This is a genomic window from Gorillibacterium sp. sgz306347, from assembly GCF_059735245.1.
Window position 1 is genome coordinate 1 of record NZ_JCAPET010000019.1, and the last position, 93,775, is coordinate 93,775.

The 93,775-nt window shown below is 60.3% G+C and carries 93 protein-coding genes and 1 tRNA gene; 18 read left to right on the forward strand and 76 right to left on the reverse strand.

From position 1 onward, the window contains the following. Positions 1–129 precede the first annotated feature (129 nt). The 12 genes from AC6I6H_RS11730 to AC6I6H_RS11785 all read right to left on the reverse strand — a co-directional run bounded on the left by AC6I6H_RS11730 (position 130) and on the right by AC6I6H_RS11785 (position 13,836). The gene (locus AC6I6H_RS11730) at positions 130–1,599 is read right to left on the reverse strand and encodes a sensor histidine kinase (protein ID WP_497953969.1); all 1,470 of its coding nucleotides are present in this window, start codon (positions 1,597–1,599) and stop codon (positions 130–132) included. Beyond that, positions 1,578–2,291 carry a response regulator transcription factor gene (locus AC6I6H_RS11735; protein WP_497953971.1) on the reverse strand — a complete coding sequence of 238 codons (714 nt, stop codon included), beginning with the start codon at positions 2,289–2,291 and terminating at the stop codon, positions 1,578–1,580. The genes AC6I6H_RS11730 and AC6I6H_RS11735 overlap by 22 nt, the downstream gene beginning before the upstream one ends. Positions 2,292–2,311: 20 nt before the next feature. Then, the gene (locus AC6I6H_RS11740; RefSeq protein WP_497953972.1) at positions 2,312–3,085 is read right to left on the reverse strand and encodes an ABC transporter permease subunit; all 774 of its coding nucleotides are present in this window, start codon (positions 3,083–3,085) and stop codon (positions 2,312–2,314) included. Positions 3,086–3,154: 69 nt separating this feature from the next. Further along, a complete protein-coding gene (locus AC6I6H_RS11745; protein ID WP_497953973.1) occupies positions 3,155–3,979 on the reverse strand; it encodes a DUF2705 family protein in 825 nt (274 codons plus the stop codon). Next, the gene (locus AC6I6H_RS11750) at positions 3,976–4,701 is read right to left on the reverse strand and encodes an ABC transporter ATP-binding protein (RefSeq protein ID WP_497953974.1); all 726 of its coding nucleotides are present in this window, start codon (positions 4,699–4,701) and stop codon (positions 3,976–3,978) included. Before AC6I6H_RS11750 ends, AC6I6H_RS11745 begins: the two co-directional genes overlap by 4 nt. A 72-nt stretch (positions 4,702–4,773) precedes the next feature. Continuing rightward, a complete protein-coding gene (locus AC6I6H_RS11755; RefSeq protein ID WP_497953975.1) occupies positions 4,774–6,171 on the reverse strand; it encodes a YheC/YheD family endospore coat-associated protein in 1,398 nt (465 codons plus the stop codon). Between the two features lie 16 nt (positions 6,172–6,187). Beyond that, positions 6,188–8,188 carry a YheC/YheD family protein gene (locus tag AC6I6H_RS11760; protein ID WP_497953977.1) on the reverse strand — a complete coding sequence of 667 codons (2,001 nt, stop codon included), beginning with the start codon at positions 8,186–8,188 and terminating at the stop codon, positions 6,188–6,190. A gap of 172 nt (positions 8,189–8,360) precedes the next feature. Then, positions 8,361–8,648, reverse strand: a complete 288-nt coding sequence (locus AC6I6H_RS11765; protein ID WP_497953978.1) for a stage VI sporulation protein F — start codon at positions 8,646–8,648, stop codon at positions 8,361–8,363. Between the two features lie 92 nt (positions 8,649–8,740). Beyond that, positions 8,741–10,789, reverse strand: coding sequence for an ATP-dependent DNA helicase RecG (gene recG / locus AC6I6H_RS11770; protein WP_497953980.1), 2,049 nt, complete (start codon positions 10,787–10,789; stop codon positions 8,741–8,743). 1 nt (position 10,790) lies between these two features. Next, positions 10,791–11,639: a DegV family protein gene (locus tag AC6I6H_RS11775; protein ID WP_497953981.1), complete on the reverse strand. Its 849-nt coding sequence runs from the start codon at positions 11,637–11,639 to the stop codon at positions 10,791–10,793. An 11-nt stretch (positions 11,640–11,650) separates the two neighbouring features. Further along, positions 11,651–13,456: a DAK2 domain-containing protein gene (locus tag AC6I6H_RS11780; RefSeq protein WP_497953983.1), complete on the reverse strand. Its 1,806-nt coding sequence runs from the start codon at positions 13,454–13,456 to the stop codon at positions 11,651–11,653. 23 nt (positions 13,457–13,479) lie between these two features. After that, positions 13,480–13,836, reverse strand: a complete 357-nt coding sequence (locus AC6I6H_RS11785; RefSeq protein ID WP_497953984.1) for an Asp23/Gls24 family envelope stress response protein — start codon at positions 13,834–13,836, stop codon at positions 13,480–13,482. A 210-nt stretch (positions 13,837–14,046) separates the two neighbouring features. On the opposite strand from AC6I6H_RS11785, the gene rpmB reads away from it, so the two are divergent. Further along, positions 14,047–14,235, forward strand: coding sequence for a 50S ribosomal protein L28 (gene rpmB / locus AC6I6H_RS11790; protein WP_497953985.1), 189 nt, complete (start codon positions 14,047–14,049; stop codon positions 14,233–14,235). A 184-nt stretch (positions 14,236–14,419) separates the two neighbouring features. On the opposite strand, the gene spoVM is transcribed toward rpmB, so the two are convergent. The 12 genes from spoVM to coaBC form a co-directional block, all read right to left on the reverse strand. Next, entirely contained in the window at positions 14,420–14,503 is an 84-nt protein-coding gene (gene spoVM / locus AC6I6H_RS11795) for a stage V sporulation protein SpoVM (protein ID WP_497954084.1), read from the reverse strand. A 210-nt stretch (positions 14,504–14,713) separates the two neighbouring features. Continuing rightward, entirely contained in the window at positions 14,714–14,986 is a 273-nt protein-coding gene (locus AC6I6H_RS11800; RefSeq protein ID WP_497953986.1) for a hypothetical protein, read from the reverse strand. After that, the gene (rpe, locus tag AC6I6H_RS11805) at positions 14,979–15,650 is read right to left on the reverse strand and encodes a ribulose-phosphate 3-epimerase (RefSeq protein WP_497953987.1); all 672 of its coding nucleotides are present in this window, start codon (positions 15,648–15,650) and stop codon (positions 14,979–14,981) included. Before rpe ends, AC6I6H_RS11800 begins: the two co-directional genes overlap by 8 nt. 1 nt (position 15,651) lies before the next feature. Beyond that, positions 15,652–16,548: a ribosome small subunit-dependent GTPase A gene (gene rsgA / locus AC6I6H_RS11810; RefSeq protein WP_497953988.1), complete on the reverse strand. Its 897-nt coding sequence runs from the start codon at positions 16,546–16,548 to the stop codon at positions 15,652–15,654. 3 nt (positions 16,549–16,551) lie between these two features. Then, a complete protein-coding gene (gene pknB, locus AC6I6H_RS11815; protein WP_497953989.1) occupies positions 16,552–18,723 on the reverse strand; it encodes a Stk1 family PASTA domain-containing Ser/Thr kinase in 2,172 nt (723 codons plus the stop codon). Between the two features lies 1 nt (position 18,724). Then, the gene (locus AC6I6H_RS11820) at positions 18,725–19,483 is read right to left on the reverse strand and encodes a Stp1/IreP family PP2C-type Ser/Thr phosphatase (RefSeq protein WP_497953990.1); all 759 of its coding nucleotides are present in this window, start codon (positions 19,481–19,483) and stop codon (positions 18,725–18,727) included. 5 nt (positions 19,484–19,488) lie between these two features. Continuing rightward, positions 19,489–20,544, reverse strand: a complete 1,056-nt coding sequence (gene rlmN / locus AC6I6H_RS11825; protein WP_497953991.1) for a dual-specificity RNA methyltransferase RlmN — start codon at positions 20,542–20,544, stop codon at positions 19,489–19,491. Between the two features lie 70 nt (positions 20,545–20,614). Next, positions 20,615–22,135 carry a 16S rRNA (cytosine(967)-C(5))-methyltransferase RsmB gene (gene rsmB, locus AC6I6H_RS11830; RefSeq protein ID WP_497953992.1) on the reverse strand — a complete coding sequence of 507 codons (1,521 nt, stop codon included), beginning with the start codon at positions 22,133–22,135 and terminating at the stop codon, positions 20,615–20,617. Further along, positions 22,128–23,078, reverse strand: a complete 951-nt coding sequence (fmt, locus tag AC6I6H_RS11835) for a methionyl-tRNA formyltransferase (RefSeq protein ID WP_497953993.1) — start codon at positions 23,076–23,078, stop codon at positions 22,128–22,130. Before fmt ends, rsmB begins: the two co-directional genes overlap by 8 nt. After that, positions 23,075–23,572, reverse strand: a complete 498-nt coding sequence (gene def / locus AC6I6H_RS11840; protein WP_497953994.1) for a peptide deformylase — start codon at positions 23,570–23,572, stop codon at positions 23,075–23,077. Before def ends, fmt begins: the two co-directional genes overlap by 4 nt. Before the next feature lie 58 nt (positions 23,573–23,630). Next, positions 23,631–26,177 carry a primosomal protein N' gene (priA, locus tag AC6I6H_RS11845; RefSeq protein WP_497953995.1) on the reverse strand — a complete coding sequence of 849 codons (2,547 nt, stop codon included), beginning with the start codon at positions 26,175–26,177 and terminating at the stop codon, positions 23,631–23,633. Continuing rightward, on the reverse strand, positions 26,177–27,388 hold the full coding sequence (gene coaBC / locus AC6I6H_RS11850) for a bifunctional phosphopantothenoylcysteine decarboxylase/phosphopantothenate--cysteine ligase CoaBC (protein ID WP_497953996.1): 1,212 nt from the start codon (positions 27,386–27,388) through the stop codon (positions 26,177–26,179). Before coaBC ends, priA begins: the two co-directional genes overlap by 1 nt. A gap of 289 nt (positions 27,389–27,677) precedes the next feature. Here coaBC and AC6I6H_RS11855 point away from each other — a divergent pair, with 289 nt between their 5' ends. Continuing rightward, on the forward strand, positions 27,678–27,869 hold the full coding sequence (locus tag AC6I6H_RS11855) for a hypothetical protein (protein ID WP_497953997.1): 192 nt from the start codon (positions 27,678–27,680) through the stop codon (positions 27,867–27,869). 25 nt (positions 27,870–27,894) lie between these two features. Then, positions 27,895–28,197, forward strand: a complete 303-nt coding sequence (locus tag AC6I6H_RS11860) for a spore coat protein (protein WP_497953998.1) — start codon at positions 27,895–27,897, stop codon at positions 28,195–28,197. 137 nt (positions 28,198–28,334) lie between these two features. Here the strand turns inward: AC6I6H_RS11860 and rpoZ are convergent, their stop codons facing one another. From rpoZ to AC6I6H_RS11895, 7 genes are all read right to left on the reverse strand, one after another. After that, the gene (gene rpoZ, locus AC6I6H_RS11865) at positions 28,335–28,550 is read right to left on the reverse strand and encodes a DNA-directed RNA polymerase subunit omega (protein WP_497953999.1); all 216 of its coding nucleotides are present in this window, start codon (positions 28,548–28,550) and stop codon (positions 28,335–28,337) included. 2 nt (positions 28,551–28,552) lie between these two features. After that, complete coding sequence (gene gmk / locus AC6I6H_RS11870; RefSeq protein WP_497954000.1) at positions 28,553–29,188, reverse strand: guanylate kinase; 636 nt, start codon at positions 29,186–29,188, stop codon at positions 28,553–28,555. After that, on the reverse strand, positions 29,181–29,441 hold the full coding sequence (gene remA, locus AC6I6H_RS11875) for an extracellular matrix/biofilm regulator RemA (protein ID WP_040948586.1): 261 nt from the start codon (positions 29,439–29,441) through the stop codon (positions 29,181–29,183). The genes gmk and remA overlap by 8 nt, the downstream gene beginning before the upstream one ends. 61 nt (positions 29,442–29,502) lie before the next feature. After that, positions 29,503–30,384 carry a YicC/YloC family endoribonuclease gene (locus AC6I6H_RS11880; RefSeq protein WP_497954001.1) on the reverse strand — a complete coding sequence of 294 codons (882 nt, stop codon included), beginning with the start codon at positions 30,382–30,384 and terminating at the stop codon, positions 29,503–29,505. Positions 30,385–30,407: 23 nt separating this feature from the next. Continuing rightward, on the reverse strand, positions 30,408–32,294 hold the full coding sequence (locus AC6I6H_RS11885) for a bifunctional homocysteine S-methyltransferase/methylenetetrahydrofolate reductase (RefSeq protein ID WP_497954002.1): 1,887 nt from the start codon (positions 32,292–32,294) through the stop codon (positions 30,408–30,410). Between the two features lie 17 nt (positions 32,295–32,311). After that, positions 32,312–33,148 carry a diaminopimelate epimerase gene (gene dapF / locus AC6I6H_RS11890; protein ID WP_497954005.1) on the reverse strand — a complete coding sequence of 279 codons (837 nt, stop codon included), beginning with the start codon at positions 33,146–33,148 and terminating at the stop codon, positions 32,312–32,314. Between the two features lie 193 nt (positions 33,149–33,341). Next, a complete protein-coding gene (locus tag AC6I6H_RS11895) occupies positions 33,342–36,122 on the reverse strand; it encodes a calcium-translocating P-type ATPase, SERCA-type (protein ID WP_497954006.1) in 2,781 nt (926 codons plus the stop codon). Positions 36,123–36,515: 393 nt separating this feature from the next. On the opposite strand from AC6I6H_RS11895, the gene AC6I6H_RS11900 reads away from it, so the two are divergent. Then, positions 36,516–38,336, forward strand: coding sequence for an Rqc2 family fibronectin-binding protein (locus tag AC6I6H_RS11900; RefSeq protein WP_497954009.1), 1,821 nt, complete (start codon positions 36,516–36,518; stop codon positions 38,334–38,336). Between the two features lie 94 nt (positions 38,337–38,430). Here AC6I6H_RS11900 and AC6I6H_RS11905 read toward each other — a convergent pair whose 3' ends face one another. From AC6I6H_RS11905 to AC6I6H_RS11930, 6 genes are all read right to left on the reverse strand, one after another. Next, positions 38,431–39,021, reverse strand: a complete 591-nt coding sequence (locus tag AC6I6H_RS11905) for a GNAT family N-acetyltransferase (RefSeq protein WP_497954010.1) — start codon at positions 39,019–39,021, stop codon at positions 38,431–38,433. A 42-nt stretch (positions 39,022–39,063) separates the two neighbouring features. After that, on the reverse strand, positions 39,064–39,921 hold the full coding sequence (galU, locus tag AC6I6H_RS11910) for a UTP--glucose-1-phosphate uridylyltransferase GalU (protein WP_497954011.1): 858 nt from the start codon (positions 39,919–39,921) through the stop codon (positions 39,064–39,066). After that, positions 39,908–40,780, reverse strand: coding sequence for a PHP domain-containing protein (locus AC6I6H_RS11915; RefSeq protein WP_497954012.1), 873 nt, complete (start codon positions 40,778–40,780; stop codon positions 39,908–39,910). The genes galU and AC6I6H_RS11915 overlap by 14 nt, the downstream gene beginning before the upstream one ends. Before the next feature lie 33 nt (positions 40,781–40,813). After that, on the reverse strand, positions 40,814–41,728 hold the full coding sequence (locus tag AC6I6H_RS11920; protein ID WP_497954013.1) for a selenium metabolism-associated LysR family transcriptional regulator: 915 nt from the start codon (positions 41,726–41,728) through the stop codon (positions 40,814–40,816). A 124-nt stretch (positions 41,729–41,852) separates the two neighbouring features. After that, a complete protein-coding gene (locus tag AC6I6H_RS11925) occupies positions 41,853–42,290 on the reverse strand; it encodes a hypothetical protein (RefSeq protein WP_497954014.1) in 438 nt (145 codons plus the stop codon). A gap of 124 nt (positions 42,291–42,414) precedes the next feature. Continuing rightward, positions 42,415–42,678, reverse strand: a complete 264-nt coding sequence (locus tag AC6I6H_RS11930) for a YlbG family protein (protein WP_497954015.1) — start codon at positions 42,676–42,678, stop codon at positions 42,415–42,417. A gap of 53 nt (positions 42,679–42,731) precedes the next feature. Between AC6I6H_RS11930 and AC6I6H_RS11935 the strand changes: the two genes are divergently transcribed. Continuing rightward, positions 42,732–43,736 (forward strand): asparaginase, encoded by a 1,005-nt coding sequence (locus AC6I6H_RS11935; RefSeq protein ID WP_497954017.1) that lies wholly within the window; start codon positions 42,732–42,734, stop codon positions 43,734–43,736. A 145-nt stretch (positions 43,737–43,881) separates the two neighbouring features. On the opposite strand, the gene AC6I6H_RS11940 is transcribed toward AC6I6H_RS11935, so the two are convergent. The 5 genes from AC6I6H_RS11940 to AC6I6H_RS11960 all read right to left on the reverse strand — a co-directional run bounded on the left by AC6I6H_RS11940 (position 43,882) and on the right by AC6I6H_RS11960 (position 49,958). Continuing rightward, positions 43,882–44,304: a YlbF/YmcA family competence regulator gene (locus AC6I6H_RS11940; RefSeq protein ID WP_497954086.1), complete on the reverse strand. Its 423-nt coding sequence runs from the start codon at positions 44,302–44,304 to the stop codon at positions 43,882–43,884. 126 nt (positions 44,305–44,430) lie between these two features. Continuing rightward, positions 44,431–46,392 (reverse strand): hypothetical protein, encoded by a 1,962-nt coding sequence (locus AC6I6H_RS11945; protein WP_497954019.1) that lies wholly within the window; start codon positions 46,390–46,392, stop codon positions 44,431–44,433. Further along, the gene (locus tag AC6I6H_RS11950; protein WP_497954020.1) at positions 46,389–48,044 is read right to left on the reverse strand and encodes a DNA repair helicase XPB; all 1,656 of its coding nucleotides are present in this window, start codon (positions 48,042–48,044) and stop codon (positions 46,389–46,391) included. Before AC6I6H_RS11950 ends, AC6I6H_RS11945 begins: the two co-directional genes overlap by 4 nt. Positions 48,045–48,282: 238 nt before the next feature. Beyond that, positions 48,283–48,714, reverse strand: coding sequence for a CBS domain-containing protein (locus tag AC6I6H_RS11955; protein WP_497954021.1), 432 nt, complete (start codon positions 48,712–48,714; stop codon positions 48,283–48,285). A gap of 62 nt (positions 48,715–48,776) precedes the next feature. Then, positions 48,777–49,958, reverse strand: coding sequence for a M20 metallopeptidase family protein (locus tag AC6I6H_RS11960; protein WP_497954022.1), 1,182 nt, complete (start codon positions 49,956–49,958; stop codon positions 48,777–48,779). A 223-nt stretch (positions 49,959–50,181) separates the two neighbouring features. On the opposite strand from AC6I6H_RS11960, the gene ftsW reads away from it, so the two are divergent. Next, positions 50,182–51,399 (forward strand): putative lipid II flippase FtsW, encoded by a 1,218-nt coding sequence (ftsW, locus tag AC6I6H_RS11965; protein WP_497954023.1) that lies wholly within the window; start codon positions 50,182–50,184, stop codon positions 51,397–51,399. Between the two features lie 48 nt (positions 51,400–51,447). On the opposite strand, the gene AC6I6H_RS11970 is transcribed toward ftsW, so the two are convergent. Further along, positions 51,448–51,834: an Asp23/Gls24 family envelope stress response protein gene (locus AC6I6H_RS11970; protein WP_497954024.1), complete on the reverse strand. Its 387-nt coding sequence runs from the start codon at positions 51,832–51,834 to the stop codon at positions 51,448–51,450. Between the two features lie 166 nt (positions 51,835–52,000). On the opposite strand from AC6I6H_RS11970, the gene cax reads away from it, so the two are divergent. Next, complete coding sequence (cax, locus tag AC6I6H_RS11975) at positions 52,001–53,062, forward strand: calcium/proton exchanger (RefSeq protein ID WP_497954088.1); 1,062 nt, start codon at positions 52,001–52,003, stop codon at positions 53,060–53,062. 117 nt (positions 53,063–53,179) lie between these two features. Here the strand turns inward: cax and AC6I6H_RS11980 are convergent, their stop codons facing one another. The 3 genes from AC6I6H_RS11980 to AC6I6H_RS11990 form a co-directional block, all read right to left on the reverse strand. Beyond that, a complete protein-coding gene (locus AC6I6H_RS11980; protein WP_497954025.1) occupies positions 53,180–53,467 on the reverse strand; it encodes an Fpa/YlaN family protein in 288 nt (95 codons plus the stop codon). Between the two features lie 187 nt (positions 53,468–53,654). Further along, on the reverse strand, positions 53,655–53,897 hold the full coding sequence (locus tag AC6I6H_RS11985) for an HPr family phosphocarrier protein (protein WP_497954027.1): 243 nt from the start codon (positions 53,895–53,897) through the stop codon (positions 53,655–53,657). A 129-nt stretch (positions 53,898–54,026) separates the two neighbouring features. Beyond that, positions 54,027–55,961, reverse strand: coding sequence for a sensor domain-containing diguanylate cyclase (locus tag AC6I6H_RS11990; protein WP_497954028.1), 1,935 nt, complete (start codon positions 55,959–55,961; stop codon positions 54,027–54,029). 351 nt (positions 55,962–56,312) lie between these two features. Between AC6I6H_RS11990 and rpsD the strand changes: the two genes are divergently transcribed. After that, on the forward strand, positions 56,313–56,915 hold the full coding sequence (gene rpsD / locus AC6I6H_RS11995) for a 30S ribosomal protein S4 (protein WP_497954030.1): 603 nt from the start codon (positions 56,313–56,315) through the stop codon (positions 56,913–56,915). Between the two features lie 64 nt (positions 56,916–56,979). On the opposite strand, the gene AC6I6H_RS12000 is transcribed toward rpsD, so the two are convergent. Both AC6I6H_RS12000 and AC6I6H_RS12005 read right to left on the reverse strand, forming a co-directional pair. After that, the gene (locus AC6I6H_RS12000; RefSeq protein WP_497954031.1) at positions 56,980–57,669 is read right to left on the reverse strand and encodes a response regulator transcription factor; all 690 of its coding nucleotides are present in this window, start codon (positions 57,667–57,669) and stop codon (positions 56,980–56,982) included. Next, positions 57,666–58,817, reverse strand: a complete 1,152-nt coding sequence (locus AC6I6H_RS12005) for a sensor histidine kinase (protein WP_497954033.1) — start codon at positions 58,815–58,817, stop codon at positions 57,666–57,668. The genes AC6I6H_RS12000 and AC6I6H_RS12005 overlap by 4 nt, the downstream gene beginning before the upstream one ends. A gap of 196 nt (positions 58,818–59,013) precedes the next feature. Here AC6I6H_RS12005 and AC6I6H_RS12010 point away from each other — a divergent pair, with 196 nt between their 5' ends. Genes AC6I6H_RS12010 through AC6I6H_RS12020 form a run of 3 tightly spaced genes read left to right on the forward strand, consistent with a single transcriptional unit; the run spans position 59,014 to position 62,292 of the window. Continuing rightward, a complete protein-coding gene (locus AC6I6H_RS12010; protein ID WP_497954035.1) occupies positions 59,014–59,949 on the forward strand; it encodes an ABC transporter ATP-binding protein in 936 nt (311 codons plus the stop codon). A gap of 11 nt (positions 59,950–59,960) precedes the next feature. Further along, positions 59,961–61,127: an ABC transporter permease gene (locus AC6I6H_RS12015; RefSeq protein ID WP_497954036.1), complete on the forward strand. Its 1,167-nt coding sequence runs from the start codon at positions 59,961–59,963 to the stop codon at positions 61,125–61,127. Continuing rightward, positions 61,120–62,292: an ABC transporter permease gene (locus AC6I6H_RS12020; RefSeq protein ID WP_497954037.1), complete on the forward strand. Its 1,173-nt coding sequence runs from the start codon at positions 61,120–61,122 to the stop codon at positions 62,290–62,292. Before AC6I6H_RS12015 ends, AC6I6H_RS12020 begins: the two co-directional genes overlap by 8 nt. Positions 62,293–62,456: 164 nt before the next feature. Here AC6I6H_RS12020 and tyrS read toward each other — a convergent pair whose 3' ends face one another. Further along, complete coding sequence (gene tyrS, locus AC6I6H_RS12025; RefSeq protein WP_497954038.1) at positions 62,457–63,719, reverse strand: tyrosine--tRNA ligase; 1,263 nt, start codon at positions 63,717–63,719, stop codon at positions 62,457–62,459. A gap of 422 nt (positions 63,720–64,141) precedes the next feature. Between tyrS and AC6I6H_RS12030 the strand changes: the two genes are divergently transcribed. Then, a complete protein-coding gene (locus tag AC6I6H_RS12030; RefSeq protein ID WP_497954039.1) occupies positions 64,142–67,288 on the forward strand; it encodes a transglycosylase domain-containing protein in 3,147 nt (1,048 codons plus the stop codon). A gap of 191 nt (positions 67,289–67,479) precedes the next feature. Here AC6I6H_RS12030 and AC6I6H_RS12035 read toward each other — a convergent pair whose 3' ends face one another. The 16 genes from AC6I6H_RS12035 to AC6I6H_RS12110 all read right to left on the reverse strand — a co-directional run bounded on the left by AC6I6H_RS12035 (position 67,480) and on the right by AC6I6H_RS12110 (position 82,413). Then, positions 67,480–68,184 (reverse strand): 5'-methylthioadenosine/adenosylhomocysteine nucleosidase, encoded by a 705-nt coding sequence (locus tag AC6I6H_RS12035; protein WP_497954040.1) that lies wholly within the window; start codon positions 68,182–68,184, stop codon positions 67,480–67,482. A 27-nt stretch (positions 68,185–68,211) separates the two neighbouring features. Continuing rightward, on the reverse strand, positions 68,212–69,219 hold the full coding sequence (ccpA, locus tag AC6I6H_RS12040) for a catabolite control protein A (RefSeq protein WP_497954041.1): 1,008 nt from the start codon (positions 69,217–69,219) through the stop codon (positions 68,212–68,214). A 156-nt stretch (positions 69,220–69,375) separates the two neighbouring features. Continuing rightward, complete coding sequence (locus AC6I6H_RS12045) at positions 69,376–69,798, reverse strand: YgiT-type zinc finger protein (protein ID WP_497954042.1); 423 nt, start codon at positions 69,796–69,798, stop codon at positions 69,376–69,378. Between the two features lie 124 nt (positions 69,799–69,922). Beyond that, positions 69,923–70,408 (reverse strand): VanZ family protein, encoded by a 486-nt coding sequence (locus AC6I6H_RS12050; RefSeq protein ID WP_497954044.1) that lies wholly within the window; start codon positions 70,406–70,408, stop codon positions 69,923–69,925. After that, positions 70,401–72,167 (reverse strand): phosphoenolpyruvate--protein phosphotransferase, encoded by a 1,767-nt coding sequence (gene ptsP / locus AC6I6H_RS12055; RefSeq protein ID WP_497954046.1) that lies wholly within the window; start codon positions 72,165–72,167, stop codon positions 70,401–70,403. Before ptsP ends, AC6I6H_RS12050 begins: the two co-directional genes overlap by 8 nt. Next, a complete protein-coding gene (locus tag AC6I6H_RS12060) occupies positions 72,160–74,055 on the reverse strand; it encodes a glucose PTS transporter subunit IIA (RefSeq protein ID WP_497954047.1) in 1,896 nt (631 codons plus the stop codon). The genes ptsP and AC6I6H_RS12060 overlap by 8 nt, the downstream gene beginning before the upstream one ends. A gap of 21 nt (positions 74,056–74,076) precedes the next feature. Beyond that, on the reverse strand, positions 74,077–74,598 hold the full coding sequence (locus AC6I6H_RS12065) for a type 1 glutamine amidotransferase domain-containing protein (protein ID WP_497954048.1): 522 nt from the start codon (positions 74,596–74,598) through the stop codon (positions 74,077–74,079). Positions 74,599–74,757: 159 nt separating this feature from the next. After that, positions 74,758–75,078 (reverse strand): spore coat protein, encoded by a 321-nt coding sequence (locus AC6I6H_RS12070; protein WP_497954049.1) that lies wholly within the window; start codon positions 75,076–75,078, stop codon positions 74,758–74,760. Between the two features lie 12 nt (positions 75,079–75,090). Further along, entirely contained in the window at positions 75,091–75,336 is a 246-nt protein-coding gene (locus AC6I6H_RS12075) for a hypothetical protein (protein ID WP_497954051.1), read from the reverse strand. 53 nt (positions 75,337–75,389) lie between these two features. Further along, the gene (locus AC6I6H_RS12080; protein WP_497954053.1) at positions 75,390–76,019 is read right to left on the reverse strand and encodes a hypothetical protein; all 630 of its coding nucleotides are present in this window, start codon (positions 76,017–76,019) and stop codon (positions 75,390–75,392) included. Positions 76,020–76,197: 178 nt separating this feature from the next. Beyond that, positions 76,198–76,620 carry a CoA-binding protein gene (locus AC6I6H_RS12085; RefSeq protein WP_497954054.1) on the reverse strand — a complete coding sequence of 141 codons (423 nt, stop codon included), beginning with the start codon at positions 76,618–76,620 and terminating at the stop codon, positions 76,198–76,200. A gap of 69 nt (positions 76,621–76,689) precedes the next feature. Beyond that, positions 76,690–77,982, reverse strand: a complete 1,293-nt coding sequence (gene aroA / locus AC6I6H_RS12090) for a 3-phosphoshikimate 1-carboxyvinyltransferase (protein ID WP_497954056.1) — start codon at positions 77,980–77,982, stop codon at positions 76,690–76,692. Then, positions 77,979–78,515: a shikimate kinase gene (locus tag AC6I6H_RS12095; RefSeq protein ID WP_497954059.1), complete on the reverse strand. Its 537-nt coding sequence runs from the start codon at positions 78,513–78,515 to the stop codon at positions 77,979–77,981. The genes aroA and AC6I6H_RS12095 overlap by 4 nt, the downstream gene beginning before the upstream one ends. Positions 78,516–78,669: 154 nt before the next feature. Continuing rightward, positions 78,670–80,088, reverse strand: a complete 1,419-nt coding sequence (gene gnd / locus AC6I6H_RS12100; protein ID WP_497954060.1) for an NADP-dependent phosphogluconate dehydrogenase — start codon at positions 80,086–80,088, stop codon at positions 78,670–78,672. Between the two features lie 7 nt (positions 80,089–80,095). After that, complete coding sequence (locus AC6I6H_RS12105) at positions 80,096–81,670, reverse strand: gluconokinase (protein WP_497954062.1); 1,575 nt, start codon at positions 81,668–81,670, stop codon at positions 80,096–80,098. Positions 81,671–81,816: 146 nt separating this feature from the next. Then, positions 81,817–82,413 (reverse strand): YkzI domain-containing protein, encoded by a 597-nt coding sequence (locus tag AC6I6H_RS12110; RefSeq protein ID WP_497954063.1) that lies wholly within the window; start codon positions 82,411–82,413, stop codon positions 81,817–81,819. 490 nt (positions 82,414–82,903) lie between these two features. On the opposite strand from AC6I6H_RS12110, the gene AC6I6H_RS12115 reads away from it, so the two are divergent. Next, complete coding sequence (locus AC6I6H_RS12115; RefSeq protein WP_497954064.1) at positions 82,904–84,373, forward strand: aminotransferase class I/II-fold pyridoxal phosphate-dependent enzyme; 1,470 nt, start codon at positions 82,904–82,906, stop codon at positions 84,371–84,373. Positions 84,374–84,584: 211 nt separating this feature from the next. After that, on the forward strand, positions 84,585–85,628 hold the full coding sequence (locus AC6I6H_RS12120) for a Gfo/Idh/MocA family protein (protein WP_497954065.1): 1,044 nt from the start codon (positions 84,585–84,587) through the stop codon (positions 85,626–85,628). Positions 85,629–85,804: 176 nt separating this feature from the next. Here the strand turns inward: AC6I6H_RS12120 and AC6I6H_RS12125 are convergent, their stop codons facing one another. The 5 genes from AC6I6H_RS12125 to AC6I6H_RS12145 all read right to left on the reverse strand — a co-directional run bounded on the left by AC6I6H_RS12125 (position 85,805) and on the right by AC6I6H_RS12145 (position 88,340). After that, positions 85,805–86,113, reverse strand: a complete 309-nt coding sequence (locus tag AC6I6H_RS12125; RefSeq protein ID WP_497954066.1) for a DUF1292 domain-containing protein — start codon at positions 86,111–86,113, stop codon at positions 85,805–85,807. Positions 86,114–86,231: 118 nt separating this feature from the next. Continuing rightward, complete coding sequence (locus AC6I6H_RS12130; protein ID WP_497954067.1) at positions 86,232–86,843, reverse strand: stalk domain-containing protein; 612 nt, start codon at positions 86,841–86,843, stop codon at positions 86,232–86,234. Between the two features lie 122 nt (positions 86,844–86,965). Next, positions 86,966–87,343: a YhjD family protein gene (locus AC6I6H_RS12135; protein WP_497954068.1), complete on the reverse strand. Its 378-nt coding sequence runs from the start codon at positions 87,341–87,343 to the stop codon at positions 86,966–86,968. Positions 87,344–87,542: 199 nt separating this feature from the next. Next, positions 87,543–88,031: a CcdC family protein gene (locus tag AC6I6H_RS12140; RefSeq protein WP_497954069.1), complete on the reverse strand. Its 489-nt coding sequence runs from the start codon at positions 88,029–88,031 to the stop codon at positions 87,543–87,545. A gap of 102 nt (positions 88,032–88,133) precedes the next feature. Then, positions 88,134–88,340 (reverse strand): hypothetical protein, encoded by a 207-nt coding sequence (locus tag AC6I6H_RS12145; protein ID WP_497954070.1) that lies wholly within the window; start codon positions 88,338–88,340, stop codon positions 88,134–88,136. Between the two features lie 171 nt (positions 88,341–88,511). Between AC6I6H_RS12145 and AC6I6H_RS12150 the strand changes: the two genes are divergently transcribed. Then, entirely contained in the window at positions 88,512–89,252 is a 741-nt protein-coding gene (locus tag AC6I6H_RS12150; protein WP_497954071.1) for an MBL fold metallo-hydrolase, read from the forward strand. An 87-nt stretch (positions 89,253–89,339) separates the two neighbouring features. Here the strand turns inward: AC6I6H_RS12150 and AC6I6H_RS12155 are convergent, their stop codons facing one another. Then, complete coding sequence (locus tag AC6I6H_RS12155; protein WP_497954073.1) at positions 89,340–89,582, reverse strand: DUF3892 domain-containing protein; 243 nt, start codon at positions 89,580–89,582, stop codon at positions 89,340–89,342. Positions 89,583–89,658: 76 nt separating this feature from the next. Beyond that, positions 89,659–90,108 carry a GNAT family N-acetyltransferase gene (locus AC6I6H_RS12160; protein WP_497954075.1) on the reverse strand — a complete coding sequence of 150 codons (450 nt, stop codon included), beginning with the start codon at positions 90,106–90,108 and terminating at the stop codon, positions 89,659–89,661. A gap of 167 nt (positions 90,109–90,275) precedes the next feature. Here AC6I6H_RS12160 and AC6I6H_RS12165 point away from each other — a divergent pair, with 167 nt between their 5' ends. After that, a complete protein-coding gene (locus tag AC6I6H_RS12165) occupies positions 90,276–90,695 on the forward strand; it encodes a CBS domain-containing protein (protein WP_497954076.1) in 420 nt (139 codons plus the stop codon). A 124-nt stretch (positions 90,696–90,819) separates the two neighbouring features. Here the strand turns inward: AC6I6H_RS12165 and AC6I6H_RS12170 are convergent, their stop codons facing one another. From AC6I6H_RS12170 to AC6I6H_RS12185, 4 genes are all read right to left on the reverse strand, one after another. Continuing rightward, complete coding sequence (locus tag AC6I6H_RS12170; protein ID WP_497954077.1) at positions 90,820–91,167, reverse strand: EamA family transporter; 348 nt, start codon at positions 91,165–91,167, stop codon at positions 90,820–90,822. After that, positions 91,139–91,507: a DUF2304 domain-containing protein gene (locus AC6I6H_RS12175; protein WP_497954078.1), complete on the reverse strand. Its 369-nt coding sequence runs from the start codon at positions 91,505–91,507 to the stop codon at positions 91,139–91,141. The genes AC6I6H_RS12170 and AC6I6H_RS12175 overlap by 29 nt, the downstream gene beginning before the upstream one ends. 4 nt (positions 91,508–91,511) lie before the next feature. After that, on the reverse strand, positions 91,512–92,210 hold the full coding sequence (locus AC6I6H_RS12180) for a glycosyltransferase family 2 protein (protein WP_497954079.1): 699 nt from the start codon (positions 92,208–92,210) through the stop codon (positions 91,512–91,514). Positions 92,211–92,457: 247 nt separating this feature from the next. Continuing rightward, positions 92,458–93,027: an HD-GYP domain-containing protein gene (locus tag AC6I6H_RS12185; RefSeq protein WP_497954081.1), complete on the reverse strand. Its 570-nt coding sequence runs from the start codon at positions 93,025–93,027 to the stop codon at positions 92,458–92,460. A 328-nt stretch (positions 93,028–93,355) separates the two neighbouring features. Between AC6I6H_RS12185 and AC6I6H_RS12190 the strand changes: the two genes are divergently transcribed. Together AC6I6H_RS12190 and AC6I6H_RS12195 are read left to right on the forward strand one after the other, a co-directional pair. Continuing rightward, positions 93,356–93,574 (forward strand): hypothetical protein, encoded by a 219-nt coding sequence (locus AC6I6H_RS12190; protein WP_497954082.1) that lies wholly within the window; start codon positions 93,356–93,358, stop codon positions 93,572–93,574. Between the two features lie 128 nt (positions 93,575–93,702). Beyond that, positions 93,703–93,775 (forward strand) — tRNA-Val (locus AC6I6H_RS12195).

A 93,775-nucleotide genomic window follows, 5' to 3' on the forward strand; every position in this document is an offset into this window, starting at 1 on the left:
AGGCAAGCAGCGTCCATCGCCGGGCCTCGGCGCGCGGAAATCCGCCTTCCGCCGGCTGCGCCGGGGCAAGCCGGGGGCGCATTCCCGCCGTGAGCAGGCGGCTGCGGCCGCCCGGACTCCCCGCTCCGGCTAAAGCTGGAGCCAAATCCGGACCCTCGCGCCGCCCTCCGGGCGGTTGTCGAGCCGGATGTCGCCCCGGTGCCGCTGCACCAGCCTGCGCACGATGTAAAGGCCGAGCCCGGCATGCCCGGTTTCCCGGGACCGGGACGGGTCGCCCTGGTAGAACGGGCGCAGCGCGGAGCGGAGGTCTTCTTCCGAAAAGCCGGGACCGGTATCCGCCATCTCCAGCTCGAGCCGCGCGCCGTCCGCAAGCCGCAAGCGCCAGAACACCGTGCCGCCCTCCGGGGTAAAACGGATGGCGTTCGCCGCAAGGTTGTCGGCGATCTGCTCCAGCCGCCGCACATCTACATAGACCGGTCCCCGGGCAGAGCGGCTGTCTTCAAAGGCCCGCTCGAAGCGCACTCCCTTGCGCTCGGCCAGGAGCGCATATTCCTCCGCTTTGCGCCGGAAAAGAGCTTCCGGGTCCGTTTCTTCCGGCAGAAGCAGAAAGTCCGCCTTTTCCACCTCCGCCACCTGATTCATCTCCTCCACCAGACGGATCGCCCGCAGCGTATTGGTCCGGATCGTCCGCAGGTAGCGGGCGCTCCGCTCCGGGTCCGGCTTCTCCGCGTCAATCAGCCCGTCGGCATGCCCGAGCACGATGGTAAGCGGCGTCCGGAGATCGTGGGCGAGAGCGGCCGTCATGTCCCGGCGCTCCTGCTCGGCCCGCCATTCCCGCTCCAGCGACTCCTTCAGAGTCGCGCGCATATGCTCGAAGGCCGTCCCCAGCTCGTTCAGCTCTTTTGCACCCACCGGGGGCGCCAGATGAAAATCGAGGTCCTGCCGCTCGATCCGCCGGGCCCCCTCGATCAGGGCATCCACCGGCGGGCGGATGCGCCGCTGCAGACGGCGGCCGAAGACCACCGTGAACAGCGTCAGAAACACAAGCGGAGCCGCAAGGTTCGCGGCCAGGAACAGGAAGATCAGAAGCGGCCGGTCCACGTTGGACGAGGCCAGTCCGATCCGGTACCGGACAACGAGCGCCCCGCCAAGGCCGCCGTCCCGGCCGGCAAGCGGATAGAAGCGGCGGTACTGCCCTTCTCCGTCCTCGACCGTGTTCAGCTTACCCAACAGCTCTTTCGGGTCCGCCGCCAGCCGTTCCGGGATCGTGCCGTACAGCGGGCGTCCGTCCGCGGCCATGACCTGGTACCCGATGCCCTCGGCCGGGATGACCGCTTCCAGCTCCGGCCGCGCCGCCGGGTCAAGCAGCTCCGTCCCACGCCGTTCGGCAAAAGCATGGATGGCCGGCACCTTTTGCTCAAAGTAGTTGGCGGGCTTCGGAAACACGCTTCCCTCCACGAACAGATAAACAAAGCTGAACGCCCAGACCAGAAGCGTGGCCGCAATCGTGCAGAGCAGGACGGCCAGCGAGATGTAGCGGAACTGGCGGTGCAGCGGGCGGTAGTTCATCCAGTTTTTCAGCGGGCGCTTTTTTCCCATTTGTACCCGATCCCCCACACCGTCTGAAGCAGGGCGGCGCTTTCCCCGAATTTGCCGAGCTTGGCCCGGATGTTTTTGACGTGCTCCGTGACGGTGGACGAATCGCCCTCCGCGTCGAAGCCCCATACCTTTTCGTAGATCTGTTCGCGCGAGAACACCTGGCCCGCGTGCAGCGCAAGCAGCCGGACGATTTCAAACTCCCGTGCGGTCAGGGGCACGGCGGCGTCCCGATAATAGAGCGCAAAGCTGCGCAAGTCTACCGCCAGGTCCCCGAAGCGCAGGATCGCGGCCCCGCCCTTGCGGTCCGCATTCCGGACGGCTCTTTGCTCGCGCCGCAAATGGGCGGCCAGCCGGGCCTTCAGCTCGCGCATGCTGAACGGCTTGACCAGATAATCGTCGCCGCCGGCCGCAAGCCCGCCGATCCGGTCCGCTTCGGTATGCCGCGCGCTCAGGAAAACAATCGGGCAATCCACCTTGCCCCGAATGGCTTCGCAGACCCGCAGCCCGTCCATGCCCGGCATCATTACATCAAGCACGATCAGATCCGGCTCCCGCTCCAGCTGGCGGAAAGCCGCCCCTCCGTCGCAGGCCGTCAGCACCTCGTACCCGTCGTCCTCCAGCGCGTCGCGGATAAACCCGATCATATCTTCCTCGTCGTCGACCACCAAAATGCGTTCCTTCGTTTGCCCCACGTGCCTCTTCCTTTCCTTCCTTACGCCTTCCAGTCCCGTTTGGTCCAAAGCAGCCGGACGGCTGCATGCCCCATCATAACACAGATCACGGAAATCCAGAGCAGATGCGGACCGCTTTGTCCCCCGAGCAGACGGAAAATATCATCCGAGGCGACCATCAGAAAAAGCAGCCGGTCGGACAAATAGATGCCGCCGATGAGGACGCCGAGCGTGCCCGCGTAAGCGAGAATCGGATGCGGGAGCAGCGCCGAAACGAGCATGGACAGGCTCAGCACCGCGAGAAACACGAGCAGCGCCAGCGCATAGAAAACAACCGTGTAGCCAAAAGCGCCCATCGCCCCAAGCGCGTCCGTTCCCGGAAACGCGAAGGTATCCGCAGGAGGCATGGCGAGCTTGCCGAACAGCGTTCCGGTCAGCAGCGTGCCTCCGGTCAGCACCGCCAGCAGCAGCGCCAGGACCAGCCATTTCGCGGCCGCCAGCTTGGCCCGTCCGACCGGACGCAGCAGCACAAGACGCAGGGCGCCGGAAGCATACTCCCCGTTAAAGCAGTCCGCCGCCAGCATCGGAATCAGCAGAAAGTTGAAAAAGAGCGACAGCTCCCGCAGCAGAAAAGGCGCGGTATTAAGCGCGTTCAGAGTGGTCATGTGATCCGGATCGTACATCACCCGACCGCCCATTCCCCACAAGAAAAAACATTCGAAGCCCAGCGCCATTACGTATAGCGCCAGCAGCGCCTTGGTTTTCCGCCGCGCCCAAATCCGCTCCCATTCGCTTTTCATCAAATTGCCCAGCATGTGTTTATCCTCCTCTTATCTGTCGCGGAATGGCCGGACCGAAAAGGCTTGTCCCCCAGCCCGCCCCGGTCATTCCCATTTGTCCCGCTTTGCCGCCATGAGCCAAGCCGCTCCTCCGAACACCGCCGGATAGGCGGCCAGCACCCCGAAGATCCAGCCCGCAAGCGCAGGCTTTTCCACCGCGTAAACGAGTCCTTCCGACTGAATCATCGGCAGTGAAGCAAACACCAGCCGCCGGTAAGCTTCCTTGGGAATGAACTCGTAAAAGTAGGCCAGCAGTTGGGGATAAAGCAGGCAGAACAGCAAGAACCCGATTCCCGCCCCCATAACGCCCGTGACCGTTCGGCACAGCACCGAAAGAAAGAGCATGACTGCGCCGGCAGCAAGGAGCGTCAGCAGCGCCGCCCCGTAAAACCGCAGCACGTACCCGGCTCCCGCCCAGCCTCCGATCGACTCGGCATGGTAAAAAAGCGGAAACGTCCACGAACGCGGCAGAAAAAGAAAGCCGGCGGCATAGCTGCACAGCAGGTAAACGCCGCACAGGAGGGCGAGCGAAAGCGCCAGAACGGCCGCCTTGGCCGCCAGTACCTGAACGTAGGAATACGACCGGATCAGAACCATCCGCAGCGCCCCGCTCCGGTATTCGTCCGTTACGCAAAACGCCGTCAGCACCACAACCGCCAGATTGAACGCCGTCACGAGCATTTCCGACAGCCCGAGCACCGGGAAGTTGCCGGACACGGCGTACTGAGGGAGCGACGGATCGACCGAAGCGTTTGCCTGGCTGTAATACCGGACGGCGGCGAACGCCGCAACCGGCAGGCAGGCCAGTATCAGCCAGACGGTTTTTTTCGCCCACAGCCGGCGCCATTCGCTTTGCAGGAGCCGGCTCATCGGGTCATCAGCTCCACGAAGGCGTCTTCCAGTTCGCCGCCTGCGCTGAGCTCCTCCGTTGCGCCCCGCCAGACGAGACGGCCCTCCTTCATCAGCACCAGCCCGGAGCAGGTCCGCTGGATCTCATCCAGCAGATGGCTTGAAATCAGGAACGTCAACCCGGCCTGGTCGCGGAGCCGGAAGATCAGCTCCCGGAGCTCCCGCATGCCCATCGGGTCAAGTCCGTTTGCAGGCTCGTCCAGAATGACCAGCTCCGGTTCTCCAAGAATCGCCTGCGCGATGCCCAGACGCTGCTTCATGCCCAGCGAATACCGGCCCACCGGGTCGTCGGCGCGCGTCCGGAGGCCGACGGTCTCCAGCACCTCCTCCACCCGCTCCTTTTGGCGGGCCGCATCCAGGTTCGGATGCAGCCGCGCCAGATTGCGCAGGTTTTTCCGTCCGCTCAAGTAGTTGAAAAAAATCGGCGCCTCCACAATGGCACCCAGCTTCCGCATGGCCTGCCGGCGGTCCCGCCGCGCATCCGTCCCTGCTATGGTAACCCGGCCGGAAGAAGGAGCGATGAGCCCGGTAATCATCCGGATCAAAGTCGTTTTCCCCGCCCCGTTCGGGCCCAACAGGCCGCAGATTTCACCGGGCCGCACCTGAAAGGTCACCTCGTCGACCAGAACCCTTCCGTGGGCTTTCTTGGACAACCCTTCCACTTCCAAAATCGCTTGCTGCATGGTTGTATTCCCCTCCTTGGCCCTTATGCTAGCAGCTAAAAATCAAGGAATGCTAAGGACGCCAAAAAGAGGCTAAAACCGGGTCAAAAAACGGGTGTAGCGCAGTACGCGCCGGACCGAAGGCCGAATCCGCACCGGGGTGTCCCCGGTCGCACCGTTTGCATCTCCTTCCGCGCCGAGCGGCGCGTTGTCTTCCTTGGACGGTTTGGAATTGACCTCCAGCAGGAGCACCCGGCCCCGGCGGTCGACGGCAAGATCGACGCCCAGCTCGGCGAAATGGCCCGCAATTTGCCGCGTCAAAGCGCGGGCGATTTCAAGCGCCGCCTTTGCGAGCGAAGCCCGGATGTCGCCGTGCAGTCCCGCCGGCAAATCCGATCGCGCCACCGCATCCTGGACGGAGGAGAGCTTCCCGCCGCGCGCAAGATTGGAGACGACGGACCGGGGGGCGCCCGTCCGCGCCACAATGGACGTGACCGCCCATTCGCCGTCTTCGTCGCGCTGAACCAGCGCGCGGAAATCGATAGGCGAATGCCCGGCGCGGATCAGCCCCAGTCCTTCCTGAAGGAGGCAGTCCCGGTATTTGTACTTTGCCGCGAGGACTTTGGCCAGCTTTCCGGCGTTCGGGTACACCGTTTGCCGGAACCGGCCGCCGGACGAGGCGGCCTCGCACACGCACCGGCCGTCCGGCCTGCGGCGGATGCGGATGATGCCGCGGCCGAGGCTGCCCAGGGAAGGCTTGAGGAATACGACGGCATGGCGCTCCAGCATGCCGCTCAGCATGGCGCTTCCCCGGAACGTCAGGGACTCGGGCAGGTGCGCCCGCACCCCTTCCTCTTTCCGAAGGGCTTCAAACACTTCGGTTTTGTTCAGGTATCGTTCGTTAAACAGCACAGCGCGTGTTTTGAAGTCGCGCAGAAAGGCCTGCACCCGTTCGCTGTTTTCGGTCACGCGCGAGGTCAGCCGATTGTATACGGCATCCGGCCGGGGCAGCGTGCGGCGTCTCCATCCTCCGCCTGCGTAAACCCAGCCGGTTACGGTCCCCGCGTTTGCTGCGGGCAGCTGCTCTGCCGACAGAAAGCAGACCGTCACCCCGGACTCGCTTCCCGCAGCGGCCAGCTCCCGGCAAAAAGAAGAAACGCCGCGGAACGGTTCATCCGCGTTCCCTCCGGCCCGGCGCAGCAGCACGGCGAGAAGCGGCCCGAGGCTAAGCGTCTTCTCCGCCTGCTGGTAGCGCAGGCACAACGAAGCGCCTTCATGCAGCCCGAGCTGGTCGGCCAAAGCGGGCGGCAGCCGGAAATCGCGCCCCGGACCGGCCGAAGCTACCCGCAGCGGTCTTCGGCTGGAGCCGAAGGCCAGGGTCACCGCGGCGCCCTCGGAAAGCTTCCAGCGCTTGAGATGCGCCGCGCCCAGGCGAAGCGTTTCATCGTCCCCGCGGCCGTCCAAGGAAACCTTGATTTTCACCCGTCCCATCCGGTTTCCTCCTTTTCTAGCCCGATATTCTTTGCGCCCCGCCCGGTCCGCCTTCGTCTCCTTCCGCTTCCCGCAGATTCCGTTCGGTTTTTGCAGCGTTCGCAGCCTTTGCGGCCTTATCGGGAACCCGCTCGGAGAGGTCCCCTTGCCGGTTCCCGCGCATCGTTTCCGTCAGGTGCATGGCGTAGCGGATCGGCCGTTCCACCGTTTTCCGGTACAGGCCGGGTTCGCCTACGCTGCGGAACAGATCGCGCCCCGGCTTGGGGTTAACCTCGATCAGCCAGATGCGGCCCTGAACGTCGATGCCGATGTCCAGGCCGAATTCCATCATGGAGCCGAACCGCTCCTCGATCACCCGCACCGTTTCAAAGGCCAGCTCCTCGCATTCCGCCCGGATGCCGGCCGCCTTTTGCTCGCCGAACACTTTGCCGACGATTTTTTCAAAGGCGACGGCCTTTCCGCCGCCATGCAGATTGGAGGTGGAGCTGCCGGGCGCTCCGACGCGCACGCCCATGCCGGTAACCTCCCATTGGCCGCGGTGGTTTTTCTGGATCAGCAGCCGGACATCGGCCACCCGCCCGGGCACCAGCTCCAGATTCAGGCCCTGCTGAATCATAAAGTTGCCCTGCCGCACCCGCTGGCGTACCGTCCAGCGGGTAAGCCAGCGCTCCAGTTCGGAAACGCTGCCGAACCGGGCCCTGATTTTGGCCCGGGTCCGGCTCCGGCCCAGCACATCATACCGGCCGCGGCGCGACTCGATGCGGACGATGCTGATGCCGCCCGTTCCGTTGCCGGGCTTGACGTACACGATCGGATGCTTTTTCAGATAGCCCGCCAGAAGACCGGGCGCATATTCTTCCGTTTCCGGTATCCAGCGCTTCAGCGCGTCTTCCTTGAGAAACAGCCGGGTGGCGTTCCATTTGTTTGTGAAGCGGTTATTGGCATAGCGAAACAGGCTGGAGGTGCGGATCTTCATGTACCGGCTGCCGCTTTTGCGGTGCCGGTCGATTACCACCTCGGGCCATTCGTAAAAACGCGAGCCCCATCCCCCGGAGGCTGTCAGCGAAAACCCGCGGATTTTCCGGCTGTGCACGTCGATGTCCTGCGGGGCAAACAGGAACGCTTCCGCTCCGAGCCGCTCTCCCGCCCGAAGCAGCTCCCGGAAATACCGCGGTTCGCTGAAAGACAATCCCTTCCGGGCGACCATAATGCCGATCAACGGCTTTTTCATACCCTTCCCTCCGCTGCTTTGATTTTGGACCGCCTCCGGCAAACCCGCAATCCGGGCGTGCCGCATGATCGTACGAAACATGCTGGGGTCCCGAAGCTGCCGGAATATATACGGATCGGGTTTTGTGTTCACCTCAATAATCCAGGGATTCAGGCCGGCGTCCAGGCCGATGTCGATTCCGAGCGCCTGCACAAAAGGATAACCTTCGGCCATGTGCCGGGCGGTCTTTAGCGCGAGCTCGTAAAGCTTTTGCACATACGCCGCCCGTTCTTTCCGGGAGACATGCCCCTCCAGAAGCCGCTCCACCGGTAGCGGCGTGCCGCCCCGGTGGTAGTTGGTTACCACCTTCCCGGGCTGGGCCAGCCGTCCGATGATTCCGGTAACGATCCATTCCCCCGCTTCGTCCCGCTGCACCATGACGCGGAGGTCGAACGGACGTTTGCGCTTGCGGAGCAAAGCAATGCCTCTCTGCATCACGTGTCTTTGTTCCTTGAACCGGCCGCGCAGCGAATGGTAAAGCTCCTGGTAATCGGAAAAAGAATGCAGCCTTTGGCCCAACTGCCAATCGTAGCCGCCCTCCTTGCGCTGCCGCACCCGGATCACCCCGCGGCCTCCCGTTCCCCCTTCCGGCTTTACAAAAACGGTGCCGTACCGGTCCAGCCAGTCCCTTAAGTCCTGCTTCGAGACGGCGGCCGTTTCAGGGAGGCAGGCCGCAAGCTCCTCGTCCCGCTCCAGGTAGAACGCTTTGGCAAGTTTGTTGTTAGGCAATGCGGGTCCGTGTTCCATAACGCCCTCCGCTCCTGTTTTACTACTTATGTATGTTTGCGGAACAGCGTTTGCCACGGCTTCGCTGCGGCTTGTGCGGAGACGCGGAATACGGGAGCAGCGCAAAAACGCGCCGTTTCCCCGGAATACGGGAAACGGCGCGTTTTTGCGCAACGGCGCGGGGGCCGTTCCGTTAGCGGAACATCCCCCACAGCTTTAACAAATGAAAGGTGTTTTTCGGATCGATTTTTTGGGCGAGGACAAACCGGACCAGATTTGCTTTCTGCGGTTCGCTGAGCGGCTCGCCCAAAACCACGGCGGCGGCCTCCACCAGCCCGCTCACGGCGGCGGGATTTTGCAAATGCTGCTTGGTTACCCCGTTCACCAGCCCCTTGATCCGTTCCTTGACGGCCGGGTTTTTCATCTTCCACTTGACCCTTTCCACCAGGGCGGGGTCAATTCCGTACTGTACGTAGCCCATTGGCGCACCTCCTGACACACTACTTCCCAGTGTATGCAGGCGCGGCGCAATCAGACCAGACCCGGCCGGTTCGAAAGCCAAACGGACGGGCGTCAATCCAGCACTTCGCTGTCGAGAATGCCTTCCCGCTGGAGATAGCGGCGCAGGGGCAGAAACTCCGCAGCCGTCCAGAAATCCGGCCGTGCCGTCAGCTCCGCCGCGTCCCCGCGCGCTTCCTCCAGCGTCTCGAAATCGGCCGTAACGTCCGCAAGCTTGAATTCGGGAAGCCCGCTCTGCTTGGTGCCGAAAAATTCTCCGGGCCCGCGCAGCTCCAGGTCCCGGCGCGCAATTTCAAACCCGTCGTTTGTCTCCGTCATCGCCCGGAGGCGCTCCTTGCCAACCTCGCTTTTGGGGTCGGCGATGAGAATGCAGTAGGATTGCTTGTCGCTGCGGCCGACCCGGCCGCGCAGCTGGTGGAGCTGCGAGAGGCCAAAGCGGTCCGCGTCGTAAATGACCATGACGGTGGCGTTCGGCACGTCGACGCCCACCTCGATGACGGTGGTGGACACCAGCACCTTCGTTTCCGCCGCGGCGAACGCGCGCATCGCCTCATCTTTGTCGGCGGCCGGCATGCGGCCGTGCAGCAGACCGACCGCAAGCCCGGGGAAGCCGGCGGAAATTTGCGCATGCAGATCGATGGCGTTCTGGACGTCCAGCTTCTCCGACTCCTCGATCAACGGACAGATGACATACGCCTGGCCGCCCGCCTCCACTTCCTTGACGATAAAACGGAGAATCCGGTCCAGCATGCCGTGCCCGACGGCATAGGTCTCCACCGGCTTCCGCCCTTTAGGCAGCTCGTCCAGCGTGGAGACATCCAAATCCCCGAAGGCGGAAATCGCCAGCGTCCGGGGAATCGGCGTCGCCGTCATGGACAGCACGTCGGGGTTCATCCCTTTGCGGCGCAGAATCGACCGCTGGTTGACGCCGAACCGGTGCTGTTCGTCCGTGACGACAAGCCCCAGCTGTCGGAAGAACACGTCCTCCTGGATAAGCGCATGCGTGCCGACCACGACATCCGTCATGCCCATTTGCAGGGAAGCAAGCACGTCCTTGCGCTGCCGGCCGGTCAGGCTTCCGGTCAAAAGCGCCACCTGAATGCCGTGATCCGCAAACAGCTTTTCCAGCGAGCGCTTGTGCTGCTCGGCCAAAAGCTCGGTAGGCACCATCAGCGCCCCTTGATACCCGGCTTTCACCGCCGCATACAGCGCAACCGCGGCCACCACCGTTTTGCCGGAGCCGACATCGCCCTGCAGCAGCCGGTTCATGCTGTGCGGATGCTCCAGATCGCCCAGCACCTCTCCGATCACCCGGAGCTGGGCGTCCGTCAGGCGAAAGGGCAGCGAGCGGACAAATTCACGGACGGCCGGCCGGTCCACCGGATGGGCGACGCCGTCCGCCCGGCGCCGGGTGAGGGCGCGGAACGCCTGCATTTTGAGCTGGAAGAAAAAGAATTCCTCGTACACCAGCCGTTTGCGGGCTTGACGCCCCTCTTCCATATCCGCCGGATCGTGAATTTTGGCGATCGCCTGCCGGCGGGGCATAAAGCCATACCGGTTCGCCAATTCGCGAGGGAGGTTTTCATCGATCATACTCCCGAACTGGAGAAGCCCTTGACGCACCGTCTTGCGCATCCAGGTCTGGGTTATGCCGCCGCCGACCGAATAGACGGGCTGCAGCGTCCCGGTGCGGGACGTTCCTTTGCCCGGAAACTCCGCCTCCGATACGGTAATTTGCAGGCGCTTCGCTTCCCATTTGCCGGTCAGCACCACTTCTTCGCCGGGGCGAAGCTTGTCTTTGAGAAAATGCCGGTTGAAAAATACCGCCGTCACAAAAAAACGGTCCACGACCACCTTGCACGACAGCCGCGATTTCGTTCTGCCGTACATGGCAAGGAGCGGCTCCCCGTAAACCGTTCCCTGGACGGTGATCTTCTCCCCGTCCTTCACTTCCGTCAGGTCGCGCAGCCGGTAATCCTCGTAACGGAACGGAAAATAATCAAGAAGCCCGCCGGCGGAAAAGACCCCCAGTGCGCCGAGGTCTTCCGCTTTTTGCGGGCCGATTCCGTGAACTTCCCGGATGGGAATGGAATAGAGATCCATATTAGGCCTTGATGACGAAGATCGCCACGGTGCCCGGACCCGAATGGGTGCCGACCACGGGACCGACCCACGTGAACGTTGTTTTGACGACATGGAACCGGCTGCAGAGAAGCCGGTTGAGCGTCTCCGCCGCCTCTTGGGCGTCCGCATGCGAGATGCCCACTTCAATCGGATCCTGCGGGGACCAGGTTTCCGCCAGCATGTCGATTACTCGCTCCATCGCCTTTTTCTGCCCGCGCACCTTGTCGGCAGTGGTGATTTCACCGGTCGGGTCGATGGTTAAAATCGGCTTGATGTTAAGCAGCGAACCGAACAGCGCAGCGGCTTTGCCGATTCTGCCGCCCTTGTACAGGTTCGTCAGGCTGTCCACCAGAAAATAAAGGGAGAAGCTTTCGTCCAGTTCCTCCAGTACCGCAAGGATTTCCTCGACGCTTTTGCCGTCCCGGGCCGCCTGAGCCGCCCGCACGACCTTGATGCCGAGCCCGAACGAAGCCGATTTGGAATCCACGATCGTGATGTTCGCATCCTCGTTCAGCATCGACTTCGCCAGCATGGCGGACTGGTAAGTGCCGCTCAGGGCGGAAGAAATGTGAATGGACAGAACCGGCTCCTCGTCCCCTCTGCCAAGCTTCTTGTACGTGTTCAAAAAGTCGACCGGCGATGGCTGGGAAGTGGTGGACAATACGTCGCCGGCGGAAAGCTTCCTGTAAAACTCCCGCGCTCCCAGCGTGACGGAGTCGATGAAGGTCTCCGTGCCGAAATGGACTTTCAGCGGAACGACTTCGATATTCAGTTCTTTGCGGATTTCCTCGGGAATATCCGCCGTGCTGTCGGTGACCACCCGGACCATGCCCATCCTCCTCACTCTACCGCAAACAGGTAGGAATACAGAGGCTGTCCCCCGGCATGAACTTCCACTTCCGCGTCGGGATAATGTTCTCCCAGGAAGTCGACCAGGGAATTCGTCATGTCATCGGTCGCCTCTTCACCTGTCAGGAAGGTGACGATCTCGCCGCCGCCGGCAAGCATGCTGTCCAGAAGCGCACAGCAGGCTTCCCGCAATTCCGCCGCGGATGCGACGATTTTGCCGTCCTGAATGCCGATATAGTCGCCTTGCTTGATTTCGATTCCGTCGATCGAGGTGTCGCGGACGGCATAAGTGACTTGTCCGGATACGATCTGGGAAATCGCCTTGTTCATCGCTTCGGTGTTGGCGGCGCTGTCCGCCGTCTCCTGAAACGCCACGAGAGCCGCCATGCACTGCGGAATGGTTTTGGTCGGAATAACGATGATTTCCTTGTCTTCCACAAGATCGCGGGCCTGCTGGGCCGCCATCACGATGTTCGAATTGTTCGGGAACACATAGACGGTCGACGCATGCACCCGTTCCACGGCATGAACGATGTCCTCCGTGCTCGGATTCATCGTCTGCCCGCCGGAAATAACGGCGTCCACGCCGAGGCTCTCAAAAATTTCCGAGATGCCTTCGCCCATCGCAACCGCAACGAAACCGAACGGTGCCGGTTCCGTTTCTTCCACCGGCGAAGTTCCGGCGGCATCCGCGGCCGCCTCTTCCGGAACCGGCACTTCCGCCCGGATTTCCTGCGAGATGGTGTCCTTGCTTACGGTCGGAGCCCCGTAACGGCTATCGTATTCGCTTGTCAGCAAAATGTGGGAATGCTGCTCGCGCATGTTCTCGATCTTGATACGGGTCAAATCGCCGAATTTCATGGCGTGGTTCATCACCTCGCCGGGGTATTCCGCATGCACGTGCACCTTCACCAGATCATCGTCGGCCACCACGAGCAGCGAATCGCCCAGCTTGCCCAGCTCCTGCCGGAAGGCTTCCTCTTCAAAGTCCGCGCCCTCCGTTTTGCCCGGCACGAGCTTGATGATGAATTCGGTGCAGTAGCCGAACTCGATGTCTTCGGTCGCCAGCTGCGATTGCGCCGTTCCGCCGTGACCGGGCACGGCGATCGGATCAACCGCGGGCGCGGAAACGGCTGCCGGAACGGATTCCTCCGTCTCCAGGACGGGGGCGGCTTGTCCGCTGAGCGCGGCTAGGAAGCCCTCGTAGACGAGCAGCAAGCCTTGGCCCCCTGCGTCGACGACGCCGACCTGCTTCAAGACGGGCAGCAGCTCGGGCGTCCGGTCCAGCGTCTTCTTCGCGTATTGGCAAACCTCGCTCATCAGCTCGGTGATGTCGGAGGTGCGGCGTGCGTAATACAGCGCGTGCTTCGCCGCTTCCTTCGCTACGGTCAGAATCGTCCCTTCCACCGGCTTGACGACGGCTTTGTAAGCCGTTTCGACTCCCTGCTGAAGGGCGGCCGCAAACTGAACCGGCGTTACCTCGGCAGCCGTCTGAACCGACTTGGCGAAGCCCCGGAACAATTGGGACAGGATAACGCCGGAATTGCCCCGGGCGCCCATCAGAAGCCCTTTGGACAACGCGTCCGCAGCCTTGCCGATTTCGGCAGACGGCCGGCGTTTCATTTCTTCCATGCCCGAAGTCATGGTCAAGTTCATGTTCGTGCCGGTATCGCCGTCCGGAACGGGGAACACGTTGAGCGCGTTCACGTTATTGACATTGTTTCTCAGGTTGTCGGCGCCCGAGATCACCATGCGGGCAAAATCGGTTCCGTCTATGACTGTAAAGCGCTTACTCAAGAAAATATCTCCTTCCGGTAGGGTCACACGCCGCGGACGCCCTGAACGATTATATTTACGAAATCGACTTTCAAGCCTGCCACTTCATTCAGCACATACTTTACCCGGTTTTGCACGTTGTGCGCTACCTCGGAAATTTTGGTTCCATAGCTGACGATGATGTAAAGATCGATGTTCAGCCCGTCGGCTTCATTCCGGATTTCGACCCCGCGGGTCAGATTTTCGCGCCGCAGCAGCTCGGCAATCCCGTCCTTGAATTGTTTGCGGGAAGACATTCCCACCAAGCCGTAGCAATCGAGCGCGGCCGAACCGGCCAAAACCGCTACAACCTGATCGGTTACATGCACATTTCCTTTTTCGCTAACGAGTTCGATCGGCATTGTCCCTCACCTTTGGTTTCTTAAAGATTGTAGATTACTTCTCATTGTACTATATTCAACCGCAGAAAGAAATCCAATTTGCGATTTGGCCGGATTCGTTCGGGAAATTTGGTTGACTAGCCGTTTTTGGCTGTGCTATTATGTTCTAGTGTGTTTTTAGCCATTAGAAAATGAACGGACTTCTCCGATAATCGTAAGGAGGTGTAGTGAATGTCCCGCAAATGTTATGTGACTGGCCGTGCGCCGAAATCGGGCAACAACGTTTCCCACGCCAACAATAAGACAAAGCGCACCTGGGGCGTTAATGTACAGAAAGTACGCATTCTCGTCGACGGTAAACCGAAGCGCGTTTATGTAAGCACCCGTGCCCTCAAAGCCGGCAAAGTAACCCGCGTGTAATCCACGCGGTGTTTTTTTGCCTGTTTTTTCCGGGCGCATCCGCCTTTCGATGCCGAAGACTCCGCCCGAAAATCAAGCAACCGCCGTTTGGCGGTCGAACGAAAAGCACCTGCTGGCCAGGTGCTTTTTTTGTTCCGGGCTTTCCCGGATCGCACAGTTTGGTTGTCCCCGTTCCCCTCCGCGTTCAGCTGTTTTTGCTGAAGGTATTCAACAAGGCTTTGACAAAGCCGCCCAAAAACTTGGGAAGTTTGATCGTGTAGAATTTCATCGTCAACCGCCTCCCGCTCCATTAGTGTCGTTTTTCCCGCCGTCGCCCAAGGCACCTTACACTATATGCAGGTCCCGAACGTTCCGATCATCAAAAAAAGGCCGCAGAAGCGGTCCTTCGCTCCTGCAACCCATTTTATGACCGGGCGTGCCGGGTTATTCCTGCGACTTTCCCGTACCGGACGGCGCCGGCGCCAGCGGACGGTTTGCATCAGACGTTTTGCGTGAAGTCGGGATTGATGTACCAGCCGTTCAGATAAGCGAGCGCCGTGTATACCGCGGCAAACAACAGAGTGAAAACCAGACTGAGCGCAAGATAACCGCTCCGAAATCCCCATCCGTCGTTACGCTTGAACAGCCGATACCCGATGTACAGCGCAAGCAGGGAGAAGGCGTATTTGAAAAAGTTCGGAATCTGCATGAAGATGCAGAGGCTGATCGCGGTCAGCAGACTGAAGCCGATCATTTCCAGCGCTTTACGCACGGGTTTCCCCTCCTTGCCGGATCAGGCGGATCGCTTCCGCACGGTCCGGTTCCCCGAACACCGCGTTGCCGGCCACCAGCACATCCGCACCCGCCTCAGCGACAAGCGCGGCGGTTTTGGCGTTGATCCCGCCGTCCACTTCAATGTGCACGCGCTGGAGTCCTTTTTCGTCCAGCAGCTTTCGCAGCTCGCGGATTTTCGGAATGACGCCCGGAATGAAGGACTGCCCGCCAAAGCCCGGGTTTACGGTCATGAGCAGAACCAGGTCGATGTCCTCCAGAATGTGGCGGATCCATTCGACGGGCGTCGCCGGGTTGAGCACAACGCCGGGCTTGGCTCCGTTGTCCCGGATCAAATGAAGCGTCCGGTGCAGGTGCAGGCACGCTTCCGCGTGAACCGTAATGTAATCGGCGCCCGCCGCCGCAAACGCGGGAATAAAAGCATCGGGATTGTCGAGCATCAGATGGACGTCGAACGGGAGCGCGGTAACCGGCCGCACGGCCTTGACCACGCCCGGCCCGAAGGTCAGATTCGGAACAAAATGGCCGTCCATGATGTCGATGTGAAACCAGTCCGCCCCGCCTTGTTCCGCCTCGCGGATTTCCTCCGCAAGCCGGGAAAAATCGGCAGACAGGATCGAGGGTGCGATTCGCAAGGGGTGCACGTCAATACCTCCGTTTTCTCTCCTGGATTTCCGTCAAGAACTGCAGATAATGCTCCCGTCTCCAGGGGGCGACGGAGCCTTCCTCCACTGCTCGGACCACGGCGCAGCCGGGTTCCTTGTGGTGGAGACACCCGCGGAACCGGCAGGCTTCCGCCGGTCCCCGGAAATCCCGGAAGCACCAGCCGAGGTCCTCCGCTTCCAGGCCTTCGAAATCAAGCTGGCTGAAGCCCGGCGTATCGGCCACCCAGCCGCCGCCTTCGAGCGGAATCAGCTCCACATGGCGGGTCGTGTGCTTGCCCCGCCCCAGCCGGCTGCTGATCTCGTTGGTCTCCAGCCGCAGGCCGGGCAGCATGGCGTTCAGCAAGGAGGATTTGCCTACCCCGGACTGGCCCGAAAAGACGCTCACGCGTCCGGCCAGCCGCTGGCGGACCTCCTCGATCCCGCGGCCGTATCTGGAGCTGGTTGAAAAAATTTCATAGCCCATGTCGCGGTAAGGCGCGATCCGGGAAGCCAGCTCGGCGCTGTCGGCGGCCAGGTCGGTTTTGGTCAGCACAATGACGGTGTCCAGCCCGGCCGATTCGATATGCACCAGGAATTTGTCCAGAAGCTGCGGATTAAAAGCCGGCTCCGCGACGGAAAAAACGAGGACGGCCAGCTCCGCGTTGGCGATGGGCGGCCGGATCAGCTCCGTGGTTCTCGGCCCGATCTCGTCCACCGTGCCCTCCCCGTTCTCCGTCAGGCTGTATACAACCCGGTCCCCGACGAGAGGGGAGATCTTGCGTTTTTTGAACACGCCCCGCGCCCTGCACTGCACCGGCTCCTCCGCATCCGGCGAGCATCCGTCGGGCAGAACGTAATAGTAGCCGCTCAGGGCTTTGATGATCAGGCCATTGGGCATGCGTCAGCCTCCCTGCCCTTCACCGGACGGAGCGTCCGGTCCGGATGGAGACGATTCGCCGTCGTCGTTTCCGTCCTCATCCCCGGAGCCGGGCGTCTCGGTCGTCCCCGTCGATGGCGGGGGGGCGGACTCGGTAGAAGCCGGGGTAGGCGTCGGAGTCGGCTTGGGCGTGTTGATCGTATTCAGGTACATGTCATAGGTAAAGGTGTAGGTTTTAAACAGCGAATTGTCCCGCAGCACTTCGACTTTGGCCGGACGATCCCTGGTGACCACCACCGGCACGTCGAACACCTTCTCGGCGTTGATGGAGACCGTGGCGACTACCCGGTTTTCCGACTGGACGTCCGACACTTTGATCAGTACGGTCGAAGCCGCTCCGCTTTTGGCCGGCGGCACCGGGCCTACCGTAAACGTCGCGTCCTTGGCGTCTTCCGGTCTACCGCCGGAAACGTACAGCGTAATGTCGGCCGCGCCTTCATTCACGTCTTCGCCGGGCGCGTAAGGATACTGCTCGTAAACCGTTCCTTCGGGCTGCTCGAAGCTTGGCCGCGTGATAATGTTGCTTTCCCGGATCGTCAGTCCGCGGGCCGTGAGCATCGATTTGGCGACATCCAGCTTCTTGCCGACCAGGTCGGGCATGGTAATCTGCTGTTTGCCCTGGCTCACTTTAAACGTGACGGTATCGGTTTTGTAATTCACGGCTTCTCCCGCAACCGGGGTTTGCTCCAGAATCGTGCCTGCCGGCTCGTCGGAGAAGTCCTCCTCCGTCAAAATCCGGTCCGCTTCCATGCCGAGCGCGGCAAGAGCTTCGACTGTCTCGTCGATCTGTTTGCCGGTGTAATCGGCAAGCGGCTGCTCTTCCGGTCCTGTGCTGACGTCAAGACGCACTTCCGCATCGGGCTTTACCTTCATCCCGAATTCGGGAGATTGCTTGATGACGTAATCGACCTGCACCTCGGGGTCCGGGATGTAATTGATAACCGGCTTCAGGTTTTGCTGCTCCAAAAGCACCTTGGCGGCCTCGATCTGCTTTCCGGTGACGTCCGGAACCGCCACATCTTCCGGCGAAGCGGTCATTTTCTTGACCTGGTTGGCGGCGATCAGAAGTCCGATCACCACGATCAGGAACACCGCTCCCCAGATGGCCGGCTTGACCCATCTTTTCTCTTTCTTGGCGGAAGCGCCGTCCGCCGCCGCGGACGGGGACGCCTTCTCCTGGGAACGGCGCGAGGCGTAGCCTTCCTGGCCGTAATTTTCCGGCCGGTAGCTCTCCGGCCGGATGGCCGGCACGACCCTGGTGCGCTCGTCGTCCTCTTCGTCGATGTCGGCGAAATGAACCTTTTCCTCATTTCTCCGTTCGGGCCGCAGACAGGTTTCCAGGTCCGCGAGCATTTCCCGGGCCGACCGGTACCGCTCCTCGGGATTTTTTCGCATTGCGCGCAAAATCACGTTCTCGACGCTTTGCGGGATGAGCGGATTGATCCGGCGCGGATCCTCCACGTTCTCCTGCAAATGCTTGAGCGCCACGCTGACCGGGCTTTCGCCGGAAAACGGAAGCTCGCTCGTCAGCATCTGGTACAAGACGATGCCAAGCGAGTAGATGTCCGACTTGGCGCCGGCCGCGGTCCCCTTTGCATGCTCGGGCGAGAAATAGTGCACCGAGCCGACCACCGAGCCGGTCTGGGTGATGCTGCTGGACGAGCCCGCCCGGGCGATCCCGAAATCCGTTACCTTGATGCGGCCGTTTCGCCCGATCAGGATGTTGTGCGGTTTAATGTCCCGGTGGATGATCTGGTTGCTGTGCGCATGGTCGAGGGCGTCGCAAATCTGGGCGGCGATGCCCACCGCTTCCTCTACCTGAAGGGGGGCCCGCTCCTTGATCAGATCGTTCAGCGTGCGCCCTTCCACGTACTCCATGACAATGTAATGCGTGTCCTCCCGCTGGCCGACATCATAGATGCTCACCACGTTCGGATGGGACAAGGCCGCCGCGGACTGCGCCTCTCTCCGGAAGCGCTGAATAAACTCCTCGTCGTGTACGAACTGGGAGCGCAGCACCTTGACGGCCACAATCCGGTTCAGCAGAATATCGCGTGCCTTGTAGACAAGCGCCATTCCTCCACCGCCGACCCGGTCCAGTATTTCATATCTTCCGGCAAGCGTCTGACCGATCATGTCATCCCCCCTTCCGCGTCGTATCCGACGGCGTATTTTCCAGCAGGACGACCGTAATGTTATCGTCTCCGCCTGCGGCCAGCGCTCCGGCTACCAGGCGGTCCGCCACTTCTTCGAGGTCCTGGTCGGGACGCACCAGGGCGCACAGCTTTTCTTCCGGCAAAAGGCCGCTCAAACCGTCGCTGCAAAGCAGCAGGATATCGCCCGGGCTCCAGTCCACCTGGGTGATGTCCGCCGCCACGCTTTCGTCCGTTCCGAGCGCCCGCGTCAGCACGTTGCGCCGGGGGTGGCTTTCCGCCTCCTGCTTCGTCAGCTGGCCGGACTTGACAAGCTCGTTCACAAGCGAGTGGTCTTCCGTCAGCTGAAGCACTTCTCCGCCGCGGCACAAATAAGCCCGGCTGTCGCCGATATGGGCGACATGCAGCCGCGTTTCGGTGGCCAGCACGACCACAACGGTCGTTCCCATCCCTTTGAACTGCTCCCGGCTTTCCGCCATTTCATAGATCGTCCGGTTCGCGTCGGATACCGCCTCCGAAATCATCCGTTCCCGCTCGGCTTCGGGGGTATCCTCCGCAAGCCGGAGCATGCGCTCCCGAATCATTTCAACGGCCAGCTGGCTTGCCGTGTCCCCCGCCTGGTGGCCGCCCATGCCGTCAGCCACAATCGCCAGGGCAAATCCGTGCAGATCGGGCACCACAAGTGCCCGGTCCTCGTTCACGGAGCGGACGTTTCCAATGTCCGTCCGGGTCGCTGTTCTCATCCCCATCACCTCTTCGCACTCGACTCCATATGCTTGGCGCGCAGTTGCCCGCACGCCGCCGCAATGTCACTTCCCTGCTCCCGCCGAATGGTCGCATTGATTTTGCTGCGCTCCAGCACCCGCTGGAAGGCGAAAATATCGTCGCGCTCCGTCCGGGTGTACTTCCGTTCGTGGACGTAGTTGACAGGAATCAGATTGACGTGAGACAGCGGAAAATGCTCCTTGAGAAGCGCAGCCAGCTCTTCGGCATGCTCTTTGCTGTCGTTGACGCCGCCCATCAGGGCGTATTCAAACGTGATGCGCCGGCCTGTCTTCTCCACGTAATATTTGCACGCTTCGATCACTTCGGCGAGCGAATACCGGCGGTTGACCGGCATCAGCTTGGAGCGCAGGGTTTCGTTCGGCGCGTGAATCGAAAGCGCCAGGTTGATCTGCGTGTCCTCGTCGGCAAAAGCCCGGATGCCCGGCACGATTCCGCTTGTGGACACCGTGATGTGCCGCTGGCCGATGTTGAGCCCTTTTTCGTGGATCATCACGCGCAGGAATTTCATCGTGGCGTCGTAATTTTCGAACGGCTCGCCGATGCCCATCACTACGATGCTGCTGACCCGTTCTCCCGTTGCGTCGAGCAGGCGCTGGGCTTCCGCCACCTGGGCGACAATCTCGCCAGGGGCCAGATCGCGCTTCAGGCCGCCGAGGGTCGAGGCGCAAAACGTGCAGCCGACCCGGCAGCCGACCTGTGTGGTGACACAAACGCTGTTGCCGTAGTCATGCTTCATGATGACCGTTTCAATGGCGTTTTTGTCCTGCAGCTCGAACAGCAGCTTGACAGTGCCGTCCTTCGCCTCCTGCCGGGCGATTTCCTTCAGGGCCACAAACCGGAACTGGTCCTCCAGCTTGTCCCGGAGCGATTTGGACAAATTGGTCATGTCCTCGAATCGGGTGACTCTTTTCACGTAAAGCCAGTCAAAAATTTGTCCCGCCCGGAAGGAAGGCTCCTTGTTGTCTTTCGCCCATTGCTGCCAGTCGTCATATGTCAAATCGTAAACGAAAGGTTTCACTTCATCCCTGCCTGTAATTCAGAATGGAACGGCTCCGCAGCCAAAAGGCGGCGGCGCTTCGTTCATCCCATTATTTTATCATAGGTGAGCCCGTTTTGACCAAACGGGCGATAAAAAAGCCGTCCGTGCCGTAATCGCTCGGCAGCAGCTGAACCATGCCGGCCGCCGCTTCCCGCCTCAGCGCTTCGAGCCGGTCCGGCGCGGGAACCGCCGGGGCGGCGCCTGCAGGAGCGTCCGGCGCGGGAACCGGCAAAGAGCCGGCGGCATCGGCCGCAGCTTTTGCCGGCCCTCCGGCGAAAAATCCGGGCGGAAACGGGGCGAGCGCGAACTGCGGATGCCGCTCCAGAAACCGCCGCACCTGAACCGCGTTTTCCTCCGGCTCCGTGGTGCAGGTGCTGTAGACGAGAATGCCGCCTGGCTTCAAAAGCCCGTGCACCGCTTCAAGCAGCTCTTGCTGAAGCCCGGCAATGGCGGTGATATCAGCCTCCTGCTTGGTCCATTTCAAATCCGGCTTGCGCCGGATCACGCCAAGTCCGGAGCAGGGAGCGTCCAGCAGAATCCGGTCGAAGCTTTCAAGCGCAAACGCCTTGCCGAGTTCCCTCGCGTCCGAGACAACCGTCCGGACGCAGCCGAGCCCGAGCCGGGCCGCCTGGCTTTCGATCAGCGCCTGCTTGTGTTCATGCACGTCGCATGAAATGACGCGGCCCCGGTCCTCCATCAGCTCCGCCATGTGGGCGGTTTTTCCGCCCGGTGCCGCGCAGCAGTCCAGCACCTCCATGCCGGGAGCCGGCGCCACGGCCGCCGCCACAAGCATGGAGCTTTCATCCTGAATGCTGAGCTCGCCCGCCTCGTACCATTCGCTTTGCGCCAGGTTGCCGCCGCCCTCCACGACAAGCCCCGGCTCGGCTAAAGCCGACCGGCGCGCACGCAGGCCCGCTTCCCGGAGGCGCTCCAGCAGTTGGTCCGGCGAAGCCTTGAGACTGTTGACGCGCACGCTTGCCGAAGGCGGCTCGTTGTTGGAGGCACAGATGCGGCCGGCCGTTTCGGCGCCGTACCGTTCGACGTAGCGCTTCACCAGCCATTCGGGATGCGAATGCGCCAGCGAAAGGCGGACGGTCTCCGGAAGGGCCGGTTCCGGGACAAGCTCGGCCTTCCGCCGCAGTACGTTGCGGAGAATGCCGTTTACCATGCCGGATATCCCCCGGTGTCCTCTGCGTTTGGCGATCTCGACCGCCTCGCTCACCGCGGCGTGCGGCGGAATCCGGTCCAAATAAGAAAGCTGGTAAAAGCTCAGCCTCAGCAAATTGCGCACCCAAGGCTCCAGCTTGTCCAGCCCTTTGGCCGCAAAACGGCCCAGATGGTAGTCGATCGTGTTCAGCCTTTGAATTGTCCCGTACACCAGCTCGGTAACCAGCCCCGCATCGGGGCGGGAAAGCTCCCGCTTTTGCAGGTATTGATTCAAAAGCAGATTGCTGTAGGACCGGTCCGTTTCAACGCGCGTCAGGATGTCCATCGCCGTTTCGCGCGCATTCGCCTTGGCGCCGGACCGATTCGGACGTCCTCCGCCGTTTCCTGTCCGCTTGTCACTCACCGAGCACCGCGCCTTTCCGGATTCCTCCGCCTCTGACAAACGCGGCGGCGTCCATTGTCGTTTTGCCGGCCGGCTGCACCTGGGTCAGCAGAACCGCTCCGTCCCCGGCGGCGACCAGAATCCCCTCCGGCCCCGCCTCCAGCACCTCGCCCGGCCGGCCTTCCCGGCTGGATGGGTCGCCCGCGGGCAGAAGGGCCGCGCGGATTTTAAACACCTCGCCCGACAGCAGCGTGAACGCGCCCGGCCACGGATTCAGGCCGCGGATCCGGTTGAACACCTCGCGGGCGGGACGCGTCCAGTCAATCCGTTCGTCCTCGCGTTTGAGCGTCGGCGCGTAAGTGGCAAGCGCATCGTCCTGCGGCTCGGGCGTCAATTCCCCCGCCAGCAGGGCCGGCAGGGTGCGGCGCAGCAGCTCGGCGCCTTCGATTGCGAGCTTGTCGAACAGCGTGCCGCTCGTATCCTCGTCCGTGACCGGCACGACGACCTTGGCCAGCATGTCGCCCGTGTCAAGCCCCTCCGCCATGTACATGATCGTGACGCCGGTTTCGCTTTCGCCTCCCATGACGGCATACTGGATCGGCGCGCCGCCCCGGTACTTCGGCAGCAAAGAGCCGTGCACGTTGATGCAGCCGTAAGCCGGGATGTCCAGCACCGCCTTGGGCAGAATCTGGCCGTAAGCGGCCGTCACGATGAGGTCGGGGGCAAGGGCCGCCACCTCCGCCACCGCTTCGGGCCGGCGCATCCGTTCCGGCTGCAGTACCGGCAGCCCGTGCTTCAGCGCTTCTTCTTTCACCGGCGAAGGCGTCAGAACGCGCTTGCGCCCTTTCGGCCGGTCCGGCTGGGTTACGACGCCGACAACAAGGTACCCTTCCTCCAGCAAAACACGCAAAGAAGGGACGGCGAAATCGGGCGTCCCCATAAACAATATGCGCGGCTTGTTCATTTCCTGCCGCCTTCCCCGTCTTTGCCGTCCCGCTCTTCCTCGCGGTATACCCGCTCGGCCACATCCGTGAATAGAACGCCGTTCAAATGGTCCACTTCGTGCTGGATGCAGCGGGCAAGCAGCTCTTCGCCTTCGATTTCGATTTCGTTGCCGTCCCGGTCGAGCCCGCGCACCCGCACCTTCATCGCCCGGCGCACATCGCCCATCAGCGCCGGAATGCTCAGGCAGCCTTCCGGACCGAGCTGCTCGCCTTCCTTATGAACGATGACCGGATTCACGAGCTGGATCAGCCCGTGCTCGTCTCCGACGTCCATCACGATCACACGCTTGGAAATGCCGATTTGCGGAGCCGCCAAGCCGACGCCCGGAGCGTCGTACATCGTGTCCGCCATGTCGTCCAGCAGCTTCTGGATGTTGCGGGTTACTTTCGCAACCGGTTTGGCGACCTCGCGCAGCACCGGATCGGGGTCTTTGACAATAATTCTGATGGCCATGCAGCAGCACCTTCCAATTCTTGTAGTAAAAGCAGCCGGGCTTCGCCGCCCGGAGAACTTACATCATCATCTGCGGATCGACGTCGACGCTGATCTGCAGGTTTTGTTTGGCCGCGAGGTCGTCAAAAGCGGAAACCGCCTTGTTCACGACCTCGGTTACGTCGGCGCTTCCCCGATATTTTATCATGCAGCGGAACCGATATCTATCCTTGATGCGGGGGATCGGGGACGCGACGGGGCCGAGCACCTCCATGCGGCCGAGCGGAGGCAGGCTTCCGGGGCCTTCCGCGCCCGCGAAGAGGTCTCCGGCCTCCGGCGTCATGCCGTCATGGTAAAGACCGGCTTGCCGCGCCGCTTCCTTGAGCCGGGAAGCCAATCCCTCGGCCGCGCGGACCAGCAGCGGAAGCTCGGGATGCGACAGGGTCAGCAGAATAAGGCCGCATTCCGGCGGATACCCGCAGTCCCGCCGCACCTCCAGCTCCTGCCGGACAAAGCCCTCGTAGTCGTGCTCCGAGGAACGCTGGACGCTGTAATGCTCGGGGTTATAGGTCTGGACGTAAACCTCGCCCGGCAGCTGGTGCCGGCCGGCGCGGCCGGCTACCTGCGTAAGCAGCTGAAAGGTGCGCTCCGCCGCCCGGAAGTCGGGCAGGCCCAGCACCGTGTCGGCGGCGATGACGCCGACCAGGGTGACGTCGGGAAAGTCCAGGCCTTTGGCGACCATCTGCGTTCCAAGCAGCACGTCGGCCTGCTTGTTGCGGAACATGGTCAGCCATTTTTCGTGCGAGCCCTTCTCGCTTGTGGTATCCACGTCCATGCGAATGACCCGAATGCCCGGAAACAGGCGGGCCAGCTCCTCTTCCACCTTCTGCGTGCCCGTTCCGAAAAAGCGGATGTGCGCGCTGCCGCATTCCGGGCATTCCGAAGGCGAGCGCTCCGCGTGGCCGCAGTAATGGCAGCGCACGAGCCGCGAGCTTTGGTGGTACGTCAGCGAAATGTCGCAGTGCGGACACTGCAGGGTGTGCCCGCAGGTCCGGCACATGACGAAGGTGGAGTAGCCGCGGCGGTTCAGCAGCAGCACCGATTGCTCGCCGCGCTCCAGCCGCTGCTCCAGCGCCCGGTAAAGCGGACGGCTGAACATGGAGCGGTTGCCCTCCTGCAGCTCCGCCCGCATGTCTACAATATGCACGGGAGGGAGCGGACGGTTCTCGACCCGCTGCTTCATCGTCAGCAGCTGGAACGGAGTCTCGCCCGGAGCCGGCGGGTGAACCGCGCGGTGGAAGCTTTCCAGCGAAGGCGTTGCCGACCCCAGCACCACCGCCGCTCCGTGGCGGCGCGCCCTTTCGACGGCCACCTCGCGGGCGTGGTATTTCGGGCTTTCTTCCTGCTTGTACGAGGTTTCATGCTCTTCGTCTATGATAATCAGCCCGAGCCGGGTAAACGGCGCAAATACCGCCGAACGGGCCCCGATCACCACCCGGACCTGCTTCATGCTGATTTTGCGCCACTCGTCGTAGCGCTCTCCGGTGGACAGTCGGCTGTGCAGCACGGCGACCTCGTCTCCGAAGCGGCCTTTGAACCGTTCGACCATTTGGGGGGTCAGCGAAATTTCCGGCACGAGCACGATCGCCTCCCGGCCGAGATCGAGGCACTGCTGAATCGCCTGCAAATAAACCTCGGTCTTGCCGCTGCCCGTCACCCCGTGCAGAAGAAACACCCGGTGATCGGAACGCACCACCGATTGGCGGATCGGCTGGAACACGCTGGCCTGCTCGGGCGTGAGCGGCAGCGGACGGGTCCGCGTGAAGCTTCTTCCGGCATAAGGATCGCGAAGCAGCTCGACCTCGCGAAGCTCGATCCAGCCCTTGTCGGCGAGCCCCTTCACGGTTCCCGCCCCGACGTTCAGGCGGACCATCAGGTCGGTCAGCTTGACGGGCTCGGGATGCTCCGCCAGAAAGAGAAGCACTTCCTTTTGCCGGACCGCGTTCGCGGGCAGCTCCGCCGTTTTTGCGGCCAGCGCTTCCGGGTCGGACGGCGGAAACACCGTCAGCGCCGTCTTTTTGGCCAGCCGGTTGCGGATGGCTTGCGTTTCGAGCAGCGCGCCGGTGCGAATCTGCTCCTTGATCCACATGCTTTCCTCCGGGAACCGCGCGAGCAGGGCGTCAAGCGGCACTCCGCCTTTCTCCCGGATATAGCGGACGACCTCTTCTTGGCCGGTGATCCGGATGCGCCACGGGCCGGCTTCTTCTTTGTCGCTCACCGTAATGTACCGTTCGTATTTGGCCTTGAGCGCTCCCGGAATCATCGCCTGAAGCGCGGCAAGCTCGTGGCAGATGTACTTCCGGCTCATCCAGCGGGCAAGCTCAACGAGCTCCGGGGTAAGCGGCGGGTACATGTCCATCACGTGATCGACCGCCTTCAGCTTCTTCGGGTCCACGTCTGTTTGGTCCGCAAGCTGGATCACAAAGCCCAGCACCGTCCGTCCCCCAAACGGCACGCCGACCCGGCTGCCGACCTCGATCCAGGGAGCAAGCGCTTCGGGCACGGCATAATCAAACGGCCGGTTGGTTTGACGGGCGGAAACGTCGACGACAACTTTGGCGTACATCAGGCTTCACCCGGCCCGCCCAGCCGTTCGGCGACGAGCCGGAGCAGCCTTTCCGCCGCTTCGCGCTTGCCGATCAGTGGCATTTCCTCCACCAGTCCGTCCCTGCCGTATACCGTCAGCGCGTTACGGTCCGTGCCGAAGCCCGCATCGCTACGGGAAACGTCATTGAGCGCGATCAGGTCACAGTTCTTGCGCCGCAATTTTTCAACCGCGTTGTGCTCAAGGTTTTCCGTTTCGGCGGCAAAGCCGACCAGAAACGGCCGCGCGTCCCGATGCCCGAGCTCCTCCAGAATATCCGGGTTTTTGATCAGCGTAACCTGAAGCTCGTCTCCCGCCTTCTTGATTTTCTCCGCGTAAACCTGACCCGGACGGTAATCGGCGACCGCCGCCGCCTTGACCACCACATCACAGGCATCCGCCCGTTCCATTACGGCGGCATGCATGTCCAGCGCCGATTCGACACGAACCGTCTCGACGCCTTCCGGCAGCGGCTCGGAAACTCTGGCGGCAACCAGAGTGACCGCCGCCCCCATGTCCCGGGCCGCCGCCGCAACGGCAAAACCCATTTTTCCCGAGGAATCGTTCGTAAAATAGCGCACCGGGTCAAGGCGTTCCACGGTTCCGCCGGCCGTGACCAGCACCCGTTTCCCCGCCAGGGGACGTTCCTGCTGCCGTTCGAAGAACGTGGCCACCGTGCGCAAAATGTCTTCCGGCTCCGCCATTCTTCCTTTCCCGACATACCCGCAGGCGAGCGGGCCGACGCCCGGCTCCAGGAAGATGACCCCGCGCTTCCGCAAAATCTCCATGTTCGCCTGTGTCGCCGGATGCTCGTACATGTGGACGTTCATGGCCGGAGCAACCAGAATCGGCGCGGTGGCCGCCAGCAGGACGGTGCTCAGCATGTCGTCCGCAATGCCGTGCGCCATCTTGGCGAGGATGTTCGCCGTTGCGGGCGCCACCAGCACGGCATCGGCATTGTCCGCCGAGTCGATGTGGGCGATCACGCCCGGTTCGGCCTGCTGGAACGTTTCCACCCGAACCGCGCGGTGCGATAGCGCCTGGAACGTGGCCGGCCCGACCAGCTTGGTGGCGGATTCGGTCATGACCACATGCACGTCCGCCCCGGCCTGGGTCAGCTTGCTGCACAAGGCGGCCGCTTTATACGCGGCGATGCCGCCGCTTACGCCCAGCAGGATTGATTTTCCGTTCATCTCGATCACTCCTCTTTATAAAAACATCAACCCGAAAAGGTTGATCCGTTTGTCGTATGCTCCGCTTCGCCCGCGCCCGGGCCGGTTCTCCCCGCTGTCCCGGCATCCGGTGGCTGAAGTCATTCCTATCAAGTATAAACGCCGCGCTTTTTTCCGACAACCGCGCCGTTCCTTTCATTATAAACGAACACGTGTTCGACGAACAAGCGGAATAGATCCGGTTTGTCCGTTTCCGTACATAATTGAATTCCCGGCGGCTCAAAATACCACCGAACAGGAGGTGATCGCGATGTCCCATCAAAAATTGGGCGTTCATGAAACGCTGGATTTGCATGAATTGCTTACCTTCAAGACCGTATGCCTGACCAAAAGCCAAACGATGCTTCCGCTCGTTCAGTGCCAGGAGCTGAAGGGTCTTTTGCAAAACGACGTAAACAGCGGGGTTCAAGACATCCAACAGCTGCGGAGCCTGCTTGTCTAAAAATCCATTTCAAGAGGAGGCAACCATGAACACGCTAGTCGAAAATTTGACCGGTATGAGCGCCTTGACCGACCAGGTGATCGCAACCGATTTGCTGAACGCCGCCAAAACCGGCATTAAAAACTATGCCACCGCCATTACCGAATCCGCTACCCCCGAGGTCCGGAACACGCTTGTCGGCCAGCTGGACAAGGCGATCAAAATGCACGAGCAAATTTTCTCTTACATGCAGCGCAAAGGGCTGTACAACGCCTTCGACGTCGCCAAACAAATCCAGATGGATGTGCAAAATGCCGACATCGCCCTGAACCTGGCCCAGCGCCAGTAGGCTTCCGCCCTATGAGGGCGAGGCGGACCGCCTGCTCTTTCGTCATCCCCCCAAACGAAAAACCCTCTTCCGGAAAAGAGGGTTTTTCGTTCATGCCGGCGGCACGGACAAGTCCGTGCCTTATTTCGGTATCGGAATTATTTTACCGTATCTTTGCTCGGCAGCTTTTCATAACGGATGTTGTCGTGGTAAAGCTCCTCGAGCGCCACACCGACCATTTTGTGAGCTTTCGGATTGGCGATCTCCGGCTCCGCTCCTTCACGCAGCATGCGGGCTCTTCTGGCCGCCGCCACCACGAGGGAGTATTTGCTGTCGACCTTGTCGAGCAATTTGTCTATCGAAGGATATAACATGTTTAGCGCACCCCTTCCAACCATCTTGTAATCGCGGGCATAACCCGCTCCCGCTTGTAGTGCTCCGCCGCCAGTATGGATTGTATGCGGCCGCAGGCCAGATCGACCCGGTCATTTACAATCGCGTAATCGTAATAGCGGACCATGGCGAGCTCATCCCTGGCGGCCGACATGCGGTTTTGAATCGCGTCCTCGCTGTCCGTGCCGCGTCCGACGATCCGGTGCTCCAGCTCGTCGAGCGAAGGCGGAAGCAGGAAAATGAATACGCCTTCCGGGAATTTCTGCTTCACCTTGAGCGCGCCCTGCACATCGATCTCCAGAATGATGTCCTTGCCCTGCTCCAAGGTTTGCAGCACAAAGTCCTTGGGGGTCCCGTAGTAGTTTCCGACGTATTCGGCCCACTCCAGCAGCTCGTCTTTTTCGATCATCGACAAAAACTGCTCTTTGCTCTTATAGAAATAATTGACGCCTTCCTGTTCGCCCTGCCGGGGGGTTCTCGTCGTGGCCGAAACGGAGTATACCAGGTCGCTCGTGCATTGGCGCAACGCGGAACAAACCGTGCCTTTGCCAACGCCGGAAGGGCCGGAAAGAACGATCAGAATGCCGCGCTCTTTGGATTGGGTCAGTTCGCTACTCATCGTTGTCATCGTCCTTGTTCGACAAGCGGTGCGCCACCGTCTCCGGCTGAACGGCGGACAGGATGACATGATCGCTGTCGGTGATGATGACCGCTCGCGTCCGGCGGCCGTAAGTGGCGTCGATGAGCATATGGCGGTCTCTCGCTTCCTGGATAATCCGTTTGATCGGAGCCGATTCCGGACTCACGATGGAAATGATGCGGTTTGCGGAAACGATGTTGCCGAAACCGATGTTAATGAGTTTGATGGCCATGTAGTTCCTCCCATGCAGGTTTGCCGCCGGCCGGATGGCCGGCTGACGCAGGCGGCGTCGGTTATTCGATATTTTGCACTTGCTCGCGGATTTTCTCCAGCTCCGCTTTCATTTCCACCACAATGCCGGCCATGCGGGCATGATTCGCCTTCGAGCCGACTGTATTCACTTCCCGGTTCATTTCCTGAATGAGAAAATCGAGCTTGCGGCCCGCCGGCTCGTCACCGTCCAGCAGAAGCAGGAACTGGGCAAAATGGCTTTCCAGCCGGGTCAGCTCCTCATCCACGTTGACGCGCTCGGCATATAAGGCGGCTTCCGTCAAAAGCCGCTGCTCCTCCACCTGGACCCCGTCCAGCACTTCCCGAATCCGCTGCTTCAGCTTCTCCAGGTATTCGGCGGAAGCCCCAGGGGCGAGAACGCGCAGCTGCTCGTGAAACTCCTTCAAAACGTTCAGGCGTTCGGCCAGGTCCGCCCGCAGATGCTGGCCCTCCGCTTCGCGCATGCCCATGAGCGCCTTCAGCCCGTCCCGGAAACAAAGCGTGATTTCCCGTTCCATCTCGTCTCCGGCCGGAGACGAGGGCTCCGCGAATTGCAGCACGCCCGGAACGGCGATCAGCTCCCGCACTCCCACGTCTTCCTTTAAACCGTAGCGGCCGGCAAGCTCCCGCGCGGCGGCCAGATAACGGTCGGCCGCAGCCCAATCCACCCGGATTCCCTGGGCCTCGCCGGCTTCCCGTTCGACCGTGACGACGGCTTCGGTCCGTCCTCTTTTGACATGACGGCGCGCTTCCTGCTTCAAGGATTCCTCCAGCGCCGCGTATTCGCGGGGAAGCCGGAGCGAGATTTCGCCGTACCGGTGGTTGATCGTCTTGATCTCCACCTGGACCGAAAAGCCTTCTCCGTGCCGCTGCGCCTGTCCGAATCCCGTCATACTGCGTATCATTCCATCACATCCGATACCCTATTTTAATGCATTTTCCGGGTGTCGACAAGGACATTCGGCCGCCCCGCCTTCTCCCGTACGTACCGGGTCAATTCCGCGGTCATCCCGGCAAAAAGCATCGGCGTCATCAGATAGATGCCGTTAAAACGGCCGACGGCGGCGTCAAGCAGCTCCTTGGCGATTTCCACGCCGACGCGCCGCCCTTCTTCGCCGGAAAGCCCCGCCATTCGTTTGCGCACATCCTCCGGGATGCGGATTCCGGGGACTTCGTTGTGCAGAAATTCGGCGTTGCGCCCGCTCATAAGCGGCATGATCCCGAGAAATACCGGCGTGTCGAGATGCCTCACGGCTTCATACAGCTTTTCTATTTTTTCGGCGTCGTATACCGGCTGGGTCATAAAATACTGGGCGCCGGCGGCAATCTTCTTCTCCATCCGCTGGACGGCTTTTTCCAGATACTTGACGTTCGGATCCAGCGCGGCCCCGATGACGAAGTTGGCCTTTTGCTTCAGCGGCTTGCCCGAAAAAGCGATGCCCTCGTTCAGCTGGCGGGCCATCCGGATCAGATCGAGCGAGTTCATGTCGAACACGGAGCTCGCGTCGGGCAGATCCCCGAACCGGGCCGGATCGCCCGTTACCGCCAGGATATGGTTCAGGCCGATGGCGTTCATCCCCATCAGATGAGACTGCGTCGCGATGGCGTTGCGGTCCCGGCAGGCAATGTGCAATAGCGGCCGGACGCCGAACTTTTCCCGGACAAGATGGCCCATCGGCAAATTGCTGATGCGCGTCATGGCAAGCGAGTTGTCCGCCATCGTGACCGCGTCCACGCCCGCCTCCTTCAGTGTGGCGGCGGCCGCCAGAAAACGGTCGATCGCCAGGTCCCGCGGCGAATCCAGCTCTACGATCACCGTGTGGCGTTCCCGCACGAGATCGAGAAGCGACGGCTCCGCAGGCGCGGGAGGCTCGGCAGGCGGAGCTTCCGCCGCTGCCGGCGCTTGCCGGACCACCGGCGGCTCCGCTGCGGGCCGCGCGGGTGCTTCCGCCAGCTCGCGCAGGGTGGCCGCCACCGCCGCGATATGCTCCGGCGTCGTGCCGCAGCACCCGCCGACGATCCGGGCGCCAAGCTCGACAAAACGGACCGTTTTGGCGCTGAAATAGTCGGGCTCCGCCCGGTAGGTCAGCCGCTCTTCATCATAGCCGGGCAAGCCGGCATTGGGAAAGATCGACAGCGGCAGAGCCGGGCGAGCCCCCAGCTTCTCCATGGACCGGAGAATGCCGTCCGGCCCGCTGTGGCAGTTGAAGCCGACGGCGTCCGCTCCTTCTTCAGCCAGCACGCGGAACGCTTCCGCAAACGGCACGCCGTCCGCCGTCATGCCGCCGCCGTCCGTGGCGAACTGGCAAATCAGCGGCACGTCGCCCAGCTGCCGGACGATCCGGGCCGCCACCAGCATTTCCGAAAGTTCGTAGAACGTCTCAAGCAGAATCCCATCCGCACCCGCTTCAAGAAGAGCCGTTATCTGCTCGGTCAAGGCCAGCTTCACGGCGGCATCGCCGATCCGCCGGCGCCGCAGTCCGCGCATGGAGCCGACGGCCCCCGCGACATAGGCGTCCGGCCCGACGGCTTCCCGGGCGAGCCGGACGCCGGCCCGGTTGATCGCAGCCGTTTCGTCCTCCAGCCCGTATTTCGCCAGCTTGTCCCGGTTCGCGGAAAAGGTATTGGTTTCAATCAAGCGGGCCCCCGCCTCGTAATACTTCCGGTGGACGCCGCGGATAACATCGGGTTTGGTCAAATTAAACTCTTCATAAGAAATGCCGATCGGGAAGCCGGTCTGGTACAGGTAGGTTCCCATGGCGCCGTCGCCGGCCAGGGTACCGGTCCGCAAGGCTTCCCTCAGTTCGGGTTTCATCAGGCGTTCCTCCTCGTTCATTCGCCGACCGTGCCGCGAAAAACGGTTTCCGCCGGTCCGGTCATATACACATGGCCGTCTTCCTCGTTCCATTCGATCAGCAAATCTCCGCCGGCAAGCGAGACCACCGCCTTGCGGCCGGAAAGCCCGTTCAGCGAGGCGGCCACCAGGGTCGCGCAGGCACCGGTGCCGCAAGCCAGCGTGGCGCCTGCTCCGCGCTCCCAAACCCGCATGACCAGATGCTCGGGCGAACGGACGGAAACAAACTCAACGTTGGTCCGGTTGGGGAACAACGGATGATTTTCGATGCCGGGCCCCCATTCGGCCAGGTTGACGCTTTCCGCGTCGTCGACAAAAATAACGCAGTGCGGGTTGCCCATGGACACGGCGGTAAAGGAATACTTCCGCCCGCCGGCCGCAAGCGGCTGCCCGATCACGCGGTCTCCTTCCAGAAGCGTCGGGATCTCCCGGGCTGCGAGCACCGGGGCGCCCATGTCCACCTTTACCGTACGGGCTTTCCCGTTCTCCGCCTCGATTTCGAGCGGCTGAACGCCCGCGCCGATCGTTTCCACCGTAAGCGAAGTCCGGGGAGCCAGACCGGAATCGTATATATACTTGGCCGCGCAGCGGACCGCGTTGCCGCATTGCTCCGGTTCGGAGCCGTCGGAATTGACGATGCGCATCTTGATATCGGCCCGTTCGGACGGAAGCAGGAACACAAGCCCGTCCGCTCCGATGCCGAAGTTCCGGTCGCACCACTTGACGGCCAGTTCGGAAGCGTTCGCCGGCATTTCCGTCAAGCCCGCAAGAACGATAAAATCGTTTCCGAGTCCCTGCATCTTGGTAAATTCCACGCGCGAAAGCCCCCAGTTTGAAAAAAGAAATCAAGCGCCCCGTCCGGCGGGGCCTTGTCGTTTAGGACTATCATAACGGAAAACGGACGGAATGCAAGAAAATTCGCATTCCGTCCGCTTGCTGCGGGGCCTTGCTTGCTTATTCGCCGCCGTCCTTCGCGTATCGCCGCCAGAACTGCCAAAAGAGGATTCGTTATCCCCTGCGGCTGCCGGAAAGACCGACCCGCGCCGGCTTCCGGCCGGAGCCGGACAGGACGCTGCCCGCCCCCATAAAGCAGGAAGGGATCGCTGCGGCGACAAGCACGAGAAGCCAATCCATCGCCTCCAGCGGAACGGTTTTGAACACCGGCTGCAGCGAAGGAACATACATCACGCAGAGCAGCAGAGCGACCGAGGAAAGCACGGCCGCGGCCAGGTATTTGTTCTGAAGCGGATTCCGGTGAAAAATCGAGCGCGAGCTGCGGCAGTCGAACACATGGATGAGCTGCGCCATGACCAGCGTGGCAAATGCGACGGACTGCGCCTTCAGCAGCCCCGCTCCACTGTCCGGGTCGCCCTGAAGCGTAAGCCAGAAGGCGGCGAGCGTGCAAAGGCCGATCAGCGTACCCCGGCTGATGATTTTCCAGCCCAGCCGCCGGGCAAAAATGTTTTCCCGGGCCGGACGCGGCTTGTGCTTCATCAGATCCTTCTCCGCCTGATCGACGCCGAGGGCCATGGCGGGCAGCCCGTCGGTCACCAGATTCACCCACAGGATCTGGATCGGAACAAGCGGCAGCGGCAGCCCCAGCATCATGGCGAAGAACATGGTCAGAATTTCTCCGACGTTGGAGGCCAGAAGGTAGCGGATAAATTTGCGGATGTTTTCGTAAATGCCCCGTCCTTCCTCGATCGCCGCGACAATGGTGGCAAAATTGTCGTCGGCGAGCACAAGCGAGGACGCTTCCTTGGCGACGTCCGTGCCGCTCCCGCCCATGGCGATGCCGATATCGGCCGCCTTGATCGCCGGCGCGTCGTTCACCCCGTCGCCCGTCATGGCGACGGTATGCCCCTTGCGCTGCAGGGAGCGCACAATCCGCAGTTTATGCTCGGGAGACACCCGGGCATAAACGTAGATGTCGTTCACCTTCGCGTCAAGCTGCTCGTCGGTCATCCGCTCAAGCTCCACTCCGTTTACCGCACAACCGTTGGCCGGCAGCATCCCGAGCTGCCTGGCAATGGCCTCCGCCGTGGCTTGATGATCGCCCGTAATCATCACGGTTTTGATACCCGCCTGGCGGCACTGGGCAATCGCGCCCGCAACCTCCTTGCGCGGCGGATCGATCATCCCGGCAAGACCGACGTAGACGAGCCCCCGCTCCGCGGCATCCGCTTCCTCGCACCGTTCCGAACTCTTGACTTCCCGGTACGCCAGAGCCAGCACCCGGAGCGCCGCCTTCGCCATGCCTTCGTTCGCCTGCGTCACCATTTGCCGCAGCGTGCCCGTAAACGGAATCACTTTGTTGTCCCATAAAATGTACGAACACTGCTCCATAAGCACGTCGGGGGCTCCTTTGGCAAAGAGGACCCGGCCGCCCTGATGCTCAAGCAGCACCGACATCCGTTTCCGTTCGGAATCAAACGGAAATTCCTTCACGCGGACGTATAACCCTTCCTGCGAAGCGGACGTCACGCCCGCCTTTGCCGCGAGAACGGCCAGCGCCCCTTCGGTCGGATCTCCATTCAGCACCCACTGGGCGGCCGGAGCGCCGCCCAGCTTTTCCTTCCGCCCGGACGGCTCCGCCGTTTCCTCCCGGATCGAAGCGTTGTTGCAGAGCGCGGCGATCTGCATCAGCCGCCGCAGGGATTGGTCCTTGCGCAGGTCGGCCGGCCGGCCGTTTTCGCAGACTTCTCCGACCGGAGCGTAGCCTTCACCCGTTACCTCAAGCTGGCGGCCGCCCGTCCACAGATGCGTGACGGTCATTTTGTTCTGCGTCAGCGTTCCGGTTTTGTCGGAGCAGATCACCGAAGCGCAGCCCAGCGTTTCTACGGACGGCAGCTTGCGGACGATCGCTTTGCGTTTGATCATTCTTTGCACGCCGAGCGCAAGCGCGACCGTCACAATGGCGGGCAGCCCTTCCGGAATGGCGGCGACGGCCAAGCTGACCCCGGCCAGGAACATCGTGTACGCCTGCTGTCCGTGCAGAATGCCGGCCGCGACAACCGCCACGGTCAGGCCGATCGAAAGCAGAATCAGGATTTTGCCCAGCTGCTCCAGCCGGTGCTGGAGCGGGGTCTGCATTTCCTCCGTCCCTTGGATCAGCCCGGCGATTTTGCCCATTTCCGTCTCCATTCCGGTGCGGACAACGAGTCCGCGGCCTGTTCCCCGCGTTACCATCGTGCCCATGAAGCCAAGGTTTCGCTGGTCGCCGGGCGGCAGCTCGGTCCGGTTCAGCGGGTCTGCATGCTTGGAAACGGGCACCGACTCGCCCGTGAGCGCCGATTCTTCGGCGTACAGCCCATTCGCTTCCAGAAACCGGATATCAGCCGGAATGCGGTCCCCGCTCTCCAGCAGCACCACGTCGCCCGGCACCAGCTCCCGCGCGCTCACCGCATGGACCTCTCCGCCCCGCAGCACCTTGGCCGCCGGCGCGGACAGCTCCCGCAGCGCGCGCAGGGAACGCTCGGCCTTGAATTCCTGGACGAAGCCGAGCACGCCGTTCAGCACAATGATGGCGATGATTGTTATCGCGTCCAGGTATTCGCCCAGCAGACCGGACACCAGCGTCGCTCCCATTAATACAAGAACCATGAAATCCTTGAATTGGTTTAAAAACAGCACGAACGGCGAAATGCCCTTTCCCTCCGCCAGCTCGTTCGGGCCCTTTTCAGCCGAGCGCCGGTTCGCTTCCTCCCAGCCCAGCCCTTGGGCGGGATCGCTTGCAAGCTCTCTTGTCGCTTCGTCCGCCGTCATCTGGTACCATGCCTTCGGATTCATTTTATACCTTCCCCTCCCGACCGTATTGCCGCCTGTCCGGCCGCTGTCCCACAGGACCGGCACCGCTCGTCCGCGCCGGTTGAATTCCCCCGGGCGGATGACGCATAAGGCCGTTGCCGGCCCGGCATTCGTCCCCCTTCCGCGGCGTCTCGCCGGCTGCCGGCGGGACAGACTATACGCTCAATTTATTCAGACAAGCGGTAAAATATCCCACCGGCGCGGGACAACTTTGGCCGTTCGCCGGAAGCCGGAAAATTCCGCTTGCAACCGTTCGCGGACATGAAATTTCGGGCCGGATATGGCATGATAGAGAGGATTGCAACGAAGCGACCGGAAAGCTCCGATTACGTTCACTTGGCGGCCCGCTTTCCGGAAAGGAAATGGAGTGTAACCATGGCATTAGACGGACTTGTCGTGCGGGCGATCGTCCACCAGCTCGCCGCCTTCACCGGCGCGCGGGTGGGGAAAATATATCAGCCCGCCGATAGCGATATTGTTTTGCAGCTCCGTTCCTCCGGGAACCCGAAGCTGCTGTTGTCGGCCAACCTGACGTTCCCCCGCGTCCATTTGACCGAGAAAACCGGGGTGAACCCTACGGAGCCCCCGATGTTCTGCATGCTGCTCCGCAAGCACTGCGAAGGCGGGATTATCGAATTTGTCGAGCAGACGGATTCGGAGCGGATCATCCGGATCGGCATCCGGCAGCGCGACGAGCTGGGAGACATCAACCTGAAGGTGCTGGTGGTGGAGATTATGGGCCGCCACAGCAACATCATCCTGGTTGACCCGCGCACGGGCACCGTGATGGACGGCATTCACCACGTAACGCCGGCGGTGAGCGCTTACCGGATCGTCCTGCCCGGCACCGCTTACGTCGCTCCCCCGGAGCAGGGGAAGCTGAATCCGCTCGAAGCCGGGCGGGCGGAATTCACGGACAAGGTACTGACGGACGGAACCGGCACAAACAGCGCCGGGAGCGGCGCTTCCGAAGGTACGGTGCCGCTGCCGGCTCCCGGCGGGCCGGCGGCGGATGCTTCCGCTCTGGCCGGCCGGATTGTGGCCGGTTTCAGCGGCATCAGTCCGCTTGTGGCCCGGGAAATCGTCCATCGGGCGCTTGTCCGCGCGGAAACCGGGGAATTGCCGCTGGATGAAGCATTGTGGAGCTCTTTCGACAGCGTGATGGAGGATATGCGTTTGCACCTCTATCATCCGGCCATCAAACGGGAGGCGCGCACCGGCAAGCTGTTCTTTTCGGTTATTCCGCTTACCCATGTAAACGGCGAAGAAGAACTTTTTTCTTCCATTAGTGCCTGCCTGGAACGTTTTTACGGAGAAAAGGCGGAACGCGATACCGTCAAGCAGCGGACGTCGGACCTCCAGCGGCTTTTGACCAACGAGAAAAACAAGAACCTCAAAAAGCTGGAAAAGCTGCAGGAAACGCTGGAGGACGCAAGGGACGCGGACCGCTACCGTATCCTCGGCGAGCTGCTGACCTCTTCCCTTCATCAAATCAAGAAAGGCGACAAGGAAATTGAGGTCGTCAATTACTACGACGAGGAGCAAAAGCCGGTCCGCATCGAGCTGGACCCGCAGCTGAGCCCCTCGGAAAACAGCCAGCGCTATTTCCGCCGGTACACGAAAGCGAAAAACAGCCAGATTGCCGTCGAAAAGCAAATGGCCGCCGCCCGCGAGGAAATCGTCTATCTCGACTCCCTTCTCCAGCAGCTGTCGCTGGCCGAGCTCGGGGACGTGGAAGAAATCCGGGATGAGCTGGTGGAGCAGGGGTATCTGCGCGACCGCCGCAAAAAGCAAGGGAAGAAAAAGAAAAAAGACCGGCCCGCCCTCTCCGGTTATTTGTCCTCCGAAGGCGTTCCGATCTATGTGGGCAAAAACAACCTGCAAAACGAATACCTGACCAACCGGCTCGCCCAGCCGAACGACACCTGGCTCCACACCAAGGACATCCCCGGCTCCCACGTGGTCATCCGGAGCGCGTCCTTCGGTGAGGATACCCTGCTTGAAGCGGCTCAGCTCGCCGCGTATTTCAGCCAGGCCCGCGATTCCAGCTCCGTGCCGGTCGATTACACCCTGATCCGGCACGTTCGCAAACCGAACGGCGCGAAGCCCGGGTTTGTCATTTACGACCGGCAAAAAACGCTGTTCGCCACCCCGGACGCCACCCTCGTCAAATCGCTGAAAAGCACGCCGTCCTGACCGGACCGGCGTGCTTTTTTTAATGAATTCAGCGCGTATGAATCGGCTTTCCCGCATTCCGCGGCGGCTAGCCGGCCCAGGGCCGGGTTCACGCTCAAAATTCCGCTCCCCGCACTTTTGCGAAAACCATCGTGTCTCTCGGTTCGCCGTCCGTGCCCGCGCTGTCTTTCCGCAGGACGCCCTCCAGTGTAAATCCGAGCCGTTCGGCAACGCGCGCACTCCTTTGATTTCGCCGGTCGCAGCGGATCTCAATCCGGTTCGCCTTCAGCTCCGTTACCGCAAATCCGGCGATCGTCTCGACCGCCTCGGTCATCAGACCTCGTCCGGCAAACGGGGTACGAATCCAGTACCCGATCTCGAACGCCCGCGCCTCCCAGTTGATGTTATGGAATCCGCTGCAGCCAACAAACTCGCCTGTCTCCTTCAGGAACAGATGCAGCCGCATATCCGTCCGGGCGAGAAAATCCTGCCGCGCCTGGCGCACGTTGATTTCCGATTCCTCCGGCGACGGAATTTCCTTTGCCCAAGGCATCCAAAGACGCAGCTCTCCGATGCTTTCCCGGACCGCCGCGTTAAGCTTGTCACCGTCCCCGTATAAGGGGGCACGGATGATAAGGCGTCGGCTTTCAAGGCTCTCCGGAAAGTCCAGCAAAATAGGATGGGACGGCGCTTTTGGGAGCTCCATATCCATTCCCCCTATTTGAAAAATAAGTGCAGCATAAGCGGGTTACAGCTGTTTGGCCAATTCTTTTATGTAGTCCCGGACCTGCGGTCCCAGGTCGTCCCGCGAAAGCGCAAATTCAATGGTGGCTTCAATGTAGCCCATTTTGTCGCCTACGTCGAAGCGGCGGCCTTCCTGCTTGTAGGTCACCATGTTTTTGCCGCGGTTCAGCACGCGCAGAGCGTCCGTAAGCTGAATTTCTCCGCCGCGGCCCGGCGGAAGCTCTTCCAGGATATCAAAAATTTCCGGCTCAATGATGTAGCGTCCGATAACCGCCAGATTGGACGGCGCAGAACCAAGCTCCGGCTTTTCCACCAAATCCTCGATCCGGTTGCCGACGCCCGGCGAGACGATGCCGTACTTGTTCGTTTCGTCCCATGGCACCTCCTGGACGGCAATGACGGAGGTTTCCTCCTGCTCGTAAAGATCGATCATGCGCTTGAGGCAGGGCGGGTCCTGTTGAATGATATCGTCGCCAAGCAGAAGGGCAAACGGCTCGTTTCCGATAAACTTGCGCGCGGTGCAAACGGCGTGTCCGAGGCCCAGCGGTTCTTTTTGCCGGACGTAAAAAACATCGACCATCTTGGATACGGTTTGTACGATATTCAGCAGCTCATGGGAATTTTTTTTCTCCAGCATCTGCTCCAGTTCGGCCGATTTGTCGAAGTGGTCCTCGATGGCGCGTTTGTTTCGGCCCGTTACGATAATGATGTCCTCGATCCCCGATGCAATCGCTTCCTCCACGATGTACTGAATGGCGGGCTTGTCCACGATGGGGAGCATTTCCTTCGGCTGCGCCTTGGTCGCCGGCAAAAACCGTGTCCCGAGGCCGGCGGCAGGAATAATCGCTTTACGGATTTTCATGTTCTCTTCCTCGTTTCTTCAGGATAAGTTGATCCAATACTTCGAGGGAAACCCGCCGGTTCCCGACCGGGCCGTGAAAGGTTTCCCCCTGACGGGAGCCGTGAAAGTCCGAGCCTGCCGTCGCGGCGAGTCCCTTTTCTTCGGCCAGAAGCCGGTATCTGTCTTCCTCCTCGGGCGAATGGTCGGAGTGACGGGTTTCAATCCCGTCCAGCCCCGACGCGGTCAAATGGCGAACCAGCGCGTCATCGCCGTACAGCCCGGGATGGGCGAGAACGGCGCAGCCGCCGGCTTCGTGAATCCAGGCAATCGCTTCCTCCGGCCGGATGCGCGGAGGATTGACGTAAGCCGCACCGCCTTTGCCCAAGTACCGGTCGAACGCCTCCCGCTCCGTCGCCGAATACCCGTGCTTCACCAGCCATTTGGCGAAATGCGGCCGGCCGACCGTTTCGCCTGGCTTCAGCGGGCCGCGAAGCGCGAAAACCGCGTCCAGCGTAATGGGAATCTCCAGCTCGTTCAGCCGGGCGACAAGCATATCGTTGCGCCGGTCGCGCACCGAACGCAGCTCGCGCAGCCGGTTTTGAAACGTTTCGTCGGCAAGGTTCATATAATAGCCCAACACGTGAATGTCCTGCCCGCCCGCAACCGTACTGATTTCTACGCCGGGCACCACTGTGATGCCAAGCCGGGCGCCGGCCTCCGCCGCCTCCGCGATTCCGGCGGTCGTGTCGTGATCCGTAATGGCCACCGCCGCCAAACCGGCTTCCTTGGCCATCCGCACCACCTCTTCCGGTGCATGAAGCCCGTCCGAAGCCGTTGTATGGGTGTGCAAATCCGCCTGCGGCGTCGTTTGCCGGTTCACTGTCACCCCTCCTTCTTTGTTCCATTCATTTGGTCAAGACAGCCAGCGGGAAAGCTCGCCGTCCCGGATAAAGGTCATGAACGTAACCGCAGGCAGCGGCAAAAGCGCCGCCCGCAGGCATACCGAATAAAAGCTCCGGGCAAAGCGGACGTTGTTCACCTCGCGCACCTGCAGCACGCCAAGCGCGACTTCATGCTTGACGGTGGAGGCCGATATGATGGACAGTCCGAGCCCCGCTTCAACCGCCGACTTGATCGCACCCGTGCTTCCCATTTCCATGGCGATCGGAAGCTCGGCCGGGTCGTATCCCGCCTCCCGGAGCGAATCCTCCACCACGCGGCGCGTGCCGGAGCCCGGTTCCCGGGTGACAAACGGATAGTGGTAGAGGTCTTCGGGGTCCACCTTCTTTTTTCGGAGAAGCGCATGCCCGCGCGGGAGCACCAGGACCAGCTCGTCGTTCAGAATCGGCTCCACCTTGATGTCCGGGTGCTGAACCGGCGCCTCCACAATGCCCATATTCAGCGTATGGCCCAGCACTTCCTCAATGATCTGGGCCGTGTTCATCACCTTCATGCTGACGGTGATATGCGGGAATTCCCGGTTGAACGGTCCGAGCAAACGCGGGAGCACGTACTCTCCCACCGTAAGGCTCGTTCCCAGCTCCAGCTTGCCCTTGAGTTCACGGGTAAAGCGGGACATCTCCTGCTCCGTTTCCGTCATCAGGTCCACGATTTTTCTGGCGTACGGAAGCAGCGCGCGGCCGGCATCGGTCAGCTCCACCATCTTGGGGGTGCGCCGGAATACCTTTGCGCCGAAATGATCTTCCATGGTCTGGATTTGCATGGTCACCGCCGGCTGCGTCATATGCAGGGCCGCTGCGGCGGCGGAGAAGGTGCCTTTTTGGGCAACCGTATAAAAGATATGTAATTGATGGAAGCTGAGCGCCATCGCCTGTCCCTTCTTCCCGATTATACCATGTTTGCGGCGAGTGCTTCCGCCTGGAAAAGTAAAACGCGCGTCCGGGGACGCGCGGGTCAGCGGCAACGCCCGCGGGCGGTCCGGCTGTGTTCCGTTACTTGCGTTTGCGGCCGTTCTTGATCAGCGTCATCCGGCGTGAGTGGCGCAGCCAGGAATAATAGGAGCGCAAATCCCGCAGCTCGATATTCTCCGACATGCGTCCGAGAAACGTGACCACAATCATCTTGTGCAGCGGATTTCCCGCAATGTCCGTCTCTTTGTCAAGCTGGCCGAATTCGGCCACAAGCACCAGGTCGTCGTCCACAAGGAAAACTTCCTGTTCGTTCTTGTAATACGGTTTTACATTGGAGCTCTTCAACTTCTCCCATAAAAATGAGCAGATATCGGAGAACCCGGTTTTGTCAGGCTCCACGCGGTCCGACCAGCGCATGCGGGCATGGTGGGTGATCACGATGTCGGCGATTTTCTTGTCTCCCAGCTCCACATAAAACGGTTCATAAGTGCTCCATCGACCCATGGCTTTATCCTTCATGCGCTCCTGTCCTCCTTCGCTCACAAAAACAGGACTTAAAGGCTATACTGTAAAGACCATTGTACCGCAAATTGACCGATTTTCCAATTCCTTTCGCTTCCCGGGATGACCCTTTTCCAAAAATTTAGAGGGAGTAAAACCGGGTTTTGTCCGGAACGTTTTTTTCATATTCGGTTTTGATGTCCTTGCGGAACGATCTCTCTACCTTTTTGACGTATGGGAGGCGCTGGAGGTTGCGCATCGTTTCATCCAGCTTTTCGGCGTGAATGTACATCGCTACATAATTCATGCGTTTTGAGATATAATGGACCGTGCCGTATTTTTCAAGATTTTTGGCCGGCTTGGTGTCGCTCACCCAAACAATCAAGCCGCATCTTTCCGTAAACATGCTTCATTCTCCTCACTTGGACCATGATTTTGCACATCGATGGAGGTTTCATTATGTCAGCTCAACATTTGGTCGGCGTTTACCGGGGCGGGAGGCTGGAAAGCGCCCACTGCGGCCATCTTGCGGCGGTCGGCGCCGACGGCCGGCTTCTTGCCGGATACGGCGACCCGGACCGGCTCACCTACGCGCGCTCGGCGGCCAAACCGCTGCAGGCGGTCGCCGTGGTCGAAGCCGGAGCGGCCGACAAGTACGGCTTTACCGACGCCGAGCTGGCGCTGATGTGCGCTTCGCACAACGGAGAGGCCTACCATGTCGCTTTGGCGGACGCCATGCTCCGTAAACTGGGGCTTTCGGAGGAGGCCCTCCTGTGCGGCCCGCACGACCCTTTCCGCAAGGAAGCGGCGGACGCGCTGAAGGCGGCCGGAGCGGCTCCCCGCGCGCTGCACAACAACTGCTCCGGCAAACATGCCGGCATGCTGGCCCTTGCCCTTGCGGAAGGCGATCCGACGGAGGGCTATCCGGCGCCCGGGCATCCCGTGCAGCGCCGCATGCGGGAAACCGTCGGCTCGCTCGCCGGCGTCGCGCCGGCGGATATTCCGCTGGGCACGGACGGCTGCGGCGTGCCGGTCTTCGCTCTCCCGCTCGCGGCGCTTGCCGGGGCGTTCGCCCGGCTGGGCCGTCCCGACGGGCTGCCGGACGAACGAGCGGAGGCCTGCCGCCGCATCGTCGCCGCCATCCGCCGGTATCCCGAGGCGGTTGCCGGCTCCGACCGGTACGACACGCAGCTCGTGCAGGCAACCGGAGGCCGGCTGATCGGCAAGATGGGGGCGGAAGGCGTTTTCGCCGTTGCATATCCGGAGCAAGGAGCCGGACTCGCTCTCAAAATTGAAGACGGAGCCGGCCGTGCGCTGTACCCCGCCGTGACGGAAGCCCTGCTCCAGCTGGGCTGGCTGACCGTTGAGGAAGGCGCCGCTCTGGAGGGCTTCCACCGGCCCGCCCTGCGCAACTGGCAGGGCACCCGCGTCGGCGAAATCGTTCCGGAATTCCGTCTTTCGTAACCCATCTTCCTGCACGACAGGCCGCGGCTTTTGATAAGCCGCGGCTTTTCTGTTGCAGCTGCGGCTCGCCGGGCGGCTCATTCCGCCTGACGCGCGACATTCCGCTGCACCTGTCAAAGCGAACGGCAAAAGCCGTCCGCGTACGTCAGCCGCACTTCCCGCTGCAGGAGCCTCCGGAGGAGCAGCCGCCCGAGCAGCCGCCTGCGTCCGCATCGCTGCCCGGTACTTTGACGCTGTCCGACACGGCGCGCGCAATCGTTTCGGCCACATCGTGCAGCAGGCGGTCAAGACAGCTTTCCGCTTCCTTATACAGCCGGATGGATTCGTTCGCCTCCAGCTCCTGCCGGGCCTGCTCGGCCTCCTCCAGCGCCCGGTGGTAATCCGGGTGGAAGTGCCCAAACCGCTCCGCCTCTTCGAAAAGCTCTTTTTTCCGCGCAAACCCGCGGATCAGCGCTTCCGCGTCGGGATCGCGCCGCAGTTGTTCCTTGCGGTATAAATACTCCGCCGCTTCGGCGGAGGATTGAATCCAGTCTCCAAGCTCGTACGCCCTGTCCATCAGCTCCATCATATCCAAAGCCTCGGGGGCGTCTGTGCGGTACAGGCGATCGGCCGCTTCAACGACGGCGTCTGTTTCGCCGTGCGAAATTGCGATCGGTTCCATAGGTGTATGTGTCCCCTCCCAAGCAATAAAATCCTATTCATCATACCATGAAATGCCCGGCTCCGGTAATAGAATCTGCGCCCTGGCCCAATGTTTTGCGGCCAAAACCGTCCGTTCCCCCTTCTCCAGACAAACGAGCCCCGGTTCTCCATCCGTATCCTCGAGCGCAAGCGGCAGAACGGTCCGCCGTCCTTCCGCCCCCTCCAGAAGCAGGAAGGTTTTCCACCTGCGGGCTTGCTCCATTATCCCAAGCACGGTGGAGAGATGGTAAACCCGAAGCTCTTTGGTCCAGGCGGACGGGGTGCCGCGCAAGCCCGGAAACAAATCCTCCGCACGGGGAATGCCGGTTTTCAAGGAGGTGCCGGCCGCGTCGCTGCTATAAAAAGAAGAAAGCGAAGCCGGACCGCCTGCGGGCAAAAGCCTCGGGACCGGTTCCGCTCCGTTCTCGGCTTTTTTTTCTTCTATATCCCCTATTTCCGCCGCTGCCGTCCGCCGCCCGTCCCCGCCGCAAGCTGTCTTCCATTTTTGCGACCACTCCGCGGCTGCATTCCGCACCGGTTCCGGAACACCGGTTTCGGCATGCGCTTCCAACAGCCCGATCAGCTCCTCCGGATCTCTGCCCGCCCCCAGCGCCCTCTCCCAGGAGGCCGGGGTGAGCAGACGAACCCCTTTCCGGCCGGGGCCTTTGGCGGGCTCCGCAGCCAGCTCCACCTCCCACAGCGCGGCCAGGTCGTCCGTCCGCGTCAGCCACAGCTCAAAATCCGGCTGAATGAACCAGACGGTTTTGCCGATGCGGCCTTCCGGTTCGCGGCCGGCGGGGAAACGATCGTACTTGGAAGGACAGGCAGAGTCCGGTCCATCCGCCGCCGCTCCTGGCTTCCCCGTCTCCTCCATCCAAAAGGGCGCCGCCAACCGAAACCGGACATCGCCCTCCAGCGTTTCCTCCGCCTCGGCCCAGCCCCACCTGCAAAACGCAGGCAGAACCTGCTCCCGCAAAGCCGTTTCCGCCGTGCCGGACACGCTGCCCCCAAAGTCCCCGAAAGCCGCAAACGGCCGGCTTGGGTCGATCACAAGGCCTGTACATGCCGGCGCCAGCCAAATAAAATGGCGGATCATCGGATCGCGCGGCAGGCACCGGTCGGAAAAACAAAAATAAAGCGCCGCTTCCCGCGCTTCATAAGGAAGCGCCGCCCAGGCCGACAGCCGCTCCGGGGAGACGCGCAGCCGCCCGTCCGCCCGCTGCAGCAGCCCCAGCTCCTCGGCGGCTTCCGCCAGAAACGCCGCCTCGCCGGTTCCCGCTTCCCCCGGCGCAAGGACGGTCTGCAAAGAGCGAAGCTGCCGGGCGGAAAGCTTGCCCGCCCGGGTAAGGCGCAGCGGGCTCAAGGCGGCCTCGGCCAGCAGGCGAAGGAGCCAGTCCCCCGCGCCGCTGCCCGGCTCGCGGGCTGCCGCGTGCTGTTCCGCCGGCGGAGCAGCGGGGAGTCCCAGCTCCGCGTACGCACGCCGCAGCGCGGACGGCTGCAGCGCATAACGCGGCGGACCGTCCTCCGGCGCGAGGACGGCCAGATCGCCGGAGCGGCGAAGCAGGATGCAGCCAAGCGCCGCTTCGGCTCCCGAAAAGCCGCGCCGGAGCGCCTCGCTCTCCAGCTCCGCCCCGCGGAACCGGCCATCGGCAAAGCATTCCGCCGCCAGATGGAGCACCCGCCGGGCAACATCGGCACCGGGAGGAGATGCTGGCCGCGTATGCTCCCCGTGGCCGGCGGGAGGGAAAGCCCCCGCTGTTCCTCCCGTTTCCCGGCCTTGCCCGCCTGCCGTTGCCTCCTTCGCTTTCACCCGGTCAAGGCCGGGCCTGTCCGGCTTGGCGGTCTCGGCCCTCCACAATTCCAGGCCCCTGCCGTCCGGCACAAAGCCATCCGCGGTTCCGTTCGGCCGTGCGGTTCGGCTCTGCACGGTTCCTGCCCTATCCCGGGCCGGGTCCGTTCCCGTTTTTGCTGTCACGCCTCCGGCTCCTCCTCGCTGATGTCGTAGCTGTACCCCTGCCCCGCCAGAAAAAGCCTGCGGCGCATGGAAAAATCCTGCTCCACCGTGTCCTTGCTGACCAGCGTATAAAAGTACGCCGTTCCGCCGTCCCTCTTCGGCCGCATGACGCGGCCGACCCGCTGGGCCTCCTCCTGCCGCGAGCCGTAGCTGCCGGACAGCTCGATGGCCACCTCCGCCTCCGGAAGATCGACCGCAAAATTGGCCACTTTGGATACGACAAGAAGCCGGACACGTCCTTCCCGGAACTCCCGGTACAGCCGTTCCCGCTCGGCCTGCGGCGTCTGGCCCGTGATCAGCGGAGCGCCGGTCAAATCCGCCGCCGCGCGAAGCTGGCCCAGATAGTGGCCGATTACCAGTGCAGGCCGTCCCGGATGGCGGGCCAGCAGGTCGCGGGCCGCCAGCAGCTTGCGCGGGTTTTCGGCCGCCATGCGGAAACGGGCGGCCGGTTTGGCCGTCTCGTAGCGCGGCCAGGCCTCTTCAGGCAGCGCAATCCGCCATTCCGCCGCCCGCACCGGCGCTACATGGCCGTCTTGCTCCAGCGCCCGCCAGGGAAGCTCATAGCATTTGGGTCCGATGAGCGAAAACACATCTTCCTCGCAGCCGTCCTCCCTTACCAGCGTCGCTGTCAGGCCAAGCCGCCGGGTCGCCTGGATATCCGCTGTCGCCCGAAAAACGGGCGCCGGGAGCAGATGGACTTCATCGTAAATGATCAGCCCCCAGTCCCTTTCCGTAAACAGCTTGAGGTGCCGGAACGGCTCCTGTTTGCTTTTCCGGTGGGTCAGTATTTGATAGGTGGCCACGGTGACCGGCCGCACCTCCTTTGCTGCGCCGCTGTATTCGCCGATCCGCTCGGGAGGCAGATCAGTCCAGGCGGCAATCTCCCGGATCCACTGGCGCACCGAAGCCGCGTTTGGCGTCAGTACCAGCGTGGCGCAGCTGCAGCGGGCCATCACCGCAAGGCCGACCAGCGTTTTGCCGCTCCCGCAAGGAAGGACAACGACACCGCTCCCCCCGGCTTGTCCGCCTTCCCGGCAGAAGGAATCGGCCGCCTCCAGCTGGTATGGACGAAGCGAAAAGCCCTGTTCCCCGTATCGCAGCCGCAGGGGAAGCGCCTCCCCGGCATGATAGCCGGCTTCGTCCGCAACCGGAAACCCGTGACGGGCCAGCTCCCGTTTGATCCCCCCCCGGTGCGCTGGCAAAAGCTCCGCCTCCGCGGCGCCGATCCGGGTCAGAAGCTCCCCGACGGCGGGAAACCGCAACAGCCGCTCCAGCCAGCCGCCGTCTTTCGCGGCAAGAATCAACCGGCCGTCCCGGCTTTCCATGCGATAAAGGCCGTACCGGCCCATTTCCCGTTCGATAAGCAAACGAAACGCAGAAGGGAGCGGTCCGCCGCCGAACCGCTCCAGTCCCTGAACCGCCTCCGCCGCCGTCCGCCCCTGTGCGGCCGCCGCCCATAACGAGCAGGGCGTCAGGCGGTAAACGTGCAGCCGCCCGGGAGTTTTGCCGAGCTCCGCGTAGCCGCCCAGAAAACGGCGGGCATCCTCCGCCTCCTCATGCCCGGCATCCAGCAAAACCGTTCCGTCCGCCCGGAAGATGAGCGCTCCACTCACTGGATTCCCTCCGATCTTTTTCACCATTATTTCCAGAGCGGCCGGTTTTCCATACGGGGAACCTCCGGGAACGCCAGACGGAAAACGGCCCCTTTCCCGTTACGGTCCCTCAGGAACGCAGCAAGAAAGAAGCCGACGCCTTGCCGGCCGTGCGTGGCTCTGTAGGCTTCGCTCTCCTGCCGGCCCCGGCACAAATAAAAAAAGCCGCCGGCAGCCGGGCGGCTTGTACCAACAGGTTTTAATGCGTGATGCTCGCATAAGGCTCGGAAATATTGCCCAAAGCGGCTCCGGCCTCTTCCATAAGCACATGGCGCACGGCAAGGTCGCCAAGCGCGACAACGCCGGCCAGCCGGCCGTCTTCCATCACAAGCACCCGGCGAATCTGCTTTTCGGCCATGATCCGGGCGATATCGTCCACGGACGTATCCCCGTCGATCGTTACGGCGCCTTGCGTCATAACGTCTCCGATCGCCGTGGAACCCGGGTTTTTGTTCCCGTAGCCGCGGATCGCCAGGTCCCGGTCGGTGACGGTTCCTACCGGCTTTCCGTTATCCAGCACGGGCAGGAACCCGATGTTATGCTCCTTCATCAGCACCGCCGCTTCGAAAATATTATCCTTCAGCGTCACCACGGCCACCGATTTCGTCATGATTTCTTTTGCTTTTTGCACGGGCTTCCCCCTCCGCTTGTCGAATTTCGGGTACGGGGTTAGTATGCCCGGGCGGCCGGCCCCTACTCGCGCCCGGCCGCCAGCCGGTTTAGGGCGGCGGTGCAAAGCACCTTCGCAGCCGTTCCGATCGATTCCTCGGCCAGGTCAAACATCGGATGGTGATGGGCGTAATCCGCCCCCGGCCCGCCCGCGCCGACAAACAGAAAGCTGCCCGGAACCTCCTGCAAGTAGTAAGAAAAGTCCTCCGCCGCCATCATTGGCTCGGGCCGGCCGTCCACCGCCGCGCCGCCCAGCACTTCGCGGGCTGCGGCCAGCAAAAATTCCGTTTCGGCCGGATCGTTTACCAACGGAGGGTACCCCATTTTGTAATCGAGTGAATAAACCGCTCCGAACATCCCGCAGGTGTGGGCGATGATCTCTTCCACCCGTTCGCGCGCGAGCTTTCGTGTGGCTTCGTCAAACGTGCGAACCGTCCCCTTCATCCGGGCATGGTCCGCAATGATGTTGAAGCTGTTGCCCGCTTCGAGGCAGCCGACGGTCACAACGGCGGGATTGACCGGGTTCAGGCTGCGGCTGACAACGGTCTGCAGATTGACGATCAGATGCGCGCCGACCACCAGGCTGTCGACCGTTTTGTGCGGGAGGCCGCCGTGGCCGCCGAGTCCCCGGATCTCCAGCTCGAATTCATCGGCCGCGGCCATCACCGCACCGCTTTTGGTCGCCGCCGTGCCCGCCGCAAGAGGTGTCCACAAGTGAAGGCCGTAGATGGCATCCACGCCCTCCAGAACGCCGTCCCGGATCATGTCTTTGGCGCCGCCCGGCGTAATCTCTTCCGCCGGCTGAAAGATAAATTTAATGTTCCCCGCCAGGCTTTTCCTAAAGCCCCACAGGTATTTGGCCGCCCCCAGCAGGGCGGCCGTGTGCCCGTCGTGCCCGCAGGCATGCATGACGCCCGGAACCCGGGAAGCATAAGCGCAGCTCTTCTCGTCTTGAATCGCCAACGCATCCATGTCCGCCCGTAGGGCGACCGTCGGGCCGGGCCGCGCGCCGCGGAGCAGCGCCGTAACGCCGTAGCCTCCGACCCGTTCACGCGTTTCCAGCCCGAAGCCGTCCAGCTTTTCCTTGATCCAGCGCGATGTTTTTTCTTCCCGGAACGAGAGCTCCGGGTTTTGATGCAGGTATCTGCGCCATTCGATCATTTCCGGAAGGAGACCGTCCAGTCCCTTTTCGATTTCCGCCTTCATTTCCCGGTCTCTCCCCTGTCTTTTATTTCAACCATTCTACCATAACGCGCGTTCCGGCGCCCTTCCGCTCCGGCAAAAAACCTTTGCGGAAATCCGGCCGGGGCGGCTTGCGCACGCCACTGAAACATACTATCATTACTCTACAGCAGTATTTTACGGGAGGCACCGCCATGACGGATCGATTTGCCGGCCCGCCCTCAAGGGCCTCGGCGGGGACAAGCCAATGAGCCGACCACGCCGCAACGCGCCGGATTTCCTTTTTCTTTTTCTGACCGTTCTATTAACCGCTTTCGGTTTATTAATGATGTACAGCGCGAGCTCGTCCGTCTCTTCCTATGATTTCAACACCTCGACAACCTTTGTAAAAACGCAAGCCATCGCCATCGGACTCGGGTTTGTCGGCATGATCATCCTGATGAATCTGCATTATTCGAAGCTGCGCAAGCTCGTTTTCCTGTTTTGGGCGGGGACGCTCGGACTGCTCGTTCTGGTGCTGCTCATCGGCAACGGCGACGAAGTCGGAGCCCGCAGCTGGATCGACCTCGGGCCGATGAACCTGCAGCCGTCGGAGCTGGCCAAGCTGGCGCTTGTCCTCTACCTGGCGGTTATCGTCACCAACAAAGGGGACAAAATCCAGCAGCTCAAGGGCGGGCTGATTCCCTGCCTGGTCATCCTCGGCTTTACCTCAGGCTTGATTCTGCTGCAGCCGGACTTCGGCTCGGCGATGATCTTGATTCTGGGCGCGTTCGTCATGCTTTGGATCGGCGGGATGCGCAACAAGCATCTGTTCGCCATCGGCGGACTGGCGGCCGCTGTGCTGTCCTTGTATGTCTTTCTCCCGTCTATTACGAACCCGACCGGCCATAACTACCGGCTGGAACGGTTTCTTACCTTTCAGGATCCTTGGCATGAATCACGGTATCTCGATTCCGGCTACCAGATCATCAATTCCCTGTACGCCTTCGGACACGGCGGGTTGACCGGTGCGGGCATCGGGAACAGCATCCAGAAGCTGCACTTCCTCACCCAGTCGCACAGCGACTTTATTTTCTCGATCATCGGGGAGGAGCTTGGCTTTTTGCTGACGGCCCTTTTCCTGATCGTGTACGCCCTGTTTATCTGGCGCGGCATCCTCGTTTCGCTCCGCTGCCCGGACAAGTTCGCGTCTCTCGCGGGCGTCGGCATCATGGCGATGATCGGCGTACAGGCGCTTATCAACATGCTCGGCGTCACAAACACCATTCCGATGACGGGGGTCACGCTTCCGCTGATCAGCTACGGCGGCTCCTCCGTTCTCGTAACGCTCGCCTCTTTGGGCATCGTGCTCGGCATTTCCCGCGAGCAGGCCGCTTCCTCCAAAAAACGAACCCGCTCCGCCGAGCAGCCTCCCGCGCCCGTGCTCCGTCCGGTAAAACGCGCCGCATCGAAAAGGGAACTGTAACCGTGCCGTATCAAACGGCCGGTACAGTTCCCTTTTGCGTTGGCTGTTTTACCGCAGCCGGGCAGGTTCCTCCGCGGGCTCTTCCTCCCGGTCCCGGACGGAAACGCCTTCCACCTTGACGTTGACCTCGACGACCCGGAGGCCCGTCATGTTCTCCACCGCTTCCCGCACATTGAGCTGCAGTTCACTGCATACATCCTGAAACCGATATCCGTACAGCACAATGACGCGGAGGTCAATCGCGGCTTCCAGCTGCCCGACTTCCACGGACACGCCTTTCTGGGCGTTTTTTCCGCTCAGCCGTTTGGCCAGTCCTTCGGAAATCCCGCCCGACATGGCCGCGATTCCCGGCGTATCGATGGCCGCCATGCCCGCGATGGTCGCCACCACATCATCGGATATTCGGATGAAACCAGATTGTTCTTGTTCGTCCATGCAGCTCACTCCCTTTCGTTAGCTTTATTATAATAATTTCCTTTGCGGTCAGTCAACGAATGAAGCCGTCAATCGGAGAGGGCCCCGCATTGCCTCCGGCGATCCGATTGATTAGAATAAGATGGATGTGCCATCATACCGAAACGGGGGAACAGTTGTGGTTGCAATCAAGAAGTACGGATTCACGGGGGGACTCCTGGTCAGCTTTGCGCTGGCGGCCACGGCCCATTTTGCCGGGTTCAACACCACCCTGCAGTTCGTTTTGTCCTGCATTGCCATTGTATTTGTCGCCGGCTTCCTGGGCAAAGCGACGGAAAGCGTAGCGCACTATGCGGGCGAGCGGATGGGCGGTTTCCTGAACGCCACCTTCGGCAACGCCGCCGAACTCATTATCGCCATCATTCTGATCAAAGATGCCGTGAACGGCAAGCCGGAGCTGTTTGAAATCGTCAAGGCCAGCATCACCGGCTCGATCATCGGCAATCTGCTGCTCGTGCTGGGCCTGAGCGTGCTGGTCGGCGGCCTGAAGTACAAGGAGCAGCGCTTCAACGAGAACATGGCTTCGCACAACTCGTCCCTGATGCTGCTCGCCGTAATCGCCTTGTTCCTGCCTGCAATTTTTCACAAGGACATCACCGGCATCCACATGAACGAATTCAGCCTCATCGTGGCCGGGGTTCTGATCGTCGCTTATTTCCTCTGGCTGATCTTTTCCATGGTCACCCACAAAAACGAGCTGTCCGAAGAACAGATCGAGCATGGCGAAGCCGCCTGGTCGAAAGGGCGCTCCATCCTTTATCTGGTTGTGGCCACCGTCCTTGTCGCCGTCGTCAGCGAATGGCTGGTCAGCAATGTCGAAGCCGTCACCGAACGGTTCAACCTTTCGGAAATTTTCGTCGGCGCCTTCCTGATCGCGATCATCGGCAACGCGGCCGAACACTCCGCCGCCATCCTGCTCGCGCTCAAAAACAAAATCGGCGCTTCGGTGGAAATCGCCGTCGGCAGCGGGCTGCAAATCGCCCTGTTTGTCGCTCCGGTGCTCGTGTTCGTCAGCTTTTTCATGGGGCAGGAGATGGACCTGATCTTCACCCTGTACGAACTGGCGGCCATCGGCGTCGCTTCGCTGATCGCCATCTCCATTTCGCGGGACGGGCGAACCCACTGGTACGAAGGGGTTTTGCTCCTTGCCGTTTATATCATCCTCGGCATCGCCTTCTTCTTTGTGTGACGCCAAAACCGCGCCCGTCTGCCGGGGGTTCCCGAAGGCGGGCTTTTCTATGCCCATAAATGCAAAAATGCAGCATTCCCCAACAGGATTGCTGCATCATGAACGAGTACGCGGGTATTATTTCGAAACGTTCAGCGCCTCATAAAGAAGGGCCAGGTTCCGCTCCAGCTTGCTGAGCAGGTTTCTGCCCACGCCTTCGGAGATCAGCCCCGCCCGCACGGCAAAGTCCACCTCGCGGGACAAACCGTACATCTGGGTGTCCAGCACTTCCTCGTAGAGCGGACACTGCCGGGTGGTTAAGTTCTCCATTTGGACCTCGATCAGTTTTTCAATCTTTTGGGCGTCTTCGTGGAGAAGCGACAGTGCCTTCTCGTTCAACCCCAGCATCAGATCGGATGAAGACATCCGGGCACCCCCTATCCGTTAACCCATTCTAGTTCCTTGCTTAACCCTATATTAGTCGAAAACGGCCGGTTGCACAAGGGAATGTGCGCCTTCCAGCCGCGTTCGAACCCGCCGGCGCTCGCTGCGAAATGAAAAAAGCATCCGGGAAGGATGCTTTGCCGCCGCGGAACGCGCGGACGGAAATCTCTTATTCCGTAATTACGTTGACAGCCAGGTTGTGTTTGGCAAACACTTCCTGCATCGCCTTCTTGGCTTCTTCCGCATCCTGCCCGTGGATGTGCAGGTCATAGTTTCCGCTCGTCAGCAGCGTGGTGAACAAGCCGAGGATGCTTTTTACATCGATGTACTTGTTGTCGTACTGAAGAACGATGGAAGAACGGAATTGATTGGCGGTTTGCGAAATTTCTACGACAGCGGCATTATTCGTCATCTGTAATCCCTCCAAAAGGTTGGTTAAGACGTATTATTTTATTCGTTCGTGACTAAACCCATGATACAATGTAAGCGCCCTCTTCGCAACCTGCATTTTCCGGATTCCGCCAGCGGTTCCTGCGCCCCGTTATCCGAGCTGCGTGCGGTTTTTGCCTTCCCTCTTTGCGCGATACAGCGCCATATCCGTCCGGTAGAACAGCTGCTCGACGCTCAAATTGCCGTCTCCCGGGCGCCAGTCCGAAACCCCGCAGGAGACCGTTACGGAAGGATCGGTTACCGCCGCGACCCGCTCCCGGATGCGTTCGGCGATTTCCCCCGCCTCGGCCGCCTCCGTTCCCGGCAAATAGACAGCAAGCTCCTCTCCGCCCCAGCGCGCCGCGATATCCTCCTTCCGGATCCCGGCGAGAATCGTTTGCGCCACCCGTACCAGCACCGCGTCTCCGGTCTGATGGCCGTGCGTATCGTTGATGCTCTTGAAATTGTCAATGTCCACCAGGATTAAAGAACCCCCGTCACCCGAGCTTTGATGCTGGTTGATCTGATCGTCCAGGTACCTCCGGGTGTAAAGGCCGGTCAGGTTGTCCGTCACTACCATCCGGCGCACCTCCGCATGCAGAGAGGCGTTGGCGATGGCAAGCCCGATCGGCGCGGACAGCACGAAGAGGAGCTTGTAGTTTTCATAGGTAAAGAAATTCGGCTTCCGCTGGGCGATCAGGATAATGCCGACGACTTCCCCGCTTACAAAAATCGGCGAGGCGATCAGCGACTTGGCCCCGGTCCGCTTCATCAGCTCCGACTCAATAGGGCATTCCTTGCTGTAATCGGACACGATAACCGGCTCCTTGGAGCGCAGGACGACACCCGACAAGCCCTGCTCGAACCCGAACCCCGCTCTGTTCATTTCTTCGACGTTGCAGGCCTGGACCACGAGCTGTCCGCGCGCCGGCTCAACGGTCAGAATGCAGCAGTAATCGGCCCGGAAAATATCCAGCAGCTCCGTCATCGCATATTGAAAAATATCGGAAAGCTTCAGGCTTTGGTTGATCCGCTGGGTCAGTTCATTGATCAGGCGCAGCTCGTTGATCAGAATGTTCGACTGCTCGTACAGCTTTCCGTTCTCGAAAGCGGCTCCCGCCGCCGTCGTGATCATGCTGACGTGGCGCAGGTCGGAGGCGGAAAAGCCGCGCTCGCCGGAGTGCAGGTGAAACACGCCGTAAACGCCCTGCTTTCCCGACAAGGGGACCGCAAGCTCGGAATAATGCTCCGCTTCCGGCGGATAAACGGCCGGCTGCCCCAGCATAAAGGCGCGCGTGCACAGCTCGTTGTTGGCATTGAAAATATTCATCGGCTTGACGGGCAGCCCGGTGCCGGGAACATCCTGGCTGAAGAGCAGATCAAGGCTTGCTTCCGGAAAGAAATCCTGCACCTGATAGAACATTTCGGATAAAATCGTCTGCACGTCGATCAGCGAAAACAGCTTCTGGATCGACCGGAACACCGCTTCCTTCTTATGAAACTCCGTCTCCGCGAGAACCTGCAAATTCTCAAGCTCCTGGCTCCGGCTCTTTTCTTTCTGGGCGGCCAGACAAGGCATAAAAAACGGCGCGGTGCGGCTCAAAAGCTCCTCGCAACCCGCCTGCCTGCTGCACGCGACCAATGCCGCCGAAACCGAACCGTCGAAACCGCGCAGAGGGACCGCGGCCATCCCTTCAAAGGCGGCCGGCTCTCCCGTCATGGCCGCCAGCTTCAGGAGCGTAAGCGCCGGCCCTTCCCGTTCCAGCATCCAGCTTTCCGACGGGGCGTAAAACCCCGGCTGTCCGTCCATTACACAGATAGCAAGCGGGGTCCCGGCCTCATTGCCCAGCGCGAGCCAGCCGTTAAAAGCCGGTTCCGCCGCGCCGACGCAGCTCATCCACCCGCGAAACGCATCCGTCCACATGCGTTCGGAGAGCGGACCGTCCGGCGCCAGAAGCGCATACCGCGGCGCTTGGGCCATCATGGTCGTTCCGGCGTCGCCGGCCCCGTTTGCGGGGGGAACCGCCGCGCCGATATCGTCTTTCATTCCGAGCACTCCTCTTGATCCGTTATCTTCCTTATCATACTATGATTAATAGGGAAACGCACGAGATTCCTTGCGGTCCGGCGCGCGCAGCGGCGGCAAAATTTTGCTGCCGGGGACTTGACACGGCATAGGCCGTTCCGATAGAATTAATTGTTGTTTGAACGTGGAATTTTTCCCGTTCTCTTGTTGACAAAGCGTGTCACCCTCACTGATTTTGTCGCCTGCGGGACAGCGGCTGAACTTTCCTGCCGGGAAGGCAACTTCGAAGACAAAGTCAGGCACGCCGAAGCAGCAAACGCATGACCTTGAACCGCAAGAACCAAAATTGACATCCAAAGGAGCAATTGATACATGTCCCGTTACACTGGACCGAAATTCAAACTCAGCCGCCGCGTAGGCATCTCCCTCAGCGGAACCGGCAAAGAACTGGCAAAACGCGCTTATCCGCCCGGACAACACGGCAACAACCAGCGCCGCAAAATCTCCGGCTACGGCCTGCAGCTGCTCGAAAAGCAAAAGCTGCGCCACATGTACGGCTTGAACGAAAAGCAATTCCGCAACCTGTTTGACAAAGCTTCCAAGATGAAAGGGATCTCCGGCGAAAACTTCATGTTCCTGCTGGAAAGCCGTCTGGACAACCTGGTTTACCGTCTTGGCTTCGCGAACACCCGCGCCGGCGCCCGTCAGCTCGTTTCCCACGGACACGTGACGGTAAACGGCCGCAAGGTCAACATCGCTTCCTACACGGTTAACGTAGGCGACGTGATCGGACTGCGCGAAAGAAGCCGCAACCTGGCTTCCATCAAGGACGCTCTTGCCGGCCGCAACCACATCCAAGGCTACCTGGATTTCAACGAGCAAGCGATGGAAGGCAAGTACATCCGTCTTCCGGAACGCGCCGAGCTGTCCCAGGAAATTGACGAAAAGCAAATCGTCGAGTTCTACAGCCGTTAATCTCTCGACCAAACCTAAAGCTGCTCCCTCGGGAGCAGCTTTTTTTGCGTCTTTGCCAAAGCGGTTACCCGCGCTTCCAATAAAAAATCGCCAGCTGGGTGCGGTCCCGCAGCGACAGCTTGCCGAGAATGTCCGTCAAGTAATTTTTGACCGTCCCTTCGCTTAAATACAGCGCGCCCGCAATTTCCCGGTTGGTCATGCCGTCCGCGACCTTCCGCACAATTTGCTTTTCGGCCGCCGTCAGCCCGAGCCCTTCCAGCCGGTCCTCCGCAAAAGAATCGCCCTTCCCCTCCCCGGAGCTTACGGCATTCCCCGGAGATACCGCCGGCACCGGCTGCAAAAAGCCGGCCAGCTTGCGGGCGACGTCGGGATGAATCAGCATGCTGCCCTGATGGACGGTGCGGATGCCCTCGGCAATGCGGCCGGGCGGAATATTTTTCAGCATGTAGCCGTTTGCGCCATTTTTTAGCGCCTGCAAAATGTATTCATCGTCGTCAAACGTCGTCAGGATCAGGATGGCCACGCCCGGATGGGCTTGCTTGATCCGCCGCGTCCCCTCCACCCCGTCGCAAACCGGCATGCGGATGTCCATCAGAACGACGTCTACCGCCGCTCCATCCATTTCAAGGAACCGGAAGGCTTGCTCTCCGTCCGCACAAGTACCGGCTACCTCCAGATCCTCCTGCATCGCCAAAATCAGGCTCAAGCTTTCCCGAATAAACGGGTCGTCGTCAACCAAAAGCACCCGAATCATCCCGTGTCCTCCTCTGCGGCGCGGCGCGGAAGCGACGTGATGATGCGGAACCGCTCCCCGAGCTCCACCCGCACCTCGCCTCCAAGCACCGCCGCTCTTTCCTCCATGCCCCGGATTCCGATGCCCCGGACAACCCCATCCCCTTCCGGCAGCATGCCGCTGTTTTCCACCGAAAATTCAATCCGTCCCGGCTCCAGCCGGAGCCGGACCCAAATTTCCTGGGCGCGGCCATGCCGGACGGCGTTTGCAATCGCCTCGCGGGCGTTGCGGAACAGCAGCACCTCTTCGCTGGGATATAACTCATAGCCCAACCCTTGCGTCTCAAAATGAACCTGCACCCCGACGGAGCTTCCGAAATCGGCGACCAGCCGGGTCAGCGAATACTGCCGGATCAAAGCGTCGTCGGGCTTCAGCTTGCGCACCGTGGCGCGCATGGACTCCATCGTGTCCGCAAGCTGGTCGCGCACCTGCCGGACCAGCCCGGCTCCCTTGTCCTCCTTGTCCTGCTGAAGCTCGGCGGCCGCATCCATCATCAGCTTCAGCCGGATCAGCTTGTGGCCGAGCTCGTCGTGAATTTCACGCGATATCCGGTTCCGCTCTTCCACCTGCGCCGCTTTCTCCACCCGCTTGGCGTATTCGAGCAGCCGGTTCCTGGATTCCTTCCACTCGCTGCGTTTGCCGCTCATTTCGTGGATCAGCGCGTCGTCCTCGTTCCGCTTCCGGTCCAACTCGAGCACCAGTCCGGTAAGCCAGAACAGCACAAGCGCAAACAGATTGGCCATAAAATAAAGCCCGATTTCCCCGTCCAGCGCCCCGTTCATCGCGGCGAGCGTCCCGGCGAGAAGCAGAAGCCGGAGGCGGCCGTCAAGCCGGACAAAGCCGGTCGGCAGCGCAGCCGCAGGCAGGCAGATCCACATCAGCCCGCCGAAACGGATCAGCAGCAGCGCGGCTGTTCCGATCTCCGCGGCGGACAGCAAAAAGCCGGCCGGACCGGGAAGAGGCCGGTCGATCAACCGGCAGAAAAACAAATAAACCAGCATCACCATTATGAAATGGCTCGGTTTACCGATCTCGCCCGTATACACGGTTCCGACAGCGGAAGCGGCGATGAGCAGATACCGAAGCCAGGCAAGCTGCTGCAGCGGCATGGCGGGCACGTCCTTTTGGATGAAGGCATCGGAAAGCTTTTGGTGCCATTATAGCACAGGAGGAACGGCCCGGACCGGAACGGACATTCGAATATGACGAAAGTCACCCGCAAAACGGTGACTTCTTCTACCTTCCGCCACGGGGAAGCTCCGGTATGATGAAAGCAAAGGTCGTAATCGAAAGGTAGTGACGGCAGTGAGCATTGTTGAGTTGAAGGAAGTATCCAAACGGTACGGCACCCACATGTCGGTGGATCACCTGACGCTGCGCATCGAGGAAGGGGAAGTGTTCGGTCTGCTGGGACCGAACGGAGCCGGCAAGAGCACGACGATCCGGATGATCTCCGGCTTGCTGAAGCCTTCCGGCGGAACGGCAAGCGTCAGCGGCTTTCATGCGGGAAAGGACGCCCTGGAGGTAAAGCGGGTCATCGGGCTGGTGCCGCAGGAATTGGCCATTTACATGTCCCTGACCGCGCGGGAGAATGTTACCTTCTTCGCCCGCCTGTACGGCCTCCGCGGAAGCGAGCTGAAGCGCCGGGTCACCGAAGCGCTTGAATTCGTCGGGCTGGCGGAGCACCAGAACACAAAGGCGGAGCAGTATTCCGGCGGCATGAAGCGGCGATTGAACATCGCCTGTGCCATCGCGCACCGGCCCAAGCTCGTGATCATGGACGAACCGACAGTGGGCATTGACCCGCAATCGCGGAATCATATCCTGGAGAACGTAAAGGAATTGAACCGGATGGGCTCTACCATCCTCTACACGAGCCACTACATGGAAGAAGTGGAGGCCATCAGCACCCGGGTCGGCATTCTCGATCATGGCGAGCTGATCGCTCTCGGCACCAAGGAGGAACTGATCCGGCAGGTCGCCGGTCAGGAAAAGCTTGACGTAGAGGTGGCCCAGGTCGATCCTGAAGCGCTGGAGGAGCTGCGCAGCCACCCCCGGATCGAAGCCGTCGCCGTGGATGGCACGACCATCCGCCTTCAGCTCGCCTCCGCCCAAAGCTATCTTCAGGATGTCCTGTACATTCTGTCCAAGCACCAGGTATCCATCCAGTCCATCGTCCGCAACGAACCCAACCTCGAATCGCTGTTTCTGGCCCTGACCGGCCGGACCTTGCGGGATTAGGGGGGATACCGATGGCGCTCTTTACCATTGCGATAAATGAAGTCAAACGGATGTTCCGGAACCGGAGCGTCCCGATCCTGACGCTGCTTCTGCCGCTGCTGCTCATTTTCATTCTGGGGACCGCCCTGTCCGGAATGTTCGCCAATGAGCGGGAGGTCGAGCCTGTCCGGCTGGCTCTTTATTCGGCCGATGCCAGCCCCGCCACGGCGGAGAGTGTAAAATCGCTCTCCCGCGAGCCTGCGTCCAGTTATGTGACGGTCGTCCCCGCCGCATCGGAAGAGGAGGTTATCCGCCTGCTGCGCGACGGGGACGCGGACTACGGCGTTTCGGTTCCCGCAGACTTCGCGGCGGCCGTCGCGGAGGGCCGGAAAGCAACCTGGGAGCTTTACCCCGGCGCTTCCTCCCTCAAAAACGTGACGGCGGAAATCGCGCTGCGCGGCATTCTGGATTCCTGGAACTCCGCCCGTGCGGCCGCCATGAGCGGCATCCCTATTGAGCAGGCTCTGCACGAGGCCGGCCACGCCGGGCCGGCGGCTTCCGCCCGGGTGGAGAACGGCAGGCTCGGAGGAGCCCAGGAAGCTCCTTCCGCCATGCAGTATTACTCCTCCACCATGCTGATTATGTTTCTCCTCATGACCGGTGTCGGGGCGGGCGTCAGCCTCGCCATGGAACGGGAAAATCACACCTTGGAGCGCCTCTACTCCATGCCGCTCAGCGCCGACACCATCGTGTTCGGAAAGCTGCTGGGAAGAACCGGTTTCTCCGTTTTTCAGGCGCTTGTTGTTCTGGGCTTCACCCATTTCGTCTATGGCGTCGATTGGGGAGGCAAAATCGGTCTGGTGCTGCTTGCCTGCCTGCTGTCCATTCTCTCTTCCATGAGCCTGGCCCTTATTATGAGCCTGTTCTTCAAAAAAGCCCGGACGCTCGATCCGGTGGTTTCCATGACCGTGACGGTGATGACGTTCGTCAGCGGCGGAATGGTGCCCGATGTCGGCCCTGTCATGAACCGCATCGGCGACTTCACCGTCAACCGCTGGGCGGTCGGCAGCATGACCAAAATTATGCTGGATTACGACCATACCCTGATCATGCAGAACATCGGCATTCTTGCCGCCATTACCCTCGGCTTGGCGCTCGCGGCGTTCATCGGCTATCGAAAGGCGGGATATTATGCGTAGCTTGCATATAGCGCTCAACATCATCAAACGGACCTTGGGCTCGCCCAAAGGCTTTGCCTCCACCGTGCTGCTTCCCGTCGGCGTCCTGTCGGTCATCATCATGGCTTTCGGCTCCGGCGGCAGCACCTCCTTCGGCGAGGAGGGAGCGCGTCCCGCCGTCTACTATTCGAACCTGGACGAAGGCCCGGTCGGCGCCGGTTTGATCGGCTCGCTGAAGGCCCGGGAGGCATACGACTTAAAGGAACTGCCGGATGAGAACACGCTGAAGGAAAAAGTGGTTGAGGACCGGGTGGCGGCATTTGTCGTCCCCAAGGGGTTTTCCGAGTCCTTGAATATGGGACCGGCGGAACCGCTGCAGCTTTACTTTTTATCGGAAAATGAAGAGATCGCATCGCTGCGGGCAGCACTCGGCGAAGAGTCCTCCGCGCTGGATACCGCCTCCGCCGTTCTCCGCGGGCAAGGCGCCGCGCCGGACGACCTGCAAAGCCGCCTGACGGCCTTCCTGGACGCCAAGGGGGAGCAGCCGATCGGGGCCGCTTTTGCGGATCTTGGCCTGGGCGACCGGCCCATGCTTTTCCTGGTGCTGGGATTCATCCTCATGTTTCTGATGACCTCCATTTCCCGCGCCGTCTCCATGCTGATGGAGGACCGCCGGGAGCGGACGATGGAGCGGATTTACACCGCGCCGGTGCGGAAATGGGAAATTGCCGTCGGCAATTTTCTCGGCAGCTTTCTGGTCGGCTCGCTTCAGGTTGTCGGATTTATCGCTTTCACCTACTATGTCGTCCGGTTTGATTACGGGGTGAGCTTCGCCACCCTGCTCATCGTTTTGGAATTCTTTATGCTCGCCGCACTCGGCATCGCCAGCCTGGCGGCCAGTCTGGTCCGTAACAGCAACAACCTCGGCAACCTCAACAACCTGATCATCACCCCGACCTGCATGCTCGGCGGCTGCTTCTGGCCGGTGGAATTTATGCCGGCCGCCATGCAGAAGCTGGCCTACTTCACACCGCAGTACTGGGCGATCAACACGGTGGAAAAGCTGGCCGTCGGCAATACGCTGCAGCAGGTGGCGGGGCAGCTTGGCATTCTGCTGCTGATCGCAATTGTCCTGCTGGCGTTCGGCTCGGCCGTCTTGTCTCCCGGGGCGACGGCACAGGATTAACGGCAAACGCCAAAGCGCGATGCAGAAGGCAGCCGCCGCTGTCCGCCAAGCGGCCGACGGCAAGCCGGCTGCGCCGGTTCAAGGCCTTCCAGAAACAAACAGCCGCAAACGGTGCGGGCCTCATGCCCAATACCGTTTGCGGCTGTTTAAAGTTTCATCCGGTCTTATCCTTCAAAGCGAACGAGGAAGTAATTCTTTTTGCCCTTCCGGATCACGAGGTAAGCTTCGCCGATGCGGCCGAGCTCGTCTGCGGTTTTGTTGACCTCCGTCGTTTTCACTCCGTTGACCGTGACCGCTCCGTTCTCGATATCCTGGCGGGCTTGCCGTTTGGAAGGCACCGCCTTCACCTCGACGAGCAGGTCGGCCAGCCCGATGGAACCGTCCGTGAGCGTCGTCGAAGGCACGTCCTTGAACGCTTCCTCGATTTCGCCGCGGCTCAGCTCCTGCACGTTTCCGCTGAACAGCGCCTGGGTAATGGCAACCGCGCTTTTCAGCGCTTCCCCACCGTGCACCAGCGCCGTCATCTCGGCCGCCAGCACGCGCTGCGCTTCGCGTTTTTCCGGCTGGCGCTCGACTTCCTGCTGCAGCCGGGCGATCTCCTCCTGCGGCAGGAACGTGAAGTATTTCAGGAACCGGATCACGTCGTTGTCGTCGGTGTTGATCCAGAACTGGTAGAACTGGTACGGGGAGGTTTTGTCCGCATCGAGCCACACCGCGCCGCCGGCCGTTTTGCCGAACTTGGTTCCGTCGCTTTTGGTAATGAGCGGCAGCGTCATGCCGTAGCCCCGGTTGCCGTTTGTCCGTCCGATCAGCTCAAGCCCAGCGGTAATGTTGCCCCATTGGTCGCTTCCGCCGATCTGCAGGCTGCAGCCGTGCGTTTCATTCAACTGCAGGAAATCGTAAGCCTGCAAAATCATGTAGCTGAATTCCGTAAACGAAATGCCGTTTTGAATCCGGGAATCGACCGAATCCTTGGCCAGCATGTAGTTGACGGTAAAGTTTTTGCCGACGTCGCGCAGAAAATCGATCACCGTCAGCGACCCGAGCCAATCGTAGTTGCTGACTAACCGGGCCGGGTTGGCGCGCTCCCCGGAGAAATCGAGGAAACGGGAAAGCTGGCCCTTCAGCCGGCCGGTCCATTCCTGCACCACGTCCGCCGTATTCAGCGAGCGTTCCGTCGAGCGGCCGCTCGGGTCGCCGATCATTCCGGTGCCCCCGCCGACCAGCGCGATCGGATTGTGCCCTGCCAGCTGGAACCGGCGGAGGGTCAGGATGGGCAGCAAATGCCCGATATGAAGGCTGTCCGCGGTCGGATCAAACCCGCAGTAGAGCGTGACCGCGCCTTCCTCCAGCTTTTTCTCCAGCTCCTCCCGGTTTGTCATTTGGTACACCAGTCCGCGCGACTCCAGATCCTGCAAAATATTCACTTGCCATCGACCGCCTTTCTTTATCTTGGAAAATAAAAAGAGCCTTCCTCCCAAAGGGACGAGAAGGCTCTGCTCGCGGTACCACCCTAATTAAAACGGACGATGTCCGTTTTCACTCTTCAAGGTTTAACGGGATTGCCCCGGCCGGCCGCTACTGGGTTTCGGAGCACACTCCGGGGAACCGTTCGCCGCCGCTGCTCCGGACGGTAATTCGGAACGCTTGTCCGCGCCGGTTCGCACCCCCCACCGGCTCTCTGGCACTGCTTCAAGCGACCTACTGATCGGACGGATGTCCGGTCCATCAACGCGTTTTTTCGATATGGTTTTGTTTTTTTATATCATAATCTGTCCCGCCCCGTCAAACCCTATCCTGCTAAATGGGCAATTGTGCTATAATGGACCTGGAGTTAAGGAGGTATTGCATGAGTAACAACACTAGCGGCGCCGCCGCACCGCCCCCCAAAAAATCCTGGCTTCGCAAGCTGGGCCGGGGAGCGTGGGAAACCTTCAAATGGACGTTCGCCCTTTTCCTGATCGGGGGATTCGTGGCATTCGGAGCCGTATACGGATACGTATCGGCGGTGTTGAAGGATGAACCGGTGCGCAGCCATGAGACTATCGTGAAAAAAATGCAGGAGGATGCCATAACCGGCTTCGTCTACTTCCGCGACAGCTCCGTCATCGGGCAGCTGCGAACAGACGAAGACCGACGGTTGGCCACGTTCAGCGAAATCCCCAAGAAAATGCGGGACGCCGTTCTGGCCATCGAAGACAAAGACTTTTACGAGCACCCCGGCATCGACGTTTCCGGGACGCTCCGCGCCGTCAAGCAGCAGGTGCTGAACGAAGACGTCCAGACAGGCGGCAGTACGATCACCCAGCAGGTCGCGCGCCGGGTGTTTCTGAATTTTGACCGCGACATTACACGCAAAATCAAGGAAATTTTCCTTTCCATCCGTCTGGAGCGCCATATTTCCAAAGACGAAATCCTGACCGCTTATCTGAACAAGGTTCCTTACGGGAACGGCTCAAGCGGCTACAACCTGTACGGAATTAAAGCGGCGGCCAAAGGAATATTCAACGTCGACGATCTGAGCAAGCTCAACACGGCCCAATTCGCCTACCTGGCCGGCATTCCCCAACAGCCCAGCAACTTCTCGAACTACACGAGCAAGGGCGTGCCGAACGAAAAGAATATTACGAAAGCGATCGCGCGGCAGCATATGGTGCTGGGGAACATGCTCAAGGAGAACTTCATCACGCAGCAGGAATACGACGAGGCCATGGCGTTCGACATCCGCAAATCGCTCGCAAAAACGAAAGCCAAAGCGTACAACACTTATCCGTTCCTGATGATCGAAGCCGAGAAGGAAGCGACCGAGCTCTTGGTGTCGGTCAACAACCCGGAAATCGACCGCGAAAAGGAACCCGATCTGTACAAGGAAGCGCTGAAGCAAGCCGAGCAGGATCTGCTGACCGGCGGGTATCAGGTCTACACGACCATCGACAAGACCATTTACGATTCAATGCAGGCCATTTCCAAAAACCCGGAGAACTTCTCTCCGAACGACGAGGTCAAAGGCATCGAGCAGGTCGGCGCCGTAATGCTGGACAACAAAACAGGCGCCATCCTCGGCATGATCGAAGGCCGGGGCTTCGACAAGGAACAGTACAATCATGCGATGCAAGCCACCCGCCAGCCGGGCTCGACCATGAAGCCGATCGCCGCTTTCATTCCGGCGCTGGACAAAGGCTTGATTCAGCCCGCCGGCGTGATCGACGATGTCCCCATTATTCTGAAGGATTATCAGAAAGGCTTCCATATCCCCGAGAACTGGGATCACAAGTTCCACGGTCTTATCACGGCCCGGACCGCGCTGAACCAGTCCTACAACATCCCGGCCATCAAGCTGTTTACCGAGGACGTGGGGATTGAGGAAGCGTGGCGCTACGCCAAGGACCTCGGCATCACCACGATCACCGAGAACGACTACAACGCCCAGACCGGCGTTATCGGCGGTCTGGATTACGGGGTAACCGTCGAGGAGCTGACGAACGCGTATGCTTCGATTCCCAACGGCGGCACGTTTGTCGACGCCCACATGATCAGCAAGATCACCGACGCCGAAGGCAAGGTGGTCTACGAGCAGCCCACGAAGCCGAAACGGGTGTACAGCGAGCAAACGGCTTTTCTGATGACCGATATGCTCCGCACCGTTATTACGGAAGGCACCGGCACCTCGCTCAAAAGCGAGTTCCAGCATTACGGACAGGTGGCGATTTCCGGCAAAACCGGCTCCACCCAGGACGATGCGGACGCGTGGTTTGTAGGGTATACGCCGGACATCACCGTTGGCGTATGGGTCGGGTATGACGACATGCAATACAAGCTGGAAACCAAAGCGGCCAAAAACCGTGCAAAAAGCATCTGGGCGCTTGTCATGGATACCGCCATGGACAAAAAGCCGCAGTATTTCAAAACCGCGGAATTCAAGCGGCCGGACGGGATTGTCCGGATGACCGTGTCGAGTCTTTCCGGTCTGCTGCCAAGCGAGGAAGTCCGGAAAGCGGGCAAGCTGACCACCGATTTGTTCAACGAGAAGTATTTGCCCGATCAGGTGGACGACGTGCTGGTTCCGATCAAAACCATCACCTACAAAGGCGTCAACTACATCGCAAAGCCGGAAACACCGGAGGAATTCCTGTCGGAAAAGCTGGGCATTCTGCGCAAGCAGTCCATCGGCGAGCTGCTCAAGAAGATTTCCGAGCTGATGGCCAAAGCCCCGGCAAGCCAGCGCAAGTCGCTGGACCGGTACGTACCGCTCGACGCGGACAAGGACGTGCCCACGGAGCCGGATCCGCGGACCGACGACGGGAAAGACCCGACGCCGCCGACGAACCTGGTTATGACCGGCGGGCCGGACAAAGCCAAGATCGGCTTTACGCCAAGTCCGGACGCGGATGTGGTCGGGTACCGGCTGTACGCTTCCGCCGACCTGACCAGCTTCCGGCGGGTGGACGGCGCCGTCGTTCTGGCGGACGCGTCCAAAGTCTTTAACGCGCCGGCTCCCGGCACGCTGGCCGCCTATTACGTGACGGCGGTGGACGTGGCGGGCCGCGAGTCCGCTCCGAGCCAGCCGATTTTACCGGGGGGCCAGGTGCTCCCCGGCGGACCGGACGCCGGTTCGCCTTCCCCGTCGCCGTCGACGGACGGGGAATCGCCCGGAAGCGAAGCGCCGGGAACGACGCCTTCGCCTGGCGAATCGCCCGAAGGCAGCCCTTCCGCCGACCCGGCGGCAGGACCTCCTACGGCGCCTGCCGGACTGACCGGCGATGTCAAGCCGTCGGGCGTGCATCTGGATTGGGAGCGCAATCCCGACGGCGAAGGCGTGACGGGGTATCGCGTTTACTTCTCCGCCACCCCGGAAGGCCCGTTTGAATTAAAGGCAGAGACGCGTCAAAACAAACTGCTGTATGTCACCGGCATGGAAGGCGGCAGCTTCTATGTCACCGCCGTCAACGGCGCGGGCGAATCCGCCCCTTCGGCGATCTTCACCATTGCCAACTAAAACCACAAACACCCGGCCAACGGTGCTCTGCCGTCGGCCGGGTGTTTCTTTGTTTGCCGGATTAATGCTGCTCCCGTCTCCTCTTCTCCACAAAAAAAGCGCCCTTCCTGGATTTCCGGAAAGACGCCTAAGGCAATGCATACGCACGCCAAGTTCCGGCTTGACACCGGAGACTTGCTTCAAAGCTTTTGCTAGCCAAGCAGACGAACCGTTTCCATAACGATGCGGTACGAATTTTCGGAAGCTTTCCGGGTAAATTCGGCAAAGCTTTCCGGCGCGGAGCCGTCCGCTTTGTCCGACATGGAGCGGATCACGACATAGGGAACCCCATGCATGACGCACACTTGCGCGACCGCCGCCCCTTCCATTTCGGCGCATGCCCCCCGGAACGCCGTACGCAGCTCGGCTACCTTATCCCGGCTGGCGATGAACTGGTCGCCGGATAGTACCCGGCCGCGCACCACCTTCACGCCCGAGAGCGCCTGCCCCGCCTGAAGAGCCAGGCCGGCCAATACCGGATCGGCTTTGTAAACGGACACCGGCTGATAGGGGATCACGCCTTTCCCGTAGCCAAGCGCCGACACGTCCACGTCGTGTTGAAGGCTGTCCTCCGAAATCACGATGTCGCCGACCTCCAGCGACGGGTCCAGCGCACCGGCCACGCCGGTGAACAGCACGGCATCGGTGCGGAAGCGGTCGATCAGAATCTGCGTGCACACGGCCGCATTCACTTTTCCGACCCCCGACTTGCATACCACGGCATCGCGGCCTTCCACCCTGCCCTCATAGAAACGAACCCCCGCCCGTTCTTCTTCCCGGACGTCCTTCATATCCTGCAGGAAAAAAGCGATTTCTTCATCCATCGCTCCGATGAGAGCCAGCTTTTGCGGAACCAATTATTCAATCCTCCCAGAAAAAAGGGCTCAGGTTAACTGAGCCACCGATTTGCGCGATATAAATTCATGCGGCAGAATGAATTTCGTCTGCTCCACATTTTCTTTGTTCATCAATTTGGTCAACAACCGCATGGAGACGGCTCCAATGTCGTACATCGGCTGCGCGGTAGTGGACAAGGTGGGACGCACCATGGACGCCATCCGGCTGTTGTCGACGCTGACCACGGAGAAGTCGTTCGGCACGGAATGGCCCTCGTCCTGAATCCGGTGGATCGCTCCGATCGCCATCTCATCCGTTGCGGCGAATATGGCCGTCGGCGCATCCGCCAGCGAGAGGAAATACCCCATCGCTTCGATACCGGATTCATAGCGGTAGTTGCCCGCCCGCACATAATCCTCGTTCAGCGGAATGCCCGCTTCTTCCAATGCTCTCTTGTACCCTTGGTAACGGGCATAGCCCAATGCGGGATCCTGCAGCGTTCCGCTGATCATCGCGATCTTGCGGTGCCCGGCTTCGATGAGCACCTTCACGGCGTCGTAAGCGGCGCTCTCGTGATTGATGTCCACTTCCGGCAGCACGTGCTGGTCGTCGGTCGTCGCGCAGAGCACGATCGGCACATTGGACGTGTTAAAGGCTTCCCGGTGCTCGTCCGTAACCGTACCGCCCATAAAAAGCAGCCCGTCAACTTGTTTCTCAAGCAGCGTATTGATAACACGGACTTCTTTTTCTTTCTTCTTATCGGCGTTGCAAAGGATAATGTTGTAGTGGTACATGTTGGCAATATCCTCGATGCCCCGGGCCACGTCAGCAAACAGCGTGTTGGCGATATCGGGAATGACGACCCCTACGGTTGTCGTCTTCTTGCTGGCGAGTCCACGGGCAACCGCGTTCGGCCGGTACCCCAACCGTTCGATGGCTTCAAACACCTTTTTACGCGTTTGCGGCTTTACATTGGGGTTGTTGTTGACCACGCGGGAAACCGTGGCCATGGATACACTTGCCTCACGGGCAACGTCATAGATCGTTACGGTCACGTTTATTCGCTCCATTTATGTTTTATATTCTTTATCTATATTCTCAACCCATAATATAGATATGATACGACAAAAAAGGGCTTTCTGCAACGATAACGCTTTCTTTTTGTCAACCCAAAAAAATAAGCCACTTCCCAGTGGCCGGCGAAAAGCGGATTATTTTGTACGGGACAAGGCAAATTGACTGCGGTCGGAAAGCTGGGCAAGCCGGGCCTGCACATCTTCCGCCCATTTGTCGTTCTCTAGCGACCGGGCCAGCAGCAGCATATCCAGCAGTTCGTTGATGCGTTCATCCGCCAGCTTGGAAAACTGCTCCAGGCCGGCTCCCAGATCCGTCAGCTGTTTCACGATGCGGGCAACCTCGTTCCATTCGTCAAACTCCAGCTGCGAATGGCCCGGATTGTTCCCGAGAATGCCCAGCAGGCCGACAAGCGAAGATTTGACCGGCGGAAACACCTCGCTGTGGCTGCAAGACTCGCAGATCAACACCGGAACGTTTTCAATTTCAACCGATTTCCGATAAATGACCGTCCGGATCTTGATCTCCATTTCATGTCCGCAAACGCATGTTTTGTTCAATTGCACCACTCCCGATTTCGAACCCATAGTTCCGAAGCGCCGCCCTGCCGCATCCGGATGGAAACGGCGGGCACTCTTTCTTCGTCTCTATTACTTCGACCCGGTTCGGTAAAAATCCTTCCGCCTACTTGCGGAATTTGATGGAATGACGCAGCCTTTGCAGGGCGGGTCCGATAACCGGCAGCGAGGCGGTCAGCATGGCAAGCAGAGCCCCGATTCCGTCATTGCGGAGGTCCATCCAGTCCGAGGTCCGCCCCGGCACATACCGCTGATGAAACTCATCCGTCAGGCCGTACAGAATGCTGAGCAGCACTGCGGCGGCCCTATGCTTCCAGGAGAAGGAGCCGTCCGACACCGCCCAGAGAAACGTGAGGGCCAGAACAAAGTAAGCGACAAAGTGGCCCCAGTCGAACCCCTCCATCCCCGGAAAAAGCTTGTGGAAGAAAGGAAGCAGGGAGCCCAGATCGTCACCCGTTCGCGATGAGAAAAAGAAGATCAAGCCCATCACCACGACGCAGGGGAGATAACGGAGCGTCCTTTCCAGGAGGAGAGATTTGCGGGCCGGGGGAAAATCCGGCTTCGGCGGTTCGGCCGAAAAACGGTCACGCATCGGCGTCCGCCTCCTCTTGTGCCTCGCACATCGTGCGGCCGGGTTTGGTTGTTTCCGCCGCCAGGAGCAGCCGGATTTCGCCCGAGGTTTTGCAGGCCAGCGCGTTCTCAAAGCAGGCCGCACAGCTCCGGGCATTTGCGTCCAGGAGCGCCCGCTTAACCGGAAGAAACGATTGCACCGACATGCTGATCTCCTGGATGCCAAGCCCTAGCCAAACCGGAAGAGCCAGCGGGTCGCCCGCCATCTCGCCGCAGACGCTCACGGGAATGCCGGCCGTCTTCGCGGAAACCGCCGCATGCCGGATCAGACGAAGCACCGCGGGGTGAAACGGCTCATAGAGATGCTCCACGGATTCGTTCATCCGGTCCACGGCGAGAATATACTGCACGAGGTCGTTTGTGCCAATGCTGAAAAAGTCGCATTCCCGCGCCAGCAGATCGGCGAGCAGCGCCGAGGCCGGAACTTCAATCATGATGCCGACCGGGATTTCTTCGGAAAACGCAATGCCCTCCTCCCGCAGCTCCCGCTTCACATCGGCGAGAATGGCCTTTGCCGCGCGCAGCTCTTCCAAAGAACTGACCATCGGCAGCAAAAGCTTCAGCGGCCCGTGCGCGCTTGCCCGCAAAATCGCCCGGAGCTGCGCGCGGAACAGGTCCTGGCGCGTGAGCAAAATCCGTACGGCCCGCAGACCGAGGGCGGGATTTTCCTCCTCCGGGAGAGCGATGTAGCTGATCGCCTTGTCCCCCCCGATGTCCAGCGCCCGCAAAACAAGCGGATTGCCCTTCAGTCGTTCAACGGCGTGCCGGTAAATCTGGTATTGCTCCTCTTCGCTTGGAACGGAGGTGCGGTCCATAAAGATAAATTCCGTGCGGAACAAGCCGACGCCGGGAACTCCTTCTTCCACCGCGCGCTCCAATTCCTTAAGCGAGCTGATATTGGCCCGAATTTCGAGCCTTTGGCCATCTTGGGTTACCGGCGGGCAGGAAGCGATCCCCTGCAGCGAGAGGCGTTCCTCGGCCAAGCGTGCCTTCCGGGCTTCATATTCCTCAATGACCGATACCGGCGGGTTCACCAGCACTTCCCCGGCGTCGCCGTCGACAATGAGGATATCCCCCGATTGGACCGGCCGGTCCAGCCTGCCCTCCAGCCCCGTGACCATCGGGATGCCGAAGGCCCGCGCCATAATCGCCGTATGCGAGGTCCGGCCGCCGGCCAGCGTTGCCACGCCCAGGATCTCGCCGCTGTTCAGGTTGACGAAATCCGACGGGGTGACCTCCTTGGCCACCAGAATATAGGGGGTCTCCATCGGCGCGAGCTCCTTCTCCTGCTCGCCCAGCAGGTGCTTGAGCAGCCGGCTGCCCACATCCTTGATATCCTCCGCCCGTTCCTTCATATATTCATCGTCCAGCAGCTCGAACATGTTGGCGAACTTCTCCACCGCTTCCTTGACGGCGAGATCGGCTCCCTTGTTCTGCAGCTGCATGATGCTGCGCACTTCGTTCAGAAGAATCGGGTCTTCCAGCATGACCAGGTGGGCGTTGAAGATATGCGATTCCTCCTCCCCGATCAGGTCGCGGATTTCCTGGCGGATCGCCTCCAGCTCCAGTCTGGACTGCCGGATGCTCGCATTCAGCTTTTCCAGCTCATGCGCCAAATCAAGGTTTTGCTGCGGCTCGTCGGGAATGTCCCTTTCCGCGGCGGACAACACATACGCTCTGCCGATGGCGATGCCCGGGGATGCTCCGATTCCTTTATGCATGTTGTTGTTTCCCTCCCGGTAGTGCGACATCGTCTTTCAGCGTAACCGAAAAGACCGAAGCCTGACCCTTTTTGACGGCCTTGAAAGGAGCGAAGCTCCAGGCCTTTACCGTTTCCGAATTGGTGACGACAAGCGGAGTGGCAAGCGACTTGCCCCATTTCCGCACTTTTTCGTAATGAAAGCGCGCGATGAGCTGTCCCGGCATTACTTCGTCGCCCTGTTTCACAAGTGCGGTAAAGCAATTTTCCAGCCGGGAGGTGTCGATGCCGATGTGGATCAGCACCTCCAGCCCTTCTTTGGTGGCCAGGCCGATGGCGTGCTGCGAAGGATGGACGTGCACGACTTTCCCCGCGACGGGCGACACCACTTCGCCCCGGTCGGGAATAAACGCGACCCCTTTGCCGACAAGCCCCTGGGAGAAGACCGGGTCCGGCACCTCCTCCAGCGGAATCATGCGGCCCTGTACGGGCGAGTGAAAGGCCACCTGCTTCACTTCCTTGCGGGTCAGCTTGACGATTTCTTCCTTGATCATGTCCGAATAGGTGCCGAACACGACCTGCACGTTTCCTCCCCCGAGCCGGATGACTCCGGCCGCGCCCAAATTGCGGAGCGCCGTGATATCCAGCAGCTTGTCGTTGTCCAGGGTGAGACGCAGACGCGTGACACAAGCTTCGATGGTTTTCAAATTGTTTTTGCCGCCGAGCGCTTCCAGAATGAGCGGCGAGCGGTAAGGGATATCCCCCGCCCACTCCTCCAGCTGGGAGCCTTCCTCGCGGCCGGGCGTCGGAATGCGAAACCGCCGGATCGCCCAGCAAAACAGCCGGTAATAGACAAAGCCGTAAAGGAGCCCGATGGGAATCAGGGCCCAGCCTCGCGTTGACAAGTGCCCGTTAATCAGAAAATCGATAAAGCCGGCGGAATACGAAAACCCGTGGCGGATTTCCAGCGCGCTTGTGATCCACATGGCGATTCCCGAAAGAATCGCGTGAATGAAGAAAAGGGCCGGCGACACGAACAAAAAGGCAAATTCAATCGGCTCCGACACCCCGGTCAGGAAGCAGGCCAGCGCCGCCATCAAAAAGGTTTTCCGCACCTTCGGCTTCAGGTCCTCACGCGCTTCGTGAATGATGGCAAACGCAATCGCGGGCAGCGCAAACATCATGATCGGGTACAAGCCCGCCATGAACTCGCCCGCGGTCGGATCTCCGGCAAAAAAGCGCGGCAGATCGCCAAAGACATAGCTTCCGTCGGGCCGTTGAAAGGAGCCGAGCTGAAACCAGTATACGTTGTTGAGAATATGATGGAGACCGGAAGGCACAAGCAGCCGGTGGGCGACGCCGTACAGAAAAGCGCCGAAGTCCCCGAGGCCGAGCAGCGTCTGGCCGAAGGCGATAAACGCGTCCCGGATGTACGGACCGATCCAAACCGCCGCAAGCGACGCCAAAAGCGTCACGAGGCCCATCGCCAGCGGCACCAGACGGACGCCGCCGAAAAACTGAATGTATTCGGGAAGCTTCACGTTCTTCAGCCGGTGATAGGTTAATGCGGTCAGGATGGCGATCAGAATGCCGCCGGTGATGCCGAATTGAAACTCGGGACCGACAAACCGTTCGGTCACCTGGGTGAACAGATAATAGCTGAACAGCGAGGTCATGCCGGCGATTCCCGAATTCTCCGCCAAACCGAGCGTAACGCCTACAGCAAAGATAAAGGGGAGATAAGTAAAAACGGATTGTCCGGCAAAATACAGAATATCGCCGACTTGTCCGAGTCCCGCCTGATCCCAGGGCAGCGTGCCGAGCCGGATCAATATGGCGGCGACGGGCAGCATCATGATGGGCAGCATCAGCGATCGGCCAAGCTGCTGCAGGTTCCCCATCCAATTCATGGTCATTCTCCTTTTGTGCGGTTACCCCCGCATAAGACGAATCAGCTCGCGCATAAACGCAGGGAGGTCGGGCGGCCGCCTGCCGGATACGATGTTCCGGTCGACCACGACTTCCTCGTCGATCCAGCGGGCGCCGGCGTTCTCCAAATCATCCCGGATGCCGGGCGTGGAGGTCATCGTATACCCGTCCACGATTTTGGCGGATATCAAGACCCAGCCGGCGTGGCAGATTTGTCCGATCGGCTTGCCCGCCTCGTGAAATTCGCGTGTCAGCCGAAGCACGTCCGCATCGCGGCGCATCTTGTCGGGTGCCCAGCCGCCGGGAACGTAAAGCCCGTCATAAGAAGCGGATTCCGCCTGCGCGTAGCCGATGTCGGCCGTAAGCGGAACGCCGTATTTGCCTTTATAGGATTGTCCGGCCTCCGGACCGGCGATCACGACCTCGGCGCCTGCTTCGCGCAGACGCAGCACCGGATACCACATCTCGAGATCCTCAAAATCATGATCGCAAAAGGCCAGCACTTTTTTACCCGTCAGTTCCATTCGGAAGCCTCCTTTTCCTGATGCGTTTTTTTCAAGGTTAGACACCTGCTCTTGTATGGTAACGGTTGCGTCCCGGTTTGTAAAGGCAGCCCCGCCGCGGCAAAAAGGGACTGCCCCGAAAGCGGGACAGCCCCTGCCGCGTTTTTCCCCGGGTACGGGTCAGAACGTCGGAAACTGGGTGTGGTACTTGTCAAATTGATCGTACGCTTTTTGCAGCTCCTGCTGCTCGGCAACCTTGATTTTGTACCAGCCGTTGTTGAACATGGTGTTGAACAAGCCGTACTGCATTTCGTGCAAGTCGGTCAGGATCGCACCGACAGTCTTATGCAGCGCCGGGTTCTGCATTTCGTTCAGGCCCGTATTGTACCCCTGGGTCAAATACTTCACCGTGTTCAAGCAATCGTTGATCCGGTCCCGGTCGTTCATTTCGGGGCCCTTGGTTTTGGGCTCGCCGGCCGGTTTGGGCATTGCCAGTTCCATGGGATGACCTCCTTACTTTAAGTGCTGAAGGATGGCGTTGTAATGGTCCTGATGGTGCCGTCCCGCTTCCCGGATCACGCCGGCGATTTGCTCGTCCATAACGCCGGAGGCCGCTTCGTGGCATTTTTTCATGGCAAGGAGCTCCCAGGACATAAAATCCTTGAGGTAGTTCAGCTCCTTGTCGCCGATCTTGCTGCGGTCGCTGGTCGTGTTGGCTTGCTGGTTTTGGGCATTCGGCGCTTCTTGTACCTGCTGCATCCGATCGCACCTCCCTGTAGTCGAACCGCTGCCTTTCAGCCGGGAAAAACCGGTTACCCCTGCGTTTGGGCCGGATTCGCCGAATCGGAACGCAGGTACGAATCGTGGCCCGGCTGATTGCCTTTGTAGCTTGCCGTATGGAACGATTCCGTGCTGGCTGCGTATTGGCCCGAGTTCTGGTCATCCGAACGCAGGTACTGGTCATGGCCCTCCTGATTGCCTTTGTAACCCGCCGTGTGGAACGATTGCGTGCTGGCCGCGAACTGGCCGGAGTTTTGATCATCCGAACGCAGGTACTGGTCATGGCCCGGCTGGTCGCCTTTATAGCCGGCCGTGTGGTAAGAGGCGGTCGAAGCGGAATAACCCGTTCCTTGGCTCGTAGCGCCTGCGCCAAACGAGCTGGAGGACAGGCCGCTCGTCAGGCCGAGCGAGCCCGCGCTCGTCAGGCTGCTGCTGAACGAGCTGCCCGCCCCCAGAGCGCCCGTGCCGGCAAAGCTGGTGCTGCTGGTCACGGTTTGATTGCGGCCTTTGTAGAAGGATTGCACTTGGCCGGTCGGTTTAAAGGCTTGCTGGGAAGAAGCGGCATAAGAAGAAGGATTGGTCGAATCAGAACGCAGGTAGGCGTCGTGCCCTTGCTGGTTTCCCTTGTAATTGCTGTTGTGGTACTGTTGGGAATTGTTCATGGAAAGTTTCATCCTCCTCGGCGGTTAGTCTTCAGGCGGCTTCGCTGCCCGCATGAAGCCTTTTTTATTTTGGGTTCCCGCCGACTCTTTTATAGATGGAAGATAAACCAAACGGACCTGCCGCCGGGGCCGGTCCGTTTGCCGCAGCGCAAGGGAAATGCCGCGCGGTTCCTGAAGTTTACCGGCTGGGCCGGGTTATCGCGTCTTCGACTTTGATGCAGCGGTCCATGATGACCTCGATTCCGTTGTCGAGGCAAAGCCGGGCCGCTTCTTCATTGATGACACCCTGCTGAAGCCAGAACACCTTGGCCTTGATTTGAACCGCCTGTTCCGCAATGGGCAGCACCTGGTCGCTGCGGCGGAACACATTGACAATATCCACGGGTTCCGGCACGTCCGTCAGCGAGGGGTAACAGGTTTCCCCCAGAATGCTCGCGGCGTTCGGGTTAACCGGGATGATCCGGTATCCCCGGTCCTGCATGGCCGACGCCACCATATGAGACGTGCGGTCGGTGCTGTCGGACAAGCCGACAACGGCGATGTTCCCCGCCTGCTCCAAAATTTCCTTGATCCGTTCGCGCGAGGGATTTTCAAATGGCATCTTCTCCGCTCCCCTTTCTTCTAAAGCCTATAGTAGATTCCGCTGCCTTACTCCCATTAAGTGCGGTCATCAATCCTCAAAAACGATCTCCGCCCCCAGCGCCCGCAGATGGTCGAAAAAGCCGGGGTACGATTTTGCGACATGCTGGGCATCGCGGATGGTCAGTCCCTTGCGCGAGCGAAGGGCAACAATGGAAAGCGCCATGATCACGCGGTGGTCGTAATGAGCGTCGATCTCCACGCCGCCCTCCACACCTTCCGGCGAGCCGTGCACGATAATTTCGCTCTGCCGCTCCTCCGCGTTTACGCCTGCTTTGCGCAGCTCGCGCACATAATCGCTGATCCGGTCGCACTCTTTGTAACGCAGATTTTCCACGTTGTAGAAGCGGGAAGTTCCTTCCGCGAACGAGGCGGCCGCCACCATGGCAAGCACGCCGTCGGTAAAACCGTCGCCGTCAAACTCGCCGGCTGCGAGGCGTCCCGTCCCCTGCACGTGCACCGTGCCGTTTTCGTGCGTCAGCGGCACCTGCATGGCGCGGAGCACATCAACCACCTCGCGTTCGCCCTGCTTGCTTTTTTCCGCGAGCCGGTGCACCCGCACGTCCGACTCCGTCACGGCCGCCGCGGCCAGAACCGCAGCGGAGCCCGGGTAATCCCCCTGCACCGAGTAGCTTTGCGCCTTATAGTGTTGCCGGCCCGGAACGCGGAAATGCATCAGGTCGGGAGCAGCTTCGATGCGGATGCCCGCCTGCTCCAGCACCTCCAGCGTCTGGCCCACCACGATCTTCGACTTGAGGTCGTGCAGCACTTCAATTTCGCTGTCCTCTTCCAGCAGCGGCGTCAAAAACAGCAGCGCGCTTAAATACTGCGAGCTGACGCTGCCCGAAACCGCAATCCGGCCCCCGCGCGGACGGCCCCCGCGAATCGTGATCGGCAGCTTGCCGCCGTTGTCGTCCACCTGGACGCCCAGCTGCCGCAAGGCGTCGATCAGGTCGTCATGCGGCCGCTTCCCGAGCGATTCGGGATACGTATTGACAAACGTTATCTCCTCCCCGAGAGCGGCGACCGCCATCAAAAAGCGCAGCACCGCGCCGGCGTTTCCGACGTTCAGCTCGCGGACCGGAGAGGGCCGGGAGCCGAAGCCGCGGATGGTCAGCTTCTCTTCGTCTTCTTCCACCACGGCCCCGAGCTCGCGGATGCAGCGGCGCATCGCGTCGCTGTCTTCGCTATGGGCCGGGTACCAGATGGTGCTTGTCCCCTCCGCCAACGCCCCGACGAGCAGGTAGCGGGTGGTATAGTTCTTCGAGGAAAGCGCCTGGATTTCCCCGGACAACCGGCGAGCCGGTTTCACATGTGCTTTCATAACCGCTGATCGTCCTCCTTCTGGCATGCTTGTTGAAATTCCCGGAAGATTCGCTCCGCCGCCTCGGCCGGCGCGAGCCGGTCCGTGTGCAGCCGGCTGTGCGCGAACCGGTAGGCATCCTTCCGTTCCTCCATCAGAACGGAGACCCGCTCCCGCACATCGCCTTTGAGGAGCGGGCGGCCGGTATCCCGGGCCACCCGCTCCACGATCGTTTGAAAGGAAGCCTGCAGCTCGACCACATGCCCGCGCTCCAGCATGACGGCCCGGTTCTCGGGATCGAGCACGCAGCCGCCCCCCGTAGAAACCACCTGCCGCGAACCGCTCAGCACGTTTTGCAGGACGCGTTTTTCCGCCCGGCGAAAAAACGGCTGCCCCTCCTCCGCAAACATCTGCGCGATCGATTTTCCTGCGTCCTCCTCAACCGCCACATCCAGATCGACAAACCGCCAGCCCAAACGCTCCGCGAGCAGCCGGCCTACCGTGGATTTGCCCGTCCCCATAAACCCGATCAAAATTACATTGTCCCTGCCCATGCTTCACCTCGCCGCATCCGTGCGTTTAAGCATTATCATACCACAGCGCCGGATGACGGCAATCTTTTTTTGTCCCCGGGTCCGGCTGCAAAAAAAGACGCGGCCGCAGGCCGCTCTCTTGCGAGGGCTGCCCGGCCGCGTCCGCTCGGGAGACTTACTCCAGGCCTTCCAGCCAGTTGTGATGGAAGACGCCTTCCTTGTCCACACGCTCGAAGGTATGCGCGCCGAAGTAGTCGCGCTGCGCCTGCAGCAGGTTGGCAGGAAGCCGCTCCGTCCGGTAGCTGTCATAGTAGGACAGCGCCGAGGCGAAAGCCGGAACCGGAACGCCGCGGGTAACGGCGATGGAGACGACGTAGCGCCACGCCTCCTGATAGTTCTGCACGATGGATTTGAAGTAAGGATCAAGCAGCAGATTTTTCAGGGCGGCGTCGCGGTCGTACGCGTCCTTGATGTTTTGCAGGAACTGTGCGCGGATGATGCAGCCGCCGCGGAAAATCATCGCGATGTCGCCGTAGCGCAGGTCCCAGCCATACTCCTCGGAAGCTTCGCGCATTTGGGCAAAGCCTTGTGCGTAGGAGCAGATTTTGCTGGCGAACAGCGCTTTGCGCACCGCTTCGATAAATTCCTTCCGGTCGCCCTGGAATTCCGTCTTGGCCGGTCCTTCCAGCACCTTGCTCGCGGCCACCCGCTCCGCTTTCATGGCGGAGATGAACCGCGCAAATACGGACTCGGTAATGATCGACAGCGGAACGCCAAGGTCAAGCGAGCTTTGGCTCGTCCATTTGCCGGTGCCCTTCTGGCCGGCCGTGTCCAGAATGACGTCGACCATCGGCTTGCCGGTTTCCGGGTCCTTGCGGCTGAAAATGTCCGCCGTGATTTCGATCAGGTAGCTGTCCAGCTCGCCTTTGTTCCATTCGCTGAAAATCTCGTGCAGCTCTTCCGCGCTGACGCCCAGCACGTCCTTCAGCAGGTGATACGCTTCGGAAATCAGCTGCATGTCGCCGTATTCGATGCCGTTATGGACCATTTTGACATAATGCCCGGCTCCGTCCGGTCCGATGTAGGTGCAGCACGGGTCGCCGCCCACTTTGGCGGAAATCGCCGTCAGGATCGGCTCGACGAGCTCGTAGGCGTCCTTTTGGCCGCCCGGCATGATGGACGGGCCCTTCAGTGCGCCTTCTTCTCCGCCGGAAACGCCGGTTCCGATAAAGCGGATTCCCCGCGCTTCCAGCTCCTTGTTGCGGCGCTGGGTGTCCGGAAAATAGGAGTTGCCGCCGTCGATCAGGATATCGCCTTTTTCCAGATGCGGAAGCAGCTGCTCGATCGTGCCGTCCGTCGCCGCTCCCGCTTTGACCATCAGCAATATTTTGCGAGGCGTTTCCAGCGACGCCACGAATTCTTCCACGCTGTATGTACCCGTCAGGTTTTTGCCCGGCGCTTCGGCCAGAAGCTCGTCGGTTTTCTCGCGGCTGCGGTTGTAAACCGAAACCGTAAAGCCTCTGCTTTCAATATTCAGCGCCAGGTTTTTGCCCATGACGGCCAGTCCCACTACGCCAATCTGCTGTTTTGTCATGACTGTCTCATCCTTTCGATATGGTGATCTTTTGACTGAGCGCCCGCTGCTGGTAATCGGCGATCGCGTCGAATTCGCGGACCAGGCTTTGGTACACGCGCTCGTAAATCCCGGTCAGCTCTTTATAGACCTGATGGCAGGCGGGATCGCTCAAATGACGCTCCCGCGTATGGACCCAATCCTTGATGCCGGCGAGCGACGAAACGTCGCCCATCGCCCAAAACCCCAGGTAAGCCGCCCCGATGCCGGAGCTTTCGGCGCTGTCGGTTGCCACGACGGGTTTGTCCATCACGTCGGCGAGCATCTGCCGCCACAAGGCCGACCGGCTGAAGCCGCCGGAGGCGCGCAGCTCGCGGGCCGGGCCGCCGAGCTCGGTCAGCACCTTCGTGACGGAGTGCAGCCGGTAAACGACGCCTTCCATCACGGCGCGGATCATATGCTTTTTGCCGTGGTTCATGGACAACCCGAAGAAAACGCCGCGCGCGTTGGAGTTCCAGTTGGGGGCCCGCTCCCCGAGCAAAAATGGAAGAAAAATAAGGCCGTCCGAGCCCGGGTCCACTTCATGCGCCAGCTCGGTCAGGTAGTCGTACGGATCGAGGCCTCGCCTGCGCCCTTCCTCCGCCTCCAGGCTGGCGAGCACGTCCCTGGTCCAGCGGAACATGATGCCTCCGTTGTTGATCGCTCCGCCGACCGTCCAGAGCCCGTCCGCGAGGGCATAGCAGAACAGCCGGCCGTCGGGGTCGATCAAGGGCCGGTCCGTGACCGCGCGAACGGCGCCGCTCGTGCCGACCGTGAGCGCCCAGACGCCCGGCTCTATCGCCCCGGCGCCCAGGTTGGCAAGCGGCCCGTCCGCCGCCCCGACGACAAACGGGGTGTCCGCCGGAAGCCCCATGGCTTCGGCAGCCGCCGGCTCCAGCCCCTGAACGGCATAGGAAGCGGGAACCGCTTCGGACAGCCGGTCCGCGCCGATGCCGGAGCGTTCCAGGGCAAGCTCGTCCCAGGCGAGGCGTTCGAGGTTGAACAGCCCCGTTGCGCTGGCAATGGAATAATCCACGATATAGCGGCCGAACAGGCGGTGGAATATGTACTCCTTGATCCCGATAAACTTGTGCGCCCGCCCGAACACATCCGGCTCATGATCCTTCAGCCACATCAGCTTGGTCAGCGGGGACATCGGATGAATGGGGGTGCCGGTCCGCCGGAAAAGACGCGCCCCTTCCCCCTCCGCCTTCAGCCAATTGGCGTACCGGACGCTGCGGTTGTCCGCCCAGGTAATCAGACGGGTTAGCGGAAGCCCTTCCCGGTCCACGGCCATCAGGCTGTGCATAGCCGAGCTGAAGGAAACGCAGCGCACCCGGCCGCCGGAAATTCCCGACCCGCGCATTACGTCCCCGACGCCGCCGACCACGGCCCGGAAGATCGTGTCCGGGTCCTGCTCCGCGATTTCCGGAGACGGCGTATGCATCGGGTAATGAACGGAACGGGAAGCGGCAATGCCTCCGTCTCGGCCGACAAGAAGGACCTTTGCGCTGGTCGTTCCCAGATCCACCGCCAGGGCGTAAGGTTTCGCATGCTCGCTCATGGCTACAGAATCCCCCTGTCATTTACTCCCCCCATGATAGCACAGCTCGCCGAATGAAACCAACTCCGAACGCGCCCCTCCGTCCGGCCCCGGGCACGGCAAAAACCCTCCCGGACGGCGGGAGGGTTTTAAAGGAAGCGCAAGGCTTACATCTCGGTCGTGATCATTTCCTGACGCAGTTCTTCCAGACGCCGCTTGCCGGCTTCGATCCGTTCCGCGTCCCCGGCCGCCATTGCTTCCGCAAGCGAAGCCAGCTCGTAATCGAGCTCCAGCCGCAAAACCGGAATCCGTTCGTCTATGCGGCGGGATTTCATCGCGGTGGTGACTTCTTCTCCGGAAATGGCCGGTTCGCGCTCGAACAAAATTTTGTGCTCGACGCCGTTGATTTCTACCATGCGGATAATTTCGCCGAACATGATGTTTTCGATCAGAATCTGACGGTCCTTGAAGCGCTTGACCACGGCATGGCCTCTCGTGTCGTTGATCAGCTTTTCCATCAGCTCCGCCAGCTTTTCGTCGCGGAAAATATAGTTTCCGACAATTTTAAACCGTTCCCCGACTCTTTGGAATTGCAGCTTCACCAGCTTCCGTCCGGAACGAATGGAGATGACGAATTCTTTATCGCTTTCATTCCAATAGAGGGAGTAGCCTTCTTGGATCAGATTCTTGATAAAGCTGCGGATTAGCCGGCGATCAAAGCGCAAATCCAGGTTGCAATACTCGACTTCGTGAATTTTGTTCACGGCAAACCCCTCCCACTTGGCCTCTTGGCAACTGCTATTTGTTGGATAAGCAATTGACGGAATGTTCAGACAACTTTTGGTTTACTACTAGTTTATTATGATTATTCCAATTTAGCAACTTGGATGAACGACTATTTGCGAAAAACGCCCGCGGACAAACGCCCCTGCCGCAATTCCTCTAGCATAAGGCCAGCGGACTGCGGCTTCAATCTGTAAATCGTGGCAATGCGCCGCCGCATCCTGTTATTTCCATCTTTGACCGTTTCCCCGTTCTTATTCAACCCGCAAAATTTTTTTTGCGAGCCGCGCATCCGGCCCGCCCCTTTCGCCTGAGCCCTGCCGGGGAATTCGTCCAAAAACTGACACAGCCCGGGGGTTATTTTTTTCTTGATTCCTCGGCGCGTTCTGCTATACTTTTTACGTTCGTCGAACGTTTGTCGAATGATAACGGGCCGCACGGCGGCTTCACGGAAAGGAAGAGATGAACCGAATGGATCAGCGTCATACCCCGCTGTTTACCGCGCTGTGCAAGCACGCGGACAGCAACCCCGTCCAATTCCATATACCCGGCCACAAAAAAGGGGTGGGCATGGATCCCGAATTCGCTGAATTTATCGGTAAAAACGCCTTGTCCATCGACCTCATCAACATCGCCCCTCTGGATGATCTCCATCAGCCGACGGGCGTAATCGAAGAGGCGCAGGCTTTGGCGGCGGAGGCTTTTTTGGCCGACCATACCTTTTTTTCCGTGCAGGGAACAAGCGGCGCGATCATGACCATGATCATGTCGGTCTGCGCCGAGGGCGATAAAATCATCGTTCCGCGCAACGTGCACAAATCGGTCATGTCGGCGATCATTTTCGTCGGCGCCAAGCCGATCTTTCTTTCGCCGGTGCGCGACCAAAACCTCGGCATCGACCACGGGATCACCACCCGTTCCGTCCGCAAAGCGCTGGAGGCGCATCCGGACGCCAAGGCCGTGCTGGTCATCAATCCGACCTACTACGGCGTCTGCGCCAACCTGAAGGAAATCGTCGATCTCGTGCATGAATACGACATCCCGGTTCTGGTGGACGAAGCGCACGGAGCGCTTCTCCCGTTCCACGACGATCTCCCGATGTCGGCCATGCAGGCGGGCGCGGATCTGGCGGCGACGAGCATCCACAAGCTGGGCGGCTCGCTGACCCAAAGCTCCGTCCTCAACATCCGCGGCAACCGGGTCAACCCGAAACGGGTGCAGACCATTATCAGCATGCTGACCACGACCTCGACGTCGTATCTTTTGCTCGCTTCCCTCGATACCGCCCGCCGCAACCTGGCGGTGAACGGCCGGCAGATGGCCGACAAGGCGGTGGCGCTCGCCGAGCACGCCCGCGAGCGGATCAACACGATTCCGGGCCTCTACTGCTTCGGCGAAGACATTCTGGGCACGGAAGCGACTTACGATTACGACCCGATGAAAATAAACATTCTTGTCCGCCATCTCGGCATCACCGGCTACGAGGCGGAAAATTGGCTGCGCGAACATTATCAGATTGAAGTCGAGCTCAGCGATATGTACAACATCCTCTGCTTGATCACCCCCGGAGACTCCGAGGAGACGGTCAACCTGCTGGTGGGCGCCCTGCGCCACATGTCGGAGCTGAACTACAACATCAAGACGGCAAACGAGCTTGTCGTCATCACGCCGGAAATTCCGCAGCTTTCGCTTTCGCCCCGGGACGCCTTCTACGGAGATACCGAGGTGATTCCGTTTACGGAATCCGCCGGCCGGATCATGGCGGAGTTCATCTATGTTTACCCGCCGGGCATCCCGATTCTTCTGCCGGGCGAAGTGATCTCGCAGGAGAACATCGATTACATCATGGATCACGTGGAAGTCGGGCTGCCGGTCAAGGGACCGGAGGACCGGTCTGTGCGCAACGTGAAGGTCATCAAGGAAACGCAAGCGATTTTCTAATGGCGGCCGAAAGGCCGCTTTTTCCTTAACGCCGCAACATGCCAAAATCGAATATAAAATCAACTAGAATGACACTATCTTTTTCTATGCTTGTTCCCTATACTTTAAGCTGCAACCGGAAGAATCGTGAAGGGACAGCAATTTCAGATATAGGCCCTGCAGCGCTCTGACGGCAGTCAGTCATTCTCAGAATCGGAAGTGAGCCATCGCCATGAGAAAATACGGGGTCGTTCTGATCGGATGCGGTTCGATGGGAGCGGCGCACTTGAACAGCCTGCGTTCCCATCCGAGCGTCAACTTGGTCGGGGTGGCCGATCTGGTCCCCGACAAGGCCCAGGCTTTTGCAGCCAAGTACCTCGCTTCTTCGTGGAGCACCAATTATAAAGAATATCTCGTTCGGGATGATGTGGACATCGTGATCATCGCCACTTACCCGTCTTCTCACCTGGAGATCACCCGGGCCTGCCTGGCCGCCGGCAAACACGTCCTGTGCGAAAAGCCGATGGCCGCCTCCCTCCGCGAAGCCGCGGAGATGGTGCAGCTTGGCTCCACCGCCAGGACCAAGCTTTTGATCGGCCACATTCTGCGTCACAACACGACGTACCGGATCGTGCGCAACATGATCAAGAACGGCGTGATCGGCGGTCCGATCGTGATGCGCATGTCCCAGATCAAAAACCCGGCGGAAACCTGGGGCTCGCACCTGGCTCTGCTGAAGGAAGTCTCGCCGATCATCGACTGCGGCGTTCACTATGTGGATGTGATGCGCTGGTTTACCGGGGCGGAGGTTTTGTCGGTCAGCGGATTCGGCCAGCGGCTGGAGCCGGACGTGCCTGTCGACTCCTACAACTACGGCATGATTACCCTCAAGCTCTCGGACGGATCGCTCGGGTATTACGAAGCGGGCTGGGGCCACTCGATGCCTTACGACAACCTGAAGGAGTTCATTGGACCGAAGGGCCGCATCCGCATCATTTATCAATCCTCCCGCACCGAAGGCCGCGAGCTCGGCAACCTGGTGGAGGTGCAGTATGCGGACGGACGGCGCGAGGATTTCAACGTTCCGTTCGACGCCAAGCCGACGGATCTCCAGTTTGACCATCTGATCCGCATGATCGAGGAGAACCTCGACCCCCGCCCGTTCCTGAAGGACTTTTACCGGGCGCTCGAAATTACGTTTATGGGCGACAAAGCCATCCGGGAAAACCGTCCCATCCCCTGCCTGGAACGGGTGCCGGAGGTTGTCAATTACTAATGTCCAATGTGCCGCCGACGGGAAAGCCTCCGCTTTCGCCGGGCGGCCTTTTTGCATGCGGCGTTTCCATCCCTGCTCTGCCGGGGCCTTGCGGCCTTCCCTGCAAGCAAGAACGCAAACAAAAAAGGTTGTCCAAAAGCGGACCGCCGCTTTCGGACAACCTTTCTCTCCTGCCGTTACTCCGCGTCCTGCGCCGCGATTTCCTGATACACGGCTTCCACGCGCTTCCACTCTTCGTCGTCCTCGATGCTCACCAGATAAGCCTCGTCATTCTCTTCTTCGATGCGGAAGATAATGCCGGCGGCTTCCGGGTCGTTGCGGTCGAGAAGCACCGCATACGCCTGTTCTTCGGACTCAAAAGTATATACCATAACCATTTCGTGTTCTTTGCCCTCTTCGTCGGTTACGACAAATACTTCGTCTTCATGGTTGTGATCGTGATCGTGGCCGCATTCGCAGCCATCGTGGTGGTGATGATCGCTCACGATATCCCTTCTTTCTCCAAAAAAGTCTGCATTACTTGTGTATCGTACCATAAGTATTCCCCAAAAGAAAAGCCGTTCTTGCGAACGGCGGTCCGGCCGGGGCCGGATTATGGCGATCTCAGTACGAAGTGATTGTTTTCTCGGAGACGACGGTAAACTCGCCTTTGTACTTGAACGCGAACTTCACTTTGTAGTCGCCTTTCTGGCTGAATTCCTGCTTGACCTTCCAGAAATACCAGAACGACTTCTCCTTCGGCGGCACTTCCACCGGGCTGGTGGCGACGGTCTCCCCGTTCGGCGCGACGATCGAGATACGGAAGCCTTCCACCGGGACGGTCACGCTGTCGGCGTCGGTAAAAACGACGAAGTCGACCGTTTTGCCTTTTTCCACGCGGGCGAACGGCTTCTTGAGCGTAAAGTCCTCGGCGCTTACGTCCTGGGCAAACACCATGTTCACGTTCGGCTTGAAGATGTCGACCGTTTGGGTGGCGCTGTCCCAATTGACCAGCGCGCGCAGCGCGGCTCCGGCCTGGCGCAGCGGAATCATCGTCCGTTCGTTCATCAGAATGGCGGGCGCTTCGTTCTCCGTCGGTTTAATCTCGGTGCCGTCCACTTTCATTTTGACTCTGGAAAAGCCCTCGTATTCTCCCCACAGGGACTCCGCATAGGCGCTTGCCCCGAATAGCATTGTAAACGCAATGAGCAGGACAATCAATCGTTTGGCTTTCATCTTGTCCCTTTCCCTCCATCAGTTCGGTGTTGTCTTGTATAAGTTATACTCGGCCGAATGCAAGGAGTTGCGTTTGTCCCGGTAAAAAAATGAAGGGCCGAAACAACCGCGGGCGGAGGGCGTCAAGGAGTATGGCGGCCTCCGGTTTCAGAGGGCCCCGGCTCCAGCAGCCGGGTCAGCTTGCGCTCGCATTTTTCCTTCAGGATAACCGGAAGCATGCCGTAACGCCGCTCATAACCCCGGTGCAGGTACACCACCTCGACGTTCCGCTCGGGGGATACGGTGCTGGCCAAGACCCGGCAGCCCATTTGCCGGAGCGCCCTCCCGGTCTGCCGGTGCTCCCGCTCGGCCCGCCCGCTCAGACGCTCGAACAGCCCCTCCTCAAAGCGGTCGGGCCGCGAGGCGGCGGCCAGCCGGTGATCCGCGTCCAGCGCCTTCAACAGATACTCCGTAACGATATAATCGCCTATCCGGCTTTCCGGACTGTTCTCGGGTTCCATTCCGTCCGCCGCCTCCTTCTCTTTTGTTATCAGTATACGAACACAGGTTCCCCTTTACAACCGTGAATATCCCCCTGGATTGGCTCCCGCATCCGGGAACGCCAAAAACGCCCGGCCCGTCCGGATCGTGGAAAACGCTCCGGGTCGGACAGGACGTCTTGGGATTGCCCCGGTTTGACAGAACGGGGCGGCACTTTTGTTACGGCTCCAGCACGGCCGTTCCCCGAATCGTCCGGTACCGCCGCAGCATGGCCAGCCGCCAGGGCAGCAGCATGCCGAACGCCAGGATGAAAAAGACGGATGCCGTTTGCTGCAGGCTGATGAAATGCTCGACATAGTTATGCAGCGTCAGGCGAACGGCCAACAGAAAAAGCAAAATAAAAACAAAAGCTTTGGAGCGTTTGAGGTAGACCTCTCCCCCGGATAAAACGAACTTTGACGTTCGAATGAGCGGGTACGAAAAAAAGACGGCTCCCGCCAGGAATGCGCCAAGCGCCCAAAGCCAGGGAATCCGCATCGGCGGGTACAGAAACATCAGGAAGCCGGTGCTCATGCCGAGGGGAGGGATGATAATTTTGCGGACGCTGGTCGGCCGTTCCGACGCCTTCAGCCGGATGACGATGACCGAAAGGGCGAAACCGGCCGAGATCAGCAGCGGCAGAAGGTGCGTGTTGAAGCTGATAGACATGGTCGCTTTCCTCCCCGTTTGTTTGCCTTTATTATACCTCTATTGCCGGGGGGGAAGAAAGCCGAGCGGCAGCGGGCCGTCCGCGAGCCCCTCCGAAACCCGTTACTTGTACGCTTTTCCTTTTGTCAGCATGCAGGGCACTCCTCTGCCGAGGGCTCCGGGCGCAGCCATCAGCTCCGCATACCGCATTCCCCGCGCGCACGGGTGCCGGCAGACCGCACACACATCCGAGGTGACCATTTTCATCGTGAAGCGGTTTTTGTCCGTGACGGCCGGCATTTCCTTTTTCTTGGCGTTTGCTTTTGCCATACGCTTCCCCCCATTCGGGAAAATGAACTGCTAGAACAGAATATGTGGGGAGAAGCCCGGATTCGTCCTTTTTTCGTCCGCCGGCGGCCAAACTTTTCATGACGGCTTGTTCCGTGGTAAAGTAAACGCAAAACCCGGTTACACGGGACGCTCATACAGGAGGGGTTTGCGATGACGCTGCAGGTCCGCATGCTTGGCACGGGAGGAGCGTTCTCCAAAACTTACGGCAACACCAACGCCCTGTTCGCTTCGGGAGATTTTCAGCTGCTGGTGGATTGCGGCATAACGGCTCCGCTCGCGCTGCACGAAATGGGCGTGGGGCTTGAGGACATCGGCGGCTTTCTGATCACCCATCTTCACGCGGATCATGTGGGCGGCCTGGAGGAGCTCACCTTCCGCATCCGCTATTTGCTGGGGAAAAAGCCCAAACTGTTTATCCCGGAAGCGCTTCTGACGCCGATCTGGGAAAATACGCTGCGCGGCGGTATGGAAAGCCAGGGGGAAGGGTGCACGGGGCTCGCCGATTACTTTGAAATCACTCCGCTTACGGTGGGCCAGCCCGTCCGGATTTCGGAGAACCTGACGGCCGAAGTGCTGCCCACCCGCCACATTCCCGGCAAGCCGAGCTTTTGCGTAATTCTGAACGGCCGGGTGTTTTACAGCGCGGACACAGTCTTTGACCGGACCCTGATCGAATACGCCTACTACGAGCGCAAATGCCGCCACCTCTTTCACGAATGCCAGCTGACCGGCCCCGCAGTGGTGCATACCGCCCTTGACGAGCTGCTGACGCTGCCGGAGGAAATCCAGCGCAGCCTCTGGCTGATGCATTACGGCGACGAACGCGAGGCGTTCGAAGGCCGCACCGGGGCGATGCGCTTCCTCCTCCCCCGCGAAACGTACGTGCTCTGAACGCAAAATAACCGGACCGGGCAGATCACTTCCTGCCTGGTCCGGTTTTCATTTTGAGACCGTCTGTTTTCGATGAAACGTGTTCCGTTAAAACTGGGGCAGGTTGTCCAGGTTGTTATCCGGATTCCCGTCAGCGTTGGAGCGCAAATGCTCGTCCCCGTCTCGTCCGCGGAACACGTTTACGCCCTGGAGCTCTCCGGTTTTCGCCAATTGCTGCGCCGTTTTGTAATCCACGGTCCGGCCGGAGGAAAGCTTCAGCTCGACGATGTCTCCGTCGCCGTTCTTCCGCACGGCTTGCACTTCCTCGGCATTTTCCCGATTCGGGCTCATTGCGGTCAGCCTCCTTTTTCTTTCCTTGCACCGGTTAGAATAGGCGGAAACGCCGGCCCTTATGCGTAAGGGATGCTCAGACGAGTTTTTTTTCCATCCGCACGTGCGGAATGCCCGCGTCCAGAAAAGGCTCGGGCGACACCGTTTCATAGCCCAGCTTGCGGTAAAACGGCTCGGCCTGGCACTGGGCGTCAAGCATGGAGCGGACGGCTCCCGCTCCGCGGGCGTCGTCCTCCATTGCCAGCACCAGCTTCCGTCCCGTGCCGGTTCCCCGGCACTCGGCCAGCACCGCAATGCGCTGAAGCTTGATCGTCTCCGCGTCCCCATAAAAGCGGGACCGAGCGGTCGCCACGGGTTTCCCGTCCGCTCGCACCAGAAAATGACGGGAGGCCGTCACCGACGCGTCGAACGAATCGATTTCTTCTTCTTCCGGCACCTGTTGTTCATCCACAAAGACACGGAACCGGATATCCAGACAGGCTTTCAGTTCTTCTTCGTTTTCCACTCTCTTTACCGTGATTTCCACGTTCCACCAGTCTCCTTTGTCTTTGCTGCTGCGGCCGGTTGTCCCGGCGTTTTCCTAACTGTAGCGTTTTTCGTCCGTTTCGTAAACTCCTGTCTTCGGACCGCCGGATTTGGTACAATGGGAAGGCAAACCCTCATCCGATTTTCCAAAAGGAGTTTACGTTTCTTATGAATATCGCTTTTTTCCTGCTTCCGAAGGTGGACGTCATCTGCTTGACCCCGGAAACCACCCTCCGGCAAACATTGGAACGCATGGAGTTTCACCGCTACACGGCCGTTCCCGTCCTGAATGAAGACGGCACCTACGCCGGAACGGTCACCGAAGGCGACCTGCTCTGGTTTTTCAAAAACAACCGGCCGGCGATTACCTTTGAAACCGCGCACCGCCACACGCTCGCCGAGGTGCCCTTTCGCCTGCAAAACAAAACCGTCCGCATCGATTCCAATATGGAGGATTTGATCACTCTGGTGCAGGTGCAGAACTTTGTGCCGGTCGTCGACGACACGGACCGGTTCATCGGGATCGTGCGCCGGAGCGAAGTCATCGAATACTGCGCCAAGTCGGTGTTAAAAGGCCTTACCCCTTAGGTTTTCCCGCGGGAAGCCTGCCCTTGTATAAAAAAAGCGTCTTCCCGGTTTCCCGGTGAAGACGCTTTTTTTGACGAGTTGGAAGCCACGCCGGCGGCATATCGCGCCAATAGCGCGCTGCGCCTCAGGGCTTGGCCACCAGCACGGCGCCGCCCAGAATCAGAACCATGCCGATCCATTGGGCCGTACTCATCGTTTCCTTGAACAGCAGAATCCCCGCCAGCGCGCCAAGCACGTAAGCCATCGACTGCAGCGGATAAATCCGGCTGAGGTCGTAACGGCTGAGCGCGTAGAACCAGACGACGGTCGCGATGGCAAACAGTACGCAGCCGCCGAGCATAACCGGATCTGTCAGCAGCGTCAGCAGGTCGCCCGGCGAACGGAGCGGATGGCGGTTGAGCGCGTATTTCCACATCGTCTGGCCCGTCACCAGAAGCAATACGTTACAGAGGACGATCAGCAGAACGATCACCGGCGGCCTCCTCTTCCCGGCGGGCCTTCAGCAGGGCGAGCTCCTGCGTCAGCCGGGTCATTTTGCGGTCAAGCTTCGTGATGACGGTGGTGAGGTGAAGAATGAACACCAGCGAAAAGATAAAGCCGATAAAGAACAGCAGCGAAGTGCCGTACACCACGCCGATCGCTTTGGAGATCCGGTCGAGGAACGTCGGGAACAGGCTGAACACCAGCATGACGAGCCCCAGCATCAGCCACAAAATCGAATAACGTTCGGAAATTTTGCGGCGGCGGATCATCTCCACGACGAAGCCGATAAACAAGAGACAGAAAATGACGGAAAGCGTGAAAATATTCATAACGTCAGTTCACATTCCTTATCCGGGTCATGATTACGGCAAGCGAGACCTTGATCATGTAATACATGGACTTGAAAGGGGTGATCGAGGACTGCCCGGCCGCGCGGACGTGCATGTTGACGGAGGCTTCCTTGACCGTATGGCCCATCCGCTCCAGCAGCACGATGGCCTCGACTTCGGGATAATCGTCGGGGTAATACCGGGCAAACACTTCGATCACGTCCCGGTTGACGGCGCGGAAGCCGGAGGTCGGGTCGGTGATGCGTTTGCCGACGGTCATCTTGATCATACGGGAAAAGAAATTGATCCCGAAGCCGCGGAAGAAGCTCGGCTGGTATTCCGTCTTCTCGACAAACCGGGAGCCGACGCAGCAGGCCGCCTGGCCGCTCGCCACCACCTGGATGATCTTCTCCAGGTCCGCCGGGTCATGCTGTCCGTCGGCGTCGATTTGAATGGCGATGTCGTAGCCGTTCTGGTACGCAAACAAATAACCGGTCTGCACGGCACCGCCGATGCCGAGGTTGACCGGCAGATCGACGACATGGGCAAGCCCGGTGGCTTTCGCCACGCGGCTGGTGTCGTCCCTGGAGCCGTCGTTCACAACCACAATATCGATGTCGGGGTGCCAGCGCTTGACGGAGCGAAGGACCGCCTCAATGCTTTTTTCTTCATTGTATGCCGGAATGATAACCAGCGCTTTCATGGTTTAACTCTCCTCTGTGTCGCAGCCTGACGCATGCCGCCTAATACGTCCGTTCCCGAAGCCGGAATCTGATACTTCTTAAACAAATGCGGCGCGCAAGAACCGAATGCAAGTCTCAACTAATATAGTATACCTTGGATTCCACATAAAACAAGCATTTAAAAAGGATGCCGCCGGCATCCTTTGCTAGGTTCGAATGATTGGGCGGGAAAAGGCCGGGTGCACGGTCAAGGCAAAAAAGCCTTCGTCACGCGAACTGCCGCTCCGCAATGGTTTTCCATTCCGGATACACATACTCGAACGCGTCGACCAGTCCGGGATCAAACTGGGCGCCTTTTTCGGCGGTAATCCGCCGGTGGGCTTCTTCCGTGGAAAGGGCCGAACGGTAAGTCCGGTGGGAGGTCATGGCGTCGAACGCATCCGCGACTGCCGCAATTCGGGCAAGGAGCGGAATGTCTTCGCCTTCCAGCCGGTTGGGGTATCCTCTCCCGTCCCACCGTTCATGATGATGCAGAATGATCGGCACGCATTCCTCCAGCCCGGGGATCGCTTGGACCGCTTCTGCACCGCATACCGGATGCCGCTTGATGACACTGTATTCTTCGTCGGTCAAAGGACCGTTTTTAAGTAAGATGTGATCGGGGATGCTGATTTTCCCCACGTCATGAAGCAAACAGGCGTTGTAAAACGCCTCCAGCTCCCTTTCCTCCAGCACGTTCAAATGCCGGGCAAGAATCATGGCGTAAACGCCCACTCTTTCGCTATGGCCTTTGGTATAAGGGTCCTTCTGTTCAATCGTGGAGATAATACCCGACACCCCTTTCCGTTGGAATGGTAAAGCCTGCGCATCGGCTGACGTCAGCCGCTTTGGGATTATGCGTCATGCCATTTTTTGACCTGTCATGTCAATTCGACGCCGCCTTGGCGATTCCTTCTCCCGCGGGTCGCAAGCGGTAAAATTATCCCGAAAACAGTACAGAAGCCGGGCCGTTGAGCCGATATAGAAAATAGGACCTTTGGATCGCCAGCCGCCCGCCCTCGTTCCCGAGACGGAGAAAACATGCCGGATGATCCCCTTCCCAAGCAGGAGTTTTGATTTTTTTGTCGAATCAACCTTCTTTACCATTTTCAACGAGGTGAATCCCTTGCAAACAAACCTGCCACATCAGCTGCTGAACGACGCCGACTTTGACAATGCCATCTTTTTTCAGCGGCCAATCGCGGTTTACCGCAGCGGAGCATGCGTAGAAGACTGCGGCACCGTCCAGCGCTTCACGCGGGACTCCGTCGTCATCCGCCGGGCGGACGGAAGCCGCTGCGACGCCTATTACCTGCGAGAATTCTGCGAGTTCGTAGTGCTGTAAAGCAAGGAGCCGGTCGCAAGATCGGCCCGTACATAGAATTTCTAAAATACCTGTTGACTTTCCCCCGACCACCTGATATTATATTTTTTGTCGCCGCCGACAACACGGCAAACGACACAAGCCGATATGATCTGTTAGCTCAGCTGGGAGAGCACCATCTTGACAGGGTGGGGGTCAGTGGTTCGAGCCCACTACAGATCA

Coding starts and splice junctions, on each gene's coding strand:
- AC6I6H_RS11730 (WP_497953969.1), bottom strand. CDS start 1,599: ATGGGAAAAAAGCGCCCGCTGAAAAACTGGATGAACTACCGCCCGCTG.
- AC6I6H_RS11740 (WP_497953972.1), bottom strand. CDS start 3,085: ATGCTGGGCAATTTGATGAAAAGCGAATGGGAGCGGATTTGGGCGCGG.
- AC6I6H_RS11745 (WP_497953973.1), bottom strand. CDS start 3,979: ATGAGCCGGCTCCTGCAAAGCGAATGGCGCCGGCTGTGGGCGAAAAAA.
- AC6I6H_RS11750 (WP_497953974.1), bottom strand. CDS start 4,701: ATGCAGCAAGCGATTTTGGAAGTGGAAGGGTTGTCCAAGAAAGCCCAC.
- AC6I6H_RS11755 (WP_497953975.1), bottom strand. CDS start 6,171: ATGGGACGGGTGAAAATCAAGGTTTCCTTGGACGGCCGCGGGGACGAT.
- AC6I6H_RS11760 (WP_497953977.1), bottom strand. CDS start 8,188: ATGGAACACGGACCCGCATTGCCTAACAACAAACTTGCCAAAGCGTTC.
- AC6I6H_RS11765 (WP_497953978.1), bottom strand. CDS start 8,648: ATGGGCTACGTACAGTACGGAATTGACCCCGCCCTGGTGGAAAGGGTC.
- recG (WP_497953980.1), bottom strand. CDS start 10,789: ATGGATCTCTATTCCATTCCCATCCGGGAAGTTCACGGAATCGGCCCG.
- AC6I6H_RS11775 (WP_497953981.1), bottom strand. CDS start 11,639: ATGGTCCGGGTGGTCACCGACAGCACGGCGGATATTCCCGAGGAAATC.
- AC6I6H_RS11785 (WP_497953984.1), bottom strand. CDS start 13,836: ATGCCGATCGAACTCGTTAGCGAAAAAGGAAATGTGCATGTAACCGAT.
- rpmB (WP_497953985.1), top strand. CDS start 14,047: ATGTCCCGCAAATGTTATGTGACTGGCCGTGCGCCGAAATCGGGCAAC.
- spoVM (WP_497954084.1), bottom strand. CDS start 14,503: ATGAAATTCTACACGATCAAACTTCCCAAGTTTTTGGGCGGCTTTGTC.
- rsgA (WP_497953988.1), bottom strand. CDS start 16,548: ATGCCCAATGGCCTGATCATCAAAGCCCTGAGCGGCTACTATTACGTT.
- pknB (WP_497953989.1), bottom strand. CDS start 18,723: ATGATCGGTCAGACGCTTGCCGGAAGATATGAAATACTGGACCGGGTC.
- AC6I6H_RS11820 (WP_497953990.1), bottom strand. CDS start 19,483: ATGAGAACAGCGACCCGGACGGACATTGGAAACGTCCGCTCCGTGAAC.
- fmt (WP_497953993.1), bottom strand. CDS start 23,078: ATGAACAAGCCGCGCATATTGTTTATGGGGACGCCCGATTTCGCCGTC.
- def (WP_497953994.1), bottom strand. CDS start 23,572: ATGGCCATCAGAATTATTGTCAAAGACCCCGATCCGGTGCTGCGCGAG.
- priA (WP_497953995.1), bottom strand. CDS start 26,177: ATGTACGCCAAAGTTGTCGTCGACGTTTCCGCCCGTCAAACCAACCGG.
- coaBC (WP_497953996.1), bottom strand. CDS start 27,388: ATGAACGGAAAATCAATCCTGCTGGGCGTAAGCGGCGGCATCGCCGCG.
- AC6I6H_RS11855 (WP_497953997.1), top strand. CDS start 27,678: ATGTCCCATCAAAAATTGGGCGTTCATGAAACGCTGGATTTGCATGAA.
- AC6I6H_RS11860 (WP_497953998.1), top strand. CDS start 27,895: ATGAACACGCTAGTCGAAAATTTGACCGGTATGAGCGCCTTGACCGAC.
- rpoZ (WP_497953999.1), bottom strand. CDS start 28,550: ATGTTATATCCTTCGATAGACAAATTGCTCGACAAGGTCGACAGCAAA.
- gmk (WP_497954000.1), bottom strand. CDS start 29,188: ATGAGTAGCGAACTGACCCAATCCAAAGAGCGCGGCATTCTGATCGTT.
- remA (WP_040948586.1), bottom strand. CDS start 29,441: ATGGCCATCAAACTCATTAACATCGGTTTCGGCAACATCGTTTCCGCA.
- AC6I6H_RS11880 (WP_497954001.1), bottom strand. CDS start 30,384: ATGATACGCAGTATGACGGGATTCGGACAGGCGCAGCGGCACGGAGAA.
- AC6I6H_RS11885 (WP_497954002.1), bottom strand. CDS start 32,294: ATGAAACCCGAACTGAGGGAAGCCTTGCGGACCGGTACCCTGGCCGGC.
- AC6I6H_RS11895 (WP_497954006.1), bottom strand. CDS start 36,122: ATGAATCCGAAGGCATGGTACCAGATGACGGCGGACGAAGCGACAAGA.
- AC6I6H_RS11900 (WP_497954009.1), top strand. CDS start 36,516: ATGGCATTAGACGGACTTGTCGTGCGGGCGATCGTCCACCAGCTCGCC.
- AC6I6H_RS11905 (WP_497954010.1), bottom strand. CDS start 39,021: ATGGAGCTCCCAAAAGCGCCGTCCCATCCTATTTTGCTGGACTTTCCG.
- galU (WP_497954011.1), bottom strand. CDS start 39,921: ATGAAAATCCGTAAAGCGATTATTCCTGCCGCCGGCCTCGGGACACGG.
- AC6I6H_RS11920 (WP_497954013.1), bottom strand. CDS start 41,728: ATGGCGCTCAGCTTCCATCAATTACATATCTTTTATACGGTTGCCCAA.
- AC6I6H_RS11925 (WP_497954014.1), bottom strand. CDS start 42,290: ATGAAGGATAAAGCCATGGGTCGATGGAGCACTTATGAACCGTTTTAT.
- AC6I6H_RS11930 (WP_497954015.1), bottom strand. CDS start 42,678: ATGTTTACGGAAAGATGCGGCTTGATTGTTTGGGTGAGCGACACCAAG.
- AC6I6H_RS11935 (WP_497954017.1), top strand. CDS start 42,732: ATGTCAGCTCAACATTTGGTCGGCGTTTACCGGGGCGGGAGGCTGGAA.
- AC6I6H_RS11940 (WP_497954086.1), bottom strand. CDS start 44,304: ATGATGGAGCTGATGGACAGGGCGTACGAGCTTGGAGACTGGATTCAA.
- AC6I6H_RS11960 (WP_497954022.1), bottom strand. CDS start 49,958: ATGAAGGCGGAAATCGAAAAGGGACTGGACGGTCTCCTTCCGGAAATG.
- ftsW (WP_497954023.1), top strand. CDS start 50,182: ATGAGCCGACCACGCCGCAACGCGCCGGATTTCCTTTTTCTTTTTCTG.
- AC6I6H_RS11970 (WP_497954024.1), bottom strand. CDS start 51,834: ATGGACGAACAAGAACAATCTGGTTTCATCCGAATATCCGATGATGTG.
- AC6I6H_RS11980 (WP_497954025.1), bottom strand. CDS start 53,467: ATGTCTTCATCCGATCTGATGCTGGGGTTGAACGAGAAGGCACTGTCG.
- AC6I6H_RS11985 (WP_497954027.1), bottom strand. CDS start 53,897: ATGACGAATAATGCCGCTGTCGTAGAAATTTCGCAAACCGCCAATCAA.
- AC6I6H_RS11990 (WP_497954028.1), bottom strand. CDS start 55,961: ATGAAAGACGATATCGGCGCGGCGGTTCCCCCCGCAAACGGGGCCGGC.
- rpsD (WP_497954030.1), top strand. CDS start 56,313: ATGTCCCGTTACACTGGACCGAAATTCAAACTCAGCCGCCGCGTAGGC.
- AC6I6H_RS12000 (WP_497954031.1), bottom strand. CDS start 57,669: ATGATTCGGGTGCTTTTGGTTGACGACGACCCGTTTATTCGGGAAAGC.
- AC6I6H_RS12005 (WP_497954033.1), bottom strand. CDS start 58,817: ATGCCGCTGCAGCAGCTTGCCTGGCTTCGGTATCTGCTCATCGCCGCT.
- AC6I6H_RS12015 (WP_497954036.1), top strand. CDS start 59,961: ATGGCGCTCTTTACCATTGCGATAAATGAAGTCAAACGGATGTTCCGG.
- AC6I6H_RS12020 (WP_497954037.1), top strand. CDS start 61,120: ATGCGTAGCTTGCATATAGCGCTCAACATCATCAAACGGACCTTGGGC.
- AC6I6H_RS12030 (WP_497954039.1), top strand. CDS start 64,142: ATGAGTAACAACACTAGCGGCGCCGCCGCACCGCCCCCCAAAAAATCC.
- AC6I6H_RS12050 (WP_497954044.1), bottom strand. CDS start 70,408: ATGCGTGACCGTTTTTCGGCCGAACCGCCGAAGCCGGATTTTCCCCCG.
- ptsP (WP_497954046.1), bottom strand. CDS start 72,167: ATGCATAAAGGAATCGGAGCATCCCCGGGCATCGCCATCGGCAGAGCG.
- AC6I6H_RS12060 (WP_497954047.1), bottom strand. CDS start 74,055: ATGAATTGGATGGGGAACCTGCAGCAGCTTGGCCGATCGCTGATGCTG.
- AC6I6H_RS12065 (WP_497954048.1), bottom strand. CDS start 74,598: ATGGAACTGACGGGTAAAAAAGTGCTGGCCTTTTGCGATCATGATTTT.
- AC6I6H_RS12070 (WP_497954049.1), bottom strand. CDS start 75,078: ATGGAACTGGCAATGCCCAAACCGGCCGGCGAGCCCAAAACCAAGGGC.
- AC6I6H_RS12075 (WP_497954051.1), bottom strand. CDS start 75,336: ATGCAGCAGGTACAAGAAGCGCCGAATGCCCAAAACCAGCAAGCCAAC.
- AC6I6H_RS12080 (WP_497954053.1), bottom strand. CDS start 76,019: ATGAACAATTCCCAACAGTACCACAACAGCAATTACAAGGGAAACCAG.
- AC6I6H_RS12085 (WP_497954054.1), bottom strand. CDS start 76,620: ATGCCATTTGAAAATCCCTCGCGCGAACGGATCAAGGAAATTTTGGAG.
- aroA (WP_497954056.1), bottom strand. CDS start 77,982: ATGAAAGCACATGTGAAACCGGCTCGCCGGTTGTCCGGGGAAATCCAG.
- AC6I6H_RS12095 (WP_497954059.1), bottom strand. CDS start 78,515: ATGGGCAGGGACAATGTAATTTTGATCGGGTTTATGGGGACGGGCAAA.
- gnd (WP_497954060.1), bottom strand. CDS start 80,088: ATGACAAAACAGCAGATTGGCGTAGTGGGACTGGCCGTCATGGGCAAA.
- AC6I6H_RS12105 (WP_497954062.1), bottom strand. CDS start 81,670: ATGAGCGAGCATGCGAAACCTTACGCCCTGGCGGTGGATCTGGGAACG.
- AC6I6H_RS12115 (WP_497954064.1), top strand. CDS start 82,904: ATGGATCAGCGTCATACCCCGCTGTTTACCGCGCTGTGCAAGCACGCG.
- AC6I6H_RS12120 (WP_497954065.1), top strand. CDS start 84,585: ATGAGAAAATACGGGGTCGTTCTGATCGGATGCGGTTCGATGGGAGCG.
- AC6I6H_RS12130 (WP_497954067.1), bottom strand. CDS start 86,843: ATGAAAGCCAAACGATTGATTGTCCTGCTCATTGCGTTTACAATGCTA.
- AC6I6H_RS12135 (WP_497954068.1), bottom strand. CDS start 87,343: ATGGAACCCGAGAACAGTCCGGAAAGCCGGATAGGCGATTATATCGTT.
- AC6I6H_RS12140 (WP_497954069.1), bottom strand. CDS start 88,031: ATGTCTATCAGCTTCAACACGCACCTTCTGCCGCTGCTGATCTCGGCC.
- AC6I6H_RS12145 (WP_497954070.1), bottom strand. CDS start 88,340: ATGGCAAAAGCAAACGCCAAGAAAAAGGAAATGCCGGCCGTCACGGAC.
- AC6I6H_RS12150 (WP_497954071.1), top strand. CDS start 88,512: ATGACGCTGCAGGTCCGCATGCTTGGCACGGGAGGAGCGTTCTCCAAA.
- AC6I6H_RS12155 (WP_497954073.1), bottom strand. CDS start 89,582: ATGAGCCCGAATCGGGAAAATGCCGAGGAAGTGCAAGCCGTGCGGAAG.
- AC6I6H_RS12165 (WP_497954076.1), top strand. CDS start 90,276: ATGAATATCGCTTTTTTCCTGCTTCCGAAGGTGGACGTCATCTGCTTG.
- AC6I6H_RS12175 (WP_497954078.1), bottom strand. CDS start 91,507: ATGAATATTTTCACGCTTTCCGTCATTTTCTGTCTCTTGTTTATCGGC.
- AC6I6H_RS12180 (WP_497954079.1), bottom strand. CDS start 92,210: ATGAAAGCGCTGGTTATCATTCCGGCATACAATGAAGAAAAAAGCATT.